Annotated in this window: 98 protein-coding genes and 1 riboswitch (1 of these 99 running past the window's edge); of the genes, 26 read left to right on the top strand and 72 right to left on the bottom strand. The window is 69.4% G+C overall.

The features are described 5' to 3' along the window. Positions 1-555 precede the first annotated feature (555 nt). Positions 556-1,854, bottom strand: a complete 1,299-nt coding sequence (gene tyrS, locus PFX91_RS00005) for a tyrosine--tRNA ligase (RefSeq protein WP_285728464.1) — start codon at positions 1,852-1,854, stop codon at positions 556-558. A gap of 181 nt (positions 1,855-2,035) precedes the next feature. Here tyrS and PFX91_RS00010 point away from each other — a divergent pair, with 181 nt between their 5' ends. From PFX91_RS00010 to PFX91_RS00020, 3 genes are all read left to right on the top strand, one after another. After that, positions 2,036-2,848, top strand: a complete 813-nt coding sequence (locus PFX91_RS00010; protein ID WP_285728466.1) for an alpha/beta fold hydrolase — start codon at positions 2,036-2,038, stop codon at positions 2,846-2,848. After that, positions 2,841-3,410 carry a TetR/AcrR family transcriptional regulator gene (locus tag PFX91_RS00015; RefSeq protein ID WP_285728468.1) on the top strand — a complete coding sequence of 190 codons (570 nt, stop codon included), beginning with the start codon at positions 2,841-2,843 and terminating at the stop codon, positions 3,408-3,410. Before PFX91_RS00010 ends, PFX91_RS00015 begins: the two co-directional genes overlap by 8 nt. A gap of 107 nt (positions 3,411-3,517) precedes the next feature. Beyond that, a complete protein-coding gene (locus PFX91_RS00020) occupies positions 3,518-4,210 on the top strand; it encodes an HNH endonuclease family protein (RefSeq protein ID WP_285728469.1) in 693 nt (230 codons plus the stop codon). Positions 4,211-4,215: 5 nt separating this feature from the next. On the opposite strand, the gene PFX91_RS00025 is transcribed toward PFX91_RS00020, so the two are convergent. The 33 genes from PFX91_RS00025 to PFX91_RS00185 form a co-directional block, all read right to left on the bottom strand. Next, positions 4,216-4,623 carry a hypothetical protein gene (locus tag PFX91_RS00025; protein ID WP_285728939.1) on the bottom strand — a complete coding sequence of 136 codons (408 nt, stop codon included), beginning with the start codon at positions 4,621-4,623 and terminating at the stop codon, positions 4,216-4,218. A 241-nt stretch (positions 4,624-4,864) separates the two neighbouring features. After that, on the bottom strand, positions 4,865-6,076 hold the full coding sequence (gene lhgD / locus PFX91_RS00030) for an L-2-hydroxyglutarate dehydrogenase (protein ID WP_285728470.1): 1,212 nt from the start codon (positions 6,074-6,076) through the stop codon (positions 4,865-4,867). A gap of 69 nt (positions 6,077-6,145) precedes the next feature. Then, entirely contained in the window at positions 6,146-6,583 is a 438-nt protein-coding gene (locus tag PFX91_RS00035; RefSeq protein WP_502888215.1) for a DUF742 domain-containing protein, read from the bottom strand. A 298-nt stretch (positions 6,584-6,881) separates the two neighbouring features. Beyond that, positions 6,882-9,188, bottom strand: a complete 2,307-nt coding sequence (locus PFX91_RS00040) for a sensor histidine kinase (protein WP_285728471.1) — start codon at positions 9,186-9,188, stop codon at positions 6,882-6,884. Positions 9,189-9,494: 306 nt separating this feature from the next. Beyond that, positions 9,495-10,406, bottom strand: coding sequence for a sirohydrochlorin chelatase (locus tag PFX91_RS00045; RefSeq protein ID WP_285728472.1), 912 nt, complete (start codon positions 10,404-10,406; stop codon positions 9,495-9,497). 155 nt (positions 10,407-10,561) lie between these two features. After that, on the bottom strand, positions 10,562-11,158 hold the full coding sequence (locus tag PFX91_RS00050) for a GTP-binding protein (RefSeq protein WP_285728473.1): 597 nt from the start codon (positions 11,156-11,158) through the stop codon (positions 10,562-10,564). After that, positions 11,139-11,633, bottom strand: a complete 495-nt coding sequence (locus PFX91_RS00055; protein WP_502888216.1) for a DUF742 domain-containing protein — start codon at positions 11,631-11,633, stop codon at positions 11,139-11,141. Before PFX91_RS00055 ends, PFX91_RS00050 begins: the two co-directional genes overlap by 20 nt. Continuing rightward, entirely contained in the window at positions 11,630-12,064 is a 435-nt protein-coding gene (locus tag PFX91_RS00060) for a roadblock/LC7 domain-containing protein (protein WP_285728474.1), read from the bottom strand. The genes PFX91_RS00055 and PFX91_RS00060 overlap by 4 nt, the downstream gene beginning before the upstream one ends. Position 12,065: 1 nt before the next feature. Further along, entirely contained in the window at positions 12,066-14,588 is a 2,523-nt protein-coding gene (locus PFX91_RS00065; protein ID WP_285728475.1) for a sensor histidine kinase, read from the bottom strand. A 295-nt stretch (positions 14,589-14,883) separates the two neighbouring features. Next, positions 14,884-16,302, bottom strand: a complete 1,419-nt coding sequence (gene argH, locus PFX91_RS00070; protein WP_285728476.1) for an argininosuccinate lyase — start codon at positions 16,300-16,302, stop codon at positions 14,884-14,886. A gap of 148 nt (positions 16,303-16,450) precedes the next feature. Further along, positions 16,451-16,981, bottom strand: a complete 531-nt coding sequence (locus tag PFX91_RS00075; RefSeq protein WP_285728477.1) for an arginine repressor — start codon at positions 16,979-16,981, stop codon at positions 16,451-16,453. Beyond that, the gene (gene argF / locus PFX91_RS00080; protein ID WP_285728478.1) at positions 16,981-17,928 is read right to left on the bottom strand and encodes an ornithine carbamoyltransferase; all 948 of its coding nucleotides are present in this window, start codon (positions 17,926-17,928) and stop codon (positions 16,981-16,983) included. Before argF ends, PFX91_RS00075 begins: the two co-directional genes overlap by 1 nt. A gap of 2 nt (positions 17,929-17,930) precedes the next feature. Then, positions 17,931-19,136 carry an acetylornithine transaminase gene (locus tag PFX91_RS00085; RefSeq protein ID WP_285728479.1) on the bottom strand — a complete coding sequence of 402 codons (1,206 nt, stop codon included), beginning with the start codon at positions 19,134-19,136 and terminating at the stop codon, positions 17,931-17,933. Beyond that, a complete protein-coding gene (argB, locus tag PFX91_RS00090) occupies positions 19,133-20,125 on the bottom strand; it encodes an acetylglutamate kinase (RefSeq protein ID WP_285728480.1) in 993 nt (330 codons plus the stop codon). Before argB ends, PFX91_RS00085 begins: the two co-directional genes overlap by 4 nt. Continuing rightward, positions 20,122-20,907 carry a bifunctional ornithine acetyltransferase/N-acetylglutamate synthase gene (locus PFX91_RS00095; protein WP_285728481.1) on the bottom strand — a complete coding sequence of 262 codons (786 nt, stop codon included), beginning with the start codon at positions 20,905-20,907 and terminating at the stop codon, positions 20,122-20,124. The genes argB and PFX91_RS00095 overlap by 4 nt, the downstream gene beginning before the upstream one ends. Before the next feature lie 136 nt (positions 20,908-21,043). Further along, positions 21,044-22,072, bottom strand: a complete 1,029-nt coding sequence (argC, locus tag PFX91_RS00100) for an N-acetyl-gamma-glutamyl-phosphate reductase (RefSeq protein WP_285728482.1) — start codon at positions 22,070-22,072, stop codon at positions 21,044-21,046. 135 nt (positions 22,073-22,207) lie between these two features. Beyond that, on the bottom strand, positions 22,208-23,656 hold the full coding sequence (locus PFX91_RS00105) for an NAD(P)/FAD-dependent oxidoreductase (protein WP_285728484.1): 1,449 nt from the start codon (positions 23,654-23,656) through the stop codon (positions 22,208-22,210). A 161-nt stretch (positions 23,657-23,817) separates the two neighbouring features. After that, positions 23,818-24,303 carry a MarR family winged helix-turn-helix transcriptional regulator gene (locus PFX91_RS00110; protein ID WP_285728485.1) on the bottom strand — a complete coding sequence of 162 codons (486 nt, stop codon included), beginning with the start codon at positions 24,301-24,303 and terminating at the stop codon, positions 23,818-23,820. A gap of 221 nt (positions 24,304-24,524) precedes the next feature. After that, positions 24,525-25,751 carry an aminotransferase family protein gene (locus PFX91_RS00115; protein WP_285728942.1) on the bottom strand — a complete coding sequence of 409 codons (1,227 nt, stop codon included), beginning with the start codon at positions 25,749-25,751 and terminating at the stop codon, positions 24,525-24,527. A gap of 432 nt (positions 25,752-26,183) precedes the next feature. Then, positions 26,184-28,673 (bottom strand): phenylalanine--tRNA ligase subunit beta, encoded by a 2,490-nt coding sequence (pheT, locus tag PFX91_RS00120; RefSeq protein ID WP_285728487.1) that lies wholly within the window; start codon positions 28,671-28,673, stop codon positions 26,184-26,186. Next, positions 28,673-29,791 (bottom strand): phenylalanine--tRNA ligase subunit alpha, encoded by a 1,119-nt coding sequence (gene pheS / locus PFX91_RS00125; RefSeq protein WP_285728489.1) that lies wholly within the window; start codon positions 29,789-29,791, stop codon positions 28,673-28,675. The genes pheT and pheS overlap by 1 nt, the downstream gene beginning before the upstream one ends. Before the next feature lie 195 nt (positions 29,792-29,986). Further along, entirely contained in the window at positions 29,987-31,219 is a 1,233-nt protein-coding gene (locus tag PFX91_RS00130) for a sensor histidine kinase (RefSeq protein WP_285728490.1), read from the bottom strand. Between the two features lie 527 nt (positions 31,220-31,746). Next, positions 31,747-32,586, bottom strand: a complete 840-nt coding sequence (locus tag PFX91_RS00135; RefSeq protein ID WP_285728491.1) for a TrmH family RNA methyltransferase — start codon at positions 32,584-32,586, stop codon at positions 31,747-31,749. 12 nt (positions 32,587-32,598) lie between these two features. Then, complete coding sequence (gene rplT, locus PFX91_RS00140; protein ID WP_285728492.1) at positions 32,599-32,970, bottom strand: 50S ribosomal protein L20; 372 nt, start codon at positions 32,968-32,970, stop codon at positions 32,599-32,601. 160 nt (positions 32,971-33,130) lie between these two features. Continuing rightward, positions 33,131-33,325, bottom strand: coding sequence for a 50S ribosomal protein L35 (gene rpmI / locus PFX91_RS00145; protein WP_285728493.1), 195 nt, complete (start codon positions 33,323-33,325; stop codon positions 33,131-33,133). 175 nt (positions 33,326-33,500) lie between these two features. Then, positions 33,501-34,082 carry a translation initiation factor IF-3 gene (gene infC / locus PFX91_RS00150; RefSeq protein ID WP_285728943.1) on the bottom strand — a complete coding sequence of 194 codons (582 nt, stop codon included), beginning with the start codon at positions 34,080-34,082 and terminating at the stop codon, positions 33,501-33,503. 425 nt (positions 34,083-34,507) lie between these two features. After that, positions 34,508-35,335 carry a shikimate dehydrogenase gene (locus tag PFX91_RS00155; RefSeq protein ID WP_285728495.1) on the bottom strand — a complete coding sequence of 276 codons (828 nt, stop codon included), beginning with the start codon at positions 35,333-35,335 and terminating at the stop codon, positions 34,508-34,510. 20 nt (positions 35,336-35,355) lie between these two features. Beyond that, positions 35,356-37,788, bottom strand: a complete 2,433-nt coding sequence (gene mltG / locus PFX91_RS00160) for an endolytic transglycosylase MltG (protein WP_285728497.1) — start codon at positions 37,786-37,788, stop codon at positions 35,356-35,358. Next, positions 37,785-38,273: a Holliday junction resolvase RuvX gene (gene ruvX, locus PFX91_RS00165; protein WP_285728499.1), complete on the bottom strand. Its 489-nt coding sequence runs from the start codon at positions 38,271-38,273 to the stop codon at positions 37,785-37,787. The genes mltG and ruvX overlap by 4 nt, the downstream gene beginning before the upstream one ends. A 575-nt stretch (positions 38,274-38,848) precedes the next feature. Beyond that, positions 38,849-41,515, bottom strand: a complete 2,667-nt coding sequence (gene alaS, locus PFX91_RS00170; RefSeq protein WP_285728500.1) for an alanine--tRNA ligase — start codon at positions 41,513-41,515, stop codon at positions 38,849-38,851. 779 nt (positions 41,516-42,294) lie between these two features. Further along, the gene (locus tag PFX91_RS00175; RefSeq protein ID WP_285728501.1) at positions 42,295-42,897 is read right to left on the bottom strand and encodes a hypothetical protein; all 603 of its coding nucleotides are present in this window, start codon (positions 42,895-42,897) and stop codon (positions 42,295-42,297) included. A gap of 97 nt (positions 42,898-42,994) precedes the next feature. After that, a complete protein-coding gene (locus PFX91_RS00180) occupies positions 42,995-43,267 on the bottom strand; it encodes a DUF6167 family protein (protein ID WP_285728502.1) in 273 nt (90 codons plus the stop codon). After that, entirely contained in the window at positions 43,264-43,656 is a 393-nt protein-coding gene (locus PFX91_RS00185; protein WP_285728503.1) for a DUF948 domain-containing protein, read from the bottom strand. The genes PFX91_RS00180 and PFX91_RS00185 overlap by 4 nt, the downstream gene beginning before the upstream one ends. Before the next feature lie 347 nt (positions 43,657-44,003). On the opposite strand from PFX91_RS00185, the gene PFX91_RS00190 reads away from it, so the two are divergent. Further along, on the top strand, positions 44,004-45,587 hold the full coding sequence (locus PFX91_RS00190; RefSeq protein WP_285728504.1) for a serine/threonine-protein kinase: 1,584 nt from the start codon (positions 44,004-44,006) through the stop codon (positions 45,585-45,587). Between the two features lie 47 nt (positions 45,588-45,634). Here the strand turns inward: PFX91_RS00190 and PFX91_RS00195 are convergent, their stop codons facing one another. From PFX91_RS00195 to PFX91_RS00210, 4 genes are all read right to left on the bottom strand, one after another. After that, on the bottom strand, positions 45,635-46,996 hold the full coding sequence (locus tag PFX91_RS00195) for a replication-associated recombination protein A (RefSeq protein ID WP_285728505.1): 1,362 nt from the start codon (positions 46,994-46,996) through the stop codon (positions 45,635-45,637). A 22-nt stretch (positions 46,997-47,018) separates the two neighbouring features. Next, the gene (locus PFX91_RS00200; protein ID WP_285728507.1) at positions 47,019-49,037 is read right to left on the bottom strand and encodes a SpoIIE family protein phosphatase; all 2,019 of its coding nucleotides are present in this window, start codon (positions 49,035-49,037) and stop codon (positions 47,019-47,021) included. A 636-nt stretch (positions 49,038-49,673) separates the two neighbouring features. Beyond that, complete coding sequence (locus PFX91_RS23210) at positions 49,674-49,931, bottom strand: RRXRR domain-containing protein (protein WP_502888217.1); 258 nt, start codon at positions 49,929-49,931, stop codon at positions 49,674-49,676. A gap of 242 nt (positions 49,932-50,173) precedes the next feature. Continuing rightward, positions 50,174-50,470 carry a hypothetical protein gene (locus PFX91_RS00210; protein WP_285728510.1) on the bottom strand — a complete coding sequence of 99 codons (297 nt, stop codon included), beginning with the start codon at positions 50,468-50,470 and terminating at the stop codon, positions 50,174-50,176. A gap of 117 nt (positions 50,471-50,587) precedes the next feature. Between PFX91_RS00210 and PFX91_RS00215 the strand changes: the two genes are divergently transcribed. Both PFX91_RS00215 and PFX91_RS00220 read left to right on the top strand, forming a co-directional pair. Next, positions 50,588-51,424 (top strand): helix-turn-helix domain-containing protein, encoded by an 837-nt coding sequence (locus PFX91_RS00215; RefSeq protein WP_285728511.1) that lies wholly within the window; start codon positions 50,588-50,590, stop codon positions 51,422-51,424. Further along, positions 51,421-51,627: a DUF397 domain-containing protein gene (locus PFX91_RS00220; RefSeq protein ID WP_285728513.1), complete on the top strand. Its 207-nt coding sequence runs from the start codon at positions 51,421-51,423 to the stop codon at positions 51,625-51,627. The genes PFX91_RS00215 and PFX91_RS00220 overlap by 4 nt, the downstream gene beginning before the upstream one ends. 60 nt (positions 51,628-51,687) lie before the next feature. Here the strand turns inward: PFX91_RS00220 and cmoA are convergent, their stop codons facing one another. The 4 genes from cmoA to PFX91_RS00240 form a co-directional block, all read right to left on the bottom strand. Next, positions 51,688-52,413, bottom strand: coding sequence for a carboxy-S-adenosyl-L-methionine synthase CmoA (gene cmoA, locus PFX91_RS00225; RefSeq protein WP_285728515.1), 726 nt, complete (start codon positions 52,411-52,413; stop codon positions 51,688-51,690). Then, the gene (locus PFX91_RS00230; protein WP_285728517.1) at positions 52,406-54,226 is read right to left on the bottom strand and encodes a ThiF family adenylyltransferase; all 1,821 of its coding nucleotides are present in this window, start codon (positions 54,224-54,226) and stop codon (positions 52,406-52,408) included. The genes cmoA and PFX91_RS00230 overlap by 8 nt, the downstream gene beginning before the upstream one ends. Then, positions 54,227-55,996, bottom strand: coding sequence for an aspartate--tRNA ligase (aspS, locus tag PFX91_RS00235; RefSeq protein ID WP_285728519.1), 1,770 nt, complete (start codon positions 55,994-55,996; stop codon positions 54,227-54,229). It abuts the gene before it with no gap. A gap of 384 nt (positions 55,997-56,380) precedes the next feature. Then, on the bottom strand, positions 56,381-57,058 hold the full coding sequence (locus PFX91_RS00240) for an MBL fold metallo-hydrolase (protein ID WP_285728944.1): 678 nt from the start codon (positions 57,056-57,058) through the stop codon (positions 56,381-56,383). 452 nt (positions 57,059-57,510) lie between these two features. Here PFX91_RS00240 and PFX91_RS00245 point away from each other — a divergent pair, with 452 nt between their 5' ends. Next, complete coding sequence (locus PFX91_RS00245; RefSeq protein ID WP_285728521.1) at positions 57,511-58,743, top strand: DUF349 domain-containing protein; 1,233 nt, start codon at positions 57,511-57,513, stop codon at positions 58,741-58,743. A gap of 170 nt (positions 58,744-58,913) precedes the next feature. Here the strand turns inward: PFX91_RS00245 and metK are convergent, their stop codons facing one another. The 13 genes from metK to pyrR form a co-directional block, all read right to left on the bottom strand. Continuing rightward, positions 58,914-60,107, bottom strand: coding sequence for a methionine adenosyltransferase (metK, locus tag PFX91_RS00250; RefSeq protein WP_285728522.1), 1,194 nt, complete (start codon positions 60,105-60,107; stop codon positions 58,914-58,916). Positions 60,108-60,400: 293 nt separating this feature from the next. After that, positions 60,401-61,618 (bottom strand): bifunctional phosphopantothenoylcysteine decarboxylase/phosphopantothenate--cysteine ligase CoaBC, encoded by a 1,218-nt coding sequence (gene coaBC, locus PFX91_RS00255; protein ID WP_502888218.1) that lies wholly within the window; start codon positions 61,616-61,618, stop codon positions 60,401-60,403. A gap of 220 nt (positions 61,619-61,838) precedes the next feature. Next, a complete protein-coding gene (gene rpoZ / locus PFX91_RS00260; protein WP_285728523.1) occupies positions 61,839-62,105 on the bottom strand; it encodes a DNA-directed RNA polymerase subunit omega in 267 nt (88 codons plus the stop codon). Positions 62,106-62,230: 125 nt separating this feature from the next. After that, complete coding sequence (gmk, locus tag PFX91_RS00265) at positions 62,231-62,818, bottom strand: guanylate kinase (protein WP_285728525.1); 588 nt, start codon at positions 62,816-62,818, stop codon at positions 62,231-62,233. 346 nt (positions 62,819-63,164) lie between these two features. Then, a complete protein-coding gene (gene mihF, locus PFX91_RS00270; RefSeq protein ID WP_285728527.1) occupies positions 63,165-63,488 on the bottom strand; it encodes an integration host factor, actinobacterial type in 324 nt (107 codons plus the stop codon). Between the two features lie 426 nt (positions 63,489-63,914). After that, on the bottom strand, positions 63,915-64,622 hold the full coding sequence (pyrF, locus tag PFX91_RS00275; protein WP_285728529.1) for an orotidine-5'-phosphate decarboxylase: 708 nt from the start codon (positions 64,620-64,622) through the stop codon (positions 63,915-63,917). Between the two features lie 320 nt (positions 64,623-64,942). Continuing rightward, positions 64,943-65,884: a dihydroorotate dehydrogenase gene (locus PFX91_RS00280; protein WP_285728531.1), complete on the bottom strand. Its 942-nt coding sequence runs from the start codon at positions 65,882-65,884 to the stop codon at positions 64,943-64,945. A gap of 26 nt (positions 65,885-65,910) precedes the next feature. Continuing rightward, positions 65,911-66,810, bottom strand: a complete 900-nt coding sequence (locus PFX91_RS00285; RefSeq protein ID WP_285728533.1) for a dihydroorotate dehydrogenase electron transfer subunit — start codon at positions 66,808-66,810, stop codon at positions 65,911-65,913. A gap of 142 nt (positions 66,811-66,952) precedes the next feature. Further along, a complete protein-coding gene (carB, locus tag PFX91_RS00290) occupies positions 66,953-70,258 on the bottom strand; it encodes a carbamoyl-phosphate synthase large subunit (protein ID WP_285728535.1) in 3,306 nt (1,101 codons plus the stop codon). A gap of 16 nt (positions 70,259-70,274) precedes the next feature. Beyond that, positions 70,275-71,411, bottom strand: coding sequence for a glutamine-hydrolyzing carbamoyl-phosphate synthase small subunit (gene carA, locus PFX91_RS00295; protein WP_285728946.1), 1,137 nt, complete (start codon positions 71,409-71,411; stop codon positions 70,275-70,277). A gap of 50 nt (positions 71,412-71,461) precedes the next feature. After that, positions 71,462-72,763: a dihydroorotase gene (locus PFX91_RS00300; protein ID WP_285728537.1), complete on the bottom strand. Its 1,302-nt coding sequence runs from the start codon at positions 72,761-72,763 to the stop codon at positions 71,462-71,464. Positions 72,764-72,855: 92 nt separating this feature from the next. Beyond that, positions 72,856-73,764: an aspartate carbamoyltransferase catalytic subunit gene (locus PFX91_RS00305; RefSeq protein WP_285728539.1), complete on the bottom strand. Its 909-nt coding sequence runs from the start codon at positions 73,762-73,764 to the stop codon at positions 72,856-72,858. Continuing rightward, positions 73,764-74,495, bottom strand: a complete 732-nt coding sequence (gene pyrR / locus PFX91_RS00310; RefSeq protein ID WP_285728541.1) for a bifunctional pyr operon transcriptional regulator/uracil phosphoribosyltransferase PyrR — start codon at positions 74,493-74,495, stop codon at positions 73,764-73,766. The genes PFX91_RS00305 and pyrR overlap by 1 nt, the downstream gene beginning before the upstream one ends. A 497-nt stretch (positions 74,496-74,992) precedes the next feature. Between pyrR and bldD the strand changes: the two genes are divergently transcribed. Beyond that, on the top strand, positions 74,993-75,487 hold the full coding sequence (gene bldD / locus PFX91_RS00315; RefSeq protein ID WP_285728543.1) for a transcriptional regulator BldD: 495 nt from the start codon (positions 74,993-74,995) through the stop codon (positions 75,485-75,487). Between the two features lie 292 nt (positions 75,488-75,779). Next, positions 75,780-76,394, top strand: coding sequence for a GNAT family N-acetyltransferase (locus PFX91_RS00320; protein WP_285728544.1), 615 nt, complete (start codon positions 75,780-75,782; stop codon positions 76,392-76,394). On the opposite strand, the gene metF is transcribed toward PFX91_RS00320, so the two are convergent. Next, positions 76,327-77,169 carry a methylenetetrahydrofolate reductase [NAD(P)H] gene (metF, locus tag PFX91_RS00325; protein ID WP_285728947.1) on the bottom strand — a complete coding sequence of 281 codons (843 nt, stop codon included), beginning with the start codon at positions 77,167-77,169 and terminating at the stop codon, positions 76,327-76,329. The genes PFX91_RS00320 and metF overlap by 68 nt on opposite strands. Before the next feature lie 215 nt (positions 77,170-77,384). Here metF and PFX91_RS00330 point away from each other — a divergent pair, with 215 nt between their 5' ends. The 3 genes from PFX91_RS00330 (at position 77,385) to PFX91_RS00340 (ending at position 80,867) form a co-directional block, all read left to right on the top strand. After that, complete coding sequence (locus PFX91_RS00330) at positions 77,385-78,464, top strand: polyprenyl synthetase family protein (protein ID WP_285728545.1); 1,080 nt, start codon at positions 77,385-77,387, stop codon at positions 78,462-78,464. Between the two features lie 109 nt (positions 78,465-78,573). After that, positions 78,574-79,905, top strand: a complete 1,332-nt coding sequence (locus tag PFX91_RS00335) for a DUF418 domain-containing protein (protein WP_285728546.1) — start codon at positions 78,574-78,576, stop codon at positions 79,903-79,905. Between the two features lie 68 nt (positions 79,906-79,973). Next, entirely contained in the window at positions 79,974-80,867 is an 894-nt protein-coding gene (locus tag PFX91_RS00340; protein ID WP_285728547.1) for an SDR family oxidoreductase, read from the top strand. Between the two features lie 111 nt (positions 80,868-80,978). On the opposite strand, the gene thiE is transcribed toward PFX91_RS00340, so the two are convergent. The 3 genes from thiE to PFX91_RS00355 form a co-directional block, all read right to left on the bottom strand. Further along, positions 80,979-81,650 carry a thiamine phosphate synthase gene (gene thiE, locus PFX91_RS00345; RefSeq protein ID WP_285728548.1) on the bottom strand — a complete coding sequence of 224 codons (672 nt, stop codon included), beginning with the start codon at positions 81,648-81,650 and terminating at the stop codon, positions 80,979-80,981. Positions 81,651-81,755: 105 nt separating this feature from the next. Continuing rightward, the gene (locus PFX91_RS00350; protein WP_502888219.1) at positions 81,756-82,133 is read right to left on the bottom strand and encodes an Rv2175c family DNA-binding protein; all 378 of its coding nucleotides are present in this window, start codon (positions 82,131-82,133) and stop codon (positions 81,756-81,758) included. A gap of 54 nt (positions 82,134-82,187) precedes the next feature. After that, complete coding sequence (locus PFX91_RS00355) at positions 82,188-84,086, bottom strand: aconitate hydratase (RefSeq protein WP_502888232.1); 1,899 nt, start codon at positions 84,084-84,086, stop codon at positions 82,188-82,190. Between the two features lie 208 nt (positions 84,087-84,294). After that, positions 84,295-84,406, top strand: a riboswitch (TPP riboswitch). Here PFX91_RS00355 and thiO point away from each other — a divergent pair. From thiO to thiI, 7 genes are all read left to right on the top strand, one after another. Beyond that, the gene (thiO, locus tag PFX91_RS00360; RefSeq protein WP_285728552.1) at positions 84,375-85,604 is read left to right on the top strand and encodes a glycine oxidase ThiO; all 1,230 of its coding nucleotides are present in this window, start codon (positions 84,375-84,377) and stop codon (positions 85,602-85,604) included. It overlaps the preceding riboswitch by 32 nt. A gap of 16 nt (positions 85,605-85,620) precedes the next feature. Beyond that, positions 85,621-85,836: a sulfur carrier protein ThiS gene (gene thiS / locus PFX91_RS00365; RefSeq protein ID WP_285728553.1), complete on the top strand. Its 216-nt coding sequence runs from the start codon at positions 85,621-85,623 to the stop codon at positions 85,834-85,836. 5 nt (positions 85,837-85,841) lie between these two features. After that, positions 85,842-86,621, top strand: coding sequence for a thiazole synthase (locus PFX91_RS00370; RefSeq protein ID WP_285728554.1), 780 nt, complete (start codon positions 85,842-85,844; stop codon positions 86,619-86,621). A 490-nt stretch (positions 86,622-87,111) separates the two neighbouring features. Continuing rightward, a complete protein-coding gene (pknB, locus tag PFX91_RS00375) occupies positions 87,112-89,085 on the top strand; it encodes a Stk1 family PASTA domain-containing Ser/Thr kinase (RefSeq protein ID WP_285728555.1) in 1,974 nt (657 codons plus the stop codon). A gap of 132 nt (positions 89,086-89,217) precedes the next feature. After that, a complete protein-coding gene (locus PFX91_RS00380) occupies positions 89,218-89,874 on the top strand; it encodes a response regulator (protein ID WP_285728556.1) in 657 nt (218 codons plus the stop codon). A 200-nt stretch (positions 89,875-90,074) separates the two neighbouring features. After that, on the top strand, positions 90,075-91,100 hold the full coding sequence (locus PFX91_RS00385; protein ID WP_285728557.1) for a 6-phosphofructokinase: 1,026 nt from the start codon (positions 90,075-90,077) through the stop codon (positions 91,098-91,100). A gap of 246 nt (positions 91,101-91,346) precedes the next feature. After that, entirely contained in the window at positions 91,347-92,630 is a 1,284-nt protein-coding gene (thiI, locus tag PFX91_RS00390; RefSeq protein ID WP_285728559.1) for a tRNA uracil 4-sulfurtransferase ThiI, read from the top strand. 75 nt (positions 92,631-92,705) lie between these two features. Here thiI and aroF read toward each other — a convergent pair whose 3' ends face one another. From aroF to PFX91_RS00410, 4 genes are all read right to left on the bottom strand, one after another. Continuing rightward, positions 92,706-93,752, bottom strand: coding sequence for a 3-deoxy-7-phosphoheptulonate synthase (aroF, locus tag PFX91_RS00395; RefSeq protein WP_285728561.1), 1,047 nt, complete (start codon positions 93,750-93,752; stop codon positions 92,706-92,708). A 322-nt stretch (positions 93,753-94,074) separates the two neighbouring features. Then, entirely contained in the window at positions 94,075-95,250 is a 1,176-nt protein-coding gene (gene macS, locus PFX91_RS00400; RefSeq protein ID WP_285728948.1) for a MacS family sensor histidine kinase, read from the bottom strand. Between the two features lie 3 nt (positions 95,251-95,253). Beyond that, the gene (locus PFX91_RS00405; RefSeq protein WP_285728562.1) at positions 95,254-96,144 is read right to left on the bottom strand and encodes a hypothetical protein; all 891 of its coding nucleotides are present in this window, start codon (positions 96,142-96,144) and stop codon (positions 95,254-95,256) included. Beyond that, positions 96,141-96,938 carry an alpha/beta hydrolase gene (locus tag PFX91_RS00410; RefSeq protein ID WP_285728564.1) on the bottom strand — a complete coding sequence of 266 codons (798 nt, stop codon included), beginning with the start codon at positions 96,936-96,938 and terminating at the stop codon, positions 96,141-96,143. Before PFX91_RS00410 ends, PFX91_RS00405 begins: the two co-directional genes overlap by 4 nt. A 472-nt stretch (positions 96,939-97,410) precedes the next feature. Here PFX91_RS00410 and PFX91_RS00415 point away from each other — a divergent pair, with 472 nt between their 5' ends. After that, entirely contained in the window at positions 97,411-98,226 is an 816-nt protein-coding gene (locus PFX91_RS00415; RefSeq protein WP_285728565.1) for a lysophospholipid acyltransferase family protein, read from the top strand. 73 nt (positions 98,227-98,299) lie between these two features. Here PFX91_RS00415 and PFX91_RS00420 read toward each other — a convergent pair whose 3' ends face one another. Together PFX91_RS00420 and PFX91_RS00425 are read right to left on the bottom strand one after the other, a co-directional pair. Continuing rightward, on the bottom strand, positions 98,300-99,247 hold the full coding sequence (locus tag PFX91_RS00420) for an ROK family glucokinase (RefSeq protein WP_285728566.1): 948 nt from the start codon (positions 99,245-99,247) through the stop codon (positions 98,300-98,302). A 424-nt stretch (positions 99,248-99,671) separates the two neighbouring features. Then, a complete protein-coding gene (locus tag PFX91_RS00425) occupies positions 99,672-100,115 on the bottom strand; it encodes a hypothetical protein (RefSeq protein ID WP_285728567.1) in 444 nt (147 codons plus the stop codon). 491 nt (positions 100,116-100,606) lie between these two features. On the opposite strand from PFX91_RS00425, the gene PFX91_RS00430 reads away from it, so the two are divergent. Continuing rightward, positions 100,607-102,406: an AMP-dependent synthetase/ligase gene (locus PFX91_RS00430; RefSeq protein ID WP_285728569.1), complete on the top strand. Its 1,800-nt coding sequence runs from the start codon at positions 100,607-100,609 to the stop codon at positions 102,404-102,406. A gap of 428 nt (positions 102,407-102,834) precedes the next feature. On the opposite strand, the gene qcrB is transcribed toward PFX91_RS00430, so the two are convergent. From qcrB to ctaE, 4 genes are read right to left on the bottom strand one after another with little or no spacing between them, the layout of a single operon-like run. Next, positions 102,835-104,484 carry a cytochrome bc1 complex cytochrome b subunit gene (gene qcrB / locus PFX91_RS00435; protein ID WP_285728570.1) on the bottom strand — a complete coding sequence of 550 codons (1,650 nt, stop codon included), beginning with the start codon at positions 104,482-104,484 and terminating at the stop codon, positions 102,835-102,837. Between the two features lie 3 nt (positions 104,485-104,487). Continuing rightward, positions 104,488-105,624, bottom strand: coding sequence for a cytochrome bc1 complex Rieske iron-sulfur subunit (qcrA, locus tag PFX91_RS00440; RefSeq protein WP_285728572.1), 1,137 nt, complete (start codon positions 105,622-105,624; stop codon positions 104,488-104,490). Beyond that, positions 105,617-106,528: a cytochrome bc1 complex diheme cytochrome c subunit gene (gene qcrC / locus PFX91_RS00445; protein ID WP_285728573.1), complete on the bottom strand. Its 912-nt coding sequence runs from the start codon at positions 106,526-106,528 to the stop codon at positions 105,617-105,619. The genes qcrA and qcrC overlap by 8 nt, the downstream gene beginning before the upstream one ends. A gap of 17 nt (positions 106,529-106,545) precedes the next feature. Further along, positions 106,546-107,202 carry an aa3-type cytochrome oxidase subunit III gene (ctaE, locus tag PFX91_RS00450; RefSeq protein WP_502888233.1) on the bottom strand — a complete coding sequence of 219 codons (657 nt, stop codon included), beginning with the start codon at positions 107,200-107,202 and terminating at the stop codon, positions 106,546-106,548. Positions 107,203-107,659: 457 nt separating this feature from the next. Here ctaE and PFX91_RS00455 point away from each other — a divergent pair, with 457 nt between their 5' ends. Then, a complete protein-coding gene (locus PFX91_RS00455) occupies positions 107,660-108,097 on the top strand; it encodes a hypothetical protein (protein ID WP_285728575.1) in 438 nt (145 codons plus the stop codon). A 213-nt stretch (positions 108,098-108,310) separates the two neighbouring features. Beyond that, positions 108,311-109,414 carry an anthranilate phosphoribosyltransferase gene (gene trpD / locus PFX91_RS00460; protein ID WP_285728576.1) on the top strand — a complete coding sequence of 368 codons (1,104 nt, stop codon included), beginning with the start codon at positions 108,311-108,313 and terminating at the stop codon, positions 109,412-109,414. 63 nt (positions 109,415-109,477) lie between these two features. On the opposite strand, the gene PFX91_RS00465 is transcribed toward trpD, so the two are convergent. The 3 genes from PFX91_RS00465 to PFX91_RS00475 are packed head-to-tail and all read right to left on the bottom strand — an operon-like array spanning position 109,478 to position 112,314. After that, positions 109,478-109,753, bottom strand: coding sequence for an Lrp/AsnC family transcriptional regulator (locus tag PFX91_RS00465; RefSeq protein ID WP_285728578.1), 276 nt, complete (start codon positions 109,751-109,753; stop codon positions 109,478-109,480). A gap of 58 nt (positions 109,754-109,811) precedes the next feature. Then, the gene (locus PFX91_RS00470) at positions 109,812-110,576 is read right to left on the bottom strand and encodes a rhomboid family intramembrane serine protease (protein WP_285728579.1); all 765 of its coding nucleotides are present in this window, start codon (positions 110,574-110,576) and stop codon (positions 109,812-109,814) included. After that, the gene (locus tag PFX91_RS00475; protein WP_285728581.1) at positions 110,554-112,314 is read right to left on the bottom strand and encodes a DEDD exonuclease domain-containing protein; all 1,761 of its coding nucleotides are present in this window, start codon (positions 112,312-112,314) and stop codon (positions 110,554-110,556) included. The genes PFX91_RS00470 and PFX91_RS00475 overlap by 23 nt, the downstream gene beginning before the upstream one ends. A 123-nt stretch (positions 112,315-112,437) precedes the next feature. On the opposite strand from PFX91_RS00475, the gene PFX91_RS00480 reads away from it, so the two are divergent. From PFX91_RS00480 to PFX91_RS00490, 3 genes are all read left to right on the top strand, one after another. Next, complete coding sequence (locus PFX91_RS00480; RefSeq protein WP_285728583.1) at positions 112,438-112,710, top strand: hypothetical protein; 273 nt, start codon at positions 112,438-112,440, stop codon at positions 112,708-112,710. Then, the gene (locus PFX91_RS00485; protein WP_285728584.1) at positions 112,707-114,116 is read left to right on the top strand and encodes an NYN domain-containing protein; all 1,410 of its coding nucleotides are present in this window, start codon (positions 112,707-112,709) and stop codon (positions 114,114-114,116) included. Before PFX91_RS00480 ends, PFX91_RS00485 begins: the two co-directional genes overlap by 4 nt. A gap of 256 nt (positions 114,117-114,372) precedes the next feature. After that, positions 114,373-115,343, top strand: the 5' portion of a protein-coding gene (locus tag PFX91_RS00490; protein WP_285728586.1) for a C40 family peptidase. It continues 31 nt past the right edge of the window; only the first 971 of its 1,002 coding nucleotides appear in the window; it begins with the start codon at positions 114,373-114,375; its stop codon lies beyond the right edge, outside the window.

Genomic DNA, 115,343 nt, shown 5'->3' on the forward strand with positions numbered 1-115,343 from the left:
GGAACCCTGCACATCACACACCCCGTGAAGGGTGTGGTGTGTCGGGGCCAAAACAAACTATGGCTTAAAGATTATCGAACACGCGCTGTTGAGTTCTCAAGAAGCAACCGTTCTTCCCGTACGAGTCTCAACCGTTTCCGGTTGCTTTTCCGTGGAAGACGTCTGCGTTTCCGCTTTGTTGTGTCTTCACTTTATCAGGGGTTCCGTTGCCCGCCAAATCAGCGATTCGGCGTGGAAACGCTCTGAGAGGAAGTGAAGGTGCCTCTCGCGAGGCGGCCTCCTGAGCTTACCCGCTCCGAGGCGATGCTCGGACCGGATGGAGTTCGGAAGGAGGTTCGCAGAACGCGGTCCGGTTCCGAGTCGGCCCCCGTTGGAGCCTCTCGCCGTCCCGCAGCGACCCGGTCAACTATAGGGCAGGGTGCGTGCGGCGTCAACCCAGGATCCACGACCAAGGACAGGGACCCTCCACAAGGAGTGAGAGCGGTCGGGATGTCCGGGGGCTCTTCCGGTCCCACGTGGGTCGACGCCCGAAGGGGCGTCGACCCACGGGCGAGGTCAGCCGCCGATGACGACGCCACCGATGTTGCGCTTACCCCTGCGCAGCACCACGAAGCGATCCCGCAACACGTCCTCCGGGCCGAGCGTGGCCTCCACATCGGTGACCTTGACGTTGTTCACGTAGGCACCACCCTCCTGGATGGCGCGGCGGGCCGCGGACTTGCTCGGGGTCAGACCGCTCTGCGCGAACAGGTCGCTCACGAGCAGCTCGCTCACCGGCCCCGAGACCTCGGCCTTGGGCACCTCGGCCAGGGCCGCCTCCAGTGTGCGGGCGTCCAGTTCCGCCAGGTCGGCACGGCCGAACAGGGCCAGACTGGCCTCCTTGACCTTGCGGCACTCCTCTTCCCCGTGCACCAAGGTGGTGAGGTCCTCCGCCAGAACACGCTGGGCCGCACGCGCCTGCGGGCGTTCCGCGGTCTGGCGCTCCAGCTCTTCGATCTCGCTCTGCCCGCGGAAACTGAAGCTCTTCAGGTAACGCACCACGTCGCGGTCGTCGGTGTTGAACCAGAACTGGTAGAAGGCGTAGGGCGAGGTCAGTTCGGGATCGAGCCAGACGGTGCCCGTCTCGGTCTTGCCGAACTTGGTGCCGTCCGCCTTGGTCAGCAGGTTCGTGGTCAGCCCGTGCGCCGGACCGTGCGGCTCGTTGCCGTCCATGCGTCGCACCAGGTCCAGCCCCGCCGTGATGTTGCCCCACTGGTCGGAGCCGCCGGTCTGTAGTGTGCACCCGTAACGCCGGTAGAGCTGCACGTAGTCGTAGGACTGCAACAACACGTAACTGAACTCGGTGTAGCTCATCCCCTCACCGTCGAGACGGCTCTTGACCGTCTCCCGGGCGAGCATCTGGTTGATGCTGAAGTGCTTGCCGACGTCGCGCAGCAGTTCGATGGCGTTGATCCCGCCCAGCCAATCCGCGTTGTCCGCCAGGACGGCGTCCGTCGGCCCGGGCTGCTCCCCCTCGGGGGCGAAACGCAGGAACGCCGACAGCTGACGGGCCAGGTTGTCGACCCATTCCCGCACGGTCTCCGTCGGGTTCAGCTGACGCTCGCCGGTGGGCTTGGGGTCTCCGATGAGACCGGTGCCACCGCCGACCAGGGCGATCGGGCGGTGCCCCGCCTGTTGGAAACGGGCCAGGGTCAGCGCCTGGATGAGGTGCCCCACGTGCAGACTGCCCGCGGTCGGGTCGAAACCGCAATACAAGGTGATCGGACCATCGGCGAGCGCCTTGCGCAGTGCGTCAAGGTCGGTCGTCTGCGCGAGCAGGCCGCGCCACTGGAGTTCGTCGATGATGTCGGTCACTGTAGTGCTCTCTGTCGTCGAGACGGCCCTGGAAGGGCTGGATCTGCCTTGAGTGTAGGTCGGACTCCGGAGACCGGACGTCCGCCCGTCCACCGTTTCACGCTATCCGCTCCTGCTTGACCCTCTTGGCTAATGGGATTAGCTTCGAAGATAAGGCTCATAGCCCAAGCGGAGGGGAACCATGACACACCACCTCGAACGCCCCGGGGGGCGCATCGCCTACGACCTCTACGGAGCGGAGAACGAGGGTCCTCTCGTGGTCTGTGTGCCCGGCATGTTCGACCACCGCCACTCCTTCCGGTTCGTCGGAACCGGTCTGGCCACTGCCGGATACCGGGTCGCGGCCATGGACCTGCGCGGCCACGGTGACAGCGACACCACCTTCGACGACCACACCGACCGAGCGGCGGCCGACGACGCGAGCGCGCTCGCCGAGGAGTTGGGAGGAAGGAACGTGGTGATGGTGGGCAACTCCATGGGCGCCGCCGCCGTGACGATCGCGGCCAAGGACCGGCCCGACCTGGTGGCGGGCATCGCCCTGCTCGGCCCGTTCCTACGACAGCCCTCCCTCGGGCCGCTCACCAGGGCCCTCATGCGGCTGGCCCTGCTACGCCCCTGGGGGCCTCGCTTCCTGACGTACTACTACGACACCCTGCACACGGGTCGCACCCCGGAGGGGCACGAACACCAACGCGCACTCGTCCGGGCGATGCTGCGACCCGCCGACCGCTACCGAGCCGTACACCGGACCGTCTACGCGCCCTCCTCGACGGTCACCGACTCGGAGGGGATGCGGGCTCGCGCCGTGGTGATCATGGGCGAGCAGGACCCCGACTGGAAGGACCCGCGTGCCGAGGCCACGTGGGCGGCCTCGGTGGTCCGCGGTTCGGTGGTGATGGTGCCCGAGTGCGGCCACTACGCGCACGCCCAGCGCCCGGACGTGGTCGTACCCGCCCTGGTCCGCCTGGTCGAGGAGGTCGCGGCCGATGTCTAGAGCCGGTCTGACTCCGGCACTGGTGGTCCAGGAGGCGGCCCGGCTCAGCGACGAGAGGGGTTTCGACTCCCTTTCCCTGGCCATGGTCGCCGCCCGGCTCGGGGTCGCCACACCCAGTCTGTACAAGCATGTCGACGGACTCCCGGGGCTACGTCGAGAAGTGGCGTTGTTGGGTGTGAACGACATCGGCGCGTGTCTGCAACGGGCCGCGGTGGGCCGCTCCGGTCCCGACGCGCTGCGCGCGACGGCCGATGCCTATCGCCGCTACGCACACGCCCATCCCGGACGTTACGCCGCCTTACAGCAGATGCCCCGATGGGCGGGGGCCGAGGTGGAGCTCTCCCACGATCCGGTGACCGTCCTGGCGGCGGTACTGCGCGGGTTCGACATCCCGGAGGAACGGATGGTCCACGCGATCCGGGCCCTGCGCAGCGGGCTGCACGGGTTCGTGGACCTGGAGATGCGTGGCGGCTTCGGACTTCCCGAGGACGTGAACGAGTCCTACGCGCTCGTGGTGGAGGGTTTCGTGCGCGTCTTCCGGTCGTGGTCCGCCTCGGGGTGAGGGATCCCTGTCCCCGGACGGTGTTCCCTCCGGTCGCGGACATAGGCCAAGCTGGTGACACCATCGTCGCCGTTTCCGCGGTGCCCGAAGTGTTGTGGAGTTCCCTCATGCCCAAGAATGCCTCGTCGAAGATCAGCGGTGTCGTTTCCGCCGTCGTCGGCGTCCTCGCTGTCACCGCTTTCGTCCTGTACCAACTGGGCGTGATCGAGTTGGATCGGGAGAGCCCCACGGAACCGCGGGCCGACGACGCCCCTTCTTCGGATCTGTCGGTGGAACAGGCCCGCCTGCAACTGGAGGAACTGCGGGTGGAGGAGGAGAACGACCCCCCGGGATACGACCGTTCGCTCTTCCCTCACTGGGACTCGGATGTGCAGGACGGTTGCAGTACCCGCCAGGCCGTGCTGTTGCGTGACGGCGAGGGGGTGGAGACCGACGACGACTGCCGGCCTGTGGAGGGTTCCTGGTACAGCGCCTACGACGGTGAGACCCTCACCGACGCCCAGGACGTGGACATCGACCACATGGTGCCGTTGAAGGAGGGCTGGCGTTCGGGTGCACACGCCTGGACGACCGAGGAGCGCGGGCGTTTCGCCAACGACATGGAATCCTCCCAACTATGGGCCGTGAGCGCCTCCACCAACCGCTCCAAGTCGGACGCCGATCCGTCGGAGTGGCTGCCGCCGTCGGAGTCCTCTCACTGCGACTACGTGGTCTCATGGATCGAGGTCAAGCACGTGTGGGAACTGAGCGTGGATCCGGACGAGGAGACGGCGCTGCGCGAGGTGCTGGCCGGTTGTTGAGGCGCTCATCTCGGGTCGGTGAACCTGATCCCGCGAGCCGTGGCCAACAACTCTTCCCGTCCCAGGAGGCCGAGGGCGTCACGTACCTCGATCGCCACACCCTCGGTCGGGAGCCAGAAGGCCTCGGTCTCACCGTGCAGGGCCGGGAGGCCGTGATGGTCGAACTCGGTGAGCTCCCAGTCCGGTGAGCGCTCGTGGTACTCGACGAGGAAATCGCGTAGCGCCGCCATGTCCGTGAGGCCGGTTCCTCGCATGACGAGGATCTGGAGGACGACCTTGGCCCCTCCGCCCTCCAGGGCCTTCTCCCACACCCTGCTGGAGAAGGACACGTCACCCCACTCGTACTCGAAGTCGGACACCGAGGTCCGGTCGTCGATCTGCTCGGGCAGGTGCTCGATGGTGAATCCGTCCAACTCTTCCCCTCCTGGGTCGGCTGCGGCCGGAACCGAGACGAGTGCGAACGTGGCGACAAGGAGCACCACGATCCACCGGACAACGTGCATGGTCACCTCCGGCGGCGTCGCGGGACCGTCCCGCGACGCCGCCGTTCCTTATGGTGCGGTGCCACGCGAACCAGTACCAGGGTGACCTCCGTCCTGTGGAGAACCTTCCCCGACACGCGCCACCTCGCACCGGGGCGGCCTACCCGTCGGGTCAGGAGATGAACGTGTCCGTGAGGAACTCGGCGATCGCCAGGGAGGACGTGGCCGCGGGTGAGGGCGCGTTGCGCACGCACACCACATGTCCGTGCGTGTCGACGTGGAAGTCGTCGAGCAGGGTCCCGTCTCGGGCCAGGGCCTGGGCCCGCACCCCGGCCGGGGCCGGACGCAGGTCCGCGGCCGTCAGCTCGGGCAGCAACCGCCTGACCCGCGAGGCGAAGGCCGCACGTGAGGCCGACACCAGGATCTCCTTGGCCCCCACCGCCCAGTGGCGGCGGGCCAGACGCCAAAATCCCGGCCAGGTCAGGGTTCGCGCGAATTCGTCGACCCGCAGCTCACCGGCCCGGTAGCCCTCCAGCGCCGTGGCCAGGACCGCGTTGGGCCCCGCCATGACCTCACCGTGCACGTGGCGGGTCAGATGCACCCCGAGAAAGGGGTGGCGGGGGTCGGGTACGGGATAGAGCAGGCCTTTGACCAGGTGGCGACGTTCGGGGACGAGTTCGTGGTACTGACCCCGGAAGGGCACCACCCGGGGGTCCTCGGCGGCCCCCGCCATGCGGGCGAGCCGGTCGCTGTGCAGCCCACCGCACAGCACGAGACGGTCGAAGCGGTGGACGAGGCGTTCCCCCCGCGGATCCGCGCTCAGGACCCGCACACCGTCCTGGTCCTGACGCAGACCGAGCACCGGGGTGTTGAGCAGGACCCGCCCTCCGGAGCGACGCACGTCGTCCGCGAGCTGCTCGGCGACGGCGGTGAAGTCGGTGATGGCGGTGTGGGGTGAGTACAGTGCCCCGGTGCCGACCGCGTGGGGCTCGATCTCGCGCAGGCCCTCCGGACCCAGTCTGGCCACATCGGGAACACCGTTGTCCTCGGCCCTGCGTCCGATGTCGTCCAGGCGTGCCTCGTCGGAGGCGTCCGTGGCCACCAGGACCTTGCCCACCCGCTGGTAGGGCAGTCCGTGCTGGGAGCAGTAGTCCCTGAGCAGGCCGACACCGCGTCGGCACAGGACGGCCTTGAGGGAGCCGGGCCTGTAGTAGAGCCCCGCGTGGACGACACCGCTGTTGTGTCCGCTCTGGTGTGCGGCGACATCGCCCTCCTTCTCCAGGACGGTGACACGGGCACCGTGGCGATGGAGGGCGAGGTGGCGCGCCAGGGCCAGGCCGACGATCCCCGCTCCGACGATGCCGATGTGTTCGCTGCTGCGCATGGCGGCACGTTAGCAACGGAGGTCCCGTCCTCGACCGACCGGGGACCATGGCCGTTCCGTGGGATCAGGTCACAACGCGCGGAGGCCGACCAGAACGGCGTGCAGGATGTCCTCCCGGTCGAGGGGACGGGAGGGACCGCAGCGCTGGAGCGAGCCGTCGGCGATCATCGCCGCGACGATGCCCCTGACCTGGCCGACCGGCAGTCGCACCTCCGCGGCGAGCTCGACCACGGTCCGGGCGTGCAGGGCGTGTCCGAGGATGGCCTCGCGCTCGGGGCGCAACCATTCTCGGCGTCCCGGGGTGCGGGCGGCGACGACCAGGCTGAGCAGGTCGGGCCCGCAGGGCCCTGAGACCAGGGCGTGTGCGTCGGGGTCTCCCGCCGCCACGGCGAAGGGGCGTAGGAAGCGCTCCTGTGCGGGGTCGTCCTCGTAGCGCGGTCCCCCGCCCGGCACCGGTCCGGGGTCCGTGTCCTGCCTTGTCCTGTCGTACGGGCTGTCGGCTCTCACCCTGTCTCCTCGGCCGGGCCGTGTTCTCCTTTGTCCTTCGCCGCGCTCCTCGTCCGTCACCCTCCACCCTCCAGGATCGTTACGCGCGGCCCCGCCCCACGTGGGCCTCCCCGGCACAGGGGCCTGTGGCACGCTCGCCGTGTCCCGCGCGGAGCCGTGCTGTGGCCGGGTTCGAGCCCGGGCATCCGGGGTGGGGGAGCCTTCGACGTCTTCGGTCCGACGGCCCGTACCGCGCGGTCGTACCTCCGGTGTCCCCCCGTTCCCCTGGGGTTCCGGAGTGCTGTGGGAGGAACAGGCCCTAGTCCTCATCGCGCCCCCTCGGCGGGGTGGGCGTACGGTGCACGGGTCCGTCGGTGCGGGCCGGCCCGCCGGACGACACGGGAGCCTGGGGCCCGGTGTGCCCGGGGGCACGAACGTGCCCGTGCGGTTCCCCGGTGGGTGGAGTCCGTCCGTCGTGGCCGATCGTCGGCACGGGGAAGGGCTGCGGTCCGGTGTGCCCTGGGACGGCGTGTCCGTTGCCGTTGCCGGTGTCGGACGGCGCGAGATCCCCGTTCCCGTGCACGCCACCCCGTGTCCCCGGCGGCCCGCCACCGTCCGTCAGGGCGCCGGTGATCGTCACCGGACTCTCCACCGGTTCCAGCAACGCGCTGGGCAGGAGCGCGGTCGCCCGGGTCCCGCCGTAGGAGGAGGGGCGCAGCCACACGCGGACGCCGTGCCGCTCCGCCAGCCGGGAGACGACGAAGAGCCCGAGCCTGGGATCGTCGGGGATCGCCATCATGTCGAATTCGGGCGGCTGGGTGAGGGTGCGTTCGGCCGCCGCGTAGCCGTGCTCGGACATGCCCAGTCCCCGGTCCTCGATCTCCACCAGCAGTCCCTCCGCCACCGGGGTGCAAGCGACGTCCACGGGCGTGCCGGCCGGGGAGAACTGGGTGGCGTTCTCCACCAGTTCGGCGAGCAGGTGCACCACGTCCGACACCGCCTGACCGTGCAGGAGCACCCGGGGCGCGGAGGTCAGACGCACGCGTTCGAAGTCCTCGGTCTCGGCGATGGCGGCCCGCAGCACGTCCACCAGCGGACGCGGCCGACGCCAGCGGCGGGCCGACTGACCGCCGCCGAGGATGATGAGGTTGTCGGCGTAACGGCGGGCCCGGGTGACCAGGTGGTCCAGGCGGAACAGGCGACGTAGCGCCTCGGGCTCCTGTTCGTGGTACTCGATCTCGTCGAGCAGGCGGAGTTGGCGCTGGACCAGGGTCTGGTTGCGAAAGGCGATGTCCAGGAAGGCCCGGTTGGCGCCCCTGCGGATCTCGGCCTGGCGTACCGCCGACTCCACCGCGGTGAGCTGGGCGGTGTCGAAGGCCTCGGCCACCTGCCCGATCTCGTCCTCGCCGCACTCCTCCAACGGTGGCAGCTCCTCTTGGACGTCCACCTTCTCTCCACGCTGGACGCGTTCGACGATGTCGGGCAGATCCTCATCGCGCTCCAGGATCTGTCCGCGCAGACGGGTCAGGCGGTCTGTGAGACGACGCGAGGAACGGCCCACCACCGCGATGGCCGCCACTCCGCCCACCAGGGTGAGCACGGCGGCCGCCGCCGCGAGCGCCACCTGTACAAGGGCCGTGCTCCAGGCCAGGTCCACGGTACGCGCGGCCTGGACTCCGACCAGGTCGTCCAGCGCCACCACGGACCTGGTGGAGGAGTCGTCCCATTCGGCCGCGTCGACGTCGATCTCCGTGTTCCACCGGATGTGGGGTCTTTCGTCCGAGGCACCCTCCGTCTCGGGTGCCGGTTCGACGATCGGGGTCCGGGTGACCACCTGGCGGCTGAGCTCCTCGGCCCGCCCCCAGTAGGGCTGCGCGGTCATCGCGTCGTAGCGTGCCCGCACACTCGGGTGCATGACGGCGTCGGCCGACTGGAGGGTCTCGCGATAGGAGGCCGTGAGGTAGGTGAAGTGCGCCGTCTCCTCGTAGCTCATCGCCCCGCGAGCGATGTTCCCCGCGAGCAGGGCGTCGGCGGTGGCGTAGGCCGAGCGCGCCTTGAGCAGTTCACTGGTCAGGACCGCGTCGGTGAGGTTCTCTCCGCCGTCGGTGGTGTGCACGAGCGCGGTGGTGGCCTGGGTGGTGGCGTCCAGGAGCCCGCCGTAGCGTAGGAGGGTCTCCTCCTGTTCGGCGGTGTGCTCGTCGATGCGCGTGCGCACCTCCGCCAGGGCCTCGGGACCGTCCAGGAGGGCGATGGCGCTGCGCTGGACCTCGTCGTCACGGGTACCACGCAGGTCCTTGGCGAGCACGACGACGGCCTCCATCGCCGTGTCGGTGGCCTCACGCTGCTCGTCCAGGGCGTCACCGACCTCGATGTCGGGTCCGCCCCGTTCGAAGTGACCCAGGTAGACCAGGGACAGACGACGTTCGGAGCGCAACTGCTCGGCCGCTTCGGAGAGGATCTGGGTTCCCTCACGTGCTTGGGCGACGGCGCTCATGAGCTGGACCGCCCGGGCCGTTCCGAAGGCGGCCACGACGAGCCAGAGCACGAGGAAACACAGGCTCGGGATCAGCATGATGCGGGTGAGCTGTGCCCGGATCGTCGGCGCTTTTTGGCGGGTTGTGCGCATGGCCCCTCCAGCCGGTGCGGATGCCGGGCTCCAGGAGGGCGCCCCGGCGGCTTTCGGTCGTGCCGAGGCTATCGAAAAATCCTTGCTTTATGCTGTCAAACGATCACTATCAGTTGCCGTTTCTTTGACGGTCCGCTTTCCGAGGGTGTGCCGCGCCGGTTTCCATGGGAGGAGCCGCCCGACTTCCAGGGCCGACGACGAAGGGCCGTCCGCTCGGCGGACGGCCCTTGGATGGCAACACACGTGGGGGCGCGGCGCGTTGTTCGTGCCGGCTCGTGATCGGGCCCGCGGGTCCCGTTCCCGCGCTCAGGACTCCGGCCGGTGCCGTGAGCCCACGGGGGCCGGCAGTTCGTCGACCGTGGGCGGCTGCTCCACCCCCAGGGAGTTGAGCACCTCGGCGTAGCGCAGGGCGGCGATCTTGCCCAGCAGACCGTCCGGGCCCAGGGGCGCTCCGAGTTCGGTCCCCAGACGCACGGCCATCGCCTCCAACTCGGGAAGCTCCGGCCCCAGGGCGCTGGGCGCGATCACGGGGCGCCGGCAGCCGCCCTGGCGCAGCTGCTCCACCACCTGTCCGACCGAGGCCTCATCCTCCAGGTCGGCGGGAAGAACGGTCAGTCCCAGGCGGGCTGCGAGCAGCACCGCGGTCACGCCCGCGGCGCCCACGGCCCCCTCACCGCCGACCGCGCCGACCACGACTCCGTCCGCCATGGTGGTGTTACGGGCCACCACGCTGATCAGTCGCATCCGGTCGGCGCGTACGTATCCCGCCTCGGCCAGACGAAGGTGCAACGCTTCGGCGAGCATGGGGTGCGGGCCCAGTCCCTCGGTGACGCGTACGTTGGCACCGGACCGGGAGACGGCCTCGTCGACCGCGGCGGACACCCCCGCGTGGGGGGCCGTGACCAGAGGGACGACGACACCGGCCAGCGGTCGCTCGTGGGAGTCCTCCAGGTCGGTGAGCGCTTCGGCGAGGGTCTGCTCACCGCCCTCGGTGTGCCCGTAGCGGATGGTGACCTCGGGCCGGTAGGCCCGCACGAGTTCGGCCATGCGGGCACCGGCCGACTCACCGTCAACGCCCTGGGCCCTCTCGGCGGTGCCCGGAACCGCCATGATCAGAGCAGGCGTACCGAACCAGCTGTCGAAGGACAAGGGGTTACGGTGGCGCCCGGAACGGCGCTTGGGCAGTTCGCGTGGGGGAAGTCGATCAGAATTTCGCATACCAGGATTCAGGTGAGAGGCGGATGGGGGTGCCCGTTCGGGCAGGGAGGTCATTGCCGCGACATTGTAGCGTTCGGCACCCTGTTTCATGGGAGTATCCCAGAACGTATACCGGATCGCTCTCACGTGGGTGCCCAGGGTGCCGCCTCGCCCCCTCATCGGCTCATGGCCGGGCTCCGCCCTCGGAGGACGTGGGTGACCAGGGCGACCAGAACCTCCTTACAGGACTCGCGCTCGCGAGCGTCGGCCATGATGACGGGGGTCTCCGCTGAGACGTCCAGCGCCTCACGGACCTCCGCCTCACCGTAGGCGGTGGAGCCCTCGAAACGGTTCACCGCGACCACGAAGGGGACCCTCCGCCGCTCGAAGAAGTCCACGGCGTGGAAGCAGGTGTCCAGGCGGCGGGTGTCCGCCAGCACGACCGCGCCGAGCGCCCCTTCCGCCAGTTCGTCCCACATGAACCAGAACCGGTCCTGACCGGGGGTGCCGAACAGGTACAGGACGATGTCGGTGTTGATGGTGATACGACCGAAGTCCAAGGCCACCGTGGTGGTGGCCTTCTGCTCCACTCCCCCGAGGTCGTCCACTCCGTAGCTGGCCTCGGTCATCACCTCCTCGGTGCTCAGCGGAGCGATCTCACTGACGGAGGTGACCAGCGTGGTCTTCCCCGCACCGAACCCACCGGCGATGACGATCTTGACCGCATGGGGGATCGTCTCCTGTGGCCTGACGTCAGAGTCTGCGGATGCCATCGAGTACCGCCTGAAGTACTTTCTTCTCGGGAAGCCGTGTCATGGTCGCCCGCGTGCGCACGTCCCCCTCGGCGAGCAGGTCCCCCAACAGGACCCGGACCACGGTGAGGGGGATGTCGAGTCGGGCGGAGATCTCCGCCACCGATATCGGTCTGCGGCACAGGCGCAGGATCGCCTCGTGTTCGGGTTCGCGGCCGGGGTCCCCTTGCGTGCGCGCGGCGACCACGATGGTGACCAGGTCCAGGCGTGGTCCGGTGGAGGGTCGGGTGCGTCCTCGCGTCATGGTGTAGGGACGTACCAACGGACCCGCCGAGGTCTCGCCGAGCGCGACCCCCGAGGAGGGACCCTCGGACGTCGGATGTTCTCCGCCCCGGTGCCATGTCTCCGTCCGACTTCTCTGCGCCGGCTCTCGGACCCGCTCCGCCGCCACGGCGTGGGGCGGGCCCGCTCCGTACCTGTCTCCCGACGTGCTCACGAACCGGCCCTCCCCGCGACTGTGAGCGGGCCCGGCCGACGCGGTGCGGCGGTCAGGAATTGGCCCACCCTCTTGACCCTCAGGTTCATCTCGTAGGCGACGAGCCCGACGTCGGCGTCCTCCGTCGCCAGTACCGCCAGGCAGGCCCCCGCCCCCGCGGCCGTGACGAAAAGGTAGGAACGTTCCATCTCCACCACCGTCTGACGGACGTCTCCCCCACCGAAGTGCCGTCCCGTTCCCCTCGCCAGACTCTGGAAGGCCGAGGCCAGGGCCGACAGGTGTTCGGCGTCCTGGGGCGCCAGCCCCCGTGAGCCTCCGAGCAGCAAACCGTCGGCCGACAGCACGACCGCGTGTTCGGCCCCCACGACTCGGTCGACCAGGTCGTCCAGGAGCCAGTCCAGATTGTCCGCGGCCTTGCTCTTGCCCACCATGTTAGTCGCTCTCTCCCGTGTGATCGTCGACGCTCGCGCCGACCTGACCGTCACTGCTGTGTTCACGCACGCCATCGCCGGTGTCGGCGTCGATGCCCGCGGCTCGCCCGCGCCGGGTTCCGGCACTGAAGGCGTTCATCATCCGCCGTGCCTGTTCGGGGCTCCGTTCGACGGGACCCGAGGGGACGGACCCCTCCCGTCCGGGGCCGGGTTCGGTCCTGAGTTGGGGGGCGAGGTTGGCCTGGCGCCTGCGCCTGGGCAATCGGGGACGGTCCGCCTCGGGACCGACGCGGTCGCCCCGGACGTCGGTCCCGGAGGGACCGCTCCGCTCCGTCGACGCGGAGGCCGATGCGGGGGAGGGCGGAGGGACCCGGCGCAACAGAGGGGCGTCGCGGTCGGAGCGCTCGGCCCCCTCGTGTCGGTCGTCGCCGTAGCGCGGCACCGGACGCAGGACGGGACGTGTGGTGCGAGGCGCCTCTCCCACGGCGAGCAGGTCGGCGCGCTCCCGTTCCTCCGCCGACTCCCGCGGCGCGCAGGGGACGCCCTGCGTGAGCGCGACGTGGGAACGCTCGGGGGCGGAGGAGGCGATGAGGGCGTTGGGGAGGAGCACCACGGCACGGGTCCCCCCGTAGGGCGAGTGCCGCAACTGCACCCGGATGTCGTGTTTGACCGCCAGGCGGGCGACCACGAACAACCCCAGGCGCGAGTCCGCTCCGGGTGTCATCATGTCGAACTCCGGTGCCTCGCTGAGGGTCCTGTTGGCATCGGCCAGTACCTCCTCGGTCATCCCCAGACCACGGTCCTCGATCTCCACCGCCACTCCCTTGGGCACGGACTCACAGGAGATGGTCACCTCGGTGTGCGGCGGGGAGTAGGCGGTGGCGTTCTCCACGAGTTCGGCGAGGAGGTGGATGACGTCGGCGACGGCGGATCCGGCCAGCGACAGTTCGGGGACCGAGGCCAACCGGACCCTCGCGTACTCCTCTGTCTCGGAGACGGCACCGCGCAGGATGTCCATGAGCGGGACCGGGTGGCGCCAGCGGCGCCCCGGCTGGGCCCCGCCCAGGATGATGAGGTTCTCGGCGTGACGGCGCCCCCTGGTCGCCAGGTGGTCGAGTTGGAAGAGGCTCTCCAGCAGGTCGGGGTCGTCCTCCTCGCGTTCGACACGGTCCAGCAGTTGGAGTTGGCGTTGGAGCAGTGACTGGTGGCGATGGGCGATGCCGAGGAAGACCCGGTTGACCCCCGCCCGCATGTCGGCCTGCTTCACGGCGGCCCCCACCGCGGTGCGCTGGGCGATGTTGAAGGCGTCGGCCACCTGGCCGACCTCGTCGTCGCCGTGGTCGAGTCGTTTCATCTCGGTGTCGAGGTCGACGTGCTCTCCGGCCTCCAGACGGCGCACGATGCGTGGCAGGTCGCTGCGCGCGGTGCCCAGGGTGTCGGCGCGCAGCTGGGCGAGTCGGTAGACGAGGCGGCCGGCCGAACGGGCGGCCACACCATAGGCGAGGGTGCCCGCGAACAGGGACAGGATGCCGCCTCCCACGGCGAGGGTGAGCATCCAGGAACTGGCGCCCTCCGCCTCGGCGACGACGGCCTCGGCACGGGCGGTGGTGATGGCCCCCAGGTCGGTCGTGACCTGGTCGGCGGTCTCCCTCCAGTCCCCCAGTCCGGTGGGCGGTTCGAGACCGTGCCCCTGGTTCGTGGTGGAGGAACCGCCCGCGGGGAACGCCTCGTGGTGGGCGAGTCCCTCGGCGAGGGACAGCGCCTCCTGCCAGGCTCTGCTCCGGGACAGTGCGGTCACCGTGGGGGCCTCGCCCCCGTCCGCGGCGGAGGTCGGGTGGACGGTCTCGACACGGTGACGGGCGTCGGAGACCAGTGTCGCGACCAGGGTCTGTTGCGCGCGGTCCACGGTGTTCTCGGCCAGCACGGAACCGATGATCGCGTCGATGTGACTGAAGCTCTCCTGGGCCCACATCAGGTCGGTCACGGCCGCGGCCTCGGCGGAGGCGGGCCCGTGACCCAGGGAGCGGGTGATGGCGGCGTAGAGGCGGATGCCCTGTTCGACGGCGGTGGTGTAGGCGGTGACGTCGACCTCGGACGGAGCGGGATCGGCGAGGGCGGCCTCGCGCAGCTCTCCGATCTCGTCCAAGGAGGAGAAGAAGTCCTCCGCCAGGGACCTGGTGGTCGGGTCGTCGGAGTCGTGGAGGACGTCGCGCACCGTGTGTACGGACGCGAGCGCCTCGTCGGTGAGCGTGATCGCCCCCGTGAACGTCTCCCGCCCGCCAGGGCCCGGGTCTGCGAGGTACTCCGCGCCCAGTCGACGCTCCTCCTGCAACAGGACGAGCGCCTCGGCGAGCTCGATCCCGGCCCGCCCGTCGCCGACCGCGGTGCGCAACGACACCGCCTGTACGAGCGTGGCGGTACTCAGCACGGCGAACAGCGCCAAAAAGGTGATGCTGGGAATCAACACGATCGTGTTGATCTGAGACCTGATGCCGCCGCGGCCGGTGCCTCCCGGGTTCCCCATTGCGTTCCTCCCACGGACTGGTCACGGACACATGTCGGGCGTGGGTACACCGCGCCGGTGCACCGACGGGCCGTGCACTGAGGGAGACGTCACTGTGTGCACAGGGCATGCCACGCGTGGTGCCCGCAGAGTCAGGACGCTACCGCACTCTCCTGGCGGTCGGGCGGCGAATTCCAAAATGGATGTCGGGGAGGCGTGGACTCCGTGGACCCGGTCGTGAAAGGGGCGACCACGAACGCGAACGGGCACGCGCCCTCGGGGACGCGTGCCCGGACATCGGGGCGATCGGCGGCGCCTACACGGCGAAGGCCCCACGGTGCTCGTCGATCTGCGAACGCAACCGCTCCAGCTGCTCGGCGACCCGGACCGGCGCCGTACCGCCCTTTCCGGAGCGCGAGGCCAGCGACCCCGACACCGTGAGGACCTCGCGCACCTGCGGGGTCAGGTGCGCGGAGATGGCGGCGAGGTCCTCGTCTCCCAGGTCGGGAAGGTCGATACCGCGCTCCTCGCACACACGCACACAGGTGCCCGCGATCTCGTGCGCCTCCCGGAAGGGCACGCGCTCGCGCACGAGCCACTCGGCGATGTCCGTGGCCAGGGAGAACCCCTGCGGGGCCAGTTCGGCCATCCGGTCCGTGTGGAAGGTGAGCGTGGCGACCATGCCGGTCATGGCGGGGAGCAGCAGGTGGAGGGTGTCCACCGCGTCGAAGACCGGCTCCTTGTCCTCTTGCAGGTCACGGTTGTAGGCCAACGGAAGGCCCTTGAGGGTGGCCAGCAGTCCGGAGAGGTCGCCGATCAGGCGTCCGGCCTTGCCCCGTGCGAGTTCGGCGACGTCGGGGTTCTTCTTCTGCGGCATGATCGAGGAGCCGGTGGAGAAGGCGTCGTCGAGTGTGACGAAGGAGAACTCCTTGGTCGCCCAGAGGATGACCTCCTCCGACAGCCTGGACAGGTCCACACCGATCATCGCGCTGACGAAGGAGAACTCGGCGACCACGTCGCGTGCGGCGGTGCCGTCGATGGAGTTGTCGACCGAGTCGGGAAAGCCCAGTTCCTCGGCGACCGCCCGGGGGTCCAGGCCCAGGGAGGAGCCGGCGAGGGCGCCGGAGCCGTAGGCCGACACCGCGGCGCGGCCGTCCCAGTCGCGCAGCCGTTGTACGTCGCGCATCAGCGGCCAGGCATGAGCCATCAACTGGTGGGCGAGCAGTACGGGCTGGGCGTGTTGAAGATGGGTGCGGCCGGGCATGGCGGCGGTGGGGTGCGCGGCGGCCTGGTCCGCCAGGGCCTGGACCAGGTCCAGCACCCGGTCGGCGATCCGGCGGGCCTCCTCTCGCAGGTACATGCGCACCAGAGTGGCGATCTGGTCGTTGCGCGAGCGTCCCGCACGCAGCCGTCCGCCCAGTTCGGGCCCGACCCTCTCGATGAAGCCGCGCTCCAGCGCGGTGTGCACGTCCTCGTCCGCCAGGACGGGGGTGAACGCCCCGGAGGCCACGTCGGCCTCCAACCGGTCCAGGCCGGCGATCATGCGCTCCAGTTCGTCCTCGGTGAGCAGTCCGGCGCGGTGCAGCCCTCGGGCGTGCGCGCGGGACCCGGCGATGTCGTGGCGGGCCAGGCGCCAGTCGAAGTGGGTGCTCAGTGACAGCCGTGCCAGGGCCTGGTCGGGGCCGCCCTCGAAGCGGCCTCCCCACAGGCGCAGCGCCTCGGGCTGGTCGGCCATGGAAGGTCCCTGCCTTTCTCATGGGGCACGGGACCGTCGAGGTCCCGTGCCCGCCGGGGTGTGACGTGCCGGGGCGCCGACCGCGCGGGGCGGCGTTCTTCGCGGGTGGGCGGAAGGACGTCGTGCCGCCGCGGCCGTGCGCGGACGGCTACGGTCTGCGGTCGGCCAGCCGCAGGAGCGCGGCGGCCAGTTCCTCACCGCCCTGGGGATCGCGGGAGATCACCAGGATGGTGTCGTCCCCGGCGATGGTGCCCAGGATGGCGTGGAAGTCGGTGTGGTCGATGGCCGAGGCCAGGTACTGGGCCGCGCCGGGCGGGGTGCGGACGATGACCATGTTGGCGGAGGCCTCGGCCGAGACCAGCAGGTCCTCCGCGAGTCGGATCAGGCGGGCGCCGGAGACCTGTTCGAGGTCGAGGCTGTCGGGGCGGGTGCGTTGCAGCCGCTCGCCGCCCTCCCCCGGCAGCACGTAGGCCAGGTGTCCGTCGGCGGTGCGGAGCTTGACCGCGCCCAGTTCGTCCAGATCCCGGGACAGGGTGGCCTGGGTGACCTGGACGCCCGCCTCGGCCAGACGTTTGGCCAGTTCCCCCTGGGACCGCACGTCCTCGCGTGTGAGGACCTCGGCGATGCGGGCGTGTCTGGCCGCCTTGGTCATCGGCGCCGTGCCGCCGCCCTCCGTCATCACGGTCTTTCGGCCGCGGGGTCGTCGCCGGCCTCGAGCAGGAAGGCGAGCAGGGCCTTCTGCGCGTGACGACGGTTCTCGGCCTCGTCCCAGACCACGCTCCGGGGCCCATCGATGACCTCGGCGGCGATCTCCTTGCCCCGGTAGGCCGGCAGGCAGTGGAGGACGATCGCCTCGGAGTCGGCGACGGCGAGCAGGTCCGTGTCGATCGCGTAGGGGCGGAAGGAGGCCTCACGCCGCACCGTCTCGTCCTCCTGTCCCATGGAGATCCAGGTGTCGGTGGCCAGGACGTCCGCGTTCCGCGCGGCCTGGCGGGCGTCGGTGGTGACCGTGACCGATCCACCGGTGCCCTCGGCGATCTCGGTGGCGCGGGCGACCACGGTCGGGTCGGGGTGGTGGCCCTCGGGAGCGCCGATCCGCACGTGGAGTCCGGCCGTGGCGCCGCCCAGCAGATAGGAGTGGGCCATGTTGTTGGCGCCGTCACCGAGGTAAGCCAGGGTGAGCCCCGTCAGGGCGCCCTTGTGTTCGCGGATGGTCTGAAGGTCGGCGAGGACCTGGCAGGGGTGGAACTCGTCACTGAGGGAGTTGACCACGGGGACGGCGATGTGGGCGGCGAGGGTCTCCAGGTCGCTCTGGGCGAAGGTGCGCCACACGACGGCGGCCACCTGGCGTTCGAGGACCCTCGCGGTGTCCTCCAGGGGTTCGCCTCGGCCCATCTGGGTGGTGCCCGTGTCCAGGACCAGCGCGCTGCCGCCGAGGTCGGCGACGCCGACGGCGAAGGACAGACGGGTCCGGGTGGAGGGCTTGTCGAAGAGCAGGGCGACGGTGCGGGGACCGGCGAGCGGCCGGTGACCGAAACGGTCCTCCTTCATCTCGTCGGCGAGGTCGAGCACCCGCGCCTGTTCGTCGGGGGTGAGATCGTCGTCGCGAAGGAAGTGGCGGATCACGACTACGGCTCCTTCGTCGCGGCCGCGTCGGCGGCGTCCAGGATGGTCGGCAGTGCCTCGATGAACACACCGATCTGCTCGGGGGTGATGACCAGGGGCGGAGCGAGGCGGACGGCGTCGGGGGCCACGGCGTTGACCAGGAATCCGCGCACGGCCGCCTGCTCCTGCACGTGGGCGGAGTGGGGCGCGGTCAGTTCCAGGGCCCGCCACAGCCCGCTGCCGCGCCGGCCCGCCAACAGGGGATGGTCGACCGCGTCGAGCTGCTCGGCCAGCAGGGCACCGGTGACGGTGGCGTGGGCGAGGAGGTCCTCGCTCTCGATGGTGTCGATCACGGCGAGTGCCGCGGCGCAGGCGACGGGGTTCCCACCGAAGGTGGAGCCGTGGTCTCCCTTGTGGAAGGCGTCGGCGAAGCGGCCGAAGCCGACACAGGCTCCGATGGGAAGGCCTCCTCCCAGTCCCTTGGCGAGGGTGAGCACGTCGGGTCGCACCTCCTCGGCCTGATGGGCGAACCACCGTCCGGTACGGCCGATACCGCTTTGGATCTCGTCCAGCACGAAGGCCGCGCCGGTGTCGTCGCAGATACGGCGGACCCCGGGGAGATAGCCCTCCGGGGCGGGGACGACGCCCGCCTCGCCCTGGGTGGGTTCGGCGAACACCGCGACGCAGTGCTCGTCGACGGCCTCGGCCAGGGCTTCCAGGTCGCCGTGGGGGACGAAGCGCACGTCCATGCCGAAGGGGCCGAAGGGCTCGCGGATGGAATCCTTGCCGGTGAGCGCCAGGGCACCAAAGGTACGTCCGTGGAAGCCCTTGTCCGCCGCCACGAAGTAGTGGCGCCCCGACCCCGCGGCGCGCTTGACCAGTTTGAGGGCCGCCTCGTTGGCCTCCGTCCCGGAGTTGGTGAAGAAGATCTTGGCGTCGCCTCCGAGCAGCCCGATGAGGCGCTCGGCGAGTTCGACCTCGCGCTCGTGGACGAAGAGGTTGCTGGTGTGGGCGAGGGTCGCCGTCTGACGGGCCACCGCCTCGACCAGGGCGGGATGGCCGTGTCCCAGGCTGGAGACGGCGATCCCCGCGATGAGGTCGAGGTACTGGCGGCCGTCCGCGTCGTAGACCTCGCAGCCTCGCCCGAGGGTGAGGGCGATGGGCGGAACGCCGTAGGTGGGCATGAGCGAGGCGGCGAAGCGCTCGCGCAGATCGGAACCGCTGGTCACTTTGCGCCTCCTGTGTTCGTGTCGGTGGTGCGCCAGGGGCGCGGGTTGTGGCCGTTCCCGCTGAGCAGGGCGGCCTCCAGCTCCTCGTCGGCGACCATGGTGCCGACGCCCTGGTCGGTGAAGACCTCCAGGAGCAGGGAGTGGGGGATGCGGCCGTCGATGATGTGGGCCTGAGGGACACCGCCTTCGACGGCGTGCAGGCAGGCCTCCATCTTCGGGAGCATGCCCGAGGACAGGGAGGGCAGCAGGGCCCGTAGCTCGTCGACGTCCAGCCGGCTGATCAACTCGGTGTTGTGCGGGTAGTCCGAGAACAGGCCCTCGACGTCGGTGAGCATGATGAGCTTGCTGGCGCCCAGGGCGACCGCGATGGCGGCGGCCGCGGTGTCGGCGTTGACGTTGTAGACACCGCCGTCGTCCGCGCGCGCGACGCTGGAGATGACCGGGATGCGTCCGTCCGCCAGGAGTGCGGCGACGGCCTCGGGAGTGACCCCGGTGATCTCGCCGACGCGTCCGAGGTCGACGCTCTCGCCGTCCACCTCCACGGTCTTGCGCTCGGCCACCAGGAGGTTGGCGTCCTCTCCGGACATGCCGACGGCGAAGGGGCCGTGCCGGTTGACCAGGCCGACGATCTCGCGGTTGACCTGACCGGTGAGGACCATACGGACGATGTCCATGGCCTCGTCCGTGGTCACACGCAGTCCCGCGGTGAAGGTGGACTCCACCCCCGAGCGGTCGAGGTGGGCGCTGATCTGGGGACCCCCGCCGTGCACGACCACGGGTCGTAGGCCCGCGTAGTGCAGGAAGACGACGGATTCGGCGAAGCGGACGCGCAGCTCCTCGCTGACCATGGCGTTGCCGCCGTATTTGACCACGACGGTGCGACCGTGGAAACGGGAGAGCCAGGGCAGCGCCTCGATGAGGGTGGCGGCCTTGTCTATGGCCGCGGCCCGTGCCTGGTCTTCGGTGGGTGGTGTGGAGCGCGCGTTCATGATTCCTGGGCCTGGTCGTTGTCGGGGACGGGGACGTCGGAGCCGACCTGGATGGCCAGCTCGGCGAGCACCTCGGTGAGCAGTGCGGCGAGGGCGTCCTCACCGGGGATGACTCCGCTGGCGCCACTGGCCATGAGCAGCACGGCGTCGTTGGTGGCTTCCAGTGGGTCGAAGGTCTTGCCGACGGCGTCGACCAGGAGGCGCCGGCACTGGTCCGGGGTGAGTTCGGCGTCGGTGGTCAGCACGCACAGCACCGAGGACACCGAAGGGTCCGGCCCCTTGGCCATGGCGCCGACGGTGTAGCCGTCGCCTCGGCGGAAGGCGATCTTGGCGACGGTGTCGGTGGTGCGGAGGGCGTCGGCCGCGGCCAGTCCTCCCTCGCGCGAGGCCTCGGCCAGGGCTTCGGCCGCGCCCCGGCGCAGGGCTTGCAGGGACGGACGGACGCCGACCGCCCCGGCGGAGCACAGTGCGACCTCCGAGGAGGAGTCGCCCAGCAGGTCGGCGATGTGTTCGGCCTGAGCGTGCACGTCCTGGAAGCCGGGGGGTCCGGTGCTCACGTTGGCCCCTCCGGAGGAGAGGACCACGGCGCGTACGCGTCCGCCGGAGAGCACCTGCCGCGACCACAGGACGGGGGCGGCGGCGTCCTCGGCGCTGGTGAAGACACCGCCGGCCGCCCGTGAGGGGCCTTCGTTGACCACCACGGCCACGTCCCTGGCACCGCCGCCCTTCAGCCCCGCGGAGACTCCGGCGGCTCGAAAGCCCTGGGGTGCGGTGACACTCACGGTGTTGCCTTCCTCATGGATCGGCCGGAAGCGTTGTCGGTATGACGGCGGGGCCCTCCCCGCGAGGACGCCTGGCGCCGCTTCGTGCGCCGGCGGCGGAGCGGCGGGCGGGTCGTCCCGGTGGGCGTTCGGGGCCTCAGGGTGCGACCGCGGCGAGCGGCAGGCCGGTGTCCTCGGGCAGGCCGAGGGCGAGATTGGTGCTCTGGAGCGCGCCGCCCGCGGTGCCCTTGGTGAGGTTGTCCAAGGCGGCGACGGCGACCATGCGGTTGGCGTCGGCGTCCACGGTGACCTGTACGAGGGTGGTGTTGGCGGCCAGCGTCATGGCGGTACTGGGCCAGGTGCCCTCGGGGAGCAGGTGGACGAAGGGTTCGTCGGCGTAGGCGGTCTGGTACGCGGCGCGGACCTGGTCGGCGGTGACCCCCTGTTTGAGGGGCGCGGTGCAGGTGGCGAGGATGCCGCGGGGCAGGGGGGCCAGGATGGGGGTGAAGGACAACGTGACCGACTCCCCCGTGACCGAGCTCAGGTTCTGGATGATCTCGGGGTTGTGCCGGTGGGTCCCGCCGACGCCGTAGGGGCTGAGGGCGCCCATGACCTCACTGCCGACGAGGTTGGGCTTGGGCGCCTTGCCCGCACCGGAGGTACCGGTGACGGCCACGACCGTCAGGTCGGGTTCGACGAGCTGCTCGGCCAGGCCCGGCATGAGGGCGAGCGTGGCGACGGTGACGTGGCAGCCGGGCACGGCGACGCGACGGGCTCCGGCGAGCCGTTCCCGCTGTCCGGGCAGCTCGGGCAGACCATAGGGCCAGGTCCCCGCGTGCGGGGTGCCGTAGAAGCGTTCCCATGCGGCGGCGTCGTTGAGGCGGAAGTCGGCACCGCAGTCGACGACGAGCACGTCGTCGCCCAGCTGCTGGGCGAGGTCGGCGGACTGCCCGTGCGGCAGGGCGAGGTAGACGACGTCGTGGCCGCGCAGCTCCTCTGCGGTGGTGGGGGCCAGGATCCGGTCGGCCAGGGGCACCAGGTGCGGCTGGTGCCGGATGAGGGGGGTCCCGGCGTTGCTCCCCGCGGTGACCGCGCCGATGGTGATCTCGGGATGCGCCAGAAGCAGGCGCAGCAGCTCGCCCCCCACGTAGCCGCTGGCCCCGGCGATGGCCGCTGTGTATCCCACGGTGGTACCCCCTGATCGAACTGACCGAACTATCATGCATCCGAATGTAAATTTATGCAACCATGTTCGGTGAGGACCCCGCCCGGTGTGGTCGGGGTCTCCTTCGAGGGGCCGTCCGTTGCCTTCCGAAAGCGGTCAGCGACGCGCGATGCGGGTGGCGATACCAGCGAAGCGGGAGGTCTGCGCCCGCTCCTCCGTCCGTGACTCGCGCCGGTCCGCGGTGCGGTAGAGGCCATGGATGACCTGGGTTCCCACCCAACGCAGGGGTTCGGGTTCCCATCCCCGGATCCGATGCCCCACCCAGGGCAGACGCGTCAGGTCGCTCTCTCGGCGCAGGATCAGGTCGCGCAGGGTGCGCCCGGCCAGGTTGCTGGTGGCCACGCCGCTGCCCATGTAACCGCCCGCCCAGCCCAGGCCGGTCTCGGTGTCCATGTGCACGGTCGGGCACCAGTCACGCGGCACGCCCAGCACGCCTGACCAGGCGTGCTCGACCGGGACCTCGGCCGCGTCGGGGAACATGTGGGTGAGCGCCCGCCACAACTCGGCGATGGCCTGCGGCTGGGTGGCCCCGTCCTTGTCATGGGAGGAGCCGAAACGGTGGGGGGCGCTGCGCCCGCCGATCGCGATGCGGTCGTCCGCGGTGCGCTGGGCGTAGACGTAGGAGTGGGCCGTGTCCCCCAGCACCTCGCGTCCCTCCCAGCCGATCTTCTCCCACAGTTGTGCGGGGAGCGGCTCGGTGGCGATCATCGAGGAGTTCACCGGCAGCCACTCGCGTCTTTGTCCGCGCAGCGTGGAGGTGAACCCCTCGGTGGCGCGGACGACGTGGTCGGCGTAGACGGTGCCGTGCTCGGTGACGACCGCGGGACGGGCCGCGCCCTTGCGGGGTCGGATCTCCTCCACCGCCGTGTCCTCGAAGATCGCCACACCCAGGCCCTCCACCACCTCGGCCAGTCCCGTGACCAGTTTGGCGGGCTGCACGCGGGCGGCGTGGGGCGAGTAGGCGGAGGCCACCACGCCCGAGACCGACAGTCTCGGCTCTCGGTCCTCGCTCAGCAGATGGATGTCGTCCGGCCAGTAGCCCCACTCCTGGAGGTACTCGATGTCCTCGGCCAGCCGTTCGGCCTGTGCGGCGTTGGTGGCCACCAGACGCATACCGCCCCGGACGATGTCGGCGTCGACGCCCTCGGCCTCGGTGACCGAGATCACCTCGGTGACAGTGTCCATCATCGCGCGTTGCAGGGCGATCATCGCGGCCTTGCCGTGGGACCGCGCGTAACGTTCACGCGATCCCGCGAACTCGGCGGACAGCCACCCCCCGTTGCGACCCGAGGCGCCGAATCCGGCGAACTCGCGTTCGACCACCGCCACCCGCAGGTCCGGCTGCGCCTTCTTGAGGTAGTAGGCGGTCCACAGGCCGGTGTACCCGGCCCCGACCACGCAGACGTCGTAGTCGGCGGTGCCCGGCAGGGGCGCCCGGCGCTCGGGGAGTCCGATACCGCGGAACCAGAAGGAGATCCCCCCGTTGGCGAAGCGTGAGGATCGGGGAATGGCCCTCATCTGCGCGGCAGTGGTGAACAGTCCCATCTTTCCCCCCGAAACCCTTGAGCTCACGGCCCGCCGACCCACGAACTTCCGCCAACTTACACGGGAACGACAGCTCGTGGGATGTTTTCCCCACCTTCGGGGGCGAAGGCCCCCCGTGGAGAACGGATACGGATGATCACCGTCGCGAGCCCGGCGCACCCTCAGTGACAGGAACTGTCACGAAGCGTGCGTGCGATGGTCGCGAGCCGTCGGACCCCCTCCTCACCGAGGGGCTCCAGCACGTGTTCGCGCAGTCGCTCCACGTGCTTGACGCGCGCCTTGTCGATGAACTCCACGCCTTTGGCGGTGAGCACGGCGTAGACGACGCGCCGGTCGGAGGCGCAGTTCTCCCGCGCCACGTAACCCTCGCGCTCCAGACGGTCCGCGAGCTTGGTGAATCCGCCCGTGCTCAGGCTGACCTCACGCGCCAGCCGACTCATGGGCAACCGGTGGCCCGGGGTGCGCTGTAGGCGGATGAGCACGTCGAACCATGGTCCGGCCATGTCCCTGCCGTCGGGCGTGATCCCGCTGAGGAGCCTGGGCTCGATGAGGGTCATCGCCTCGTGGACCAGCCCCCATGCGGTGATGAGGTCGTCATCGCTCAGCCCCTCCCGTGCACCCACCTCTTCGATCGGTCGTGTACTCATGCTCCGCTCCCTGTCTCACGCGGATGGTCGTCACGCGCATCTTGTTCATAAGAAATATCTTCCCAGTAAACTATACTGGATACAGGGCACGACGCCCAATGCCCCCGCACACGCACCGACCCGGCGTGCGACATCGCACGCCGGGTCGGTCTTGAGACGAGGAACGGAACCGTGCTTCCACGGTCACGCCGCCGCCACCGGTGGAGGCGGCGTGACCGTGGTCAGTGACGAGACGCGACCGCGTCGAGTGCGGCCGCGAGAGTGGAGACCAGGTGATCGATCTGCTCCCAGGTGATGATCAGTGGCGGCGAGACCAGCAGCGCGGTGGGAATCGGCCGTACGATCACCCCCCGGGCACGGGCCTCGGCGAACACCTCCGCCGTGGTGATACCCCTGCGGACAAGGGCCTCCTCCGTGAGTTCCACCGCGCCCATCACCCCGACGCCGGAACGCACCTCGGCCACCAGCGGGTGGCCGGCCAGGCTCCGTAGCGCACCGTCCAGCTGCCGTTCCACCTCCAGTGACACCGTGAACAGGTCCTCCCGCTCCAGGATGTCCAGGTTGGCCATCGCGGCGGTGCAGGCCGTCGGGTGCCCCGCGTAGGTGGTCCCGTGCATGAACGGGTTCCCCTCACCGTTGTAGAAGGGGTCGGCCACCCGTCCGCCGACCACGACGCCTCCCAGGGGCAGGTATCCGCTGGAGACGCCCTTGGCGAAGACGATCATGTCCGGGTCGACCCCGAAGCGCTCGATCCCGAACCAGTTGCCCATGCGTCCGAACCCGCAGATGACGCTGTCGACGACGAACAGCACGCCGTACCTGTGGCAGATCCTGGACACCTCGGCGAAGTAGCCCTCCTGCGGTGGGAACACTCCGCCCGCTCCGACCACCGGCTCGGCGAAGAAGGCCGCCACCCGTTCGGGTCCCACCCGTAGGATCTCCGCCTCCAACGCCGCAGCCGAGTCGTGGGGCACCACCGAGGTGTCCTCGACCAGCCTGCCGTAGCCGCTGCGGAACCGGTCCATGCCGGAGATGCTCGTCCCGAAGCCGTGCAGGCCGTGGTAACCGCCGGTCCGGCTGATCAGGTGCGTGCGTCCGGGTTGCCCCGTCACGGCCCAGTACCGCCGTGCCAGCTTGGCGGCGGTGTCGATGGACTCCCCTCCTCCACAGGTCAGGATGACCCTGGGATCGGCGACGGGGGCGTGCGCGGACAGACGCTCACTGAGCTCCACCGCGGGCCGGTTGGAGAAGTCCCCGTAGACGGTGTAGGCGTCCAGGGTGCTGATCTGACGGTGGACCGCGTCCGCGATCTCGGTTCGGCCGTGGCCGACATTGCAGTACCAGAGGCTGGCCGTACCGTCCAGGTACCGGTCTCCGGAGGCGTCCCAGAGCCACACGCCCTCGGCGCGCTCCACCACGAACTCCGGCCCCTTGGTGACGGTGTTCATATCGCAGAAGGTGTGCCAGAGGCGGCTGGGCTCCCGGTGCTCCCGGGAGGACAGTGCGGACGAGACAACCGTTTCGGTCATATGGCGACCTCCGAGCCGTGTCATGCGCGAGAGCGCAGCGGAAAACTCAGGTTGATCCGACCTGCACCCGGGCGTCCGATGGTGTCAGGTGCTTGCAGGCTAAGCGTGAGACCCTTCTCACAGCAAGAGACAAAACGAAGATTCATCCCCCGAAACATCGACTTCATTCCGGCTACCCCGCGGCCCTGCTCACAAACCCCTGTCTGTACAGGAAGAACACGGCGAAAAAATTCTTGGATCCGGCCGTCGGAACAGAGTTTTGAGCAGCGGACCGGGCGGTGGAACGCCCCCGAAAGGAGAAGGGGCCGGCCACCCCCGAAGGGATGACCGGCCCCCGCCGACACCCATGGCTCAGCCGCGCAGAACGGCTCCGGTACGCTCGGCGGCCACGGCGACGGCCGCATCGCGCGCGGCTCCCGCCTCCTCGGCCGTCAGTGTCCGGTCCTCGGCCCGGAAGCGTAGGGCGAAGGCCACCGACTTGCGGCCCTCATCGACCTGCTCTCCGGTGTAGACGTCGAACAGGCGCACGCTCTCCAGCAGCTCGCCCGCCCCCTCGGCCAGGGCCTCGCTGATCCGTTCCACCGGCACCGAGTCGTCCACGACCAGGGCCACGTCCTGGGTGGCCACCGGATAGGTGGACACCCGGGGCGCGACGACCGGTGTGCGGGCCCTCTCGATCCGGTCGAGTTCGACCTCCATCGCCGCCGTGCGCTCGGGCAGACCGAACGCCTTGACGGCGCGCGGGTGCAGCTCACCGGCGTGGCCGACGAGCAGACGTTCGCCGTCCACCCGCACGTACAGTGCGGCGCAGCGACCCGGATGCCACGGTGTGCGCTGCGCGGCCTCCACCTCCAGTTCCACTCCGGCCACCCGGGCGATGTCGCGGGCCGCCTGGATCGCGTCCGCCCAGAGCGCCTCTCGGCCCGGTCCCCACCACCCGGCGCGCTCGACCTGGCCGGCGATCACCACGCCCACCCGGCGCGGCTGCTCGGGCAGGGCGGCGTCGATCAGGGCCAGTTCGTCGGCACCGGGAGCACGGTCCACCGGCAGGATCGGGGCGGGGGGCGCGTCCGGCCTGGGCCGGTAGACGAGTCCCATCTCGTACAGGGCCACGTCGTTCATGCCGCGGCCCACGTTGCGCGCCAGGGCCTTGAACAGGCCGGGCAGCAGCGTGGTGCGCAGCATCGGCTCACCGTCGTTGAGCGGGTTGGCCAGGCGCAGTGCGCTCCTGCGGTCGTCGTCGGACGCCAACTGGAGCCCGTCCAGGTCGCGCTCTCCGAGGAAGGGATAGTTCAACACCTCGTGGAAGCCGACGTCGGCCAGGACGCGTCCCACCGCACGCCGCAGGCGCTGGCTCGACGTCAGGCCCCGGCCGGAGGCACGCGGACGGATCGAGGGGATGTTCTCATAGCCCTCGAAACGGATGACCTCCTCCGCCAGATCGTTGGGATCGGTGAGGTCGGGCCGCCACGTGGGCGGGACGGCCCTCACCACGTCGCCGTCGGTCTCCACGGCGCAGCCGATGGCCCGCAGCCACTTCTGCGTGGTGCCCTCGGGGTAGTCCACCCCCGCGACGGACCCGGCGTGGGAGGCCTTCACGGTGATCGGCCGCCGCTTCGTGGTCCGGTCCAGGTCCGTGTAGGCGCTCTCGACCGTGGCACCGCCCAACTCCGCGAGCAGCTCGACCGCACGGGTGGCGGCGGCCAACTGCACGGCCGAGTCCACGCCGCGCTCGAACCGGCGGGAGGCCTCGGAGGAGAGCTGGTGCCGCCGCGAGGCGCGGGCGATGCGCCGGGTGTCGAAGTGGGCGGCCTCGATGAGCACCTCGCTGGAGGTCAGGCCGATCTCCGTGTCCACACCGCCCATGACACCGGCGAGCGCCTGCGCCCCCGTGTCGTCGGCGATGACGATGTCGTCGGGGTCCAAGGAACGCTGGACGTGGTCGAGGGTCTCCAGCTTCTCCCCCGCCGTCGCGGCGCGCACCGCGACGGTACCGCTCAGTCGCTCCCGGTCCCAGGCGTGCAGTGGCTGCCCCAGTTCCAGCATGACGTAGTTGGTGACGTCCACGGCGAGGGAGACGGGGCGCACACCGCTCTGGTGCAGTCGGCGTTTCATCCACAGCGGGGTGGGCGCCTCCGGGTCGAAGCCTGAGGCGCCGCGCAGCACGAGCCGGTCGGCCAGTTCCGGATCCTCGATCCGACCGGGGTGCCCCTCACCGGTGGGTCGGGGAACGTCCATGTCGGCCGGATCGTGGAAGTCCACCCCGTACAGCGCGGCCGTGTCGCGTGCCACGCCGCGTATCGACAGCGCGTAACCGCGGTCGGGGGTCACGGCGATGTCCAGGACGTCCTCGCGCAACCCGAGCGGGCCGATCGCGTCCTCGCCGACCTGACCGAAACCCTCGGGGAGGACGACGATACCGGTGTGGTCCTCCCACAGGCCCAGTTCGGAGGCCGAGCAGATCATGCCCTCCGACATCCTGCCGTAGGTCTTGCGGGCACCGATCCTGAAGCCCCCGGGCAGTTCGGCGCCGGGCAGGCAGACCACGACGAGGTCGCCCTCGGAGAAGTTACGGGCGCCGCAGACGATCTCCTGGGGCTCACCGGTCCCGTTGGCCCGGCCCACGTCCACCGTGCAGAAGCGGATGGGCTTCTTGAATCCGGTGAGCTCCTCGATGGTGAGCACCTTGCCGTAGACGATGGGACCGGTGATGTCGGCGCCGAGCGCGTCGACGGTCTCCACCTCCAGACCCGCCAGGGTGAGGCGGTCGGCGAGCCGCCTGGCGGTGACCTCGGCCGGAAGGTCGACGTACTCCCGCAGCCAGGTAAGGGGGACGCGCATCAGTTCTCACTCCCGAACGCCGAGGCGAAACGGATGTCGCCCTCGACCATGTCGTGCATGTCGCGCACACCGTACGCGAACATCAGTGTCCGTTCGATTCCCAGTCCGAAGGCCCAACCCGTGTAGACCTCGGGGTCCACCCCCGCGGCGGTGAGCACACGGGGATTGACCACACCGCAGCCGCCGATCTCGATCCAGCCCTCACTGGAGCAGGTGCGGCACGCCGCGTCCGGGTCGCCCACCGAGGCGCCCCGACACACGAAGCACTCCATGTCCACCTCGGCGGACGGCTCGGTGAACGGGAAGTAGGAGGCGCGGAAACGGGTCCGCAGCCCCTTTCCGAACACGCCCTCCACGTAGGCGTCGATGGCGCCACGCAGGTGGGCCAGGGTGATGCCGCGGTCCACGACCAGGCCCTCCAACTGGTGGAAGACCGGGCTGTGGGTGGCGTCGAGCTCGTCCGTACGGAAGGTCTTTCCGGGTGCCACCACGTACACCGGCAGCTCTCGCGTCAGCAGGGCGCGCACCTGCACCGGTGAGGTGTGGGTGCGCAGGACCAGACCGGACTCGCCACCGTCGGGTCCCTCCACGAAGAAGGTGTCCTGCATGGTGCGGGCGGGATGGTCGGGCAGGAAGTTCAGGGCGTCGAAGTTGAACCACTCGGCCTCGACCTCGGGTCCCTCGGCGATCTCGAAGCCCATGCCCACGAAGAGGTCGGCCACGCGTTCGGCGACGGTGGTCAGCGGGTGGCGGGCGCCGCGCGGGGCCCGGTCCCAGGGCAGGGTGACGTCGACGCGCTCCTCGATGAGGACCCGCTCGTCACGTTCGGCCTCCAGAACGGCCTGACGCTCCTTGAGGGCCTGGCCGACGTCACGCCGGGCACCGCCTACGCGCTTTCCCGCCTCGGCCTTGGCGGCCGGAGGCAGAGCCCCGATCTCCCTGTTGGCCAAAGCCAGCGGGGAGCGGTCCGACGCGTGCGCGAGCCGGACCTCCTTGAGTTCGGCGAGGTCGGCGGCGGCCTCGATGGCGGCCAGGGCCTCCTCGCGCATGCGGGCGACCTCGTCGGGGTGCAGGGGGGTCACCTCGACCGGGTCGAAGGAACTGTTCGGTGCAGACATGGTTGGTTGCCTCGCCGCTCCCATCCCCGACCAGAACAGCGGGACAGGCGGCAGATCATGTGGTCCGCGGCGGCGCGGACGAAGCCGACAGAGAAAGCAGGCGGATGACGGGCATGCCCGTGAAAAGAATCTGGTCGCGGGGCCTGGGGCACGCCGTGGCGCCCACCGGGAGGGTCTGGAGGGTCCGAAGAGGCTTCAGACGAACTCAGGCGTCCCGGCGGGCATGGTAAATCGGAACTCCGCGCCACCGCTGGGGGCGCGTCCGACGGTGATCGTGCCGCCGTGGGCCTCGACGAGGCCCTTGACGATGAACAGCCCCAGGCCGGTCCCGCTCCGACGCTTACTGCGCCAGAACTGGCGGAAGACGCGCGGAATGGTCTCGGGCGCTATGCCCTGGCCCTCGTCGCGCACCGACACCGCTGCCCCTCCTTCACACGGCTCGATCACGATACTGACAGTACCAGCGCCGTGCCGCACACCGTTTTCCACCAGGTTCGACAGGATCTGCTCGATCTTGTCGGCGTCCAGCCACATGCGCGGGAGTTCACCGCGTGTCTCGACCCGGAAACGTTCCTCGGGTTCGCCCGAGGCCACGCGCCCGGCCACGACACGGCGCACGGCCTCGGGAAGGTCGACGATCTGGCGGCGCACCTCCAGGCGGCCCGACTCGATGCGGGAGACGTCGAGCAGGTCGTGGATGAGGCGGGTGACACGGTCGGCGTCGGCGTTGACCGTCTCCAACATGAACAGTTTCTGCTTGTCGGTGAGCCTCTCCCACTTGGTGAGCAGGGTGGAGGTGAAGCCCTTGACGCTGGTCAGCGGTGAACGGAGCTCGTGGGCGACCTCCGACACCAGGTCGGCGCGGCTGCGCTCGGCGTGCGCGGAGGCGTCCCGCAGGGTGACGACCAGGCGGACCAGTTCTCCTCCCGGGCGGGCGCGCACGTAGCGCGCGGCGACCAGGAGTTCCCGGTCGTCGGGCAGCAGCAGGGTCCTCTCGGGCTGACGTACGCGGTCGCGCGCACCGTGGTAGGGGTCGCTGGCCTCCCACCAGTCGTTGCCGTCCTGCCCCAGCAACGGAAGAACGGCTCGGTAGTCGCGCCCCAGGGCCGACTCGGGAGGGATGCCGACGAGCTGCGCCGCGTGGGAGTTGAAGAGCACGACGCGTCCGCGGGCGTCGGCCACGACCACCCCGTCCGGCAGGTCGTCGGGGTGCAGGGGTGTGCCGCCGGACCCCAACGGGGCCTCGCCGATCTCCCACAGGGCGGTGGCCTGACCGTCGGGGCGTTTCCGTGGGGTGGAAGGGCGGACCCGATCGCCGGCGGGGGCCTCGGTGTCGGGACCCGTCCCGCGTCCGGAGTCGCCCGGAGGGTGCGCGGCACCGCCGCCCGCGTCCTTCGCCGGGTGGTCCACCTGCCGGCCGCTGCCCACGCCTCTCTCCGCTCCCCTTGAAGGTCCCCGACCACAGGCTCCTGGGTCAAGGACCGCTGACCGGTGGCCGACCCCCGTGGGCACCACCGCAGGTTCTCTACCCTGCACTTCCACCTGGTACGCCTCGCTGCCCGGCGAGCGAGGATCCGGCGGGAGAAGAGCGTACAGGTCCCTCCCTGGCGGTCCTCCGCCCGCTGGGATCGTGGACCGGAACGTACGGCGTGTACTCACGCGGTGTCGTCAAGCCTGCCGGTCCGTACCGGCCCGGCACAGCGCCCCGCCCATGATGCGGGTGGACGCGGCGGAGTCTACGCACGATCCGCATGAACCTTCCGCGATCCCCGTACCGGAACCCTATAGGCATCCTGCGCATGTGCACGTGCATTTCGGATGGTTCGGGAGGCGTGGACACCTCCGTGTTCCCGGATACGGCCCCCGCTCCGGGGGCGGCGCGGGCCGTCGGGAAGGTCACTCACGGTGATCCGCCCGGGGATGAGCTGGAATGATCCGAAGGCACCCGGAGAGGTTCAGGGGCGCCGCTGCTGTCGCGCGGTGGTGTACAGGCACACGGCTGCGGCCGTGGCCAGATTCAGGCTTTCGGCCCCGCCGTAGATGGGCACGCTGACCGCCCCGTCGGTCAGGCCGATCGTCTCCTCGGGCAGACCCCAGGCCTCGTTGCCGAACACCCATCCGACGGGGCCGTCCAGGTCGCCGGAGTCGGCGACGGCGTGCAGATCGCGTGGCCCACTGCCGTCCGCTGCCCACACCCGTGCGCCCGCCCCGCGGAGGAAGTCGACGGCGCGCGCCACCGGAACCCCCACGACCACGGGCAGATGGAACAGGCTTCCAGCGGAGGCCCGCACACACTTGCCGTTGTAGGGGTCGACGGAGGCGTCGGTGAAGATCACCGCGTCGGCTCCCGCCGCGTCGGCCGTACGCAGGACCGTGCCCGCGTTACCCGGGTCCCTCACGTGGGAGAGGACGGCCACCATACGCACCTCGCGGACGTCCTCCAAGGGGACGTCGACGAACTCGCAGACCGCGATGACGCCCTGGGGGGTCACTGTCTGGGCCAGCTCCGACATCACGTCCAGGGTCACCCTGTGGGTGGGCACCCCCACCGTGCGGGCCGCGTCCAACAGTTCGATGTGACGCCGCATGGCCTCCGCCGTGGCGTAGACCTCCACGACCACGGGGGGCGTCCCCCGTCTCCGCCCACCGCCGCCCGCAGCGCCCAGGGCCTCTCGCACCGCCTGCGGCCCTTCGGCCAGGAAGCGTCGCTCACGCTGACGGAAGGTGCGTTTGGCGAGCCGCCGAACCCCCTTGATCCTGGGCGACCGGATACTCGTGAATTCGTGGCTCGCCATCGCTGAACCGTTCTAGGCCGCGGCCTCGGCCGGAAGGGCCTTACGGGCCGTCTCCACCAGGCTCGCGAAGGCGGCCTCGTCGTTGACCGCGAGCTCGGCGAGCATGCGGCGGTCGACCTCGACACCGGCCAGCTTCAGACCCTGCATGAAACGGTTGTAGGTCAGGCCGTGGGCTCGGGAGGCGGCGTTGATGCGCTGGATCCACAGGCGACGGAACTGGCCCTTACGGTCCTTGCGGTCCCGGTAGGCGTAGGTCATCGAGTGGAGCATCTGCTCCTTGGCCTTGCGGTACAGGCGCGAACGCTGACCGCGGTAGCCGCTCGCCCGGTCGAGAACGACCTTGCGCTTCTTCTTGGCGTTGAGAGCCCGCTTCACGCGTGCCACTGGAACTCCCTAGTTGTCTCTTACGGCGCGCATGGCGCGCCAATCAGCCCGACTCCGCGGAGCCCGGCGACCATGTTGCCTGGTGTGGTTCCCTGCCGAGGGCCGTCACCGCGCCGACTGTGCCCGGCACATGGGCGCTCCCGGAGGAAGAGGTGCGGACCTACCTGCCGAGCAGCTTGCGCATGCTCTTGGTGTCCGCGGGAGAGACCACGGCCTCCTTGCCCAGCCTGCGCTTACGCTTGGAGGTCTTGTGCTCGAGAATGTGGTTCTTGTTGGCACGGCGGCGCACGAGCTTGCCGGAGCCGGTGACCTTGAAACGGTCCTTGGCCCCACTGTGGGTCTTGTTCTTCGGCATGTCGCCGTCGTCTCCTACTCCGTCGGTGTGTCGTCCGTCCGAGGACGGACGACACGGTTCTTCCGCTGCTCTGGCGGAACCCATGTACACCGAATCCGCATCCGGCCCCTACGCGCACAGCCCACCCACCACCCGGCGCCTTCCCGGCGACCGGGCGGTGGGGGACTTCCCGTGGCTAGGCGCCCGAGTTCTGCTCTCGGCGGGACTTGTCCCCCGCCGCGCGGGCTTCGGCCTTGTGCTCGGACCGCCGCTTGTGCGGACCGATCACCATGACCATGTTGCGGCCGTCCTGCTTGGGCTGCGACTCCACGGTGCCAAGATCCTGAACGTCCTCGGCCAGCCTCGCCAGCAGTCGGCGCCCCAGCTCCGGCCGGGACTGCTCGCGACCGCGGAACATGATCGTCACCTTGACCTTGTCCCCGCCCTTGAGGAACCGCACCACGTGACCCTTCTTGGTCTCGTAGTCGTGCGGGTCGATCTTCGGACGGAGCTTGATCTCCTTGATGATCGTGTTCGACTGGTTCTTGCGCGACTCGCGGGCCTTGACCGCGGACTCATACTTGAACTTGCCGTAGTCCATCAGCTTGGCGACCGGCGGGCGCGCGGTCGGGGCGACCTCGACCAGGTCGAGGTCGGACTCCTGGGCCAGACGCAGGGCGTCCTGCACGGAGACTATTCCGACCTGTTCACCATTGGGTCCGACGAGACGGACCTCGGGCACCCGGATTCGGTCATTGATGCGGGGCTCGGCGCTGATGGGACCCCTCCCTAGCTTTCTCGGATTATCTGGGAACGGTCGTCCACCGGACGGTGGTCGACCCTGCGGGGCGAGTCGCCCTCGTCCTTCAGGGCCACTCGTCCTTGTCGGGGTCCACATACAGCAAAACCCCGCCAGCGTGTGCAAACGGGGTGATCCGATCGGTCGTTCTCGGCGCGAGCGAACGCGCGCACCAGGAGCCCAGGACGCGGGCCCCGGTGAACCAAGCGCGAGGCGCTCGATCGCCGGACCGGAACCTGCGCGGGCCGTACCCGGCAGGTGGGAGGATCATCTCCGCTTGCGGCTCCGGTGTGCGACACACCGGAGCAAGTCGATAATCCATCGTACCAGGGGTCGATCCCCCGTGCGTCCACCGTCTCCGCTCGAAGTCGGGCGCGAGCGGCGCGAGCGGGCCCAAGACCCGCTCAGCCGCCCCCGCTCCGGCGGGCCAGCTCGGCCTCGCCCGCCTCACGCATGGCCTTCACCGGGACGTCGTCGACGCCCGTCATCAGCCGGACCTGCTCCACGGCCTGGTGCAGCAACATGGGGAACCCACCGACCACACGGCCCCCACGCGCGGCGACGGCCGCGGCGACGCGGGTGGGCCAGGGCGCGTAGACGACGTCGAACAGGTCGGCACGGGATGCGGCGACCAGGTCGGCATAGCGGTCGGCGGCACCCGAGGGCAGGGAGGAGACCACCAGGTCCACGTCCAGCCGCTCCCCCGCTTCCGAGAGCGTCCCGACCTCCAGCGGATGGCCGATCCTCCGTGCGGCGGCGACCAGGTCCTCGGTACGTCGGGGGTCGCGTACCAGCACGGTGACCGGAGAGGACAGGCCCAGCGAGACCAACGCGGCCAGCGCGGAGGCCGCGGTGGCTCCGGCCCCCAGGATGACCGCGCTGCGCGGTGCGCCCACCCCGGCCTCCGTCAGGGCCTCGGCGATGCCCGCCACGTCGGTGTTGTGGGCCTGCCAGTCCCCGCCCCGACGAACGAGGGTGTTGGCACCGCCCACGCGCCGGGACAGATCGCTGACCGTGTCGGCCAGGTCCAGGGCACGGCGTTTGAGGGGCATGGTCAGGGACAGACCCGCCCACTCGTCTCCGAGCCCGCCGAGGAAGGCGGCGAGCTCTTCCTCAGCGCACTCGTGCATTCCGTAGGACCACTCGTCCAGGCCCATCGCCGTGTAGGCGGCGGTGTGCAGGACCGGTGAGAGCGAGTGGGCCACAGGTGAGCCCAGTACCGCGGCACGCACGCGTGACCGTCCCTTCTTCCCTACCATTCGGACTGGTGCTCGGCCACCATCTCGTTGTGCTCCTCCAGGGTGGTGGAGAAGCCGGTCGTACCGTTCTCGGGATCGACGAGGGCGAAGTAGAGGTAGTCCACGTCGGCCGGTTCCAGCGCCGCCTCGATCGCGACCTTGCCGGGGGGAACGAACGGTCCGGCGGGGAGGCCGACCATACCGTAGGTGCTGTAACCACGAGGATCGGACTCACAGGACGCACGCTGTTCGTTGTTCAGGTACGTGCCCTTCTCACCCAGGACGTAGAAACAGGTGCTGTCCATCTGGAGTTCCATGTCCAACTCCAGGCGGTTGTGCACGACCGCCGAGATGAGGGGCATGTCCTCCTCCGTGCCGGTCTCGGCCTGGATGATGGACGCGATCGCCATGATCTCGTTGGCGTCGCGACCGAGTTCGGCGGCCTGCGCCTCCAGGTCCAGTTCCTCGGCGACCTGGTGGAACTGCGCGACCATGGTACGCAGCACCGTCCCGGCCTCTGTTCCGGAGTCGAACCGATAGGTCTCGGGGAACAGGTACCCCTCGGGGCCTTGGGTCGCGTATTCGGGCAGGCCCAGCGACTCGACGTCGGCGTAGGCCTCCTCGAAGTCGGACACGGGGATGCCCAGCTCGTCGGAGAGGTGCTGGAAGATCTCCTCCGACCTCAACCCCTCGGGGATGGTGACACGTCCACCGAGGCGGTTGGCGGGGTCGAGCAGCGCGGCCACGGCGGCCGCCCCGCTCATCCCCCGGGCCAGGGAGTAGCTGCCCGGGACGAGACCGTCGCCGAGTTCCTCGGGCGGGACGTCCTCCAACGCGTTGGTGAACGCGCGCCTGCTGGCCACCACACCGAGATCGGCGAGGTTGGCCCCCACGACCGCTCCGCTGTCGTCCTGCTCGATGACGAGGATGACCTCGCCACTGCCCTGTCCCTCGAAGTCGGGCGGGAAGACGTAGGTGCGTACGACGCCGTAGCCGCCGCCCACGATCCCCAGGAGGAGGACCAGGGCCAGCACGATCATCAGGGTCTTGTTCCTGCGGTGGCGGTCCCTGCCGGCCTTGCCGGCGTTGGCGCGGGCACGCTTGAGCTCCTTGGCCTTCTTACGGCTGCGTCGGCCGCCGCCGTAGGCCTCGGCGAGGTCGGCGAGGTTGGGCTCCTCGTACTGGTACTCCTCCGTCTCCTCCTCGGGCTCCTCCCGCCGTCCGCGCCTGCGCCGGCCCCCGCGGCGTCCGCGGGGTTCCTCGTCCTCCTCCGTCGAACGCGCGCGACGGCTACGGCGGCCACGCGGCTCGGGCTCCTCCTCCGGGGCGCTCGCCTCGAACGCTCCGGTGTCGGGACCCCCGTCCGCGTCAGGATCCGGGGTCCGGGAGAACGCCTCCTCCGACCGATCGGCACGCTCGGCCCGCGAACGGCGGCCACGACGTCTCGCGGGGCGTCCGTCGAGTTCGTCGAACGCTCCGCCTTCGGCGCCCGTGTCCGCGTCGGGCCCGGGCACCTCGGCGGGCGTCTCCTCCGAGCGGCCGGCCCGCGAACGACGACCACGACGTGGCGAGGGCTCCTCCTCCACGGCCGCGAAGGCACCGGTGTCGGCGGAGCTGTTCACGCCGGGGAAGCTCCCCGAGAAGGTGTCCTCGTCCTCGGGGACATCGTCGAAGAAACCACCGCTGGGCTCGTCGTCACGCCGTGAGCGCTTACGACGTCCCCGACGTCCCTGAGGCTGCTCTTCGGGCGGCGTCGTCTCGGAGTCGGCGATGGGGGTCGCTCGCCTGCGCCGGCCTCCGCGACCGACCGGACCGGTGTCCTCCTCCCGGACACGGTCGGGCCCCGATTCGCCGTCCGGACGAGCCCGACGACCACGGCGAGGCGGCCCTTCCGCTCCCGAGGCCTGCCGGGCCTCGGGCCGGGGCGGAGCGGTGCTCTCCCCCAGGTTGGCGAGGGCCGCCAACGCGTCCTGGGTCGGGTCGGAGGCGGGGGGACCGTGCGGAGGGGCCGCGCCGGAAGGGGGCGGAGAGGCCGGAGAGGGCGCACCGTGCATGGGCGGAGCGGTCATATCGGGTCCGGGCCCGCCCGGGGATCGACGGGCCTCGGAACGCGCGGCCCGTCCACCGCGCAGCGCGTCGGCGGCACCGAAGCGCCGGGGCGGGGCCGCGGGGCCGGGGGGTTCGGCGTGACGGCGCCCGGGCGGCGGGGACGCGGGGTCCAGCGGGTCGTACTCCTGAGCGCCGCGGGGCGCGTATCCGGACGCGCGGAACTCACCTGTGGTGGGACCACCGAACCCGCCCGGACCCTGGTCCCAGGCGGGGGGCTCGGGACGTGCCCTTCGCCCGCGGGGGGGCTGGGGGTCGCCGAGCGGGTCGTGGTCATGACCGCGCTCGTGGCGGGGGTGCCCACGATAGGGATCGTCGGGGTAGTCATCCCTGTCGTTCATTCTTCTCCCTGGCTGGAGCGGACGATCTCGCCCGGGGGATGGCCTGTTGACCGTTCCTGGTCCAAGGCACTCTGGAGGAGCACTGTGGCGGCGGCCTGGTCGATGACCGATCTGCGGGCCCGTCCGCCCTTGGCTCCTCGCTTGGCGAAGGAACCTCCGGAGAGCAGTTGCTCCTGGGCGGTCACCGTGGTGAGGCGTTCGTCGACCAGGCGGACGGGGACGGGGTGCAGGAGTTCGGCGAGCGTGTTCGCGAACTCCCTCGCCGAACGCGCCGCCGGGCCTTCCCGGCCTGACAGTGAGGCAGGGTAGCCCACGATGACCTCCCGCGCCTCCCGCTCCAGGACCAGCAGGGCGATCCGCTGGAGATCTCCTCTGCCACGCGGAATCGTTTCGACCGGGCTGGCGAGCATACCGCTCGGATCGCTGGCGGCGACTCCGATACGGGCGTTACCGGGGTCCACGGCCAGGCGTACACCGTGCCTCAAGAGGACCTCTCCCCCGGACCGGGGACGGTGCACGGGCGTGCCGTGCCGTTGACGGCACGGCACCGCGGTCGGGAAATCCTCAACACGGTGGTCCTGTTCATCAGCTGGGTCGCGGGGGAGCCCGCACAGACAGCCGTGGGATCGGCTGCGACGCGCCACAGTATGCCCGATGCGGGCGGTGCACGACCTCGGAGGCAGCCGCCGCGTGGGGCCACGTGTCACTCCGAACGCCTGGCAGGGGGCTGCCTCGGCATGGTCGGGGTCGGACGCGCTCGGTCCGAGTGTAAAACACTTCGGAGCCGCTCCGACTCCGACCGGAACCGGAACGGCCCTCGACCGGGACCCTTTCGGGGCCTGCGCCCCGTCGTCACCGGATCGCACCGCCTGGACCCTCGTGTCCACGGGCGGTGGAATTCTCCACATCATCACAGACAGCGACATTACAGATTCGCTGTGCCTATCTGCGGAATTTCGCCCCTCGTGTCACGAAATGGACACAAGGGGGGATGACGTGGAGCCCACACGAAGGCGTGTACGGCGCCGAGCCCGGCCACCGCACACGCCCCCTGGAACGGTCAGCCCCTGGCCACGCGCTCCTCCACCGCACGCAGGGCCTCGTCGACCTTGCCGGGGTCGCTGCCGCCCCCCTGGGCGATGTCGGGCCTGCCCCCGCCACCACCACCGAGCGCGCGGGCCGCGACGCCCACCAACTCGCCCGCCTTGATCCCGGCCTTCTGCGCGGCCTTGTTCACCGCGATCACCACGACAGGGCGGTCCTTGGGCACCGCGGTCATCGCCACGACCACGGGCCCGTCCTCACCCAGACGTCCGCGCACGTCCATCACCAGCTTGCGCAGATCGTCGCCACTGGCGCCCTCCGGCGCCGGGGAGGCCACGACCAGCGTGTCGCCGTGGCGGCGTGCGCCCTCGGCGAGCGGACCGGCCGCCTGGAGCACCTGCGAGGCACGCAGCTTCTCGATCTCCTTCTCCGCCGCGCGCAGCCGGGAGAGCATGGAGTCGATACGCTCGGGCAGTTCCTCCCTCGGCGCCTTGAGCTGTTCGGAGAGCCGGCCGACCAGGGCCGACTCCCTGGACAGTCGTCGGAACGCGTCCACTCCCACGGCCGCCTCCACGCGCCGCACCCCGGAGCCGATGGAGGACTCCCCCAGGAGTTTGACGATGCCCAACCTGGCCGTGGAGGGCACGTGGGTGCCACCGCACAGCTCGATGGAGTAGTCGCTCATCTCCACCACGCGCACACGGTCGCCGTACTTCTCACCGAACATGGCCAGGGCGCCCATCCTCAGCGCCTCGTCCAGGCCCCTCTCCTGGCTCTGGACCGGGATGTCCCCGGCCAGGACGGTGTTGACCTCCTCCTCGACCTCCGTCAGGCGATCGTCGCCCAGCGCGTGGTCGGCGGTGAAGTCGAACCGCAGGTGACCGGGACGGTTCTCCGAGCCCGCCTGTCCCGCCGAGGGGCCCAGGGAGTTGCGCAACGCCGCGTGGAGGAGGTGGGTGGCCGAATGCGAACGCTCGATGGCGTGGCGGCGGCCGGTGTCGATGGTGGCGTGCGCGGTGTCGTCCAGAACGACCTCACCCGAACGGACGGTGCCACGGTGCACGAACAGGCCGGGCAGGGGCTTTTGCACGTCCTCCACGTCCACGACGCCGCGTCCGTCCACGGTCAGCGTGCCGGTGTCGGCGAGCTGGCCGCCGCTCTCGGCGTAGAACGGGGTGCGGTCGAGGATGATCTCGACCTTGTCGCCCGCACGGGCCACGGGCACGGAGGCGCCGTCGACGACCATGCCCTTGATCTGGGACTCGCTCTCGGCGTCGGTGTAGCCGAGGAAGTCGGTCGCCCCCGCGCCCTCCAGCAACCGTCCGTACAGCGAGATGTCGGCGTTGCCGAGCTTCTTGGCCTTGGCGTCGGCCTTGGCGGTGTCCTTCTGGCGCTGCATGAGCTCGCGGAAGGCCTTCTCGTCCACCGACAGACCCTGCTCGGCCGCCATCTCCAGGGTCAGGTCGATGGGGAAGCCATAGGTGTCGTGCAGTTGGAAGGCGTCCGCGCCGGAGAAGACGGTGCCGCCCGCGGCACGGGTACGCTCGGCCACCCGGCCGAACAGGGTCGTCCCCGCGCGCAGGGTGTCGGCGAAGTTCTTCTCCTCGGTGTCGATCACCCCGTGGATGGTCTCGGCCTTGTCCAGCAGTTCGGGGTAGATGTCCTTCATCGCGTCGATGCTGACCTCGGTCAGCTCGTGGAGGAAGGCCGTGTCACCACCCGACAGCAGGCGTAGGTTGCGGATGGAGCGGCGCAGGATGCGGCGCAGAACGTATCCGGCCTTCTCGTTGCCGGGCTTGACCCCGTCACCGACGAGCATGACGGCACTGCGCACGTGGTCGGCGACCACACGGAGCATGACGTCCTGCTCCTCATTCTCGCCGTATCGGGTACCGGTGAGATCGGCCGCGCGGTGCAGGACACGACCGATGATGTCGGTCTCGTAGATGTTGTCGACGCCCTGCATGACCGCCGCGAGGCGCTCCAGACCCATCCCCGTGTCGATGTTCCTCTTCGGCAGCTCGCCGAGGATCGGGTAGTCCTTGCCGCTGCCCTCGCCCCGCTCGTACTGCATGAAGACGAGGTTCCAGATCTCGACGTAGCGGTCCTCGTCCGCCGCAGGGCCTCCCTCGGCTCCGTAGGCGGGACCACGGTCGTAGAAGATCTCCGAGCAGGGGCCACAGGGACCGGGCACGCCCATGTCCCAGTAGTTCTCCTCCTTGCCCAGGCGCTGGATGCGCTCGGGGCGCACTCCCACCTTGTCCCGCCAGATGGCCTCGGCCTCGTCGTCGTCCAGGTAGACGGTGACCCACAGCTTCTCCGGATCGATCCCGAAGCCGCCCTGGTCGACGGGGGTGGTGATGAGCTCCCACGCCAGCGGGATGGCCCTCTCCTTGAAGTAGTCGCCGAAGGAGAAGTTGCCCAGCATCTGGAAGAAGGTGGCGTGCCGGGAGGTCTTGCCGACCTCCTCGATGTCGATGGTGCGGATGCACTTTTGGACACTGGCGACGGTGCTGTGGGGAGGAGTGCGCTCGCCCAGGAAATAGGGCTTGAACGGGACCATGCCCGCCGGCACCAGCAGCAACGTGGGGTCCTCGGCGATGAGGCTTGCCGAGGGCACCACGGTGTGTCCGTTCTTCTCGAAGAAACCGAGGAAGCGGCGCGCGATCTCTGCCGTCTCCATTGATGCCCTCCTGTAATGGCTCCGCCGCCCGGAGCAAGGTGTCCGTCCCGACGTGGGACCGTTTCACGTGTGGTCGATAAGGGCCCATCGTAGAGGGGATCGCCACTCTGACGCGCACGGTTCATGGGAGGCCGCCGGTGCTTTCCGCCTCCGGACGACGGCGACGGCCTGGTCGTTCCCAGGCTATCGCCGCCGCCCACCGCCCCACCTCGGGCGAACGTGGTCATGGCGGGTGGTCCTCCCGGGCCCTCGGCGTGGGCCTCGGGGCGATCATCGCGGCGACGAGGGTCGGCGGAGCCGGAAGGGTCGGTCACCGCGAACGACCATGAGGGAGGAGGGGCGACGTCACACCGTGGAAGACGACGACGCTTCGGAACGGCTCCCACCCACCGCGCCCTGAGAGAAGGACCGAGGTGAGGCAGACGGTGCCGTGGACCGTGGGGCCGGGCGATGGCGCCGGTGAAGGCGGCGGGACCCCCTGTCGTCCTTCTCCGTGGCCCAAGGCCCCTCTCTCGGCCACCGAAGCCCAGAAGTACGACGGCGTCGAGGAGGGGCCCGGCAGGATCACCGAAGCCGCCGGTGGACATCGGCGCCCGCACGGTGACGACCGCCCCCGGCATGCTCCGGGAGGAGGAACGGAACACGGGGGCGGGGAGTCCTTCCCGCAAGGCCGTGTGCTCCGTCGAGGGTCGACCGGGGGCGGGCCGACGAGAATCGCGGCCGCACAGGCCGAGGGGGGACCGGCCGATCCCCCCTCGGTGTCGACGGTCATGGGAGCGTCAGTAGGCTCCAGGGTTCGCCGGAGCCTTGGTGTAGTAGGCGCGGCTGCTCTCCAGCAGCATGAGCACGATCATGACGATCGCGAAGATCAGGGGAACGATCGAGCCGAAGCCACCGGAGAAGACACTCACCACCAGGCTCAGCGCGGCCAACGCCTGGAAGACCACCACCGACCACAGCACGACGGGACTGCGACGCCCCATGAACGCGGCCAGAACGATGGAGATGACACCGTAGACGAACGGGATCGCTCCGACGGCGGCGAAGAGCGCCCCCGCCTCGGCGCCCGACAACGGCAGCCCCGTCTCCTCCAGGGCGCGCCGCATCTCCTCGCCGGCCGGCCCCTCGCTGACGGCCATCGCGGCGGTGAGCCACACCAGCCCGCCGAGCAACAGCCCACAGGCGCCGCCGATGAACATCAGTACTCGCACGGTGATGACCGGACCCGGCATCCTGGCCGGGCCCGTACCCGGAGCCCCGGGGACGGACTGCGGATGACCTCCGTACTGCCCGTGCTGGGGCGGGTACGGACCTCCGGGGTACTGCCCGCCGGGGTACTGCCCACCTTGGTTCGGGTCGTCCGAGGGTTGTCGCGGGTACACAGGCGGCCTCCGTCGGGTGGGAAACGTTCTCTCGTAAGTCCCTACCACGGTATCGCGAGGAGTATCACGGCACCGTACGGCCGACCCCATGGGTCCCTCAGGTCGGCTCCGGGGGTTCCTGTCCGGCGGGCAGGATTCTTCGGCCCTTCACCGGGGCGTAGCGGCGCAGGAGCTCCTCCTCCTGCTCACGGACCGCCTGGACCAGGTCCTCGTTGAGTTCGCGCAGAGCGCCACGGTACTCGGTGACGTGTCCTTCCACGCGTTCGGCGATACCGCCCGGGGTCAGGGCTCTCCTGGCCCGGTTGACCCGGTGGACCGCGTAACCGCCGATGGCGGCCCCCGCCACGAGATACAACAGTCTGCCGATCACCGGTTCGCCTTCTTCCTACGTCCGCGCACCACCGCCAGGGTCTTGCGCTGGCCCAGGACTCGTCGCACGCCGTAGGACAGCGACGCCACCTTCACCAACGGCCCGGTGAACACCGAACGGGTCAGCGCCGTCATCGTGGAGACGTCCTCGGAACTGGCCTGCACGTTGGCGGTGATCTCCTCCACCCGTTCGAGTGACGTGTTGGTGCGTTCCACCGTCGAGGCGACGTCGTCCAGCAGCGGCGGGGTACGGTCCCCCAGTTCCGAGACGACCTTGGTCGCCTCGTTGATGAGTTTGATCAGTTTGACGAGCGCCACGCACATGAACGTGGCCAGCACCGCCCAGACCACCGCGGCGACGAGCGCGGCGACCTCTCCTCCGGTAAGCATGCGGGCTCCGTGGGCAGATAGAGGGTTCTTCGAGGGTGTGCGGCGGCCTCTCGCGCACGCGCCGGGCCCGGAGGGGGCGACGGGGCCCCGTGGTCCGCGGTCGGGCCGATTTTCGGCCGACCCTATCGTGTCCCCGGCCCGATCGGGCGGACACGCCACGGTGGAAGGACGGGGACCTCGCCGGCCGTGCTCGGTCGACCCTCACCCCAGGTGACCGATGGAGACCGTGGGGATCGACGTCCGGCCTCCCTCTGCCGGAGAATCGGGAATCACTGCGAAGCGGGATCTTGACTACGATGTCGGACACTCAGCCTCCCACCTGCCCATGAAGCATCGACAGGACACCCATGAGCCCTCGTTCTCCCCGAGAGATCTCCGTATTGGTTCCGCCGGATCTGGCCCCCCTCTATCCGGACGACCCTTCACGGATCGGTCCCTACCTGGTCCTGGGACGTCTGGGGCAGGGGTCCAGCGGCACCGTCTACGCCGCGGTGGACACCGCCTCCCCCAGTGCGGACGATCGCCTGGTGGCGGTCAAGACCCTCACCTCCCCCGAGCTGGACTCCCCCGATGCCCACCCGGCCCTGGAACAGCGCCTACGAGCCCTGTCCAACGTCGATTCCCGGCGCGTGGTCGTGCCTTTGGCCTTCGACGGCGACGCCAATCCGCCCTGGCTCTCCATGCCCTACCTGGCGGGCGAGCGCCTGTCCCACTACGTCACCAAACGTGGTGGTCTGGGCACGGGAAAGCTCATAGCCCTGGCCACGGGCCTGGCCGAAGGTCTGTCCGCGCTGCACGCGCGAGGGGTGGCACACGGATCACTGCGCCCCAGCGAGGTCCTGTTGGAGTCCCACGGACCGCACATCATGGAGTGCGCGGTCGCGGCCTCGGCGGAGCACCTGCGCGGTTCGGGTGCCACCTGGCTGAGTCCCGAGCGTTTCGGAGGCGGACCGGCCACACCCGCCGCCGACGTGTTCGCGTGGGGGGCCATCGTCGCCTTCGCCGGAACGGGCCGTCTGCCCTTCGGCCCTGGTGAGCCCGAGGAGATCGCGGAACGGGCCGCCCAGGGTTCCTTCGATCTGGACGGTCTGCCCAAGGGGCTGCGCCCGGTGGTCGGGCGTTCGCTGGACCCCGACCCGGAGCGTCGCCCCAGCCTGCGCGAGGTGCTCGGCGCGGTCATCGCGGTGTGGCAGTCCGAGAACTCCGCCTCCGAGAACGTCGAAGGCACGGATGCCTCACAGGCAACGTCCTCACCGGACCGGGACGAACTGGCGCTCATCCTGGAGCGGGAGTGGCACGCCGTGGAGCCTCCCGCCCGCGTGCCCGAGGTCGTCCGGTTGGAGGGACGGATGTCCAACCGGCGTCCCACCCGGACCCTGTTCCTGGCGGTCGGCGGGCTCCTGGCCCTGGGACTCGTCGGCGCCGGGGTGTGGGGGCTCTCCCAGGTGTCGGACTCCGACCAGGGCGAGGAGCCGGTCTCCGACGCCGCGGAGGAGGAGGCGGGGGAGGAGGAGCCCTCCGCGGAGGAGGACCCGTTGACCATGGTCGTGCGGTTCGATCCCGCCGAACAGGAGTCCCCCGGGTCGGGGCCGTGGGTGTACACCCCGGTCGACCGTGACGACGAACCGGTCCGTAACCAGGGGGTGCCCAGTCACAGCGCCTGGGCCGAGCAGTGGGAGGAGGCGGGGGAACCCGCCGAAGCGGTCATCGCCCCCGACGCGGAGGTCCTGTGCGCCAAGTTCTGCGCCGCGCCGGACCACGTCTTCCTCGATGAGGAGGGACGCGGCACCTGGGAACTGACCGGGGCCGACTTCATCGGCTATCTGTCGTGGGGGCCGGTGGTGATCGTGGAGGTCACCTTCGCCGAGGAGACCGAGGAGGACGGTGAGCCCCGTGAGATCGTGCGGATCACCGAGCTGTTCACCGACTGACGTGGCCGAGGTCGCGCGGAGCGACGGGGGCCGGGCCCGCACGGACGTCAGGCGTTGCGATCCTCGCCCCGTAGAACACTCCTGATGCGTTGGAGCACCTCGCCGAAGCGACGTTCGGCGCCGTGCCGGGTGGGCCGGTAGTACTCGCGGTCGGTCAGACCGTCGGGAGCGTGCCGCTGGGGAGCCACCCCGCCGGGAAAGTCGTGGGCGTAGCGGTAGCCCTTGCCGTGACCGAGTTCGGCGGCGCCCTTGTAGTGGCCGTCACGCAGGTGCGGGGGCACGGGTCCGGCGCGCCCCGCCCTGACGTCGGCCACCGCCGCGTCGATGGCGGTGATGACCGCGTTGGACTTGGGCGCCAGGCTGATGTGGATGACCGCCTGGGCCAGATTGATGCGCGCCTCGGGCATACCGATGAGTTCCACGGCCTGGGCCGCGGCCACGGCCGTCTGGAGCGCGGTGGGATCGGCCATGCCCACGTCCTCACTGGCGTGCACGACGACGCGGCGAGCGATGAAACGCGGATCCTCCCCGGCCTCGATCATGCGGGCGAGGTAGTGCAGCGCGGCGTCGGGGTCGGAACCGCGCATGCTCTTGATGAAGGCGCTGACCACGTCGTAGTGCTGGTCACCGGAACGGTCGTAGCGCACGGCGTGCCGATCCACGGCGCGCTCGACGTGCTCGGCGGTGATGAGGACCGGTCCGTCACCGGAGGCGCCGCCCTGGGTGGAGGGGCCGGCGACGAGTGCGGCGGCCTCCAGGTAGGTCAGGGACCGGCGCCCGTCACCACCGGCCAGACGCACGAGGTGGTCGGCACCCTCCTCCGAGAGCGTGTAGCGGCCGTCCAGGCCGCGCTCCTCGGTCAGGGCCCGTTCCACGAGGGCACGGATGTCGTCGTCGTCCAGGGACTCCAGTGACAGCAACAACGAACGGGACAGCAACGGGCTGACCACGGAGAAGAACGGGTTCTCGGTGGTGGCGCCGATGAAGCTCACCCAGCGGTTCTCCACCGCGGGCAACAGCGCGTCCTGTTGCGTCTTACTGAAACGGTGCACCTCGTCGACGAAGAGCAGGGTGCGCGTGCCGTGCATGCCCATGCGTCGACGCGCCTCGTCGACCACGGCCCGCACGTCCTTGACCCCGGCGTTGACCGCGGACAGCTCCACGAAGCGACGCTTGGTGGCACGGCTGACCACCGTCGCCAGAGTGGTCTTGCCGGTGCCGGGGGGACCCCACAGGAACACGGACATGGGGGCGTCGTCCTCGACCAGGCGCCGCAGCGGACTGCCCTGTCCCAGCAGGTGCCGCTGGCCCATGACCTCGTCCAGGGTGCGGGGGCGCATGCGTACCGCGAGCGGTTCCTGCCCCCGTGCGGCTTCGGCTCCGGCGTCGTCGAACAGTGTTTCGGACACGTTCTCAGGGTAGCGGTGACGGTCAGGTCCGCGAGGCCACCACAGACCGGTCCCTCGTCGGTGTCAGGGAGGGGACCATGCGGGTGACGAGCAGCGCGATGTCGTCGCCGCGACCCGCGGGAGCCCTCTCGGCCAGGACACGAGCGGCCTCCTCGGGGGTCTCGTGGTACTCGGCCAGGATCGCGCCGACCTCGGCCAGCCCCTCGCTCATCGGCACCTCCGAGCTCTCCACCAGCCCGTCGGAGCACAGCAGCAGTGCCGTCCCGGGCGGCAGCATGCGGGTGCTCACGACGTACTCGGTGTCGGGGAGCACTCCCAGGGGCGGACCGGTCTCGGGCTCCCAGAACTCGTAGTCGTCCTCGGAGGCCAGCACCACCGGCGGCTGACCCGCCCATGCGGCCTGCATGACCCCGCTCTCCCGGTCCACCACGAGATAACCGCAGGTGGCGAAGACGATCTCGCCGGTCTCGGTGAGCAGTCGGTTGGTCTCCCCCAGGACCACGCCGGGGTCGGACTGGTCGGTGGCGTAGGCGCGGAAGGCCAAACGGATCTGTCCCATGGCCGCTGCGGCCTCCACGCCGTGCCCCTGGACGTCGCCGACCAGGAGGCCGACCTTGTTCTCGGGCAGTTCGATGACGTCGTAGAAGTCGCCGCAGATACGCCACTCGGCGCGGGAGGGCAGGTACTTGGTGGCGATGTCCATGTCGGGGAAACTGGCCACCTGTCGGGGCAGCATGCGTCGCTGGACGGCGTCGGCCAGTTCGAGTTCGGCCTGTTGGGTCTTGATGCGCTGTAGGGCCTGACCGGCGAGGCCGGCGAAGGTGAGCATCAGTGCGCGCTCGTCACGGCCTGCGTGATGGGGGCGGTCCCACACCATCTGCCACACGCCCAGGGCCACCTTGCCGTCCCCGAAGATCGGCACGGTGGCCCAGGCCTGGCCGCGTACCTGGCGCATGAGCTCGACCGCCGCGGGAAAACGGCTGATGATCTCGGCACGGCTCTCGAAGAAGCGGGGTTGGCGGTCCTGGATGACCGCGCCCATGGGGAAGTCGGTGTCGTCGGCACGGCGACCGTCGATCTGGTCGATGTTGCCGCCCCGGGAACGGGCACTGGGCGAACTGCGCAACAGCCCGTCCTCGACATAGAGGGCAATGGCGTACAGACCACCGAATATGGGCAGGAACTCCTCGCTGAGCAGGTCCATGACCTTGTCGACGGTGGTGGCGGAGACGAGTTTGGAGGACAGCTCGGTGACCAGTCGACCGTGCTCCGCCTCGGTACGGCGACGATCGGCCAGACGACGTACGAGTTGGACGTGCTCGGTGACGTCATCGATGATGCCGACGAGCCGGTCGGGGTCCCCGGGCACGTAGCGGGCCCGCACGTGCAGAGAGCGCTCATCGCCCAGACGGTCGAAGACGCGCAGGCGCTGTTCGTAGTCGCGTCCGGCGAAGGAGGCGGACATGGCGTCCCGCACGCGCGCGATGTCGTCCGGATGGACCCGCTCCAGGATGCGTTCGAGTTCGCGTTCTCCCCCCGCCAGAAGGGCGCCCAGCGGGGTGGGGCCGAAGAGCTCGCGCATCATCCCGGTGCTCAGGTCCAGACTCCACATGACGGAGTCGGAGTTGTCGGTGCGCAGCTCGCTGACCACGCGCAGGTCGGTCTCCTCGGAGGAGAGGACGTGCAGCAGCACGACCACGCGCGCCCCCTCCCCTCCCGGCAGGGGACGCAGTCGGGCCTCCACCAGATGGGCGGCCTTGTCCGCCGCCCGCAACCGTAGACGGACGCGGCGTCCCCGAGCACCGGAGAGTGCCTGTTCGTGGGCGCGTGAACCGCGTTGGACGTCGTTGTCATCGAGGAGGTCGTACCATGCCCGTCCGACGAGATCGGCCTCGTCCAGATCCACGAGTTCGGTGAAGGCCAGGTTGGCGTACCAGATCGCGCCGTCGGCCAAGGCGAGCACCATGGGCTCGGGAGCGTGGGAGAACGCCTCCGCGAGAGCACCCTCGGAGCCACCCCCTACAGCGCGTTTTCCGTTCACGTATGACTCATCCTCATATCGTCTCGGACGTCACACCCGCGCCCGGGCGCGGTCACCCCTGAAACGTTCCGATCAGCTCATTCTAGATGTCCCGGGTCGGACCGGACCCGGCGCCGAACCGGGACGGCCACCGGCGCACCCGGCGCCTGGCGACCGCGTGACCTGTCGGACAGGTCTTCTCACGGTTCACCGGTACAGGGTGCCGGCGCTGAATTCCATATTCGGGACCGCACCCCGGCGGGCACAGGGCGTAAATCGTTACGACCGTGTGACTCAACGGCACAGAACTCACTCCACCACCGCCGCCGAACGCGTACGGAGATCTCCGTACATGCACCGTGTTCACTCCACAACACGTGCTCCACCACGGCGCGGGAGGGGTGATTCGCCCTCAACGGTAGGGGATGACGGCCCTCGACGCACCCGTATTGGGATAGTGAGTCCGTCTCCGGCCGGGCCCGCGTCCGATGATCGGCGTGCTCCGGCGTGACCGTGGAGAGCGGGCGAGGAGAAGGGGATCCGGGTGCCGCGTACACGTCAGGGCGGTGCGCGGTCCGCGCACCGCCCTGAGGTCGAGCGGATGTGGTCGATGTCCAGGAGAGCGCACTCGGCTCCGCGATAGGTACAGGTTCGTCCTCACTTGGAGAGAAGGTACTCACGAACCTCGTACCCGTACAGGGTGCTCTGCTGGTACTCCAGACTTTTGAGCGGACGACCAGCCGACAGAGCGTGCGTGTCGAAGACGTTCTGTTCCACATGCACCATCCGTACCGGCGCCCACCGAATCAGACAGTCCACCCAGCCGACCGTGGTCACCACCCGATGCCACAGGCTGGGAGGCGACCACCCGGCGGTGGCCTCACCTCGCGCATGACCTGTACCGGCTGCCGTCACACGGTCTCCGGATCCGTTTCCTCCCTGCCCCGGGGGTGTCCACTGATTCGGATTCCAGAGCAGGCCGCTGGTGAAGCCACGACCTGGTGGGTCTTCCCCTGCACGGAACGTAGCCGACTTCGGTCACCTCCTCACGATGTCGACTGGTGCCGGCAACGGCGATCCCCCACCTCGGGCGGGCGGGGGCTTTCACCCGTTCCGGCGAGGGTCTCGTTACGTAGGGCGTTTCGACAAGGAAGAACTCAGACCAGCTGAGGGCCGAAGACGCTGGTGTGACGATTCAGCACCGCCGTTCCGTCCCAGAGGAGCATCTCCTCCCGGAAGCAGAACCGCTCGTCTCCCTCGTCGTCCAGCTCGATGTGCATGGCGCTGTACAGTCCCAGCTCATATCCCTGCCCCAGCGTGTCAACCGCCCAGTGGTAGAGGTTCGCACCGCCGAGGACATTCTTGTCGGTCGGGTGCGTCACCAGGAGGGGAAACGTCGGGGCGTTGCGCGGTTCCGAAGAGGTACGCACGGCATAGAGCAGGAAGGCGTTCACCAGCAGTCACTCCTCTGAGCAGCTTCAGAACTCTACGGTAGATTGGATTAATCCAAGTTGGTGGATTTCCACAGTATCTTGGATAATTCCAATACGTATGTAACTTCAGGTGGTTTCATGGCCCAGACCAACATCCGGCGACATCGCTTCGGTAAGAAGCTGGCCGAACTCCGCAAGCAGGCAGGATTCACACAGGCACAAGTGAGTGATGAACTGGAGACCCTTCAAGGATCCTTCGCGCGTTACGAACGCGGCGAGCGCGTACCCAAGCGTGTGGTCCTGCACCAGCTCTTCGATCTGTACGGAGTGGGCCCCGACGAACGGGAGGAGGTCATGACACTCTTCCGGCTGGCAGAGCAACCCAGCTGGTGGCACCCCTACCGTGACCTCCTCCGCCCTGAGTACGCCGCCCTGTTGGATCTGGAAGTCGACGCATCAGAGATTCGGACGTACCAGGTCATCGTCCCCGGCCTTTTCCAAACACCTGACTATGCCCGACAGATCCTGCTCTACGGCCCTCAGGAGATCGATGACGAAGAAGTGGAACGTCGCCTGGAACTACGTATGGCCCGCCGTCAGATTCTCAGCCGTGAGAACAGCCCTCGGCTGCTGACCCTGATGGACGAGGGAGCACTACGTCGCGTCGTCGGCGACGAACACGTCATGCGTGAGCAGATCCAGCACCTTCTCTATACGTCGGCTCAGGCACAGATCTCGATACAAATCGTGCCGTTCGACGCTGGGGCCCATCCGGCCGCTGTCGGAGGCCTGACCCTTCTGGACTGCGACGACCGGCGGGTGGTCTACCTGGACACCACGGTGGGCGAATTGTTTCTGGACAAATCCGCAGAGGTCACCACTGCCGCCCGGGTCTTCGAGAGCCTGCTGGGCTTCGCACTCAGTGTGAAAGAATCCCGTGAGCTGATGGAGAAGTACGTTGAGGGGTACACGTGAGAATCAAGTCGAGCTTCAGCAGTCAGCAAGGGGAATGCGTTCAGGTGGAACAGGTCGGCGGCGAGTTCCATGTCACGGACAGCAAGCACCCCGAACGTCCCGCCCACGTCTACACCCGGGGCGAGTGGCGGTCCTTCCTCCAAGGCGTGCGCAACGGCGAGTTCGACTTCGACGTGTTCTCCGAGGAGGCCAGCCGGGCTTGAGGTCTACGGCGGCTGAGCGGTAGATGGGTGGGGTAGCCAGAGCGGCCACCCCACCCACAGTCATCTCACCGCGAGATACACGGCGAAGTTGTACCAGCGGAACACCTCGTCAACACGCGAGAACCCCGCCTTGACCAGTGCCTCCCGGTTCTCCGATACACGGTAGGGCACCAGCACGTTCTCCAGGGACTCGCGCTTCCTTGCGATCTCGGTCCTGGAATACCCGCTGCGCTCCTTGTGTGCGTGATAGAGGTCGATGTAGGTGCGGGTGAACTCCGGATCGTCCGCCAAGACCTTCTCTCCCAGCAACAGCGCCCCGCCCGGTTCGAGAGCGTCACAGATCTTCGCCAGTACCGCGTCCCGCTGGGGTGGTCGGACGAACTGGAGGGTAAAGAGCATGATCACCACTCTGGCGCCCGGCAGTCCCGGTAGGAGTTCGATCGGGTCCTCAAGGATGTCGACCTGGTGGTCGAGTCCAGAAGCGCGGATCTTGTCCCGGCAGCGGTCCCGCATCGCGGCGGAGGGCTCGACCCCCACGAACCTCACTCCGGCACCCGGATCCACCTCCCCCATGAGTTTCACGAGAGTGTTTCCGGTGGAACAACCGATGTCGTATACGGCACCCCCTTCACCGAGGAATCGCTTCCCCAGTTCGACGGACATGCGTTGGATCTCTCCGTAGAAGGGAACACTGCGGTCCAACATGTCATCGAAGACGTGCGCCACGTTCTCGTCGAAGACGAAATCCCCCATCGGGGCATCCGTCGCGAAGACCTCGTCACGCATCGGCGCTCCGCTCCATGACCAGGACGGCGAAGTAGGGAATCCGACTGGCCTTGTCGAAGATGACGGGATCCTCCTCACGGACGGAGGCCTCGGGGTGGGGCTCAAGCACCCTCCGCACGAGGAAACCCTGATCCAGAAACTCCTCGAAATAGCGGGAGAGGGTCCTGTGGTAGGTCCTGACTCCACGCATCTTGACTTCGCCGTTGCGGTCCTCACGGTCCTTCAGGCACTCTCCCTCGCGGAAGTAGTCGTCCACGACGTAGTGCCGGTACTCCCAACCGTGAGGACCGGGAAGTTTGTGCCACCCGCCCCGATCCTTCATCGGGTGAGGGATCGACAGCACCAGACGTCCGCCCGGTTTCAGGGCCCCGTGGAGAAGGCGGACGCTCTTCGGCAGGTCGGCGATGTGGTCGAGGACGTTGAGGCAGCAGATGGTGTCGTAGCGTCCCTCTGCCCCGCTGAGAGCCTCCAGTCCCTGCGGTAGAACCCGCACCAGATCACCGTGGTCACGCACATGTCGCCGTAGGAGTTCCCTCATCGCGGAGTCCGGCTCATAGGCCTCCACACAAGCACCGAGGGCGGCGAGACGGCTCGTGACCTGGCCGGCGCCCGCACCGACGTCGGCGATCAGCATGCCGGGCGCTGGTGCCGCCAGCTCGGGAACGAGAGGATCCAGCAGAACGGCGTTGAAGGAATGACTCTCGCGTTCCTCCGCGTACTGGGAGGCGATACCGCCCCACCCGGACGCCTCCTTCGTCCCACAGACCGAACACCCGGTACCGCCCTTCCCGAACTCCTCCCAGTGGGGATCATAGGTACGGGAGTCGATGAGCATACGATGACCCTTGGTCGCCACCGGTAGCCCCAGTAGCCATCTCAGGGCCTCGTTGGCCTGAGCCGCCGCCACAAGGGCGTTGAGAGGGCCGAAACTCGGAGCCTGCCAGTGGGGATTCAGTTCATGCGCGGTCGTCTCAGCCGTGGTTTCCCCTGATCGACGACCTTCTGTATCGGGCAGCCTCTCAGCCTCGGCGCGGATGCAGGAGAAACACGGTGTTTCCGGGGGCAGGAGCAGGGGGCCGACGCTTCCATGCCCCTCGATGTAACCCGAGGCACTGAAAGGGATCCCCACGACCTCACAGGCCCGGCTCGTCCACAGGTGTACGTCGGCGGGACGGTCGGCGGACAGCAGAACCAGATCAGCCTGTTCGGCCACCCGTACGGCCAGGTCAGCTGAGGAGAAGGACTCCGGTAGAGCGACCACATCCAAGTCCGCACGAAGCGCCCGAAGGCGTTCGGCGGCGACTTCGACCTTCAGTCGTCCGACATCGCTCTCGGTGAACAGCGTCTGCCGGGTGAGATTGGACAGTTCGACCTCGTCCCCGTCGGTCACCACCAACCTGCCCACACCAGCCGCTGTGAGGTGTGTGGCCAGGTGGGTTCCGATACCGCCCATACCGATCAGTCCCACGCTCACTTCGGACAGGTGTTTCTGCGCCCCGTCGTCAATCCCCATGAGCTGATAAAAGAGGCCGTGGCGGTCATACCGGCCACGGCCTTCGGGGGCGGGGACGAGCACACGGGCTTCCTCCAGGTCAGCGATCATCGCTATGGATTCGTCCCGTGTCCAGCCCGACAGCTCGGCCGCGGTCCCTACCAGTTGTTCGCGTTCGGTCGGTTGCGCGCACCGCCGCAGGAACGGCAGGAGGAACTCCGGAGGTTCCTCCAGCTGCCAGGCGACCGGTGGGAGTGTCCCTATCCGGAGGCCACCGTCACATTCACGAATCGAGAGGTAGGGGGGCAGCCACAGCTTCATCTATTTCCTCTGGTCTCCCGGGGGCAGGACCGTGCGGATGTGGACGTCGCGCAACTGCTTGTCCGAGACGGTGGAAGGCGCGCCCATCATCAGGTCCTGCGCGTTCTGGTTGAGCGGGAAGGCGATGGTTTCACGGATGTTGGGTTCGTCCGCGAGGAGCATGACGATCCGGTCGATACCGGGGGCGATACCGCCGTGCGGGGGCGCGCCGAACTTCAGGGCCTTGAGCATGCCGCCGAACTCGGCCTCCACGGCATCCTTGTCGTATCCGGCGATCTCGAAGGCCTTGTACATGATCTCGGGAGAGTGGTTACGAATGGCCCCTGAGGACAGCTCCACACCGTTGCAGACGATGTCGTACTGCCAGGCCAGGATGTCAAGGGGGTCCTGGTTCTGGAGCGCCTCCAGCCCGCCCTGAGGCATGGAGAACGGATTGTGGCTGAACTCGATCGTGCCCTCGTCCGAGCGCTCGAACATGGGAAAGTCCACGATCCAGCAGAAGCGGTAGACCTTCTCCTCGAAGTGGCCGGCGCGCTTCCCGGCCTCGACCCGCACCGGAGCCATGATGCGGTTGATCTCCGCCTCGTCCTCGCTGGCGCAGAAGAACAGACCGTAGCCGGGCCCCGCCCCGAGGGTGGTGAGCAGCTCGTCGCTGACCTCGGTGACGAACTTGGCGATGGGGCCGGTCAGTTCGTTGTTCTCACCCACCTTCAGCCAGGCGAGACCCTTGGCCCCGTTCTCGACTGCGAAGTCGCCGATGCCGTCGAAGAACTTGCGGGGCTGGTCCTGCACCTCGGGGACGGCCAGGGCGCGTACCTTCTTGCCCGCGAATGCGCGGAAGTCGGTCTTGTCGAAGAGCGCGGTGACGTCGAGCATCTTCATCGGCACGCGCAGGTCGGGCTTGTCGGTCCCGTACCACTCCAGGGCGTCTCGGTAGGCGATCCTCGGGTACGGGGAGGTGATCTCCCAGCCGTTGGAGAATTCCCGGAAGACGTCGGTCAGGACCTTCTCGATGACCTGGAAGACGTCCTCCTGTTCCACGAAGCTCATCTCGACATCGAGTTGGTAGAACTCGCCCGGCGAGCGGTCGGCGCGGCTGTCCTCGTCGCGGAAGCAGGGGGCGATCTGGAAGTACCGGTCGAACCCGGCGATCATCAGTAGCTGCTTGAACTGCTGAGGAGCCTGGGGCAGGGCGAAGAACTGGCCCGGGTGCAAGCGGGAGGGCACCAGGAAGTCGCGGGCGCCCTCGGGGCTGGAGCTGGTGAGGATGGGGGTCTGGAACTCGTTGAAGCCCAGATCCGTCATCTTCTGGCGGATGGAGGCCACCACCTGCGAGCGCAGCATGACGTTGCGGTGCATCCGCTCGCGGCGAAGGTCCAGGAAGCGGTAGGTGAGGCGCCGCTCCTCGGAGGTGTTGTCCTCGGGGAAGACGGTCAGCGGGAGTTCCTCGGTCGTGCCGAGGACCTCCAGTTCGCCGGCGTCGATCTCGATCTCACCGGTGGAGGTGTTGGCGTTGACGTTCTCGGCGCTGCGGGCGGCGACCTGGCCGGTGACCTGGATGACCGTCTCCTTGGGGAGGCGGCTGAGCTCCTCGAACACCGGGGACTCGGGGCGTGCCGTGAGCTGGGTGACGCCATAGTGGTCGCGCAGGTCGACGAAGAGCAGACCGCCGAGATCCCGGCGGTTGTGCACCCAGCCGGAGAGGCGCACCCGCTGTCCGACGTGCTCCCGGCGGAGCTGACCACACGTATGAGTCCTATAACGATGCATGAGTTACCAAGTCCACTAACTACACGGCTGAGGGAAGACGCCGGAGAGCCCTGGGCGGGACCGGCCGAAAGAACACCCCTTGAACACCTGGAATCCTACCGTCAACCGCCGTCAGCGCCGCCTTCCGTCTCCTTTGGGCCAGAACGACCGGCGAACCCCGGAGAGGGGCTCGCCAGTCCGGGGGCACTAGTTGGCGACGACGGTGGTGCTGCCCTTGACCTTGCGGACAGGGGTCATCGAGATGCGACGCATGAAGCTCTCCTTGGCTCAGGCGGGCCCGCCAGAACCAGCGGTAGTGGTCACGCTACGGCAGCGATCTGGAGTATTCCAAGACTCGGAAGGAAACCATCACCTGGGAGACAGAGTTCCGCCGGAACCGGCAGGTCAGCCGGCGATGTCACGCAGGTAGGGATTGGTGGCGCGCTCGCGTCCGACGGTGGTGGCCGGGCCGTGTCCGGGCAGGATCCGGGTCTGGTCGGGGCGGCTCAGCACGGCGTCGGCGAGGCTGCGCGACATGGCCTCGTGGTCGCCGCCGGGGAAGTCGGTGCGGCCGATGGACCCGGCGAAGACCAGGTCGCCCGCGAACATCACCGGCACCCCGTCCTTGGTGGTCACGGTGTACACCACCGATCCGGGCGTGTGGCCCGGGGTGTGCTCCACCGTGAGGTCCATTCCGGCCAGGGTGAGGACGTCGCCTCCGGAGACCTCCACGAGGTCGTCGGGCTCCGTGTACGGGCCCGGGCCCAAAAGTGCCGACAGCTGTGCGGCGAAGCCGGGATCGACGCCCCTGCCGGGCTCGGTCAGCAGGCCGCGGTCCTCGGGGTGCAGGTGGACGGGCACGCCGTGGCGCGCGCACACCTCCCCGGCCGACCACACGTGGTCGAAGTGGCCGTGGGTGAGCAGCACCGCGACGGGCCTCAACCCATGTTCGGAGAGCACCTTGTCGACCTGCTCCACGGCCTCCTGTCCCGGGTCGACGATGACGCAGTCACCGTCCGGGGCCGGTGCGAGCACGTAACAGTTCGCGGCGAGGGGCCCGGTGGGAAGTGCGGCGATGAGCACGGCGAGTGTCGTCCTGTCCTCGGTCGGGTGCGCGGTCATGGGGCCGCCGGTTCGTGATCCTCGACGGTGGGAACCCCCGAGTCCAGAGCCTATCGACGTGTGGAAGGGGTGGCGACCCGATCACCTCGGGGAGAAAGCGTTTGATCACCATTCGATCACCGCGCGCGCCCGGCCTCTTTGCCAAACCGCGTGGTAATGCCATATTGGTCACCGTCCTTGGCGTACACCGATGCCCCGACCTGCGCCTCCCTTGGGCGGGAGGGCGACCCGGGCCGACGCCCGAGGACACGCGGACGCCCTGGTCCGCGCAGACGTGAACCACGGCGCGGCACCTCCCGCCGAATCGTACGGATATCGTGCTGAGCACGGCGGTCCCCGTTACGACCGGCGAGGACACGACGCGACGACCCGAACCCGTCCCACGGCCGGGCTCATGACAGCAGGAGGACACGGTGACCACGGACCCTTGGGGCCGCGTAGACGATGACGGCACGGTCTACGTGCGCACGAGCGAAGGCGAACGGGTCGTTGGATCGTGGCAGGCGGGGGCGCCGGAGGAGGCCTTGGCGTTCTTCCGCCGCAAGTACGACTCCCTCGTCACCGAGGTGGAGCTGCTGGAGAAGCGGCTGAACAGCACCGACCTGTCGGCCTCCTCCGCGATGGCGAGCATCGACAAGCTGCGCGACTCGGTCCGCGAGGCGAACGCGGTCGGTGACCTGGACGCTCTGCTGAGGCGACTGGACGTGCTGGCCGACCGTGCCGAGCAGCGCAAGGTCGAGCAGAAGCAGGCCCAGGAGCAGGCGCGCGAGCAGGCCCGGGAGACCAAGGAGCGCATCGTCGCCGAGGCCGAGCGGGTCGCGGTGGAGACGACGCACTGGAAGTCCGGCGGTGAGCGGATGCTCCAGCTCATCGAGGAGTGGAAGAAGGCGCCCCGGGCCGACCGCCCCACCGAGCAGGCGCTGTGGAAGCGCATGTCCGCGGCGCGTAACTCCTTCTCCAAGCGGCGCAAGGCCTACTTCGCGAACCTGGACCAGGAGCGTGAGACGGTGCGTGCGGAGAAGGAGCGCATCGTGGAGGAGGCCGAGTCGCTGGCGCACTCCACCGACTGGGGCCCCACGGCACGCGCCTACCGTGATCTGATGCAGCAGTGGAAGAGGAGCGGTCGCGCCGACAGGGCCAGCGAGGAGAAGCTGTGGACGCGGTTCAAGGCGGCCCAGGACACCTTCTTCGACGCGCGTAACGCCACCTTCGCCGAACGCGACGCCGAGCTTCGGGTCAACGCCGAGGCCAAGGAGCGCATCCTGGCCGAGGCCAGGTCCGAGATCCCCTCCATCTCCGATCCACGTCGGGCACGCGCCCGGCTGCGCGACTTCCAGGAGGCCTGGGAGGAGGCCGGCGAGCTGCCCCGCGACGTGCGCGACCAGCTGGAGGGCGCCTTCCGGCAGATCGAGGACGGCGTGCGCAGGGCGGAGGAGGCCGAGTGGAAGCGCACCAGCCCCGAGGCCCGAGCGCGTGCCCAGGACACCGTCTCCCAGTTGGCGTCGGCGATCAGCGACCTGGAGACCAAGCTGGACAAGGCAAGGGAGAGCGGTGACACCCGCCGCGCCAAGGAGTACGAGGAGGCGCTGGAGGCCCGCCGCTCGTGGTTGGCCGAGGCGCAAAAGGCGCTCGACGAGCTGAGTTGAGCCTTCGGGCCGACCCAGGAACGGGCCGCGCCCCCGGGTGTTCGTCACCGGGGCCGCGGCCCGTTCACGTTCCCGCGACCCCTTCGGTCGGTCCCGGGGGCTTTCCGTTCCGAACGCACGCGGTCGGGGGCGGTCGATCGACCGTCCCCGACCGGATCGGGACGTGCTTCTCAGGCGCCGACGAAGGAGCGCAGCGCGGCGGCCCGCTCGGTGCTCTCCCAGGTGAACTCGGGCAGCTCACGACCGAAGTGGCCGTAGGCGGCCGTCTTGGAGTACACCGGGCGCAGCAGGTCCAGGTCCCGCACGATCGCGGCCGGACGCAGGTCGAAGACCTCCTTGACCGCTTTCTCGATCAGTTCGGGCGCGACCTTCTCGGTGCCGAAGGTCTCGATGAACACACCGACCGGGTGCGCCTTGCCGATGGCGTAGGCGACCTGGACCTCGACGCGCTCGGCGAGTTCGGCGGCCACGATGTTCTTGGCGACCCACCGGGTGGCGTAGGCGGCCGAACGGTCCACCTTCGAGGGGTCCTTGCCGGAGAAGGCCCCACCACCGTGACGAGCGTAACCGCCGTAGGTGTCCACGATGATCTTGCGTCCGGTCAGACCGGCGTCTCCCATGGGACCGCCGACCTCGAAACGGCCGGTCGGGTTGACCAGGAGGCGGTAGTCGTCGGCCTCCAGGCCGTAGGCGGACACCACCGGCTCGATGACGTGCTCACGGATGTCGGGAGCGAGCATCTCGTCGAGGTTGATGTCGGCCGAGTGCTGACTGGAGACCACGACGGTGTCCAGACGGGCCGGGACATGGCCGTCGTACTCGACGGTGACCTGGGTCTTGCCGTCCGGACGCAGGTAGGGGACCGTGCCGTTGCGGCGGACCGCGGACAGGCGCTCGGCCAGTGCGTGCGCCAGTTTGATCGGCAGCGGCATGAGCTCGGGGGTCTCGCGGTTGGCGTAGCCGAACATCAGACCCTGGTCACCGGCGCCCTGTCGGTTGAGGACGTCGTCCTCGTGGTCGACGCGCGCCTCGTAGGCGGTGTCGACGCCCTGGGCGATGTCCGGGGACTGGGCGTCGATGGAGACGTTGACCCCGCAGGAGTCACCGTCGAACCCCTTCGCCGAGGAGTCGTAGCCGATCTCGAGGATCTTGCCTCGTGCGATGGCGGGGATGTCGACGTAGGTCTGGGTGGTGACCTCACCCGCGATGTGGACCTGACCGGTGGTGATCAGCGTCTCTACCGCGACCCGGCTCAGCGGGTCCTGGGCGAGCATCGCGTCGAGGATCGCGTCACTGATCTGGTCGGCCATCTTGTCGGGATGGCCCTCGGTGACCGACTCGGAGGTGAAAAGGCGGCGGGACACGTTGCGTGACTCCTTGCAGCGGCTGCTGGCTGACGGTGTCGGCGCGGTCGGACCGGCCCCGGACTGCCTCCCGGGGCGGCCAATGCCGACCGACGTGGTTGGTTATCTGGTCCACTGTAACCGGACCGGTGGGAGCGGGCATCCCGTGGTCGACCGCACCGGCCACCGGGGACGCCCGTTGAAGTCTTGCGTACTCGACAGTAGGAATCCAGTCCTGTACACGCCCCGGATCGCCCGAGTCGTGCCCCGAGCGTGGTCGACGCGTCCCGAAGCCGCCCCGGTGGCGTGTCCGCTCACCGAAGGCGTCGGCCCACCAGGTCCCAGACCCGGTCGGCGAGGTCCTCCTTCGGTCCCATGGGCACGTCGACCGCCGTGCCGTCCGAGCCGAGGATGACCGCCTGGTTGTCCTCCGTGCCGAACGCACGTCCGCCGCCGACCTGGTTGACCACGAGCAGTTCGCAGCCCTTGCGTTCCAGCTTCGCGCGACCGTTGGCGATCACGTCGTCGGTCTCGGCGGCGAAGCCCACGATGGTCTGGACCGACCCCTCGGCGTCGCGGGAGGCGACCAGTCCGGCCAGGATGTCGGGGTTCTCCACGAGTTCGATGGGCGCGGGCGCCGCCCCGGACTTCTTGATCTTGGAGTCGATGCTGGTGGCGGGACGGAAGTCGGCGACGGCCGCGCTCATCACGATCACGTCGGCGTCGCGACGCTCGGCCTCCATGGCCTCGGCCATCTCCACGGCCGACCCCACCCGTACCACGCGTGCGCCCGCGGGATCGGGCAGGGAGACGTTGGCCGCGACCAAGGTCACGTCCGCGCCACGGGCGGCCGCGGTACGCGCCAGGGCGTAGCCCTGCCTTCCGGAGGAGTGGTTACCGAGGAAGCGGACCGGGTCGATGGCCTCCCGGGTGCCTCCCGCCGAGACCAGCACACGTCGCCCGGCCAGGTCGGGGGTCTGCGTGCCACGCCTCAGGATCAGGCGGGCGGCCTCGAACAGCTCCGAGGGCTCGGGCAGGCGACCGCGCCCGGTGTCGACTCCGGTCAGACGGCCCGTCGCCGGGTCGAGGACGATGGCGCCGCGTGAACGCAGCGTGGCCACGTTGGCCTGGGTGGCGGGGTGCTCCCACATCTCGGTGTGCATCGCGGGTGCGAACACCACCGGACAGCGGGCGGTGAGCAGGGTGTTGGTGAGCAGGTCGTCGGCCAGGCCCGCGGCGGCCTTGGCCAGGACGTTGGCGGTGGCGGGGGCCACGAACACCAGGTCCGCCTCCTGGCCCAGACGTACGTGCGGCACCTCGTGCACCGTGTCCCATACGCCGGTGGCCACGGGTTGACCGGACAGGGCGGACCAGGTGGGCTCGCCCACGAAGCGCAACGCCTCCTCCGTGGGCACGACCCGGACGCGGTGGCCGGACTCGGTCAGGCGGCGCAGGAGTTCGCAGGCCTTGTAGGCGGCGATGCCCCCGCTGACGCCGAGGATCACTCGTGGAACGTTGTGCGTGTCACTCACCGAGTCTCCCAGAGGGTGTTCCGGCCCGCGGGCCGGGGAGGAATCGTGCTCGACGCGAGGGACGGGCCGGCGCCGGCCCCGAGGGATCCTCACGCGTGAGATCGGCGGCCCGGTTCCGAGGGAACCGGGCCGCCGACCCGGGACGGACACCCGCGAGGAGGCGGGGTCCGGGCTCCCCGTCCCCCCGGCCGGGAGACCGGCGAAGGAACGGGGCGAGATCTCAGGAGCCCTCGTAGGGCTCGGCGGTGAGCAGGCCCGCCCTGATCTCGCGCAGGGCGATGGACAGGGACTTCTCCTGCACCTGGGTCTCCACCAGAGGGCCGACGTACTCCAGCAGGCCCTCGCCGAGCTGGGCGTAGTAGGCGTTGATCTGACGGGCCCTCTTGGAGGCCATGGTGACCAGGCTGTACTTGCTGTCGACCAACTCCAGCAGATCGTCGATCGGCGGGTTGGTGATGCCTTCGGCGACGGGCTCGGTACCAGCCACTTCGAATTACCCCCAGGGACGGCCGCGGAACGGGTGCCGCGGTGCGATGGTCAAGACTACTGGCGCCGCCGGGAGGTCCCCGACCGGGCGCGGCGGACGGCGCGGGCCCGGCGGCCCGGCCGATATCACACCTTGGGCGCGGTGATCAACGCTAGCAGCTTGTCGCACACTTCCCGTACGGCCGTGTTGACGAGCGTGATGTCGAACTCCTTCTCCGCGGCCAGTTCGATCCTGGCCGCCTCCAGTCGACGCTGGATGACCTCCTCGGACTCGGTACCGCGTCCGGTGAGGCGGCGCACCAGTTCCTCCCAGGAGGGAGGGGCCAGGAAGACGTGCAGGGAGTCGGGCATGGACTCGCGGACCTGACGGGCGCCCTGGAGTTCGATCTCCAGCAGGACGGGGACCCCGGCGGCCAGACGCTCCTCCACGGGACGGCGGGGGGTGCCGTAGCGGTTGCCCGCGAACCGGGCCCACTCCAGGAGCTGGCCCTGCTCGATGAGCCGATCGAACTCCTCGTCGGTGACGAAGTGGTACTGGACCCCCTCCTGCTCACCGGGGCGAGGCCTGCGAGTGGTGACCGATACCGAGAGCCACACATCGGGGTTCTGGCGGCGTAGGTGGGCGACCACCGTGCTCTTCCCCACACCCGACGGCCCCGAGAGGACGGTCAGCCGCTTCTGGGCGGGGCGGGAGTGGGATACGGGGTCGGGCATGTGTGTTCCAGGCGGTGCTCGGAGCCTGTCCGGCACGGGCTGGGCCGAGGCCCTCGCGTGGCACGCCGGGGAACCGGGTCCGGTCGGGGCGCGGCCGCCGTGCGGGCAGCTGATGTGCGGGATGTCCGCGTACGGTCGCGGAGGACCTCCTTTATACCACCGGGCCGCGGCGCGACGGACGTTCGTGACCTGGGGCCACTCGTCCGCCGACCGCGGCCCGACCGTGCTTCACCGGGACCTGCCGCCGTCGCGGCCCGCTCCACGCCGCGACTGTGGGGGACACGGCGGGCCGGTGCACCGCGTCCGGGTGCTCCTGGCGCTGCTCGGCACAGCGGGTACCGCGGTGCTACTTGGTGAGGTCGCCGAACTCCGCCTCGAGGGCGGCGCGCTGGTTGGTCCCCAGGCCACGAACACGTCGGGACTCAGCGATGTTGAGCCGCTCCATGATCTGCTTGGCACGGACCTTGCCCACGCCGGGAAGGGATTCGAGCAGCGCTGAAACCTTCATCTTGCCGATGACGTCGTCTTTGAGGCCGTTCGACAGGACCTCCGACAGCGAGATGCCGCCGTTCTTCAGCTTGTTCTTCACCTCCGCGCGCTCTTTTCTGGCCTTGGCGGCTTTCTCCAGAGCCGCAGCGCGCTGTTCGGGTGTCAGGGGAGGAAGGGCCACGCCGGGTCACCTCGGATTTCTACTCGTTTACAGAGGGCGGACGCCTGCGCAAGTTAGTAGGTCCGACCCGTGTTAGGCAACGCAAAGTGCCCCTTCAGCGGCTATTTCGTCAAACTAACTACCTGAAGTAATCATCCGATTGCAGCAAGAGACGAAAATCAGGACCTTGGTCCCGGCTACGTGGCGTGCAAAGCGCGCCACCAGCGGAAGCCACCCAGGGGTGACCCGGGTCACTCTCGGCAGCATGTCCGGAGTTTCGGACACGCCCAATTCACGGTGCACGCGATACATAATGGGGGAGTATCCACGTCACCGTGATGGTCCGTCCCCGGCCGCACCGTCCCTCGACCGGTGGCGCCCCGCACCGACGAGGAGCGCCCGCCGCCTTGTCCTCCCTCCCCGCGTCGTACGGGCCACGCACACCCGCTAGACCCCCGCGGCGGCCCTGCGCACGGCCGCCGCGATGGAGGCGGCGGTCGCGCCGGGATCCGGCGCCCGGGTGATGGGACGGCCGATGACCAACAGGTCCGCACCGTCCTCCACCGCCCTCTCCGGCGTCGCCACACGCGACTGGTCTCCCTTGTCCGCCCCCGCCGGACGCACGCCCGGCGTGATGAGGGTGACGTCCGGCCCCACCTCGGCCCTCACCAGGGTCACCTCGTGCGGCGAGCACACCAGGGCACGGGCCCCGGCCTCCACCGCCAGTACCGCCAGCCGCCGCACCGCGTCCTCGGCCGGACCCGCCAGGCCCACCTGCTCCAGGTCCGTCTCGTCCATGGAGGTGAGGACCGTCACGGCGGCGATCTCGGTGTCCGGGGCCGCCTCGACCGCGGCCCGGATCATGTCCGCTCCGCCTCCGGCGTGCACGGTGAGGATCGAGGGCCGCAGGCCGGCGACGCTGCGCGCGGCGCCGGCGACCGTGGCCGGGATGTCGTGCAGTTTCAGGTCCAGGAAGACCCCCACGTCACCGGCCTCGCGCACCGCCTCGACCACCTCGGGCCCATAGCGCAGGTACAGCTCCAACCCCACCTTGACCGTGCTCACGTGCGGTGCGACCGCCGATGCCCAGGCGACCGCCGTCTGGAGGTCATCGGCGTCGAGGGCGACGGCGATGGGCGCGGAGGATGCGGGCATGTCGGTGTCTCCAATCGTGTGCGGCCGAGCCCGAAGGCGCGCGCAACGCACGGATGTGCTTACGGACGTGCTTACAACGGCATTTGAGGATGCACGTTCGCCGTCATGTGCACGCCACCAAGGTGTGCGGTTCCCCGTGGAGGACCGCTTCATGCGTCCCCCACTGGTCACTTCCCCGTAACGGCCTTCCAGACGGCCGCAGGCGTGAGCTTCGTCAAAAGGGTCGGGAGGGTGCCCAGTCGCATACGTTCGGCCGCACAGAGCCACCTCAGGGCTGTTCAGGCCGGTCAGGGCGCTTGTGCGGCGTGCCCCTCCCCCGGTCACCCCCCGACTCCCGTGCGGTGGGCCGCTCCCACGACGTCGGAGGCCCGGGAGAGGCCGCGGGCCTCCACCAGGTCGGTGAACTCCCGGAGCACACGCGCACAGGCCGAGGGGTCGGAGAAGTTGGTCGTGCCGACGGCCACGGCGCTCGCCCCGGCGGACATGAACTCCAGCACGTCGGCACCGCTGCGGACCCCGCCCATCCCGATGATGGGGATCTCCGGAAGCGCCTCGTGTACGCGATAGACGCAGCCCACCGCGAGCGGGCGGATGGCCGGTCCCGACAACCCGCCCATCCCACCGGCCACCGCCGGGCGCAGGGTGCGGGTGTCCACCACCATGCCGCGCAGCGTGTTGACCATGGACAGCCCGTCCGCGCGCGCCTCCACGCACGCCTCGGCCAGCTCCACGACGTCGGGGACGTCGACGGCGAGCTTGGCCAGCACCGGCAGGCCGGAACGGGTGTGGGAGCGCACCGTGCGCACCACCGCCGCGGCCCGGGCGGGATCGTCGGCGAAGTGCCGTCCTGCGGGATCGGCCGGATCGGGACAGGAGAGGTTGACCTCGATCGCGCTGACCCCGTCCGCCTCCGAGACCCGTCTGGCCAGTTCACCGAACTCCCCCACCCCCGCACCGGCCACGGACACGATCGCCCGCCCGCCCCTGGAGAGCAACCAGGGCAGATCACGTTGGAGGAAGACGTCCACGCCGGGGCCCTGCATGCCCGTGGTGCTGAGCATCCCGCTGGGCGTCTCGGCCATGCGCGGGGCGGGCCGTCCCGCGTGAGGTTCCAACATCATCGACTTGGTCGTGACGGCCCCGATCGAGGCGATGTCGAAGAACCGGGCCAGCTCGCGGCCCGCTCCGGCGCACCCGGCGGCGGTCACCACCGGATTGGGCAGTTCCAGACCGCCCAGCCGGACCCTGAGGTCTGCGTTCACTCTTCCCCTTCTCCCACAACCCGGTCTCAGGCGATGTCGCGGGCCGACTCGGCCGCGCGCGCGGCACTGGAGCCCTTCCAACCGGGGGCTCCCAGAGCGTCGAAGGGGATGGTGCCCACGTCGTCGAAGCGCACCTGTTCACCCCGGAACACCGGGCCGTCCACGCATGAGCGCACCATACGGGTGATACCGTCCTCCCCCACCACCGGGATGACGCAGGTCATGCAGATCCCGGTGCCACAGGCCATCGTCTCCTCCACGGCGACCTGGACGGGGATACCGTGAGCGCTCGCCACCGCGGTGACCGCGCGCAGCATGGGCATGGGTCCGCACGCGTAGACGGCGTCGGTGCGGCACTCCTCGATCACCCGGCCCAGAACGTCGGTGACCCGGCCCCGGGTACCGAAGGAACCGTCGTCGGTGGTGAAGGTCGCCGTCTCGGCGACCCTGCGGGCGGTGATGGCGCTGAACACCCCGTCGGCGGAGGCGGCGCCCAGCACGAAGTCGACTCGGCATCCGCGCCTGCGCAGCGACTGGGCCAACGGGAACAGCGGGGCGCTTCCCGATCCCCCGCCCACCAGAACGCAGTTGACCGGGTCGCGCGGCAGGGGGAAGGGACGCCCCAGGGGACCGACCACGTCCAACAGATCCCGCGGCCTCCTCTCCGCCAACCAGGCGGTCCCGCCACCGCGCACCGAGAACAGGAACTCGACGGTGCCGCCGTAGTCGGGTTTGACGTCGTGGATGGCGAAGGGGCGTCGCAGCAGCGTGCTGGAGTGGTCGCCGCCGACCGCCACCGACACGAACTGTCCTGAGCGGAAGCGTTCGACGATGCCCGGGGCGACCACGGTGATGGCGTAGTAGGCGTCCACCCTGCGCACGTTCAGCACGGGGCACCGGGCCTGCACCGGTCCGTTGTCGCTCATCAGGTCGTGGCGTCGGCGCGCTCGGTACCTGCGGACCGGGGCGCCGGCGCCGCCCTCCCCCCTGTGGAATTCCTGGTTGCCCTGTCCGACAACCGTATCGGCGGAGCGCCGCGGACACACACCGTCCGCGACGCCCAGCGCCTCACCGTAGGCGGCTGGCGTTGAGACTCCGCGCGTGTTCCTGGAGGGAACGCACGCCCAACTCGCCACGTGCCCGTGCCTCGATCGCCTGCACCGCGGCGGACAGGCCCTGCACGGTGGTCACGCTGGGCACTCCGCGCACCACGGCCGCGGTGCGGATCTCGTACCCGTCCAGGCGCGGACCGGCCTGCCCGGCGCCACCGAAGGGTGTGTTGACGATGAGGTCGACCCCGCCGGCCTGGATGAGCTGCACGATCGTCGGCTCCCCGGCGGGACCGCTGCCCTCGCTGTGCTTGCGCACCACGGTGGCGTGCACGCCGTTGCGGCGCAACACCACGGCGGTGCCCTCCGTCGCCAGGATCTGGAAGCCGAGATCGGCCAGGCGCTTGACCGGGAAGATCATCGACCGCTTGTCCCGGTTGGCCACCGAGACGAACACTCGGCCCTTCTCGGGCAGGGACTCGTTGAGGGCCAACTGCGACTTGGCGTAGGCCGGGCCGAAGCTGGTGTCCAGGCCCATGACCTCGCCGGTGGAGCGCATCTCCGGGCCGAGGACGGTGTCGACGCCCTCCCCTTCCTTGTCGATGAACCGGTTGAAGGGCAGCACGGCCTCCTTGACCGACACCGGGGCGTCCACCGGCAGGTCACCACCGTCGCCCTCGGCGGGCAGCATGCCCTCCTCGCGCAACTGGGCGATGGTGGCCCCCGCCATGATGCGGGCGGCGGCCTTGGCCAGCGGCACCGCGGTGGCCTTGGACACGAACGGCACGGTGCGCGAGGCGCGCGGGTTGGCCTCCAGCACGTTGAGGACCCCGAAGGCCAGGGCGTACTGGACGTTGAGCAGACCGCGTACCCCGGTGCCCCTGGCGATGGCCTCGGTGGAGCGGCGGATGCGCTCGATGTCCTCGCGGCCCAGCGTGATGGAGGGCAGGGTGCACGCCGAGTCGCCGGAGTGGATCCCGGCCTCCTCGATGTGCTCCATGATGCCGCCCAGGTACAGGTCCTGCCCGTCGTAGAGCGCGTCGACGTCGATCTCGACCGCGTCGTCGAGGAAACGGTCGATGAGCACCGGGTGCTCGGGGCTGACCTCGGCGTTGCGCTCGATGTAGTCGGCGAGCATCTCCTCGCTGTAGACGATCTCCATGCCCCGACCGCCCAACACGTAGGAGGGGCGGACCATGACGGGGTAGCCGATCTCGTCCGCGGCGGCCTTGGCCTCGGCGAAGGAGTAGGCGGTGCCGTACTTGGGCGCGGTCAGACCCGCGGCCTCGAGGACCTTGCCGAACTCACCGCGGTCCTCCGCCAGGTCGATGGCCTCGGGACTGGTCCCGATGATGGGCACCCCGGCGTCCTTGAGGCGGCGGGCCAGGCCCAGGGGGGTCTGGCCGCCCAGTTGGACGATGACACCGGCGACCGGTCCCGTCGCCTGTTCGGCGCGCACGACCTCCAGGACGTCCTCCAGGGTGAGCGGCTCGAAGTAGAGACGGTCGCTGGTGTCGTAGTCGGTGGAGACGGTCTCGGGGTTGCAGTTGACCATCACGGTCTCGTATCCGGCCTCGGAGAGGGCGAAGGAGGCGTGGACGCAGGAGTAGTCGAACTCCACCCCCTGACCGATACGGTTGGGCCCCGAACCCAGGATGATGATCTTGGGGCGGTCCCCCGTGGGGACCTCGGTCTCCTCGTCGTAGCTGGAGTACAGGTAGGGCGTCTGCGCCTCGAACTCGGCGGCGCAGGTGTCCACCGTCAGGTAGACCGGGTGGATCCCCAGGGCGTGGCGCAGTTCGCGGACCACGTCCTCGCTCTTTCCTGTGATCTGGCCGATCTGGACGTCGGAGAAGCCCAGGCCCTTGGCCTCCCGCAGGAGGTCGGCGTCGAGCTTGGTCGCCCGGGCCAGGACGCGGGCCGTCTCCTCCAGGCGCAACATCTGGTCCAGGAACCAGGGGTCGATGCGGGTGGCCTCGTGGATCTCCTCCACGCCGGCTCCCGCGCGCAGCGCCTGCTGGACCTGGCGCAGGCGGTGTTCGGTGGGGACCGCGGCCTTGCGCAGCAGTTCGTCCTTGTCGCCGGGTTCGCCCTCCCACGTCAGGCCGACCCCCGACTTCTCCAGGGAGCGCATGGCCTTCTGTAGGGCCTCGGGGAAGGAGCGACCGATGGCCATGGCCTCGCCGACCGACTTCATGGTCGTGGTCAGGCCGGGGTCGGCACCGGGGAACTTCTCGAAGGCGAAGCGGGGCACCTTGACCACGACGTAGTCGAGCGTGGGCTCGAAGCTCGCCGGTGTCTTGCGGGTGATGTCGTTGGGGATCTCGTCCAACGTGTAACCGATGGCGAGCTTGGCGGCGATCTTCGCGATCGGGAAACCGGTGGCCTTGGAGGCCAGCGCCGAGGAGCGCGACACCCGCGGGTTCATCTCGATGACGATGACCCGGCCGGTGTCGGGGTGGACCGCGAACTGGATGTTGCAGCCGCCGGTGTCCACACCCACCTCGCGGATGACCGCGATGCCGATGTCACGCAGCCCCTGGTACTCACGGTCGGTGAGGGTCATGGCGGGGGCGACGGTGATGGAGTCACCGGTGTGCACGCCCATGGGGTCGAGGTTCTCGATGGAGCACACGACCACGACGTTGTCGTTGGCGTCGCGCATCAGCTCCAGCTCGTACTCCTTCCAGCCGAGGATGGACTCTTCCAGGAGCACCTCGGTGGTCGGGGAGAGCGCCAGACCCTGGCCGGCGATACGGCGCAGTTCGGCCTCGTCGTGGGCGAACCCCGAACCCGCGCCGCCCATGGTGAAGGAGGGGCGTACCACCACGGGGTAACCGAGTTCCTCGGCCGCGGACAGACATTCGTCCAAGGTGTGGCAGATGCGCGAACGCGCGGACTCACCGCCGATGCGCTCGACGATGTCCTTGAAGCTCTCGCGGTCCTCGCCGGCCTGGATGGCCGCGATGTTGGCGCCGATGAGCTCGACGCCGTACTTGTCCAGGATGCCGGCCTCGCTCAGGGCGACGGCGGCGTTGAGGGCGGTCTGGCCCCCCAGGGTGGGCAGGAGCGCGTCGGGGCGCTCCTTGGCGATGATCTTCTCGATCATCTCGGTGGTGATCGGCTCGACGTAGGTGGCGTCGGCGATCTCCGGGTCGGTCATGATCGTGGCGGGGTTGGAGTTGACCAGGATGACCCGGAGCCCCTCGGCCTTGAGGACCCGGCAGGCCTGGGTGCCCGAGTAGTCGAACTCGGCCGCCTGCCCGATCACGATCGGACCCGAGCCGATCACGAGTACTGAGGAAAGGTCACTACGGCGCGGCATGCTCTTGTTCCTTTGACTACTTGGCAGCCGGAGCGGGCTGGGCGGACATCAGGTCGACGAACGCGTCGAAGAGATCGGCGGCGTCGTGGGGGCCCGCGGCGGCCTCCGGGTGGAACTGGACGCTGAAGGCGGGGCGCTCCAGCAGCCGCAGGCCCTCGACGACCTGGTCGTTGAGTCCCACGTGGCTGACCTCGGCCCGACCGTAGGGGGTGTCGAAGGGCTCGCCGATCGGGGCGTCCACGGCGAAGCCGTGGTTCTGGCTGGTGATGGCGACCTTGCCGGTGCGGGTGTCGAGCACCGGCTGGTTCACGCCCCGGTGACCGAAGGTCAGCTTGTAGGTGCCAAGCCCCAGTGCCCGTCCCAGGATCTGGTTGCCGAAGCAGATGCCGAAGAAGGGCTTGCCCGCCTCCAGGACACCGCGCACGGCGGCGACGGGGCCGTCCGCGGCGGCGGGGTCGCCGGGACCGTTGCTGAAGAAGACACCGTCGGGGTCGAGGGCGAGGATGTCCTCGGCGGTGGCGGTGGAGGGCAGCACGGTGACGCGGCAACCGCGCTCGGTCAGGCGCTGGGGGGTCATGGACTTGATCCCCAGGTCGACGGCGACGACGTGGAGGCGGGCCTCCACCCCCTCGGGGGGCGACACCTCGTAGGCCCTGCCCGTGCTGACCTCCCCGGCCAGGTCGGCGCCGGCCATGGGGGGCTGCTGCCGCACACGGGACAACAACGCCTCGGGGGCCGTCTCGGTGGTGCTGATGGCGGCGCGCATGACGCCCTTGTCACGCAGATGCCGGGTGAGGGCGCGGGTGCCGGTCAGGGCGATCCCGACCACGCCCTGCTTGCGCAGCTCCTCGTCGAGGGTGCCTCGGGCACGCCAGCTGGAGGAGATGCGGGCGGGTTCACGGACGACGTATCCGGCCACCCAGATACGTCCGGACTCGGGGTCGTCGTCGTTGATGCCGGTGTTCCCGATGTGGGGAGCCGTCATCGCCACGATCTGACGATGGTAGGAGGGGTCGGTGAGGGTCTCCTGGTAGCCGGTCATCCCGGTGTTGAAGACGATCTCCCCGAAGGTCTCGCCCGTGGCGCCGAAGGAGCGCCCGTGGAAGACACGACCGTCCTCGAGTACCAGAATCGCCGATCCGTGCTCGGACACGCTTTCCCCCTCCTCGGTGCCCGGGCTGGCCTGGGCGTTCACTGTCGTGCTCACTGGATCTTCCCCTCAAGGACGGTCGGGGCGCCGCGCAGGAACGTGGCGCGCACCCGGCCGGGCAGGGTCATGCCCTGGAAAGGGGTGTTGCTGCTCTTGGTGACCATGGAGGCCCCGTCGACCTCCAAGGGCGCGGCCGGGTCGTACAGGACGACGTTGGCCGGCTCTCCGACCCCCAGGCCGCGGCCGTGGTCGTGGACACGGCCGATGCGGGCCGGTGCCGAGGACATGCGGTCGGCGACGTCCTCCCAGGTGAGAAGTCCGGTGTCGACCATGGTGTGCTGCACGACGGCCAAGGCGGTCTCCAGCCCGACCATTCCCATGGCGGCGGTGGACCATTCGGTCTCCTTGGCCTCCGCTGGGTGGGGCGCGTGGTCGGTGGCGACGATGTCGATCGTGCCGTCGGCCAGGCCCTCACGTAGTGCCCGCACGTCCTCCGCGGTGCGCAGGGGCGGGTTGACCTTGTAGATCGGGTCGTAGCTCTCCACCAGTTCGTCGGTCAGGAGCAGGTGGTGCGGGGTGACCTCGGCGGTGACGTCGCAGCCACGGGCCTTGGCCCAGCGGATGATGTCGACCGAGCCCTTGGTGGAGACGTGGCACACGTGTAGACGCGAACCCACGTGCTGGGCGAGCAGACAGTCCCGGGCGATGATCGCCTCCTCGGCGACCGCGGGCCAGCCGGGCAGCCCGAGCCGGTCGGAGACGCATCCCTCGTTCATCTGGGCGCCCTCGGTCAGGCGCGGCTCCTGCGCGTGCTGGGCGACGACGCCGTCGAAGGCCTTGACGTACTCCAGGGCGCGGCGCATCAGCAGGGCGTCGGAGACGCAGACGCCGTCGTCGGAGAAGACGCGTACCCCCGCGGCGGATTCGGCCATGGCCCCGATCTCGGCGAGCCGCCGCCCGCCGAGGCCGACGGTGACGGCGCCGACGGGACGTACGTCGCAGTATCCGGCCTCGCGTCCGAGTCGCCAGACCTGTTCGACGACGCCCGCGGTGTCGGCGACGGGGTCGGTGTTGGCCATGGCGTGGACCGCGGTGTAACCGCCCATGGCGGCGGAACGGGAGCCGCTGGCGACGGTCTCCGCGTCCTCGCGGCCCGGTTCGCGCAGGTGGGTGTGCAGGTCCACCAGTCCGGGCAGGGCGATCAGGCCGGTGGCGTCGACGACCCGAGCGCCCTCGGGGGCGTCGAGTCCCCGCCCGGTCCCGGCGATGACGCCGTCGGCGAGGAGCAGGTCGACGGGGTCGCCGCCCATGGGGCGGGCGCCGCGGATCAGGTGTGGTGCGTTGGTGTCGGACATCGCGGTGCTTGTTTCCTCGTGACTTTCTGGAAGGGGAGAGGTCGCGCCGGGCGCCGGGCCGTCCACCCGGCACCCGTGGGAGCGCGGTGTCCTCAGGAGCCGCTGAGCAGCAGGTAGAGCACGGCCATGCGCAGGCTGACACCGTTGGCGACCTGCTCGGTGACCGTGCACCGGGGCGAGTCCGCCACCTCCGCGGAGATCTCCATACCGCGGACCATGGGTCCGGGGTGCATGACGATGGCGTCCTCTGGCATGCGGGCCAGGCGTTCTGCGTCCAACCCGTAGTTGCGGCTGTACTCGCGTGTGGAGGGGAAGAAGGACTCGTGCATGCGTTCGGCCTGCACACGCAGCATCATGACCACGTCGGCCTTGGGCAGGACCGTGTCGAGGTCGTAGGAGACCTCGCACGGCCAGGTGTGCACCGAGACCGGCAGCAGGGTGGGCGGCGCGACCAGGGTGACGTGCGCGCCCAGGGTGGTGAGCAGCAGCACGTTGGAACGTGCGACACGGCTGTGCAGGATGTCGCCGACGACGGCCACGCGCAGTCCTTCGAGCCTGCCGAGGCGCGAACGCATGGTGAAGGCGTCCAGCAGTGCCTGTGTGGGGTGTTCATGGGTACCGTCGCCGGCGTTGAGCACCGAGCCGTCGACCCAGTTGGCGAGGCGGTGGGCGGCTCCGGAGGCGCTGTGACGGATGACGACGCCGTCGGCGCCCATGGCCTGTAGCGTCAGCGCGGTGTCCTTGAGGCTCTCGCCCTTGGAGACGCTGGAGCCCTTGGCGGAGAAGTTGATGACGTCCGCGGACAGGCGTTTGGCCGCCAGTTCGAAGGATGTGCGGGTGCGGGTGGAGTCCTCGTAGAAGAGGTTGACCACGGTGCGTCCGCGCAGGGTGGGCAGCTTCTTGACGGAGCGGTCGCCGACCTGTGCGAGTTCGGTCGCGGTGTCCAGGATGAGGGTGGCCTCGTCGCGACTCAGATCACCGGTGGAGAGCAGGTGGCGCATCAGTCGTTCCCCTCGGTGGTGGAGGGTGACGGGGAGGAAGGATCCTCGGCCGAAGGCCGGCGGTTGAGGGTGGTGGAGGGTGACGGGGAGGAAGGATCCTCGGCCGAAGGCCGGCGGTTGAGGGTGGTGGAGGGTGACGGGCGGGAGGGGCTGAGCAGCACCGCGTCCTCCCCGTCGGTCTCCTCCAGGCACACGGTGACGTTCTCTCGCAGGGAGGTGGGCAGGTTCTTGCCCACGTAGTCGGCGCGGATGGGCAGCTCGCGATGACCGCGGTCGACCAGGACCGCGAGCTGAACCGCTCGGGGACGGCCGAGGTCCCCGAGTGCGTCGAGGGCCGCGCGGACGGTGCGACCGGAGAAGAGGACGTCGTCGATGAGGACGACGACGCGATCGTCCAGGCCGCCCGTGGGGATCTCGGTCCTGCCGAGGGCGCGGACGGGGGAGGATCGCAGGTCGTCGCGGTACATGGTGATGTCGAGCGAGCCCACGGGGACGGACATCTCCTCGACCCGTTCGATACGCCGTGCCAGGCGTCGGGCCAGGGGGACTCCGCGCGAGGGGATGCCCAGAAGGGTGACGTCCTCGCCGCCTTTGGTGCGTTCGAGCACCTCGTGGGCGATACGGGTCAGCGCCCGGTTGATCTCGTTGCCGTCCAGAACCGCGCGGGCGCCTTCGCGCGCCCGGGGAACACCGCCGTCGGCGTCACCGTCGGCCGGTTTTCGCGCATGCAAAGTAGTGACCCCTTCCCTGCCTCACTGAACAGGTCGTTAAAGGATGTCGATCGCATCCACGCTACCAGCGGTTACTCGGACCGCCTGAGGGCGGCCGACGAACCTCACCCACGAATGTGACTCTGGTCACATTCTGGGCGGCCATGCGTCCGACTGAAAACGGGGGCGTCACCACCGACCAGGCCTCACGGCAAAAGGGGCGAAGCGTGAAACTCCCTATGGGATCGGGCTTTTCGCGTCAGAGTGACGCACGACTCGTCCTGATCGGTCCAGAGATGAGAGGTGTCTCACTTACGCACGGTTTGGCCACTGATTAGTCGCGTTTCGTACCAACGGCTTGACCTGGGAGGCAGACCCCCCTACCGTCACTGTCTGTAACCACTGCCGGGTGGGGTTGCATCCCGTGACCATCCGCTGGACCGCCCAGGCGGCCCGCCGAGTACGAGCGGACGTCTCCCCCACCACGCCAGCCACCGTCACGGCCGGGAGCGCAAAAGATGCCATCCGAATACGCCAAGTCCCTCGGTGCGCGACTGCGTGCCATCCGCACCCAGCAGGGTCTGTCCCTGCACGGGGTGGAAGAGAAGTCCCACGGACGCTGGAAGGCCGTCGTGGTCGGCTCCTATGAGCGTGGCGACCGCGCCGTCACCGTCCAGAAGCTCGCCGACCTGGCCGACTTCTACGGCGTCCCGATGTCGGAACTGCTGCCCGGAGGCGCCGCGCCCGCACCGTTGGGCCCCACGCCCAAACTGGTCATCGACCTGGAGCGCATGCAACAGCTGCCGCAGGAGAAGGCCGGGCCGCTGTCGCGCTACGTGGCCACGATTCAGAGCCAGCGCGGCGACTACAACGGGCGCGTGCTGTCCATACGCCAGGAGGACCTGCGCTCACTCGCGGTCATATACGACAAGTCGCCTGGCGACCTGACCGAGGAGCTCATCAACTGGGGCGTCCTCGACCCTGAGGCCCGTCGCGCGGTCGACGCCTTCTAGGGACGACACACGATCTTCGCCTACGACGAGAGTCGGCGGCCGAGGCCGCCGACTCTCGTCGTGTTCGAAGACATGCACGTGCGCGCTCCACGGACGGCACGACCGGACGTGGGGCTTCCCCTCCCCAGCCCGGCCGTACCGCCCTCCACCATAGGGGGGCTCGGCGGAGTTGCGTCGAACACGTGTTCGACGCGGTCCAGTTAACACCAGTCCACGAAAGGCGTCAAGGATTCTTGCGGTGAGCCACGCCGGACCCGGGTCTGTCCGGGGACGAGGGAATTAGTGTTGTGTCGTGGCAGCCGATACCGAACTGCGTGAACTGGCCCCTCCCGCCTTCACGCACGCCGTCCCCGCGCTCCTCCAGGTGTACGAGGCGGCCATGCGCCCGCCTCCGGAACAGCTGCCCGGGCGGGCCGGCGTCATGAGCGGTCACGCCCACCACCCGGGTTTCCGCTCGGTGGTGGCCCTGCGTGAGGGGTCGCCGGTGGGCTTCGCCTACGGATTCCGTGGAAGCCGGGGTCAGTGGTGGTACGACACGGTCAGGGCGGCGATGTTGGCGAGCGGACGTGCCCGGCAGGTACGCCGCTACCTGACCGACCCCTGGGAGGTCGCCGAGGTCCACGTCCACCCTCGGGCACAGAACCAGGGCGTGGGGCGCCGTCTGCTCCACGCCCTGTGCCAAGGGCGGCCGGAGAGCAGCGCGGTGCTCTCCACCAGGTCGGGGCCGTCCGCCGCGCGGCACCTCTACCGCTCGTGCGGGTTCATCGAGGTGCTGGAGGACTTCGCCTTCCCCGGCAGTCCTGAGCAGCCCTTCTCGATCATGGCCGCCCGGCTCCCCCTCACCGGCTCCGACGACCGGAGATCTCCTGGTAGATCTGCCTGGTGGCGGTGGACTGGTTCGAGGTGATGAAGTGGATCCCCGGCGCACCCTCGTTCAGTAGCCGCTCGCACATGCGTTGGGCGTGCTCGATCCCGAAGGCCCGCACCGCTTCGGTGTCGTCGCCGAAGGACGCGAACTTCTCCGCCAGGTCACGCGGGAAGGGCGCCCCCGAGAGCTTCTCCGAGCGTGGGATGAAGGAGGTGCGCACCACGGGGAAGACCTCGGGGATGATGGGGACCTGGCAGCCCCGCGCCGCCACCCTGTCCCGCAGGCGCAGGTAGTCCTCGGGGTCGAAGAACATCTGCGTGATGGCGTAGTCGGCCCCCGCGTCGCACTTGCGCACGAAGTAGTCGGTGTCGGTCTCCACGTCGGCCGAACGCGGGTGCTTGTACGGAAAGGCCGCCACGCCCACGCAGAAGTCGCCACTGTCCTTGATGAGACGGACGAGCTCATCGGCGTAGGTCAGCCCCTGGGGGTGCCTGATCCACTCGCCGTCGGGGTCGCCGGGCGGGTCGCCGCGTACGGCGAGCATGTTGGACACCCCCGCGTCGGCCAGGCGTCCCACGAGGTGGCGGAGCTCGGCCACCGAGTGGTCCACCAGTGTCATGTGCGCCACCGGCAACAGAGTGGTGTCGGTGGCGATGCGCTCGGTGGTCTCCACCGTGAGACCGCGCGTGCTGCCACCGGCACCGTAGGTGACCGAGACGAAGGAGGGGCCGAGGGCCTCGATCTCCCTGATCGCACGCCACAACCGTTCCTGCGCCTGGGGGGTGCGGGGCGGGAAGAACTCGAAGGAGAACATCGGCTCGCCCGTGTTGAGGAGATCACGGATATGACGCGGCCGAGGGGCCGGTGTCCTGTGCGCCACGGGGCGTGTCGGTGCTGCCAGCATGCACACCACCTTAGGCCAGGCCCCCTCACTTGATGGAAGCGCCATCCCACTCCGTGAGATCGGTGTCGCGTGTCACGCTTCGAGGCAGGGATCGAGCGCATCATATAGCCGCTAATGTGCAGGATATGGCCGCTTCCTCTTCCTCGTCCGTCTCACCCGTCTCCGTGATCCGCTCCGAGGTGGACCGCGAACTGAGCGAGTTCCACTCCACCCGTCGCACCCAGTTGCTGGAGATCGGTGAGGAACTGGCCCCGGCGTTGGACGCCTTGGAGGCGATGCTCTCCGGCGGCAAGCGCCTGCGCCCCACCTTCTGTTACTGGGGGTGGCGCGGCGCGGCCGGCGCGCCCGGTGACGAGCGGATGATCCGTGCCGCCGCCTCCCTGGAGTTCCTCCAGGCGTGCGCGCTCATCCACGACGACGTGATCGACAACAGCGACACTCGGCGCGGACTGCCCGCCACCCACAAGCGGCTGGCCAAACTGCACGCGGACCATGGATGGAGCGGTGACAGCGAGGAGTTCGGCCAGGGCGCGGCGATCCTCATCGGCGACCTGTGCCTCGCCTGGTCGGACGAGATGTACCAGGCCAGCGGGTTCGACGCACGGGTGCTACGGGACGGGCGCCCGCCGTTCGACGCCATGCGCACCGAGGTGATGGCGGGGCAGTACCTGGACACGCTGGAACAGGTGCGCGGCACCACCACACGCGAGGCCGCGCTACGGGTGATGCGCTACAAGTCCGCCAAGTACACGGTGGAACGTCCACTGCACGTGGGCGCCGCCCTGGCCGGCCGCCAGGACCTGGCGCAGGTGTTCACCGATTACGGCATCCCTTTGGGCATCGCCTTCCAGCTGCGCGACGACGTGTTGAGCGTGTTCGGCGACCCCTCCACCACGGGCAAGCCCGCGGGCGACGACCTTCGCGAGGGCAAGCGGACACTGATCGTCGCCGAGACCCTGGCGCGAGCGAGCGCGGACGAGGCCGAACGCTTCCGTTCCCTGCTGGGCGCACCGGATCTGTCGGTGGAGTCGGTGGAGTGGATGCGCTCGGTGATCGAGGGCTCCGGAGCGTTGGCGGTGTGCGAGGCGATGATCACCGAGTACGCGGAGCGGGCCGTGGCCGCCCTGGAGAGTCCCGAGCTGGACGCGAGCGCACGCGAACCGCTGCGTCGACTGGTGGTGGACGCCACCGAGCGCTCCTTTTGACAGACCCCTGGGGATTTCAGGAGAACCTCCCACGGAGGTTCGTTGTGCGTCACCCCACCCTCCGGTTGAATTCCTCACAAGACATATCGCGTAACCGGGGGGATCCGTCATGTCCGGGCACACCGTCTCCCGCGGTCCGGTGAACGCGGGCGAGCGAGCGCTCGCCCCCGACCTGGCCCGCGGTTCCATGCTCTTGTTCATCGCGATCGCGAACACGGTCTGGTACTTATGGGCGTTCCCTCGCAGCGGCGTCAACGCCCATCCCGTGTCGGGGAACGCGTGGGACTCGGCCGCGCAGTTCCTCACCGTGGTGATGATCGACATGCGCAGCTATCCGATGTTCGCCTTCCTGTTCGGGTACGGCATGGTGCAGCTGGCCCGACGTCAGGAGGCCGCGGGCACCGACGAGCGGGACGTGGACGCCTTGCTGCGCCGTCGCAATCTGTGGCTGATCGCCTTCGGTCTCGTGCACGCCGCGCTGCTGTGGATCGGCGATGTCCTGGGGGCCTACGGCCTGGCCGGGCTGCTGCTGGGATGGCTCCTCTTCCGCCGTCGGGACACCACCGTGCTGCTGTGGGCCGGTGTGCTCACGGGACTGATGCTGCTGTTGTCCGCCTTCAGTCTGTTGGGGCCGGCCCTCACACCCGGCGACGCCACCGCGCCGGAGGGCTTCGGCACCGAACAGGTGGCCGCCAACATCAGCGAGGTCTCCCCCGTGGCGGCCGCCCTGGAGCGCCTGCTCTTCTGGCCGCTCGTCTCCCTGAGCCAGGGGCTGATGAGCCTGGCCGTGCCGACCGCGATCCTGCTCGGTTTCTGGGCGGCGCGCCGCCGCGTCCTGGAGGAACCGGGTCGCCATCTGGTGTTGCTACGTCGGGTGGCGCTCGTCGGGATCGGCGTGGGTTGGGCGGGCGGACTTCCCGCAGGACTGGCCCAGGTGGGTCTTTGGGATCTGAGCCCACTACAGAACAACATGCTCAGCATGCCGCACATGGTGACCGGGCTGGCCGGAGGCGTGGGTTACGTGGCGTTGATCACCCTGGTGGCGTACCGGCTCCAGGAGCGCGGACGCACCGACGGCGTGTTGGTGGGCGCGTTGAGCGCCACCGGCAAGCGCTCACTGTCGGCCTACCTGGCCCAGTCCTTGCTGTGCGCCCCGCTCCTGGCGGCCTGGGGCCTGGGGCTGGGCGCCGAACTGAGGTCGTGGTCGATGCTGCTGTTCGCGGTCGGGGTGTGGTCGATGACCGTGATCGCCGCCTACGCGCTGGAGCGCGCGGACCGGCGCGGACCGGCCGAGGCGTTGCTGCGCCGCCTGACCTACCGGCGCCCCGACCGAGGGTCGGCCGGTGCGGACACGGCCGCCGAGGGCGGGATGGTCGACTCCGCTCGCACACCCGTCTCGGAGCCGGGGACGGACCGCGACCGGGAACACCGCACCCACTGATCTCCGACGCGAAAAAGGGGCGTGCCGGTCAGTGCCCGGCCCGCTCCCGTAACGGAGGATGGGGTGCCATGGGCGACGATCACACGACAAACCACACCATAGGGGTGACCGGAGCGACCGGGGCACTGGGCGGGCGGGTCGCCGCCCGCATCGCGAGGTTGGGGGTGCCCCAGCGGCTCATCGTACGCGACATCAACCGGGCTCCGGAGTATCCCGGCAGCAGTGCGGCGATGGCCGCCTACGAGGACACCTCCTCCTTCGAACGGGCGTGCCGGGGGGTGGACACGCTCTTCCTCGTCTCGGCGACCGAGTCCGAGGACCGCGTCGACGTGCACCTGAGCGCGGTGGACGGGGCGGTCAAGGCCGGGGTCTCCCGGATCGTCTACCTGTCCTTCCTGCGGGCGGGCCCGGCGTCGACGTTCACGTTCGCGCGCACGCACTTCTTCACCGAGGCGCACATCAGGTCCACGGGGGTGCGGTACACGTTCCTCAGACCCAGCCTCTACCTGGATCTGCTGCCGGACTGGGTGGGCGACGACGGAACGGTGCGGGGCCCGGCCGGCGAGGGCGAGGTGGCGTGGGTGTCCCGGGACGACGTCGCCGACGTGGCCACGGCCGTGCTGACCGACCCGTCGACCATGCTCGACTCCGACAACACCACCTACGACGTCACCGGCCCCGAGGCACTGTCCCTGAGGGCGACGGTGGACAGGCTCAGCACGCTGACCGGACGCAGCATCGACTACGTGCCCCAGTCGCGCGAGGAGGCCCTGGAGTCGCGTCGGGCCGCCGGCGCGCCGGAATGGGCCGTCGAGGGATGGGTGTCCTCCTATGAGGCGATCGCCGCCGGAGAGCTGAACGTAGTCTCGTCCACCGTCTCCGACCTCACCGGACACCCTGCCCAGTCCATCGAGGGTTTCCTGCGGCGTCACCCCAGTGCCCTGTCGCACGTCGCCGTCTGATCCCGACCGCTTCCGGACACCGTCGCGCCCCGTGCGCGACGGTGTCGCCGTCCCGACGGGAAACCGGGAACCTCCCGCCGCCGGATCCCCGGCCGAGGTCGGAACCGGTCCTCACCGCGGGTCGGCGTGGGCCACCAGGCGCTGTCTCAATCCGGCTGCGGCGGCACGGGGGTCCTCGGCCTCGGTGATCGCCCGTACGACCACCACGCGGCGGGCGCCGGCCGCCAGCACCCGGTCGATGTTGCCGGCGTCGATCCCGCCGATGGCGAACCAGGGGCGTTCGGAACCCAGCGCGGCGGCCCGCTCCACCAGCTCCACGCCGGCCGCGGGACGGCCCGGCTTGGTGGGGGTGGCCCACGTGGGACCGACGCAGAAGTAGTCGCTGCCGGGTTCCTCGGCCGAGGCCGCCGCGGCCGTGATGTCGTTGTTGGACCGGCCGATGACGGGATCCGCGCCGATGATGTCGCGGGCCATGGGCACGGGAAGATCGCGCTGCCCCAGATGGAGAACGTCGGCGCGCACGGCACGCGCGATGTCGGCTCGGTCGTTGACCGCGAGCAGGGCGCCGTGCCGTTCGCACGCCTCCCTCATGACCTCCAGGGCCGCGATCTCCTCTCGAGCCTCCAGTCCCTTGTCCCGGAGTTGGATGATGTCCACTCCTCCGGCCAGGGCCGCGTCGGTGAACTCCGCCAGGTCGCCCTGCCGGGTCCGGGCGTCGGTGCACAGGTACAGAAAAGATGCGTCCAGGCGCTTGCGCAGGCTGGTTCCGTGGCTGGTCCTCACCCTGTCCACCCTAGGGCCTGGCACACGTGGACCAAAGGGGAGGGAACACGGCGGCGCGCCCCTCCCCCTCCTTCGGCGTCCGTGGAAGGCGCCCGACGGTGAGGACTACAGGGCCAGACTCTGCGCGCGGCGACGCACCTCGGTGCCCCGATTCTCGCGCATGGCCTCGATGGGTCTGCCCGGCAGGGAGGCGTCTTCGGTGAACAGCCAACGCAGGGCCTCCTCCGTGGAGAAACCCGCGTCGCTGAGCAGGACCAGTGTGCCCGGCAACCCCTTGACGAGGTCGTCGCCGTCGATGAACGCGGCGGGAATGCACAACTCGCCGTGGCGGACCACACCCATCATGCGGTTCTCCCGGATCAGCGTCTTGATCCGGTTCGGACTCACGCCCAGCGGCGCGGCCGCCTCCTTGAGGGTCAGCCACTCGCCGACCAGAGTGTCGATGTCGAGGTCGTTTCGTGTCACCAGACCAATCTGCCACATCCTGGGGTACCGATCACCTCCTCGGCGCGCACACGTCGTGTGCGGACGGTCTCCTCACAGTTCACGGGCGAGCAGCGGGATCTGTCCGCCCGCCAGGACCGCCTCGACCTGGCGTTCGGACAGGGAGTGTCGCAGCCGGTGGTCCTCCCCCTTGGTCTCGTTGCGCAGGATCAGCTCCCGTGGCCCGCGCAGGGCGCCGGGCAGGTCCTCCAGTACCAGCACGTCCCCCTCCTCGATCCGGTCGTAGTCGTCGGGATCGTCGAACTCCAGAGCGAGGACACCGAAGTTGGCCAGGTTCTGCCAGTGGATGCGGGCGAAGGACTTGGCCACCACCGCGTGCAGACCCAGGTAGCGCGGGGTGATGGCGGCGTGCTCACGTGAGGAGCCCTGGCCGTAGTTCTCCCCTCCGACGACGAAGTGGCCCGTACCGTCCGCGCTCTCCGCCGCGCGCCGCGGGTAGTCCGGGTCGATGCGCGTGAAGGTGAACTCGGCCAACCTCGGCACATTGGACCGGTAGGGCAGGGCCGCCGCGCCCGCGGGTGAGATCTCGTCGGTGGAGACGTCATCGCCCACCTTGAGAAGGACGGGGGCTCTGACCCGTTCCGGCAGTGGCGGAAAGTCCGGAAGCGAGGAGATGTTGGGCCCCTTCACCAGTTCCGCGCGCTCCTCCCCGGGCTCGGGCGGCGGAGTGAGCATGCGGGTGTTGACGCTGTGCCGCTCGGGCAGCGACGGCCGCGGATTTCCCAGACCGAGTTCCTCCGCCAGGTCCCGGGGGTCGGTGATGACGCCGGTGAGGGCGGAGGCCGCAGCGGTCTCCGGAGAACACAGCCACACCGAGTCGTCCGCCGTTCCCGAACGTCCCGGGAAGTTACGGGGGAAGGTGCGCAGGGAGTTCTGTCCCGCCGCGGGGGCCTGGCCCATACCGATGCAGCCGAGGCAGCCGGTCTGATGGATACGGGCGCCCGCGACGATGAGGTCGGTGACCGCGCCCATGCGGGTGAGGTCGGTGAGGATCTGGCGCGAGGAGGGGTTCACGTCGAAACTCACCGAGGCGTCGGTCTGGCGCCCCCGCACGATGGCCGCGGCCACCGCGAAGTCGCGCAGTCCCGGATTGGCGGACGAGCCGACGACGACCTGGTCCACCTTGGTCCCGACGACCTCCCGTACCGGGACCACGTTGCCGGGAGAGGAGGGCTTGGCGATCAAGGGCTCGATCGTCGACAGGTCGATCTCCTCGGTCAGGTCGTAGTGGGCGTCCTCGTCGGCGAGCAGTTCGGTGAAGTCCTCCTCACGCCCCTCCTTGCGCAGGAACTCGCGTACGGCCCCGTCGGAGGGGAACACCGTGGTGGTGGCGCCGAGTTCGGCGCCCATGTTCGCGATCACGTGCCGGTCCATCGCGTCGAGGGAGGCCAGCCCCGGGCCGTGGTACTCGATGACGCGGTTCAGTCCGCCCTTGACCCCGTGGCGACGCAACATCTCCAGGATCACGTCCTTGGCGGAGGTCCATGGCGGAAGCTGACCGGTCAGCCGCACACCCCAGATCTCGGGCATGCGGATGTGAAGCGGCCTGCCCGCGATGGCCATGGCGGCCTCCAGTCCTCCCACACCGATCGCGAGCATCCCCAGGGAGCCGGACGCGCAGGTGTGGGAGTCCGACCCCACCATCGTCTTGCCGGGGATCCCGAACCGCTGCATGTGCGTGGGGTGTGAGACGCCGTTGCCCGGCTTGGAGTACCACAGACCGAACCTTCTGCACGCCGACTCGAGGAAGACGTGGTCCTCGGCGTTCTTCTCGTCGGACTGGAGGAGGTTGTGGTCCACGTACTGCACGCTGACCTCGGTGCGTGCCCGGTCGAGTCCGAGCGCCTCCAACTCCTGCATGACCAGGGTTCCGGTGGCGTCCTGGGTGAGGGTCTGGTCGACCTTGATCCCGACCTCGGTCCCCGGTGTCATCTCCCCCGACACCAGGTGGGATTCGATGAGTTTGTGCGTGACGCTGGCGCCCACGGCGGTCCCCTTCCGCTGTCCGAACCTGCATGGCGGGCACCTGGCCGTGCTGGTGGGTGCCCGTGCCCCTCCCGCTACCCATGTCGGCCGAAACCGTGCGGTGCGCCACCGGCCGGGGCGTCCACCCTCATCGACGCTAGAATGGGGACGGACCCCTACATCCCGCGGGAGCCGGGTGGAACCCGGCTGAGAGGGAGACTGCGAGTCTCCGACCGCACGAACCTGATCCGGATCATGCCGGCGAAGGGAGTGGAACTCAGCGCCGTGCGTACACCGAACGACCTCGGTTCCGTGACGATTCGTCCTACCACCACACGCGATGACGGCGTCGTCGTGGTCGGCGGCGGCCTCATCGGCAGGGTCACCGCCTGGCGTGCCGCCCAGCGAGGGCTGGACGTCACCCTCGTCGAACCCGACCCCGTGGACGAGGTGACCCGTGCCGCCTCCACCGTGGCGGCGGGCATGCTCACCCCCGCCACCGAGGCGGTGTTCGGCGAGGAGCCGCTCATGGAGCTGGGAATCCGCTCCGCGGCCATGTACGCCGACTTCGTCGCCGAGGTGGAGGAGGCCGCCGGGATGAGCGTGGGCTACCGCACCACCGGCACCCTCCTGGTCGCCTTCGACCGGGACGACCTGGCGGTGCTCACCGAACTGCACGAACTCCAGCGCCGCCTCGGCATCGCCACCGAACGCCTCGGGAGCAGGGAGTGCCGTCGGCTGGAACCCATGCTGGCCCCGTCCGTACGCGGCGGCGTCCTGGCCCCCGACGACCACTCGGTGGACCCGCGGCGGCTGCTGCGCGCCCTGGCGGCGGCGGGAACGCGCGTCGGAGTGACCGAGACCACCGGCCTGGCCGAGGAGGTCCTCTCCCCCGGTCCCGGTGGTGCCCGGCTCGGCGTACGGCTGACCGACGGACGGCTCCTACCCGCCGACCAGGTGGTACTGGCCGCCGGCTGCTGGGGCGACCGCGTCCGGGTCCCCGAGGCGGTGGTGCCGCCGCTGCGCCCGGTCAAGGGGCAGCTGCTGCGCGCACGGGTGCCCGCCGGGGAGCCGCCACTGGTCGGCCGTACGGTCCGCGGCCTGGTCAGGGGCTTCACGACCTACCTGGTACCGCGCGCCGACGGAGAGGTGATCATCGGCGCCACCCAGGAGGAACTCGGCCATGACACGTCGCTCACCGTCGGAGGACTGTGGCAGGTCCTGCGGGACGCGCGTGAACTCGTTCCCGGAGTGAGCGAACTGGAGATCACCGAGACCTGTGTGGGGCTGCGTCCGGGCTCGCCCGACAACGAACCCCTCCTGGGCCCCACCCGCCTGCCGGGGCTGCACCTGGCCGCCGGGCACTTCCGTCATGGGGTGCTGCTGGCGCCGGTCACCGGCGAGGCGATGGCCCAGGCCCTGACCACCTCAACCCTGCCGGAGTACGCCCGCCGCTTCGCCGCGGACAGGGTCACGGCACGATGAAGCGCAAGGAGGCGCAGTGGAACTGACCATCAACGGCGACCGCCGCGAGGTCGCCTACGGCACCACCGTGGAGTCGGTCGTACGCGAGCTGACCACCTCGGGGGACGGGGAGATCCCCGGTGGGATCGCCGTGGCCGTCAACGACGAGGTGGTGCGCCGCACCGCGTGGGCCGACAGCGCACTGGAACCGGGCGACCGCGTGGACGTCCTGACCGCCGTACAGGGAGGCTGAGAGGTATGACCGAGCAGACCGCCCGCATCGATGACCCGCTCGTGATCGCGGGGGTCTCCTTCGGCTCCCGCCTGATCACCGGCACCGGCGGAGCCCCCTCCTTGGACGTGCTGGAGGAGGCCCTGCTCGCCTCCGGGACCGAAATGACCACCGTGGCGATGCGCCGCGTCTCACCGGGCGCCCAGGGGTCGGTGTGGGACGTCCTGGACCGTAACAAGATCCGGCCCCTGCCCAACACCGCCGGGTGCTTCACCGCGACCGACGCGGTACGCACCGCCCGTTTGGGCCGCGAGGCGTTGCAGACCGACTGGGTGAAGTTGGAGGTGGTGGCGGACGAGCACACGCTGTTGCCCGACCCGGTCGAACTGTTGGACGCCGCCGAACAACTGGTCGACGAGGGGTTCACCGTCCTGCCCTACACCAACGACGACCCGGTGCTGGCCCGCAGACTGGAGCAACTGGGCTGTGCCGCGGTCATGCCGCTGGCCGCCCCGATCGGCTCCGGCCTGGGGATCCGCAACCCGCACAACCTGGAGTTGATCGTCGAGCAGGCGAAGGTACCGGTGATCGTCGACGCCGGTATCGGCACCGCCAGCGACGCCGCCCTCGCCATGGAACTGGGCTGCGACGCGGTGCTCCTGGCCACGGCCGTCACCCGCGCCCAGGACCCGGTGCGGATGGCCACGGCGATGCGCGACGCCGTGCGCGCCGGTCGCGGCGCCCGCCTGGCCGGGCGCATCCCGGTCCGCCGTTACGCGCAGGCCTCCTCCCCCGGCCTCGACTGAAGGCCCCCGGGCCCAAGGGCACGGGGTCCGACGAAACCGCCCCGGGAACGGGCGAGGATCGGGACACGTCGTCCCCTCTCCCTCCCGTTCCCGGGCCGCGAGACACCCGGTCCCGTGCGTCCTTCGCGCCGCCCCCGCCCACGACACCGGGGAACGAAGCTCCGGCGACCGACCCGCCACCGACCGTCGTCGCCCGTGGTCACGGCCCCTCCGACGGTGAGCGTGAGGGCGACCCGGCATATCCGGGCCCGAGCGTTCGACGTCGTCCCCTACCGTGGAGGGGATGCGCGCCCCGAGGACGAGACCGCGCGCACGAAGACGAACCAGGCGTGAGCGCCCTCACCATCGGTGAACGCCGGGCGACGCGACCGCGAACCGCGGGGCAGACCTGGCTCGGGCTTCCGCTATCGTGTCGGTTCGACACCCGGTGCCGGGTACGCGCCGCCGGCCGCGACAGCCCGCGCTCCCCGCAGCAAGGACATTTCTCCGCGTGGACATGACGACTTCCGACCCGCTTGTAGGCGCCACCCTGGACCGACGCTACTTCGTCGAGTCCAGGATCGCCGGTGGCGGGATGGCGACCGTCTACGTCGCCCACGACCTGAGGTTGGACCGGCGGCTGGCGTTGAAGGTGATGCACCCCTCGCTGGCGCAGGACCCCACCTTCGTCCAGCGTTTCATCAACGAGGCGCACTCCGTCGCCAAGCTCTCCCACCCCAACGTCGTCCAGGTCTTCGACCAGGGAGAGGACCAGGGACACGTCTTCCTGGCGATGGAGTACGTGCCCGGACGGACGCTGCGCGACCTGCTCAAGGCCAAGGGACGTCTGTCCCCGCGTGACGCGCTGAACGTGATGGCTCCCGTGCTGGCCGCGCTGGGCGCGGCCCACCAGGCCGGGATGGTCCACCGCGACGTCAAGCCCGAGAACGTCCTCATCACCGAGGACGGCCGCGTCAAGGTCGCCGACTTCGGTCTGGCCCGCGCGGTGGAACAGTCCACCCAGGGCCTGACCCGTACCGGCACCCTCATGGGAACCGCCGCCTACCTGGCACCCGAGCAGATCGAGAAGGGCACCGCCGACGCGCGCACCGACGTGTACGCCGCGGGCATCATGCTCTACGAGCTGCTCACCGGCGGTCAGCCGCACACCGGTGAGACCCCCATCGCCATCGCCTACCAGCACGTCAACGAGGACGTTCCCCGCCCCTCGCACTTCCTTCCGGGGCTGGCACCCGAGGTGGACGCGCTGGTCACCAAGGCCACCGAGCGCGACCCGCGATACCGCCCCGGCAACGCCGGCCAGTACCTGGCCAAGGTGCTGGAAGTGCTCAAGGACATGCCCGCGCCCCTCTCCTCCGACCAGGCACCGTTGGCGCCCGTGGCCTCGGCCGCGGCCGTCACGGCGGCCGTGACCGCTCCGCAGCTCATCGCCGGCGGCGCCGGTCCCGGCACGGAGAACGCCACGATGGTCGTGGACATGGACCCCGTCGGGCCGGACGAGGACGGATACGACGACTACGACGACGAGGGCTACGACGGTTCCCACGACCGGCGGCGCCGCAGCCTGCTGATCGGGATCGGTGCCGCGATCCTGGCGTTGGTCGTGCTCGGCGCCGGCTGGTGGTTCCTGTCGGGCCGCTACGCCGAAGTCCCCGACGTGGTCGGCGCCACTCCCGAGGCCGCGCGTGAACTGATCCGCTCCGAGGGTCTGCGCTACGTGCTGTCGGAGGAGACCGTCTACAGCGACTCCGACACGGGCACGGTCGGACGGACGGACCCGGAGTCGGGGACACGGGTGTCCGCCGACGACGAGGTGATCGTGTACCTGTCCAAGGGTCCGCAGACGGTCTCCATGCCCGATCTGGTCGACGCGGACGCGGCCGACGCGTTCAAGGCACTGGAGGACCTCGGTTTCTCCCCGGACGCCATCGTCCAGGAGGACGTGGACAGCGAGGAGGTCGAGCCGGGCGCGGTGGTCTCGACAGAGCCCGAGGCCGGGCAGGAGGCCGACCGGGAGGAGACGGTCACGGTCTTCGTCAGCCGCAGCATCCCGGTGCCCGCCGTGGTCGGCGAGGAACTGGACGACGCGCGTCAGACGCTGGAGGAACTCGGCCTGACCGTCGACGTGGTCGAGGAGGAGAACGCCGACATCGACGAGGGGAAGGTGATCCGGCAGAGCCCGGACAGCGGCTCCAGCGTCGGCAGCAACAGCACCGTCACCCTGACCGTCTCCACCGGGCCGCCGGGCGTGGAGATCCCCGACGTGGTCGGCATGTCCGTGAGGGACGCGCGCAAGGAGCTGAGGGAGGCCGGTTTCGACGTCAAGGTCGAACGGCTCTTCGGAGGCCGGACCGTGTCGCACCAGTCCCACACGGGCAAGGCCCCCGAGGGGACGGAGATCACGATCACCGCGACGCCGGGCGGTATCGACCTGGGCGATCTCGACGACCGTGACGACGACTGAGTCGTTCGAGGGACGTCTCCCCTGAGAACACCGGGAACCGCCGGGGCGCGTGGGCCGTATGGAACCACGCGCCCCTTCTTTCTTCCCCTTCCCGATCCGCCCATGGTCTCCCCGGCGGTATAGGGTCGCTTCATGCTGAGCGAGGCGGTCCGCGTACTGGTGGTGGACGACCACCCGATGTGGCGTGAGGCGGTGGCGCGCGACCTGGAGGAGGCCGGCTTCGCTGTGGTGGGAACGGCGGGCGACGGGGCCAAGGCGCTGCGCATCGCTCCGGCCACACGTCCCACCCTGGCCGTGGTCGACCTGAACCTGCCCGACATGACCGGGGTGGAGTTGACCGCGGGTCTGGTCGCGCTGCCGGAGCCTCCCCGGGTTCTCGTGCTGTCCGCGAGCGGCGCCGGTGACGACGTCCTGGCCGCGGTGAAGGCGGGGGCCACCGGCTATCTGGTCAAGTCCGCGGGGCGTGAGGAGCTGCTGGAGGCGGTGCGCCGGGTCAACACGGGCGAGGCCGTGTACACCCCGGGTCTGGCCGGTCTGGTCCTGGGCGAGTACCGCAGGTTGTCCTCCGCCGAACGCGCCCCGGCCCCGGGGGCGCCCGCGTTGACCCCGCGTGAGACCGAGGTCCTGCGCCTGGTCGCCAAGGGACTGGCCTACAAACAGATCGCGCAGCGGCTGGGCATCTCCCACCGCACCGTGCAGAACCATGTGCAGAACACCCTCACCAAACTGCACCTGCACAACCGTGTGCAGCTGGTGCGGTACGCCATCGACCGGGGTCTGGACGCATAGTCTGGGGTCATGGAGTCCGTGCCCTGGGCGGGGGTGGCACGCGGAGGGCGCAACGTCGTCCGTTCCCGTGGCCGTCTTCCCCTCCCACGGTCCGCTCCCGGACGGGCCTCCCGGGTTGGCCCGGGGTCCCTGAGCACACTATGGTCTAGACCATATGGCGCCATGCGCCGTACGAGTACACAACGTCGAGGAGAAGTCGCATGCGAGTCGGGGTGCTGACCGGTGGCGGAGACTGCCCTGGTCTGAACGCGGTCATCCGCGCCGTGGTCCGGAAGGGCATCAAGGACTACGGCTACGAGTTCGTCGGCTTCCGGAACGGCTGGCGTGGTCCGTTGGAGGGCGACACCATGCCGCTGGACGTGACGGCGGTGCGCGGCATCCTGCCCCGGGGTGGCACCATCCTGGGCTCTTCACGCACCAACCTCATGAAGATCGAGGGCGGTGTCGAGCGCGTCAAGGACAACATGGCGGGACTGGGCATCAACGCCCTCATCGCCATCGGCGGTGAGGACACCCTGGGAGTGGCCCGCCAGCTGTACGACCGCGGCGTCAACGTCGTGGGGGTGCCCAAGACCATCGACAACGACCTCAACGCGACCGACTACACCTTCGGTTTCGACACCGCGGTGAACATCGCCACGGAGGCGATCGACCGCCTGCACACCACCGCCGAGTCGCACCACCGTGCCCTGGTGGTGGAGGTCATGGGTCGCCACGCCGGATGGATCGCCCTGCACTCCGGTATGGCCGCGGGCGCCAACGTCATCCTCATTCCCGAGCGCCCCTTCGACATGGACGAGGTCGTCAAGCACGTCGAGAGCCGCTTCGAGACCCAGTACGCGCCCATCATCGTGGTCGCCGAGGGCGCCCACCCCAAGGAGGGGCAGCTACAGCTGGCCACCGGGGAGAAGGACTCCTTCGGGCACGTGCGCCTGGGCGGCATCGGCCAGAGCCTGGCCCAGGAGATCGAGCAGCGCACCGGCAAGGAGGCGCGCTCGGTGGTCCTGGGACACGTGCAGCGCGGTGGTACCCCGAGCGCGTTCGACCGGGTGCTGGCCACCCGTCTGGGGGTGAACGCCATCGAGTCCGTGCACGAGTCCGACTTCGGCAAGATGGTGGCCCTTCAGGGCACCGACATCGTCCGCGTGAACCTGTCCGAGGCGACCGACACCCTCAAGACGGTTCCCGACTTCCGCTACGAGGAGGCCGAGGTCTTCTTCGGCTAGTCCGGGTCCGCCCGGATGTCGGCCACCGGCCACGTGCGCCGAAGCCTCCGGACGCTCCGCGCCCCCTCCCCGGGAACGGGGAGGGGGCGCCTCACGTGGCGGGAGCCGCGCCGCCCGCCGTCCTTCCGATGGACGGAGCGGTGTGGAGGATGATCGATACTGGAAGGATGGCAAAGGGCGATCCCGGCTCCGCCCCGCCGTACCATCTCGCACCGGGGCACGAAGGCATCCACCGGAGGTAGCACCATGTCCGCGTCGCTTGAGTCCGCGCCGCTTCCCGCAGTCGAGGACGGAACCGACGCCGGGCTCGGCGAGCTCTGCGTGCTCATGAAGCTCGGCGAAATCGTCCTCAAGGGCTCCAACCGCAGGCTCTTCGAGCGTCGCCTGCACAACAACATCCGCGCCTCGGTGCGCGACCTGGGCGAGATCCGCCTCTCCCAGCGAGGCGCGGGCGTGATCATCGTGCGCAAGCCCGACGCCTCGGACCTGGAGATCGCCGAGATCGCCGACCGTATGGCCAACGTGATGGGCGTGGTCTGGGTGCACCTGGTCCGCCGGGTGGCCAAGGACCTGGACGCGATCACCGACGTCGGCGTGCGTTCCCTGGCCGGGCGCGAGGGCACCTTCGCGGTGCGTGCCCGCCGCCGTGACAAGCGTTTCGAGATGACCTCGTCGGAGCTGGCCGGGTACCTGGGTTCCAAGGTCATCGAGGCCTACGGATACCCCGTCGACCTCAAGCGACCCGACAACACCCTGTACGTGGAGGTGGACAAGGACGAGGCGTTCGTGTTCACCGACGGGATCCCCGGGCAGGGCGGCCTGCCCGCCGGGATGAGCGGTCGCGGCCTGGTCCTGATGTCGGGGGGGATCGACTCCCCCGTCGCCGCGCACCGGATGATCCGACGCGGTCTGAAGGTCGACTTCCTGCACTTCTCCGGAATGCCCTTCACCGGGCCGGAGTCCATCTACAAGGCCTACAGCCTGGTCCGTCAGTTGGACCGCTACCAGGTGGGCTCACGCCTGTTCGTGGTCCCCTTCGGCAAGGCCCAGCAGCAGCTCAAGAGTTCGGGTACCGAGCGACTCCAGATCGTCGCCCAACGTCGTCTGATGCTCAAGACCGCTGAGGCGCTCGCCGACGACCTTGGTGCCGAGTGCCTGATCACCGGTGACGCGCTGGGTCAGGTCTCCAGCCAGACCATGACCAACCTGACCGCTCTGGACGACGCGGTGGACCTGCCGATCCTGCGCCCGCTCATCGGTATGGACAAGACCGAGATCATGGACCAGGCGCGTCGGATCGGGACGCTGTCCATCTCCGAACTGCCCGACGAGGACTGCTGCACCATGCTGACCCCGCGTCAGGTGGAGACCGCGGCCAAGATCCCGGACCTGCGCCAGATCGAGAAGCGCCTGGACGCCGAGGAGCTCGCCGAGCACCTGGTCTCCACCGCCCAGGTCCACAAGCCCAGTTTCCTGGGTGAGGCCGCCCCGCGACGGGTGGCGCCCGCGAGCGCGTCGCTGGCCGGTTAGGAACCCTGCCGTGGGGGAGGCCTCCCCCACGGCGGTGGTGTTCCCATCGGACGTCGCGCCCGTCCTACACCCGGTTCACAACCGGGCCGGTTCGCGGCCGGGAGCCGGGGTGAGCGTACGTCCGGTCAACGCGCCCAGGGTGCCCGCCAGGTCCCGCAGTTCGGCCAGGTCCTCCTCCACCAGGGCCTGCGGACCGTCGCACAGGGCGTTCTCCGGGTGGGGGTGCACGTCCACGATGACGCCGTCGGCGCCGACGGCCACGGCCGCACGCGAGAGCGGCAGGACCAGTTCCCGTTTGCCCCCCGAGTGGGACGGGTCGACGATCACCGGCAGGTGCGACAGGTTCTGGGCGACCGGAACGGCACTGATGTCCAGGGTGTTGCGTGTGGCCTTCTCGAAGGTACGGATGCCCCGCTCGCACAGAACGATGTCGAGGTTGCCGCGCTGGGCGACGTACTCGGCGGCCATCAGCCACTCCTCGATGGTGGCGCTCATGCCGCGCTTGAGCAGCACCGGCTTGCCCACGTCTCCGACCGCCTGGAGAAGGGCGAAGTTCTGCATGTTGCGGGTGCCGATCTGGAGCATGTCGGCGTAGGAGGCGACGAGCTCGACGTCCGCGGCGTCCACGACCTCGGTGACGATCGGCAGTCCGGTCTCGGTTCGCACGTCGGCGAGGATCTTCAGTCCCTCTTCGCCCAGGCCTTGGAAGGCGTAGGGGGAGGTACGGGGTTTGTAGGCGCCACCGCGCAGCAGGGAGGCCCCGGCGCGTATCGCCATCCGGGCCGCGGTGAGGGTCTGCTCGGGGGTCTCGACCGCGCAGGGACCGGCGATGACGGTCACGTTGTCGCCGCCGATGGGCACTCCGCGCACGCTGACGACACTGCGGCTGTGGTGGTTCTCGCGGCTGACGAGTTTGTAGGGGGCGGAGATGCGCAGAACGTCACCGACACCGGGGCGAGCGGCCAGGTCGAGGTGCTGGAAGTTCTCGATGTCTCCGACCAGACCCACGATCGTGCGGCTCACACCGCGCGTCACGTAGGCCTCCCCTCCCGCGGAGGTGACGATCTCGACCAGATCTTCGATGTTGTCGGATGTGGCGTCCGGTGCCATCACGATGACCATGTGGTTTCTTCCTCGCTGCTTGTCGGGTGGAGAAGCGAGCCGAATGATGCCCGGAACACGAAAAAGCCCCGGGCTCTACCGGCCCGGGGCTCAAGTCGTCTGTGTCAGCGCAGCGCTTTACAGGCGACCGGGGTGTCGGGCCGGTAGCCATAAAAGCGCCAAAAGATCCGCTGCATGGCAGTGACTATAGCGCACCGCCGTCAAGGATCCGCACGCGACGGCCGGGTGATGTTGCTCTCGGAGTCCCCACGGTGGCGATGCCCTTCCTCCGTGGTCGGCCCGCCCGGAGCCCGGCGGCCCTCCAGCGGGCGTCGCACACGTCTCAGTTCCGCGGAACGCGCATCTCCACCTCCGTTCCCTGCCCTGGGACCGACACGTACTCGGCGGAGCCTCCCAGGTCGCGTAGGCGTCCTCGGATGGACTGTTCCACCCCGAGGCGGCCGTCCGCGCGGGCCTGTGCCAACCGTCCGTCCGGAATACCGGGTCCCTCATCGCGCACGGACACGGTCACCGCCTCGTTCTCGTCCTCCAGCAGGACCCAGACACGGGTGCCCTTCGGGCAGTGTCGGTCCACGTTGTCCAGGGCCGCGAGAACGGCCGCGAACAACTCCTGTGCGGCGTGACCGGGCAGGGTGACGGGTGTGGCCGGTGCGGACACCGACACGTGGACGGATTCGACACGGCGCAGGAGTTCCCGCAGGTCGACCGGTGAGGTGGAGGGGCCGGAGGTCGGCGTGTGGCCGACCTTCTCCACCGTCGAAGGTCGCAGCGGTGTCCCGTCTCGGTCGGGCAGGCCGTCGGTGATGAGTGCGCGCAGCCGCACCTCCTGGTCGCCGGCCATCCGTCCCAGTTCCGCGGCCTCTCCTCCGGCCTCCGCGGCCCGCCGCCGCACCAGGGCCAGCACCTGCAACACCGAGTCGTGGATCGAGCGTGCCAGTTGCTCGCGCTCACGGATACGAGCCTCCAGGGCGACCGCCCGGGCGAAGCGCTCCTCCGCCTGTTCCGCCACACGGACCATGTAACCGACGGCCGACCCGCTCAGGAGCAGCAGCACCACACCCCGGGCGGTCGCGGCCGTGACGGCCGCGTCCATGATCGCGCGTAGGGCGAGGTCGGCGACACCGTAGAGAACCGCGACGAGCACCGCGCCGCGCCTGCCCAGGATGGCACTGGCCGCCAACGCCGCTCCCGCGAACCAGTAGCCGCTCAGCGGTGGAGCCTGGGTGAGGTAGAACGGCGTGGCCGCCCACGCGGTGGCGAACAGGCAGCCGAAGGACACGACCAGGTCCGCGGTGAGCAGTCGCCAGGTACGGTTCTCGGGGCGGGCGTAACCGTAGGTGGTGGCCACGGTCCATGCCGACATCACCGTCAGCACCGTCCAGGCCGCCCAGGGGCGGGAGAGGTACTCGTGGTGCTGGACCGTGAGGAGCAGGGAGTAGGCCAGGGCCACCGCGCGAAAGAGTGCGAAGGCCCGCCAGAGGGGGACGTCGAAACCCAGTGCTCAGACCACCGCCCCGTTGTCCGGCCCGTTGTCTCCGGGGGGACGTGAGTCGGTCATCCGGAAGAGGAGCACGACGAAACCGACCAGGAACGCCACCACGGCCATGAACATCGACCAGCCGGGCAGGGTGATGCCGAGGAAGGCGGCCCCGAAGACCAGGGCCGGCGCTCCCAGAACACCGAACCAGGCCGCGATGCCCACACGGTCGCCCTGGAGCAGTGGTGGCGGTGGCGGCGGCTCGTAGTGTCCCTCCAACTCCGCCTCGGCGCGGCGGCGGGCCTCGTCCTCGTCGTCCTCCTCGCCCTCGTCGAATCCGTCGGGTCCCCCGTCCAGGAGGTCACCACCGGGGGAGGTCTCCTCCCTCCGGTCGGAGGCGCTGAGGTTCTCGGCGTCGGGCCAGGCGACCCGGCGGCGTTCGGCCGAGGCGTCGGCGTCGTCGTAGAAGCGCGCGACCAGGTCGTTCCAGACCTCGTCCTCGTTCGTGGACCCGGCCGGTGCGGCGTCGGGACCGACGTCGGCGGGAGGACCGTCGAGCAGGTCGCCGCCCAGGGTCTCGGAGATTCCGGGGGGCCCACCCCCGTCGCCCTCGGGCCGCGGTTCGTGCGGCGCCGGCAGATCAGGGGTCGCACGCCCGCCCAGTTGGGGAAGCTCCACCCCCAGGACCTGTTCGGCGGCGGTCCGTTCCTCCGCGTCCACGTACAGGTGGTCGGTGGGCGGGTCGTCGCTTCGTCCTCCCGCCGGATCGAGGACGTCCTCCTCCAGGGGCACGGCGTAGGCGGCGATACCGCTGCGTCGCAGCGCCTCCAACATCAGGTCGGCGTGCGAGGGCGCGAGCAGGATCAAGGGCACGTAGGCGTCGGCGAGTAGGCCGTTGCCCCGACGTTGTGTCATCGGTCGGCTCCTTCCCCGCTTCTCCTGTGCTCTCGCACGAAGGCGAGGCTCCCGTCGAAGATCGTGGCGGCGTCATGGTCGAGGGTCGCCACGTGGTAGCTGTCGTGAAGCAGATGGATCGTCAGCCGGGTGTTGACCGCTCTTCTAGCGAGGATACGCAGACTCCGTGGTCCCACAACGTGGTCCTGTGTACTCCTGTACGCCAGGATCGGCGCCCGCAAACCGGACATGCCCTCCTGAACTTCACGCCACAGCTTCGGGAGTGTCGCCGCGGCGGCGGTGGGAACGCGGTCGTAGCCGCCCTCGCCGGTGTCGTCCTTGGAGATGTCGGCGCCCAACCCGGGTGTGGAGGGCATGATCCGCGAGATCGCGTGGCGGAAGGGCGCGATGAGGGGCAGACGCATGTCCTCCACCACCAGGGAGGGGTTGACCAGCACGGCCCCGCTCACGAGGTCGGGATGTTCCTGGGCCAGGCGCAAAGTGAGGGCTCCGCCCATCGAGAGCCCCATGACGAACACCTCCTCGCAACGCGAGGACAGGTCCAGGAGGACCCGTTCGACCGCGGCGAGCCAGTCGTCGCTGCCGGTGAGGTTCATGTCCCGCCACACCGTGCCGTGCCCGGGAAGGAGGGGAACCTCCACACTGAATCCCGCCGCGGCCAGGTACTCGCCCCAAGGGCGCATCGAGTACGGCGAACCGGTGAAGCCGTGACACAGCAGGACACCGACCCCCGATCCGCGGTGGCTGAACGGTTCCGCGCCCAAGATGAGCGGGTGGTCGGTGGGCGGTCTCACGGAGCGGCTCCAGGGGATCATGCGGTGTGCGGCGGCTGAGGACACGGGCGGCCGGAGCTCGGTCGTCAAGGGCATGCGGATCCTGGCTCCAGCCGTGAGGCTAACCGTTCGGCGAATTGTTTGTCATCAGGCGCGGGGACGGATATCCCTTCCGCGGACGGAAAAAGGGACTCCGTCCTCCGGGGAGGGACGCCGTCCCGGCCGGGTGAGGGCCGCCGTCCGCGCACCGGAGGAGGGAGGGGACGCCGGCGGTCGGGCCCGACTGAGTATCCTCGGTCTGCGTCAGGTGGACGGCTGTTCGGGGGACGCTTTGGCACTCTCCCCCGCGCGGTGGGAAGATGGCGCACGTCGGGTAGCGGCTCCACCGTGGCTCTTCGGGCGTGGGCCCTCATGGCAATGTCAGCCGAGCGGGACAGTGAATCGTGGCAGATCCTGCCCAATGCTCCCCGCGTGTGCAGGGGTGATCTGAGCGATGTTCTACTGGGTGGTCAAAGCGTTCCTGGGGCCGGTGCTGGCCGTGCTGTGGCAACCGCGCGCCGAGGGCGTGGAGAACGTTCCACGCCGGGGGCCGGCCATCATGGTCAGCAACCACCTGTCGTTCTCCGACCACTTCTTCGGCCCACTGCCGCTGCCACGGAAGATCACCTTCCTGGCCAAGGCCGAGTACTTCACCGGCAAGGGCGTCAAAGGGCTGCTGAGCCGGGCCTTCTTCACCGGCGTGGGCCAGATCCCCATCGACCGCTCCGGCGGCAAGGCCAGCGAGGCGGCGCTGCGCACCGGCCTGAAGGTCCTCAAACGCGGTGACCTGCTGGGCATCTACCCCGAGGGCACACGCTCCCCCGACGGCAAGCTGTACCGGGGACGGACCGGGGTGGCTCGGCTGGCGCTGGAGTCCAGGGCACCGGTCGTGCCCATGGCGATGATCAACGTGGACAGGATCATGCCACCCGGGCGCACCCTTCCCAAGCTGGGCATCCGCCCGAAGGTCAAGTTCGGCGAGCCTTTGGACTTCTCCCGCTACTACGGCATGGAGAAGGATCCTCGTGTGCTGCGCGCCGTGACCGACGAGATCATGTACGCGCTCATGGAGCTGTCCGGTCAGGAGTACGTGGACCGCTACGCGCAGTCGGTCAAGGCCGATCTGGAGGCCGAGGCCAAGGAGGCCCGGCGCGAGCAGAACGCCGACGACAAGGACCGCAGACGTGCCGAGCGTGCTCGGCGCAAGGAGGAGCGCCGGGCCCGCCGCGAGGAGAAGAAGCGGTCCAAGAGCGGCGAGCCCGAGAAGTAGCGGTACGGGCGGCGAGGCGGGGTCCGCGCGGTCGCACCGGCCCGCCCGTACGGCCGCCCCGGCCGACACCACGTCAGTGACGGGCCAGGTCACCGGCTCCGACGATGCCCGCCTCTCCCCCCAGTTCGGCCAGGCGTACATCGGCCAGGCGACGCCCGGGCCTGCCCGAGACGTGCCGTGCGAAGGAGTCGCGGACCGGGTCCAACAGGATGGCCCCCGCGTCGGAGACCCCGCCGCCCAGGACGAAGCACTCGGGGTCGAGGATGGCGACGAGGTCGGCCAGGCCGACGCCGGCCCACTCTCCGACGGTGGCGAAGCAATCCAGTGCCGCCCTGTCCCCTTCGAGCGCGGCCTGGGTGATGACATGCCCCTGGACCTGTTCGACGACACCGTCGGCGAGCTTGAGCATGCGCTCGGCGGCCAGGGGGTCGGTGCGTGCGCGGTCCTGTCCCTCGGCGACCAGGGCACGGCCGCTGGCGTACTGTTCCCAGCATCCGTGGTTGCCGCAGGGGCAACGACGCCCGTAGGGGACCACGCGGTAGTGGCCCACCTCCGCCGCCACGCCGAAGCGTCCGCGGTGCAGGACACCGTCGATGACCAGACCGCCACCGATACCGGTGCCCAGGGTGATGCAGACGATGTGGTCGCTGCCGCGTCCGGCCCCGAACCTGGCCTCGGCCCAGGCGGCGGCGTTGGCGTCGTTCTCGATGACGACGGGCAGGCCCACGCTCTCCTGGAGACGCTCCTTGAGCGGCTCATCACGCAGACCGACGTTGACCGCGATCTGGACGGTCGCACGCTCCTCGTCCACGAAACCGGCCACACCGACGCCCACCGCCCCGATGTCCCCGGAGTCCCGCCTTCCGCGTAGTTCTTCGACGGCCCTGGCGACGGTGGCGGCCAGCCCCTGGGGATCGTTCTCGGGGGTGGGGTACTTGACCTTGTCCAGGATCTGCCCGTCGCGGTCGACGACTCCGGCTGCGATCTTGGTGCCGCCGATGTCTACGCCGATGGTCAGCATGGGGGCAGCTCCTTCGTACTTACGCCCGAACTCTGACATAAGTCTTAAGGTTCATGGCTGAGATTTTCCATATGGGGAAGCCCCTTGATTAAACCAGGCCCGCGCCACCCCCGGCACCCCCGCCCTCACAGCGGCTCAGGACGCGCGAGGCCAGGCCCGTCGGCTCGGCACAGGACCAGGGACCGGGGCGTTGGCGACGGCCCCGAAACACCGTGGGCGTCTTCCCCGCACCCCCTGGAAACCTCCGCCGCGCTCCGACCCGTGCTCAGACGTCCCGAACACGGAAACCTTCGGCACCTACGGCGTGTCGGCTCGTTCCTCGCAAGCCCGCCTCCGGCACCTCCAGAACCCCGTGGGCGTCTTCGCTGTGGCGGCCCGGGGAGTGCTGGAAGAAGCAGTCCGGGGAGTGCTGGAGGAGCGGGCGCTAGCTCTCCGTGGGGAGCCGACGGTCGCCGTCGTCCGCCCCTTCGCTTCGCGTGGGTCCTCCGGTTCGTTCGGAGCCCTGTCCGGGGGCGTCCTCACGGGCCTGTTCCAAGGAGTGCTCGACCACGCTCCAGGTGCGGCCCAGGGCACCGGCCATCGCCAGACCGGCTCGACCGAGGTGCCCGACCACCTCGGGGGCGGAGGAACGCACGATGTCCAGCACCTCCTCCAACGCGGGACGGCGCTGTTCCGACTCCAACCGGATGGCCTCCTCCCACACGTCCCCCTTGCTCGGGGGAGGCGAGGTGACGGCGCTCACCCCACGGCGGACCCCGGCCGTCAGCAGCTTGCGCTGGAGGCTGTCGACGAGCCTCAACGCCTCGTCGATGAGCTCCTGACCCTCACCCCTGCCCTCGCCACCATTACGGTTGGCGTTCTCCGTCATGTCGGATTCCTCCTCATACCAGGTCCTGCTTCACGGTAACCGGCACCGAGGGCGCCGGGGAGGCTCCCGGGGCAGGATCAGGGAGGAACCAGGGTGGTACGGACGTCGGCAGCGACAAAGCTTGACAAATGCCACATAAGCCACAAAGACTCCACAAGGCCCCTGATGTGCACAAAGTCATGCTCTGCGTATAGTCTCGCGTGCATACCGGGGGCGACCAGACCGCCACTTTCGCCCGTCCGCCCCGAGAAGGCCGGAACACCGGGCGCCCCGAAGGTCGGACAGGATCCGATCGACACACCCGACCCGACTCCAGTGCGTGCCCAGAAGAGGGCAGAGCGTGTCGTACAGTGCTCTGGCCTCCTCTTATCAGCCCTGTCGGGTCACCGTTGGATACCGAACGGCAACGTGTTCTACTCACGAGTAGAGTCCTGTTGTTACGGTCATCACGTCCCCACTGTCAAAAACCCGTACACGTCCAGGAGCACCACGTGCGCGAATACAGCTCTCCCGCGAAGGTCGAGATCTCCGCAGACGCGCGACTGACCGACACGCTCGCCGCGCGTGCGACCAGCGAGCCCCACGCCGTCGCCGCCCGCCGTCAGGAGTCCGGCCAGTGGCGCGACGTCACCGTGGCGGAGCTGCACGGTGACATCACCGCGTACGCCAAGGCCCTGCTCGACGCCGGCATCGAACACGGTGACCGCGTCGCCCTGATGTCACGCACCCGCTACGAGTGGACCGTCGTCGACTACGCCCTCTGGTCCATCGGCGCCGTGACCGTTCCGATCTACGAGACCTCCTCCGCCGAACAGATCGAATGGATCCTGTCGGACTCCGGAGCCAAGGCCGCCTTCGTGGAGACCCAGGCACACGCCGAACGTCTGGAGTCGGTCCGGGACAAGACCCCCCAGCTCACGACGGTCTGGAGGTTCGACGGACCCGAGTTCTCCGAACTGCGCTCCGCCGGCGGCGACATCGGCGACGAGACGCTGGAGAAGCGCCGCACCGCGGTCAAGGTCGACGACCTCGCCACCCTCATCTACACCTCGGGTACCACAGGCCGCCCCAAGGGCTGTGAACTCACCCACCGCAACTTCCTGTTCATCGCCCGCGGCGCGATCGAGGGGCCGGCCCAGCAGGTCATGCAGGGCAAGGAGAACCCCTCCACCCTGCTGTTCCTGCCCCTGGCACACGTCTTCGCCCGCTTCGTCCAGGTCATGGTCATCGAGGCCAAGGCCATCCTGGGCCACTACCCCTCCACCGGCCCGGACCTGATGGAGCAGTTCTCCGTCTTCCGCCCGACCTTCCTGCTCGCGGTCCCCCGCGTATTCGAGAAGGTCTACACCAAGGCCGAGCAGAAGGCCTCGGCCGAGGGCAAGGGCAAGATCTTCAACGCCGCGGCCGAGACGGCCATCGCCTACAGCAAGGCCCTCGACAGCGGCAGGATCCCCTTCGGACTCAAGCTCCGCCACGCACTGTTCAGCAAGCTGGTGTACAGCAAGCTGCTCGCGGCCCTGGGCGGCAACGCCGAATACGCCGTTTCCGGTGGCTCCGCGCTGGGCTCGCGTCTGGGCCATTTCTTCCGCGGCATCGGCTTCACCATCATCGAGGGCTACGGCCTGACCGAGAGCACGGCCCCCACCACGGTGAACAGCGCCGACTTCAACAAGATCGGAAGCGTGGGCCGGCCGCTGCCCGGCACCACGGTCAGGATCGACGACGACGGCGAGATCCTCCTCAAGGGCGACCACATCATGGTCGGTTACTGGAAGAACGAGAAGGCCACCAAGGAGGCCTTCACCGAGGACGGCTTCTACCGCACCGGCGACCTGGGCTCCCTGGACGAGGACGGCTTCCTGAGCGTCACCGGACGCAAGAAGGAGATCATCGTGACCGCGGGCGGCAAGAACGTCGCCCCGGCCGTCCTGGAGGACCGCATCCGCGCCCACCCCCTGGTGAGCCAGTGCATGGTGGTCGGCGACAACCGCAAGTTCATCGCCGCGCTGGTCACGATCGACCCCGAGTCGTTCGTGCAGTGGAAGGAAGCCAACAACAAGACCGGCGAGATCGCGGACCTGACCGAGGATCCCGATCTGAACGCCGCCGTCCAGGAGGCCGTGGACAACGCCAACAACGCGGTGTCCAAGGCCGAGGGCATCAAGAAGTTCAAGATCCTGCCCAGCGACTTCACCGAGGAGAACGGTCAGATGACCGCCTCCCTGAAGGTCAAGCGCCACGTGGTCAGCAAGCAGTGGAGCCAGGAGATCGACAGCATCTACGCGGGCTGAGGCCCACGAGCGCACCGACGTCGAAGGGCCGGTCACCCGAAAGGGGTGGCCGGCCCTTCGACGTCCCCTCCCCTCCCCGCCCCGCACGTTCGGCGTTCGCCCACGGTGGGAGGCAGGCACCGTCGTGGCACCCTTCTCCGCGACGAGCCGGTGGAGGCGAGGCCGTCTCGCCCCCTTCGTCCACACGTACGGACGGGCCGGGCCCCGGGGCGCCGAGCGCCTCGGGACCCTTGCGGACCCCTCTGGTGGATGGTCGGGACGGGGGCCCGGCCGTGGTGTCGACGACCCCCTCCGGGCAAGGCCGCGAACACACGGGCCGGGTCGCGAACACGGACGGACCCGGCCGCGTTCGCGGCCGGGTCCGTCAACGGCGTGGTGGACGCCCAGGGGCGTTCCGGGTCCGCGTTCGGGCGGACCGGGGGTCTCCCCTAGTGGGTCGCCTCCTTCTCACCCTCCGGAACGGAGTGGTGCAGGTGGTGGCCACTGTAGGGCTCCACGTCGTCGAGCGACACGTTGTCCTTGGTGTACCACCGGGCCAGGGCGAGGCGGAGCTTACCTGGACCCTTGCGGGTCTTGGGGTTCTCCACGCCCTTGTCGTCGACCTCGGGCTCGCTGAGCGCGGTCGAGGTGAGGGGCGGCTTGTTCTCCAGGACGTGGATCGTCTCGTCGGAACTGCGCTTGTGCACCTCGATGAACTCACCGCTGGGCAGCTGCTGGATGGTGCCGCTCTCGTAACCGTGCTCCAGGGTCTCCCGGTCACGGCGTTGCAGACCCAGGCAGATCCGCTTGGCGATGATGTAGCCCAGGATCGGACCCACGATGGCCAGTACACGGAAGATGTACGTGGTCAGGTACAGGTCGATCGAGAAGGTCTCCGACAGGATGTCGTTGGACCCGGCCAGCCACAGCACACCGTAGAAGGTGATTCCCGCCACGCCCACACCAGTGCGCACCGGCGCGTTGCGCGGGCGGTCGGCGACGTTGCGCGCGCGTTTGTCCCCGGTGATCCACTGTTCGATGAACGGCCACAAGGCCAGACCACCGAAGATCAGACCCGGAACAATCAGGCCCGGCACCAGGACCGCGGTCGGAATGGCGTAGCCGAAGGGCGCGATGTCGAACCAGTTCGGGAAGATGCGCAGCGATCCCTCCATGAAGCCCATGTACCAGTCGGGCTGGAGGCCCGAGGTGATGGACGTCGGGGTGAAGGGCCCGAACAGGTGGATCGGGTTGATCTGCACGAACCCGCTCAGACCCGCGGTCACGGCGAACGTGAAGAAGAAGAACCCGCCCGCCTTGACGGCGAACGCCGGATACATGGGTGTTCCGACCACCGTCTTGTCCGTACGCCCCGTGCCCGGGTACTGGGTGTGCTTCTGGTGCCACAGGATCATGAAGTGCGCCACGATCAGGCCCAGCAGCAGCGCCGGGATCAACAGCACGTGCAGCATGTACAGCCGCGTGATGATGTCCTCTCCCGGGAACTCCCCGCCGAAGAGGAACATCGAGATGTACGGGCCGACCAACGGCAGGGCGAGCATGACGCCTTGCAGGATGCGCACGCCCATGCCCGAGGGCAGGTCGTCCGGCAGCGAGTAGCCGAAGAGCCCCTCGACCATGGCCAGACCGAAGATCGCCACACCGATCAGCCAGTTGATCTCACGCGGTTTGCGGAACGCCCCGGTGAAGAACACCCGGAGCATGTGCACGACCAGTGAGGCAACGAAGATCAGCGCGGCCCAGTGGTGGATCTGCCGGACCAGGAACCCGCCACGCACCTCGAAGTCGATGTAGAGCGTGGAGGCGTAGGCCTCGGACATGGGAACGCCTTGCAGGCGTTCGTAGGCGCCGTCGTAGACGACCTCCAGCATGCTCGGCTTGAACCAGAGCGTGAGGAAGACGCCCGAGACGAGCAGGATGATGAACGAGTACAGCGCGATCTCACCCAGCATGAACGACCAGTGGTTCGGGAAGACCTTGCGCAGGTTCTTCTCGCCGGTCTTCGCCAGGTGGAAGCGGTCGTCGATGAAATTGCCGACGCCGCGAAGCGCCTTGGGTGCTTGCGTGGTCTTACTCATCGACTAGTCCTTCGCATAATCCCAGAACGTCGGACCGGGCGGCTCGGTGAAGTCGCCGGTCGCGATGAGATAACCCTCGTCGTCGACACCGATCGGCAGCTGCGGAAGAGCGCGGTGCGCTGGACCGAAGACGACGTGCGCGGCGTCGGCTGCGTCGAAGGTCGACTGGTGGCACGGGCACAGGATGCGATGCGTCGTGCGCTCGTACAGGGCCGCCGGGCAGCCCACGTGTGTGCAGATCTTGGAGTAGGCGACGATGCCGTTGTGCGTCCAGTTTAGACGCGTCTCGTCGGTCCCCTCGATCTTTTCGGTCATCCTCTCCTTCCAGTCCCCCTCCGGCACCTTGATGAGCATGATGACGGACTTGGCCTGGTCGTCGAGGCTGATCCCGTGGTAGTGGCCTTCCTCGTCCATCGCGGGCAGGGCGGAGATCATCCCGTTGGGGTCGTTCTCCAGGTCCTCCGGGCGCAGGGCCCGGCTGGTGCCCTCGACGTACATACGCCGACCGTTCTCCCACGGAGTCGTCTTGAGCTTGTCGCCGGGCAGAGGGCCGGTGTCGCGCAAAAGCACGATCGGAGCCAGGCCCAGGGGCAGCATCGCCAGGATGAGGGTGCGCCGCATCAGCGGGCGCTTGGTGAACCCGCTCTCGTCGGCGCCCTTCATGAAGAACTCTCCGAAGGAGCTCTTCTCCTTGTCACTGGAGGGCAGCTCGTCGTAGGGAGAGTGCACCTCGTAGTGGGGCATCACCTGGCGTGCCCACACCGTCATGCCCGCGCCGATACCGAACATGGCCAGCGTGAGCGTGCCGCCCAGCAGCATGTTCGAGTACTGGGCGATCAGCGGGTGGCCGATCGCGGGCTCGCCCGCCGCGTTGGGCGGGAACAGGAAGTAGGAGACCAGGAAGCCGATCCCGCCGAGGAAGGCCAGGACGAACCACAGCGAGGCGACCTTCTCGCCGCGACGCTGCATCTCCTCCGGGCGGACGTGCGTCTCGGAGGCCTCGTAGGGCCCGTCGTGCTCGTCGTGCGGGGCCCCGGGGACCCCGGCCACCACTCGCTCATCGGCCTTGGGCGTGCCGACCACGCGGTCGGGCCGGGTGTCTCCGGCCTCGTTGTTGTCGTTGGCGTTGTTCTTAGTCATGGGCTCGCTGCTTCGCGGTGATCCAGATCGCGCAGGCAATGATCAGGGAAAGGCCTACGACCCACCCGATGAAGCCCTCGGCGACCTGGCCGACCCGGTTGAGGTCGAAGATGCCCCCGGCGTTGGGTTCGGCCTGGAGCTTCTTCACATAGGAGATGAGCTCCTGCTTCTCCTCAGGCTCGATGACGGTGTCACTGAACATCGGCATGGCCCCGGGACCGCTGACCATGGCCTCGTAGATCTCGCGCGGAGTCGCGTCGTGGATCTCGGGGGCCCAACGGCCGTCGGTGAGGGCACCGCCGCCGCCGGACCAGCCGTGGCAGTGCGCACAGTTGGTCAGGTACAGCTTCATGCCCATGTCGGTGTCATCGGCGCCTTCGATGTAGGCCTCGAAGTCGGCCTCGTGCTCCTCCATCGCGGCTTCGTAGGACGCGTCGTCCTCGAAGTTCTCGCGCTGGGGGGGTCCACCGGGCACCTCGTAGGGGATGTCCGGTCCACCCTCCCTGATCTCCTCGTTGTAGTAGGCGATCAGGTTGGCCAGGTCCTGCTCGGACATGACCATGGGCCTGCGCGGCATCTGGCTGTCCGGGTCCATGGACGGCATGCGTCCGGTGCTGACCTGGAAGTTGACCGACGCCGCACCGGAGTTGCGGATGTCGGGTCCGGTGTCGCTGCCACCGCCGTCGTAGTTGTGGCAGGAGGCACACGTCTGGTTGAAGATGTCTTCGCCCGCTGCGACGTCGACGTCATCCGGTGACGGGACCTCGGCGGCGAGGGTCTGCGCCTCGGCTTGGTCGGCGGTGGGTGCCAGGGCGGCGTATCCCACCCCGAAAAGGGCTAGCGCGAGGATGACGACGACATACCCCGCCAGGGGATGCCGTCGCCGCGCGGTGATCCATTTCACGGTTTCCCCGTTTCGGGTTATTGGATGAAGTAGATGGTGCAGAACAAAGCGACCCAGACGACGTCGACGAAGTGCCAGTAGTAGGACACGACGATCGCGCTGGTCGCCTGCTGGTGAGTGAAGCGCTTAGCGGCGTACGTGCGTCCCAGCATGATGAGGAACGCGATCAACCCACCGATGACGTGAAGTCCGTGGAAGCCCGTGGTCAGGTAGAACATCGACCCGTAGGCGCTCGACTGCAGAGTCAGCCCCTCGTGGACGATGAGCTCGTAGTACTCATAGGCCTGTCCCAGAACGAAGAACAGTCCCATGAAGAACGTGATGAAGAACCACATGCGCAGCTTCTTGACGTCGCCGCGTTCTGCGGCCCAGACGCCCGCCTGAGCGGTGAAGCTGGAGGCCACCAGGACCACGGTGATGCCCAACGCCCACGGAACGTTCAGGTGGGTGTCGGGCCACTCCCCCAGTTCGGGGTTGCCGTTGGTCACCGATCGGATGGTGAAGTACATCGCAAACAGCGCGGCGAAGAACATGAGCTCGTTGGCCAACCACACGATGGTGCCAACGCTCACCAGGTCAGGACGCTTTGCCGCACCATGCGCTGGTGTCGGTGATGATTTTGGGTTCGCGGTTGCTGTCGCCACGCCAGCATTATTACGGCATCTCCCGAGCACCCGTACCCGACCCCCCGTAACGGGGGGGATCGACACCGGAACGGGGCCCTCCGGGGGCCCAGAACAGCCTTTTTTCCGCGACTGACGCGTTATTGTAGCGGCCCGACTTCCCTCGGTCGCCATCGGCGCACCAGGGCGGGCCGAAACCCGGGACCTCGGCCCCCTCCGGCCTTCCGGTACCCCCGCGGCGCCCCTCCAACCCGCCCCACCCAACATCCCGACATCAAAAACATCACTGTTTGATAACGTGACCCTGGGGCGGGCTGACGTGCGGCCCGAACATGCCGGCATCCTGCTGTGTTGGAGATCTCATGCCGGGGGCGGGACCACCGCCCCGCCTGGGCAGCGGAGCCTTCAGGCAATACAGTCAGAGGTATACAGCCAACGAACGCCTCGGCCGCACCTCTCGACGACAGACGACAGCGGCCCGGGTCACACGTGATGGGACGGTTGCGCGATGGTGGTCAGCGGTACGGACACGGGTGCCAAGATGCGCGTGCTGGTCTACAGCAGCAACGCCGACACCCGCGAGCAGGTGCGCCTGGCGATCGGCCGCCGCCCTGCCGCCGACGTTCCCAAGGTCGAGTTCGTCGAGTGCGCGACGGCGCCCGTGGTCCTGCGCCGGCTGGAGGACACCGATCCGGCCACCCGCATCGACGTGGCCATCTTCGACGGCGAGGCCTCCCCGGTGGGCGGCATGGGCCTGTGCCGTCAGGTCAAGGACGAGATCTACCGCTGCCCCCCGGTACTCCTGCTCGTGGGCAGGCGCGACGACGGCTGGCTGGCCACCTGGTCCCAGGCCGAGCAGGTCGTCAGTCACCCGATCGACCCCGTCGCGCTCGCCGAGGCCCTGGCCGAACTGATGCGCCTGCGGGTCGCGGCCCTGAGCGGATGAGGCCGATGGGCCGCCTCCCGGGAGGGGTCGGCGACGGCGAACGAGAACTGCACCGTCGCCGCATGGTCGGCGCCGCACTGCACCACGGCGCCAGCATCGGACGATGGCGCGGCCACGCCCCGCCTCTCCTCCCGGGTGCCTGAGGGACGCCGGCCGCTCGAAGCGCCGGCGCCTCCGGCTCCCGCGTCCGTTTCCTGACCGTGGAGCTACAACATGAACGTCCCTGCCAACGCACGTCCCGACGATCCGGGGTCCCGCGAGGAGTCCGCCGTGACCGAGCGGACGTGGTCCAACCTCCTCACGGCCCTGCTCGGCGGCCGTGACCTCGGTTCCTCCGACACCGCGTGGGCCATGCACGAGATCATGTCCGGCTCGGCGAGCGACGCCCAGGTCGCCGGGTTCGCCATCGCGCTGCGCGCCAAGGGCGAGAGCGTGTCGGAGGTGACCGGCCTGGCCCAGGGCATGCTCGACAACGCCGTCCGGATCGACGTCTCCGGCCCCACGCTGGACATCGTCGGTACCGGAGGCGACCGGGCCCACACGGTGAACGTGTCCACGATGGCCGCGATCGTGGCCTCCGCGGCGGGCGCGCGCGTGGTCAAGCACGGCAACCGTGCCGCGTCCTCCTCCTGCGGGACGGCCGACGTCCTGGAGCGGTTGGGCGTGGTCCTGGACCTGCCTCCGGAACTGACCGCGCGGGTGGCCGAGGAGGCGGGCATCACCTTCTGCTTCGCCCCGGTCTTCCACCCCTCGTTCCGTTTCACCGCCAAGCCGCGCCGCGAACTGGCCGTGCCGACCGTCTTCAACTTCCTCGGTCCACTGACCAACCCGGCGCAGACGACCGCCTCGGCGATCGGCGTGTTCGACGAGCGCATGTGCGAGGTGATCGCCGGAGTGTTCGCCCGTCGCGGCTCCTCGGCCCTGGTGTTCCGGGGCGACGACGGACTGGACGAGCTGACCACGACGACCACGTCCACGGTGTGGGTGGTGCGCGACGGCCGGGCACACCGCGAGTCGCTGGACCCGGCCGATCTGGGCATCGCCCGCTCTCGACCGGAGGACCTGCGCGGCGGCGACGTGGAGTTCAACGCCCAGGCGGTACGCGACCTGGTGGCGGGGCGCCCGGGGCCCGTCCGGGACGCGGTGCTGCTCAACGCGGGCGCCGCGTTGGCCGCGGTGGAGGGCGTGGAGGGTTCCTTGTCGGAGGCCGTGCGCAACGGGTACGAGCGGGCCGCCGCGGCCGTCGACGACGGCGCGGCCGAGAGCACGTTGGAGCGTTGGGTGGAGCTCAGCCAGGCCCACGCCAAGTCGCTCTGAGCAGTCGCGGCGCCGCACGCTCCGGGGCCCGGTGCCGGGCCCCGGAGCTTCCACGGGAAGCGGTCACCAGCCGATGGCGAAAGCCGACTCCAGGTCGTGCTTGGAGTAGGCCTGGAAGGAGATGTGGGTGTCGGACGACAGCACGCCGGGCACCTTGTTCACCCGGCCGGGGATCACCTCGGCCAGCTCCTCGTGCCGACGGACCCGCACCACGGCGATGAGGTCCACGCCGCCGGTGACCGAGTAGACCTCGCTCACTCCGTCGATCTCCGCGATCGCCTCGGCGACCTCGGGAATGCGGTTGACGTCGGCCTTGATCATGACGATCGCGGTGATCACTGTGCCTCCAGGGCGGTTCCTCGGACAGTCGGGACGGACGCGCCGACCGTGCGGAGCGCTAGTAGACGTCGGAGAGCCGCGTCCCGGAGCGCCATCGCAGCCGGTAGACCACCAATCCCGCGACCACCCCGGCGATGAACCCGTACACGTGGGCCGCGTAGGCGACTCCGTTGTCGGCACCAGGGGTGCTCGATGTGGTGACGTAAAGAAGATACTGAAACGCGAAGTAGCTGCCCACCACGGCCCACCCGGGCAGCCGCATCGGAATGACGACGAACACCAGCATGGTCACACGACTGCGGAACTGCACGACCAGGTAGGCGCCCAGCACCCCCGAGATCGCCCCCGAGGCGCCGACCATGGGCACCGTGCCCTCGACGTCGGTCAACGCGAAACCGTAGACGGCGGCGACCCCGGTCAACACGTAGAGCACGGCGAAGCGCAGCCCGCCGATCCGGTCCTCCACCACCGGACCGAACACGAACAGGTACACCATGTTGCCGATCAGATGCACCGGACCGCTGTGCAGGAACATCGAGGTGACCACCGAGAGCCACACCGGCTTGTCGCCCAGGGGGCCGCATCCGGGCACGGCGTGCGGCACCTGGTCCACCCGTCCCAGGATCTCGGCGGGGATCGCGCCCCAGAACATGAAGTAGTCCTGGATCGCACAGTAACGGCCGATGATGTCGGCGGGGTACCACACGGCCGTCGCCGCCTGGGGGGAGGCCAGGTACGCCAGGACGTTGACCGCGATCAGCGTGTAGGCCACGACGGGGACGCGGCGGACGGGGTGGTCGTCATTGAGCGGAAGCGCGGCCATGGGCCCAGTGTGTCATCTCGGTGTGCGCTTCGGCGCTACGCCGAGGGCATGTCCACTCGCCTTCGATCTCCACCAGCCGGGTGGCCGGATCGGTGAGCCACCGCAGGATCACGTCGGTCTCCTCCGGCAGGGTGCCGGGTCCGGACCCGTGTTCGGCGGGCACGTACTCGGCGGTGGCGACCAGCGAGGCGAGGAAGGTCTCGGGGTCGGTGCCCGGGCGTAGGAGCGCGCTGCCGGCGAGGCGTCCATGGCGGATCACGCACGTCTCCCAACCCTCCTCGGTCCGGCGGCAGGCCACCAGGTGGGGCACCGCGGTGAGAGCGGCCAGGCGCTGGGCCCGCCGGGCGCCGCGGAGGAAGGCGGCCAGACGGTCGCGCACACCGGCGGCCTCCTCGTAACGCAACCGCGCGGCCAGTTCCGCGATGCGTTCGGTGTGCGCCTCCACCACCACGGCCGGGTCGCCGGTCATCGCCTCGCGCACCGCCTCGACGTGCGCGGTGTAGGCGGCCAGACTCTCGGTGCCGTCACAGGGTGCGCCGCACCTGCCCAGCTGTGCGAGCACGCACGCTCCCGTCCAGCGTTCGCCGGCCGACACCCGGGGCGCGGCCGTTCCGCCCTCCACGGGTGTGAAGGCGTGGGTGCACTGGCGCAGCGCGAACGCGTGCAGCAGCGCCTCCTTGGCCTGCTCGGCCTCCCGACGCGAGCCGTAGGGGCCCAGATGGGGTGCGTCGTCCACGAGCCCCTGCACGAGGGAGAGGCGCGGATAGGCCTCGTCGGTCAGTCTGACCCGCCAGGCGCGCTCGGGGTGGCGGGAACGCCGGTTGTAGGGAGGTCGACGTTCGGCGATGAGGCGCAGTTCGCGCACGGAGGCCTCCAGCTCGCCGGAGCACACGAGGGGGACGACCCCCTCCACCAGCCTCGCCATCTCACGGATGCGCTCGCGGTTCTCGGCCGCGGTGAAATAGGTGCCCACCCGGCGGCGCAGGTTCTTGCTCCTGCCGACGTAGAGACTCTCTCCACGCGCGTCCGTGAACACGTACACTCCGGGCCGTTGGGGCAGTCCCTCCGCCAGATGGCGTTTGGCCCGTTGTGCCTTGGTGGGCGGCCTGGTGACCGCGCGCAGCTCCTCCAGGCTGGAGACGCCCATGGGCCGCAGGCGTTCGATCAGCCCACGCAGGACCCCCGCGGTGGCACGGGCGTCGTTCAGGGCGCGGTGGTCGGGTGTGGTCGCGACCCCGAAGTAGGTGGCGAGCGTGGCCAGCCTGTGGTCACGCGTCTCCCCCCGCCAGAGCACCGCCCGGGCCAGGCGGAGGGTGTCCACCACCGGGTGTCCGGGCCACTCCCTGCCCTGGCGTGCGCACGCGGCCTTGAGGAAACCGGTGTCGAAGGCCGCGTTGTGGGCCACCAGCACCGTGTCGGGTTCGGCGTCCAGGAAGGCCAGCAGCCGGGACAGGACCTCCTCCATCGGCGGGGCCTTCGCCACCATCGACTGTGTGATCCCCGTCAACAACGTGACGCGGGCCGGAACGGGGACCTCGGGGTCGACCAGGGTGGTGAACTCGTCGACGATCTCGCCGTCGCGCACACGGACGGCGCCGACCTCGGTGATCCGCGCGTCGGTGACGCTGGTGCCGGTGGTCTCCAGGTCCAGGACGACGAACGTCGCCGCGGACAGCGGTGTACCGAGATCGCTGATGCTGGTTTGGACGCCGGTGTGCGCCACGGACTCTCGAACCACCCGGTCAGGGTAGTCGGCGGCGGGGACAAGCCGTCGGATACGGTCGGCCGTCCCGACATGGAAAGATGTGGGGATATCGACTCGGCGACCGACGCCGGGCGCCACGAGACACGAGGAGGAGCCGTGGGGATCGCGATACCGGGCGACAGTGAGCGGTGGCGGTGCACCGGATGCGGAAATCTCACACGGTTCGATGTGACGCGTACCGTGCGTTCCCGGGACTACGTCCACCTGGACCTGTCCGGTGACGGTGACGTGGAGGAACGCACCGTGCTCTCCGAGACCATCGAGAGCGTCCGGTGCCGTTGGTGCGGCGCCACCGACAGTGTGGAGATCATCGCCCGCCCCGACGCCGACCGCGGTTCCTCGTCGGAGAGCGCGACGGGCCGGTCATGAGCGCCCGCCCCGGGGCGGGCGGTGACTCCGAGGGCGGGGAGCCGCCCGAGGGCCCGTCCCTCGACGGCCCCGAGGACGCCCCTTCCGAGGACGAAGGGGGCACCGACGAGGAACCGGCACGCCCCCTGCCCGAGGCGGTACGCGCCCGGGTCGTGGAGTACGGCTCCGACGTGCTCGGCGGCATACGGCCCGGCGAGCTGCCCCCACTGCTGCGCAGGGTGGCCAGGTTCGAGCCCCGACGCCGTGCGCGTCTGGCCGGGCCGCAGATCGCCGCCCAACTGGAGTCCGACGACGTCTTCCGTTCGATGGTGGCCGAGCGGGTCGAACAGGTGTGGCCGGAACTGGCCGAGGGACTGCGCTCGGGTGTGGTCCCGCCCGCGGCCGATCCCGTCGCGGTGGCGGCGTGCGCCTATCTGCTGCGTCCCCCGGGCTGGACGGAGATCGTCGAGAACGTCCGGCGGGAGCTGGAGCGCCAGACCAGCGTCAAGAAGGTGGGCGAGACCGCGGCGGCGCTGGAGGCCACCCGCCGCCAACTGGACGAGACCCGACACGACCACCAGGCGGAGGTGGAGCGCCTACGCTCCCAGCTCCGGGAGCAACGCGCCGAGATCGCGCAGCTGCGCCGCAAGGTCCACTCCGAGCGTCAGCGGGCCAAGGAGGCCGCCGAGCGCGCCTCGCTCGCCCTGTCCCGCACGGCCGACCGCGAATCGGAGGCCGCCACGCAGGTCGGTGCCCTGGAACTGGAGAACCGGCGTCTGCGATCACGCCTGGCCGAGGCCGAGGCACAGGTGGAGGGCGTTCGCCGCGCGGTACGCGCCGGGCGCAGTGCCGACGAGGCCCGTCTACGGGTGTTATTGGACGTCCTGGTGGAGGCTTCGCACGGGCTGCGTCGGGAGTTGGCGCTGCCCGCGTCCCTCACCGTCCCGGCCGATCTGGTGGCCGAGAACGAACAGCAGCGACGTGTTTCGCTGGGTGGACTGCCCGACGACGACCCCGGTCTGTTGGAACATCTGTTGCGGGTGCCCCGGGTCCATCTTCTGGTGGACGGTTACAACGTCACCAAGACCGGTTACGACCGGCTCCCCCTGGCGGACCAGCGCACCCGTCTGATGAGTTCCCTCGAAGGCCTGGCCAGCCGTACCAAGGCGGAGATCACGTGCGTGTTCGACGGCGCGGACGTGGACACTCCCCCGGTCATGGCCCCGACACGCCGGGTACGACTGCTGTTCAGCGCCCCGGGGGAGACGGCGGACGAACTGATCGTGCGGCTGGTGCACGCCGAACCGCCGGGGCGGCCCATCGCGGTGGTCACCTCCGACCGTGAGATCGTGACGGCGGTGCGCCGGGTGGGGGCGCGCGCGGTGCCCTCGACGATCTTCCTGGCCCGTGTGGAGGCGCACGGCTGAGGACTCGCGGCGGAGTCGGAGCGGGAAGGTCGCGCACGTGTGCAACACCCTGGGGGCGGGCCCCTGGTTGAGCCGTGCGCGACGGTCCGCTAGGTTTTTCCAGGAACGTGAGAGCTCCCATCGGATAGACGGCCACCCTTGTGCCCCACGGTGGGAACCCTCACGCCGAGTCTCCCGTGCCCCCGCGCGGGCCCCATGACCGTTCTCCCAGCACCCCCCGTGCGGATTTTCCAGACCCCAAGGAGCGTGGACCGCCATGAAGAATCCCGGTGGTCGGCGTACGGCTCGCCGAATCGCTGCTACGACCGGGCTCGGCGCGGTCGTCGCCGGCACCCTCATCGTTCCGGGCACCGCTCACGCGGAGCCGACAAGGGACGAGGTCGAAGAACGCATCGAGGAGCTCAACGAGGAGGCCTCCGCCGCCGTAGAGGCCTACAACCAGGCCAAGGAGGACCACGAGGTCGCCGAAGCCCTCTACGAGGAGCTGGAAGAACAGGTCGGGGACGAGGAGGAGCGCTACGAGGAGCTGCGCGGCAAGGTCCAGGGGCTCGCCAACGCCACCTACCAGTCCGGTGAACTGGACTCCACCACCAACATCCTCACCTCCGACGGACCCGAGGCCCTGCTGGAGCAGAACGCCGACCTGAACTACCTGTCGGAGTCCCAGCAGGCCCAACTGGACGAGTTCGGCGAGTCCTCCGAGCGTCTCTTCAGTCTCAAGGACGAGGCCGAGGAAGCCCTTGAGGAGGCCGAGGAGGCCCTTGAGGAGGCCGAGGAGGCCAAGGAGGAGGTCGAGGCCAAGATCGAGGAGCAGCAGACGCTCCTGGCCCAGTTCCCCGACGCGGACGCCTCCACCCAGGGTGCCGACGACAGCGGCGGGCAGTCCTACACCGGCAGCGCCTCGGGAAGCGCCGCCGCCGCCCTGGACTTCGCCTACCAGCAGATCGGCAAGCCCTACATCTGGGGAGGCACCGGTCCCAACGGCTACGACTGCTCCGGCCTGGTCCAGGCGGCCTGGCGTGCGGGCGGCGTGGACCTGCCCCGCACCACCTACGCCCAGGCCGAGGTCGGTCAGCGCATCTACGACATCAACGCCCTCCAGCCCGGTGACATCATGTTCTTCTCCGGGCTGAACCACGACGGCCTCTACGCGGGCAACGGCCAGATGGTGCACGCACCGCGCACGGGCCGCAACATCGAGGTCGTGGGGCTGGCCGCGTACTGGGC

Source organism: Nocardiopsis sp. ATB16-24 (genome assembly GCF_030271535.1).
GTDB lineage: Bacteria > Actinomycetota > Actinomycetes > Streptosporangiales > Streptosporangiaceae > Nocardiopsis.

Bases quoted from the DNA above. Each gene is read 5' to 3' on its own strand.
- PFX91_RS00010 (WP_285728466.1), top strand. From the start codon at position 2,036: ATGACACACCACCTCGAACGCCCCGGGGGGCGCATCGCCTACGACCTC.
- PFX91_RS00015 (WP_285728468.1), top strand. From the start codon at position 2,841: ATGTCTAGAGCCGGTCTGACTCCGGCACTGGTGGTCCAGGAGGCGGCC.
- PFX91_RS00020 (WP_285728469.1), top strand. From the start codon at position 3,518: ATGCCCAAGAATGCCTCGTCGAAGATCAGCGGTGTCGTTTCCGCCGTC.
- lhgD (WP_285728470.1), bottom strand. From the start codon at position 6,076: ATGCGCAGCAGCGAACACATCGGCATCGTCGGAGCGGGGATCGTCGGC.
- PFX91_RS00040 (WP_285728471.1), bottom strand. From the start codon at position 9,188: ATGCGCACAACCCGCCAAAAAGCGCCGACGATCCGGGCACAGCTCACC.
- PFX91_RS00045 (WP_285728472.1), bottom strand. From the start codon at position 10,406: ATGCGAAATTCTGATCGACTTCCCCCACGCGAACTGCCCAAGCGCCGT.
- PFX91_RS00050 (WP_285728473.1), bottom strand. From the start codon at position 11,158: ATGGCATCCGCAGACTCTGACGTCAGGCCACAGGAGACGATCCCCCAT.
- PFX91_RS00060 (WP_285728474.1), bottom strand. From the start codon at position 12,064: ATGGTGGGCAAGAGCAAGGCCGCGGACAATCTGGACTGGCTCCTGGAC.
- PFX91_RS00065 (WP_285728475.1), bottom strand. From the start codon at position 14,588: ATGGGGAACCCGGGAGGCACCGGCCGCGGCGGCATCAGGTCTCAGATC.
- argH (WP_285728476.1), bottom strand. From the start codon at position 16,302: ATGGCCGACCAGCCCGAGGCGCTGCGCCTGTGGGGAGGCCGCTTCGAG.
- PFX91_RS00075 (WP_285728477.1), bottom strand. From the start codon at position 16,981: ATGACGGAGGGCGGCGGCACGGCGCCGATGACCAAGGCGGCCAGACAC.
- argB (WP_285728480.1), bottom strand. From the start codon at position 20,125: ATGAACGCGCGCTCCACACCACCCACCGAAGACCAGGCACGGGCCGCG.
- PFX91_RS00105 (WP_285728484.1), bottom strand. From the start codon at position 23,656: ATGGGACTGTTCACCACTGCCGCGCAGATGAGGGCCATTCCCCGATCC.
- PFX91_RS00110 (WP_285728485.1), bottom strand. From the start codon at position 24,303: ATGAGTACACGACCGATCGAAGAGGTGGGTGCACGGGAGGGGCTGAGC.
- PFX91_RS00115 (WP_285728942.1), bottom strand. From the start codon at position 25,751: ATGAACACCGTCACCAAGGGGCCGGAGTTCGTGGTGGAGCGCGCCGAG.
- pheT (WP_285728487.1), bottom strand. From the start codon at position 28,673: ATGCGCGTCCCCCTTACCTGGCTGCGGGAGTACGTCGACCTTCCGGCC.
- pheS (WP_285728489.1), bottom strand. From the start codon at position 29,791: ATGTCTGCACCGAACAGTTCCTTCGACCCGGTCGAGGTGACCCCCCTG.
- PFX91_RS00135 (WP_285728491.1), bottom strand. From the start codon at position 32,586: ATGGCGAGCCACGAATTCACGAGTATCCGGTCGCCCAGGATCAAGGGG.
- rpmI (WP_285728493.1), bottom strand. From the start codon at position 33,325: ATGCCGAAGAACAAGACCCACAGTGGGGCCAAGGACCGTTTCAAGGTC.
- mltG (WP_285728497.1), bottom strand. From the start codon at position 37,788: ATGAACGACAGGGATGACTACCCCGACGATCCCTATCGTGGGCACCCC.
- alaS (WP_285728500.1), bottom strand. From the start codon at position 41,515: ATGGAGACGGCAGAGATCGCGCGCCGCTTCCTCGGTTTCTTCGAGAAG.
- PFX91_RS00185 (WP_285728503.1), bottom strand. From the start codon at position 43,656: ATGCTTACCGGAGGAGAGGTCGCCGCGCTCGTCGCCGCGGTGGTCTGG.
- PFX91_RS00190 (WP_285728504.1), top strand. From the start codon at position 44,004: ATGAGCCCTCGTTCTCCCCGAGAGATCTCCGTATTGGTTCCGCCGGAT.
- PFX91_RS00215 (WP_285728511.1), top strand. From the start codon at position 50,588: ATGGCCCAGACCAACATCCGGCGACATCGCTTCGGTAAGAAGCTGGCC.
- cmoA (WP_285728515.1), bottom strand. From the start codon at position 52,413: ATGCGTGACGAGGTCTTCGCGACGGATGCCCCGATGGGGGATTTCGTC.
- PFX91_RS00230 (WP_285728517.1), bottom strand. From the start codon at position 54,226: ATGAAGCTGTGGCTGCCCCCCTACCTCTCGATTCGTGAATGTGACGGT.
- aspS (WP_285728519.1), bottom strand. From the start codon at position 55,996: ATGCATCGTTATAGGACTCATACGTGTGGTCAGCTCCGCCGGGAGCAC.
- gmk (WP_285728525.1), bottom strand. From the start codon at position 62,818: ATGCCCGACCCCGTATCCCACTCCCGCCCCGCCCAGAAGCGGCTGACC.
- pyrF (WP_285728529.1), bottom strand. From the start codon at position 64,622: ATGCCCGCATCCTCCGCGCCCATCGCCGTCGCCCTCGACGCCGATGAC.
- PFX91_RS00285 (WP_285728533.1), bottom strand. From the start codon at position 66,810: ATGAGCGACAACGGACCGGTGCAGGCCCGGTGCCCCGTGCTGAACGTG.
- carB (WP_285728535.1), bottom strand. From the start codon at position 70,258: ATGCCGCGCCGTAGTGACCTTTCCTCAGTACTCGTGATCGGCTCGGGT.
- PFX91_RS00300 (WP_285728537.1), bottom strand. From the start codon at position 72,763: ATGTCCGACACCAACGCACCACACCTGATCCGCGGCGCCCGCCCCATG.
- PFX91_RS00305 (WP_285728539.1), bottom strand. From the start codon at position 73,764: ATGCGCCACCTGCTCTCCACCGGTGATCTGAGTCGCGACGAGGCCACC.
- bldD (WP_285728543.1), top strand. From the start codon at position 74,993: ATGCCATCCGAATACGCCAAGTCCCTCGGTGCGCGACTGCGTGCCATC.
- metF (WP_285728947.1), bottom strand. From the start codon at position 77,169: ATGTTCTCCTTCGAGTTCTTCCCGCCCCGCACCCCCCAGGCGCAGGAA.
- PFX91_RS00330 (WP_285728545.1), top strand. From the start codon at position 77,385: ATGGCCGCTTCCTCTTCCTCGTCCGTCTCACCCGTCTCCGTGATCCGC.
- PFX91_RS00335 (WP_285728546.1), top strand. From the start codon at position 78,574: ATGTCCGGGCACACCGTCTCCCGCGGTCCGGTGAACGCGGGCGAGCGA.
- PFX91_RS00340 (WP_285728547.1), top strand. From the start codon at position 79,974: ATGGGCGACGATCACACGACAAACCACACCATAGGGGTGACCGGAGCG.
- PFX91_RS00350 (WP_502888219.1), bottom strand. From the start codon at position 82,133: ATGTGGCAGATTGGTCTGGTGACACGAAACGACCTCGACATCGACACT.
- PFX91_RS00355 (WP_502888232.1), bottom strand. From the start codon at position 84,086: ATGACACCGGGGACCGAGGTCGGGATCAAGGTCGACCAGACCCTCACC.
- thiO (WP_285728552.1), top strand. From the start codon at position 84,375: ATGCCGGCGAAGGGAGTGGAACTCAGCGCCGTGCGTACACCGAACGAC.
- PFX91_RS00370 (WP_285728554.1), top strand. From the start codon at position 85,842: ATGACCGAGCAGACCGCCCGCATCGATGACCCGCTCGTGATCGCGGGG.
- PFX91_RS00380 (WP_285728556.1), top strand. From the start codon at position 89,218: ATGCTGAGCGAGGCGGTCCGCGTACTGGTGGTGGACGACCACCCGATG.
- PFX91_RS00385 (WP_285728557.1), top strand. From the start codon at position 90,075: ATGCGAGTCGGGGTGCTGACCGGTGGCGGAGACTGCCCTGGTCTGAAC.
- thiI (WP_285728559.1), top strand. From the start codon at position 91,347: ATGTCCGCGTCGCTTGAGTCCGCGCCGCTTCCCGCAGTCGAGGACGGA.
- aroF (WP_285728561.1), bottom strand. From the start codon at position 93,752: ATGGTCATCGTGATGGCACCGGACGCCACATCCGACAACATCGAAGAT.
- PFX91_RS00405 (WP_285728562.1), bottom strand. From the start codon at position 96,144: ATGACACAACGTCGGGGCAACGGCCTACTCGCCGACGCCTACGTGCCC.
- PFX91_RS00415 (WP_285728565.1), top strand. From the start codon at position 97,411: ATGTTCTACTGGGTGGTCAAAGCGTTCCTGGGGCCGGTGCTGGCCGTG.
- PFX91_RS00420 (WP_285728566.1), bottom strand. From the start codon at position 99,247: ATGCTGACCATCGGCGTAGACATCGGCGGCACCAAGATCGCAGCCGGA.
- PFX91_RS00425 (WP_285728567.1), bottom strand. From the start codon at position 100,115: ATGACGGAGAACGCCAACCGTAATGGTGGCGAGGGCAGGGGTGAGGGT.
- qcrB (WP_285728570.1), bottom strand. From the start codon at position 104,484: ATGAGTAAGACCACGCAAGCACCCAAGGCGCTTCGCGGCGTCGGCAAT.
- qcrA (WP_285728572.1), bottom strand. From the start codon at position 105,624: ATGACTAAGAACAACGCCAACGACAACAACGAGGCCGGAGACACCCGG.
- PFX91_RS00455 (WP_285728575.1), top strand. From the start codon at position 107,660: ATGGTGGTCAGCGGTACGGACACGGGTGCCAAGATGCGCGTGCTGGTC.
- trpD (WP_285728576.1), top strand. From the start codon at position 108,311: ATGAACGTCCCTGCCAACGCACGTCCCGACGATCCGGGGTCCCGCGAG.
- PFX91_RS00470 (WP_285728579.1), bottom strand. From the start codon at position 110,576: ATGGCCGCGCTTCCGCTCAATGACGACCACCCCGTCCGCCGCGTCCCC.
- PFX91_RS00485 (WP_285728584.1), top strand. From the start codon at position 112,707: ATGAGCGCCCGCCCCGGGGCGGGCGGTGACTCCGAGGGCGGGGAGCCG.